This is a genomic window from Aureimonas sp. AU20, assembly GCF_001442755.1.
Taxonomy (GTDB): Bacteria; Pseudomonadota; Alphaproteobacteria; order Rhizobiales; family Rhizobiaceae; genus Aureimonas.
In genome coordinates, this window is sequence record NZ_CP006367.1 from 1,816,736 (window position 1) to 1,928,258 (window position 111,523).

Genomic DNA, 111,523 nt, shown 5'->3' on the forward strand with positions numbered 1-111,523 from the left:
TAGGCTTCCGGCACGTTGAAGAGGATCTTCAGCTGCGAGCGGTCGTCCACCACCGCGATCTGGGTGGAGCTGTCCACGAGGTCGCCGATGTCGAGATCGAGAAGACCGACTCGGCCGGCGATCGGCGAGGTCACGTCGCGCTTGCGCAGCGCGATCTCGGCGGTCTGAAGGTCGAGCGCGGCGGCGTCCCGCGCGCGGGCCACCTCGTCGAGCTGTACGGCCGTGATGGCGGCGCCGGCCGAAAGCGACTGGTAGCGCTTGAGCTGGTCTTCGGCGGCGGTCAGCGCCAGCTTGGCCCGGTCCACCGCCACGCGCTCGGCGTCGTTCTGCAGCACGGCCAGTGTCGCGCCGGCCTTCACCACCTCGCCCGAGGCAAAGCCGATGCCCGCGACGATGCCCGTCGCATCGGCCCGGATGGCGACGGACCGAACGGCTTCGCCCGTGCCAAGCGCCCGTAGCCTGTCTCGCGTCACCGCCGGCAGAGCGGGGTCCACCACCACGAGCGGCGCGGCCTGATTGCCGTCCCGTCCGGCCGGAGTTGCGCCCACCTTCTCGGCATCTTCGGGGGACAGACGCGCGATTAGCTCCTTCGCCTGCTGCGGAAGGGGGAGGCCGCTTTCCAGAACCAACCGGCCGGGAAGCGGCGACAGCATCATCCAGACCCCCAGTGCCACCAGGAGAACGAGGACCGTGACGACGATCTGCCGGAGAAAAGCCATGTCTGCCTTTGTCGGATCGGGAGCGGCGGATAGGGCCACTCTTCGCGGGGAACCTAGGGGAGGAAGCCCCAGGCCATGTCATAATTTTTGGTAAGGCTGGCTTAATGGGATGTGAATGGAATGGCAGAACGGCGAAAGGCCCGCGTGTTCGCGGGCCTTTCCCTTGTCAGGCCGGCTCCTCACGAAGCCGACACGCTTTCGTTACTGAGCCTGAGTGGTGGCCGGAATGTCGCCCGGGTTGGCGACACGCATGGAGTCGCGGTTCTGGGCGTAGCTGTCGCGCTTGTATTCCGGCGCGTTGCGCAGCTGATCCTGCGTGAACTGCGTGGTCAGCGTCACGCGGCCGCTGGAGTCGCGCAGGAACTGCAGATTGTCCATCGCGACCGCCACCGGCTTGGCGCCGATGCCGAGGAAGCCGCCGACATCCACGATCACCGCATCGACCTGACCCTGCGGGGTCAGAGCGAGATCGCCGATCGAGCCGATCGTCTGATTGTCCGGCCCGTAGACCGTGGTGCCCATCAGATTGTCGGCCGAAAGTTCGGCGCCGGTGATCGGCGAGCCGTTCGCCATGGGCTGCGTGCCGCCGGTCGAGGCCGTGGACGTGGCATCGGTCGTGTCGGTGGCCATGCCGGTCGTCGCCGTGCCCGCAGCCATTCCGGCCGTACCTGCCGCTGTGCCGGCTGCCATGCCCGTGGTGCCTGTCGTCACGCCGGTCGTCGCCGTGGTGTTGGCCGCCATCTCGCTCGGCTTTTCATCGGCGAAGGAAGGAGCGTTCTTCAACTGATCCTTGGTCGCCGCCAGCATGGCATGCGGCTCGTTGTTCTCGCCGCGCGTCATCGAGATATTGTCGAAGGGAACGCCGACATCCTTTTGGCCGATGCCGAGGAAGCCGCCGACGCCGACCACGAAACCATCGACCCGGCCCGCCGAGGAGACGATCAGGTTGTTGATATCACCGATGCGCTCGGAGCTGGTGTTCGCGCCGGCATAGACATTGTCGCCCACGAGGTTGGAAGCGAGATAGTCCTCAGCACCCAGCGTCGCGAGGTAGCCGCCTTCAGCCGAAGCGGTCGCCATTCCGGTGGTGGCCGGCTGGGTCGTGCTGGCGGCCATATCGGTCTGCGGGGCTATGGCGCCGGTCGTCGCCGTACCAGCGGCCGTGGTGCCGGAGGCCATCGTGCCGGTTGCGTCCGGCGTGGCGGTGGTCGCCATACCCGGCGCGGTGGCCGTAGCCGTCGTGCCCGTGCCCATCGCCGCGTTGGTCTCGGCCGGTGTGGTGAAAACCGGGGCCGAGGTCAGCTGCTCGCGCGAGGCGGTCAGCACGGCGCGGGGCTCGTTGTTCGCGCCCATCGTCCAATTGATCTGATTGAAGGGCACGGCGATCGTCTTGGACTGGTCGCCAAGATAGGCGCCGGTGTCGATCACCACAGCCTTCACCGTGCCGTCGGCGGCGACGATCAGGTTCTCGATCTCGCCGGCTTCGTCGGAATTGGCGTCCGCCGAGGCGTAGACATTCATGTCCATGAAATCGTCGGCAAGATACTGGTTCTCGCCCAGACGCTCGATGTAGGCGATGTCGGCGGTCGAGGCGGCGTCAGTCGGAGCAGCAGCAGTGGTGCCGGACATGGCGCCTGTGCCTGCACCCTGGGTCGTCATTGCGGGCTCGGTGGCGGTCGTCGGGGCGGCGCTCTGGGCGAAGGCGCCGGTGGCGAGGACCGTTGCGAGGGCGGTTGTCGCGAGGAGCTTGCGAACCATTCGAGTTCTCCCTTTAAGAAATGTCCCCATGCGGGGAAGATCCGGCGCCGCGAACCGCGTCGCCTTTCGAGGGGGTTAACCGCAAGGGAATGCCCGGGTTCCGACACGGGGCGAAAACGCCTTCGTGACGAGCACCCCTTGCATCGTTCACGCGAAGGCGATCACGCCGAAGAAGAGAAGCAAGAGAAAGCCGATCAGCACGATCAGGATCAGCACCTTGGCAATGCCGGCGGAGGCGCCCGCGACGCCCCGAAAGCCGAGGAGACTCGCGATCGCGGCAACGACCAGAAGAATGACGATCCATTCAAGCATGGAAAGGGCCTTTCCCTTTTGTGAGCGCCGCGCCTGCCGCGGTTCAGTCACTTCAAACGGCCTGCTCCCGGCGGGAGTTCCCCGGCTCGCGGCCACGTATCCGCCCGCTCTCCTGCTTTCGTGAGGGCGCCCCATATGAGGGCTCGAAACCGGCTCAAGCAGCGAGGCCTATCGGCGTCATGAAGGTTCATGCCCTCCTCAACCGTGGCGGCGGGACGCTGCGGACCCTGGATCTCGACATCCTCAGCGCCTTGATCTGCGACGAGTTCCGCATGCACGGCCACGAGATCGAGGTGGATCTTCTTTCTGGCGAGGAGCTGATCGGCAGCATCCGCGAGCATTCTGAGCGCAGCGATCTCGACGTGCTGATGGTGGGCGGGGGAGACGGAACGGTGTCCGCAGCGGCGGCGGCCGTCGCCCATTCGCCGGTCGCGCTCGGCGTGCTCCCGGCGGGCACGATGAACCTCTTCGCGCGCTCGCTGCAAATCCCGCTCGAACTCGAACAGGCCATTCGCGCCCTGTCGACGGGGCGGATCGTCGAGGTGGATATCGCCAGCGTCAACGACGAGTTCTTCATCCACCAGTTCGCCGTCGGCCTCCATGCCCGTATGGTGCGCACGCGCGACAAGATCGACTATGGCTCGAAGGTCGGAAAGATGTGGGCCAGCGTCAAGGCGGTGGTCTCGGCCGTTCGCAGCCTGCCGCTAGTGGATCTCGAAATAGAGATCGACGGCAAGCGTGAATCCATCCGCACCCCGGCGGTCGCCATCTCCAACAATCTTTATGGCGACGGCCATATGCCCTTCGCGGACGATCCGCAGGCTGGCCGGCTCGGCATCTACCTCATGCGCTCGCACGACCGGGCGGCCATGCTCAAGATGACCATGGACATGATGCGCGGAGCCTGGAAGGCGAACAAGGACCTGACGGTCACCGAGGCTGACTCGATCCGCATCGTCTATGGCGGTCGCAAGACCCATAGCCGCGCCGTGATGGATGGCGAGCTCAAGAATCTCGACCGCGTCTCCGACGTCACGATCCATCGCCGGGGGCTGAAAGTGCTTGTGCCGGAAAGCGCGACGATCGATTGAACCGAAAACCCCTCGCACCGTCCTTTGACGACGGTGCGAGGGGCGGAAGGTCTTATGGCGGCGGTGCGTTACCGGACTTCGTTGTCGAAATCGTCCGGCGCCCGGGCATCGCTGCGGCTGTCCGGGTCCATGCCGACCGATTCCAGCGTCCCATAGGCATGGCCGCCTTCGGCCAGCATGGTAATGGCGTCGCGGATTTGCATCTCGATCGGCTCGAACTCGCTGCCCCTGTCGATGTCGGAGCGATCTTCGAACTGCCCAGCAAGAGCTGCAAGACGAGACTGCTTCTCCTCGATCGTCATGGCGGGATTGTTCAAGATGTCGTCGATCTCGTCCTGCGTGACCGGCTGGGCGATGCCCGGGGTATCGTCGTCGGCCCCGACTTCAGTGGTCTGTCCGGTCAGGCTGCGGTCGAAGCGTTGCGTGTCGCTCATGATGCGTCTCCCATTCTCTTGGGTCAAACGCCGGACGGGGAGGGTGGTTGCGCCCCACATGGGCAACAGAGCGAGGACACGAAAAACCCGGCCGAAGCGCGAAGGCTGGCCGGGTCGGGTTCGTCGAGTCGAAAATTGAGTCTACTGCTGGCCGGACGTGCCGGACGCCTGACCCGTGTTGCTGTTGGACTGCGACGGTGTGACGGTCGTGCCGCTGCTCGGGGTCGGCGTGGCGGGAGCCGAACTGACGCCGGAATTGGCGGCGCCGCCGATATTTTGATCCGGCAGCGCGCTGCCATAGATGCCAAGTCCCGCGAAGACGATCAGGGCCAGCGCAAGTCCGCCCAGAAGAACGTAAAGAACCGGGCGACCGGACCGACCCTGGCGGGCCTTATTTGTGTTGAGCTCCGCCATCATCCACTCCTGTGATCGGGCCATATGAGCGGTCAATTCCTGGACGCGCAAAACGATCCATGAGCGAACCGGAATTCCGACATACAAAAGGGTGAGGCGCGTTTGGCGTCTCACCCTTTCAACGGATCGATCCTGGTCCGTCGCCGTCCCGGTCAGTCGTGGTCGCGGTACCCTCGAAGAGCCATGAACAGGCCCCAGACCGAGGCGAGCCCGACTGGCACGAGGAGAAGGCCCTTGCGCCGACGCAGCATCCTGAAGATCAACGGCAGGTTGGACACGGCCGCGACGCTGGCGATCGAGGCGACGTCCCGCTGCACCCGGTCACGCGCGCGCTGGCGAGGGGGCCGGCGGGCCACCATCAGCACGACATACATGATGGCGACGCCTATCAGGCACACGACGCCGAAACCGATGGACGTCTGAACGTGGCCGTAGCGGAACGCGAGCCATGTGAAGAGCGCGTTGAGTAGGAAGGCGATCGCGGCAAGACCCAAAAGGGCCATGACGATGTAGAGGACCAGCGCCGTGCGAAGGCGCGCGATATAGATCGACGCCTCGCCGGTGAAGACTTTGGTGATGAGCTGACCGAGCATTGATCAGTTTTTGAAGAGACGCGCGTAGAGATAGCCGACGGCGGCGGCGATCAGAACGCTCTTGATCGGCTCGGCGCGCACGCGCTCGCTGACCTGCTCCTCGAACTCGCCGGCGGTTTCCTGCGCATGGCGGAAATAGCGCTCGCCCCGGTCGCGAACTTCGTCGCGCAGCGCGAAGGCCTGCGAACGCGCGTCGTCGGCGCGACCACCGGCGATCGTCTTCAGCGTCTCCACCACCTGGGCCACGTCCTCGCGCAGCTTGGCGACCTGAGACTCCAGATCACCTTCCGCCTGACGCGTCTCGGAATCGTTGGACTGGGAGAAATCGGAAGGCGTGCTGTCGGACATGGAGAACTCCTTGAATAGGCTGGTCGAGATCGACGGAACGATAGAGGGCCATCGCTCTCCAATGGCCAGTCTTTAGAATGGTGGTCCGAACGGGTTGTTCCCTTGTGCAGTGCAAAAACCTGCGTCGCGGGAAACGGGACCCTAAAACACGGCATGCGTATCAAGCCGCCGGCGCGACGCCGATGATTTGGGAAGAAATCGAGTCCGGCCCGAACTCGCCGTCCCCCTCGATGCCGAGAAGATCGGACATGCGGGTACGGGCGCGCGACACGCGACTCTTGATCGTGCCGACCGCGCATTTGCAAATCTCGGCCGCTTCCTCGTAGGAAAAGCCAGAGGCGCCGATCAGGATCAGCGCTTCGCGCTGGTCGTCCGGCAGTTGGTCCAGCGCTTTGCGGAAGTCCTGCAGGTCGAGATGGCCTTGCTGCTCGGGATGACCCGCAAGCTGCATGGCATGAATGCCGTCCACGTCTTGGACCTCGCGGCCCTTCTTGCGCATCTGCGTATAGAACTCGTTGCGAAGGATCGTGAAAAGCCAAGCCTTGAGATTGGTGCCCGGCTGGAACGTGTGCTGCTTGTCCCACGCCTTGACCAGCGTTTCCTGCACGAGATCGTCGGCGCGGTCGAACGAGCCGGCCAGCGAGGCGGCGAAGGCGCGCAGGTTGGGAATGATGGCGATCAATTCACGGCGGAAGTCCGGCTCCTGTGCCATAGAGAATCAACCCTGCTTCGGGGTTTTGGTGGCGGATTCGGCAGCATCCAAGGCGTCGAGAAGCGACAGGAACCGATCCGGCACCGGCTCGCTCGCCACATCGTCGTAATAGGCCTTGAGGCGCTTGCCGATGGCCGAACTCGAGCCGAGATCGGTCGAGCCGCCAGGCGCGGGCATAGTGTCCGGCTGCGGCTGCGCACCCTCTCTGTTGTCGCGATCTTCCATTCGTTCCTGTACCCTTGTCATGCTCGTCTGGGCCGCCGCCTTCACGTCGTCATGTCAGGTACATGTGGGAGTGTCCCTCTTTCTCAAGTCCGGTGCGCGGATAGGCGTCAAATATTCTGGAGGCGCACTGGCGCTTCCCGATCCATGCCTTAACTAGACCGAAGCTGCGGGTTGCCGATCGGGTTCCACCGAACCGTCGATTGCGCCTATCTTCGATTACGCGGAGAGGGCAGTCAGATCCGCCGGCCCCAGGGCCGGTTCATAGAGTTACGAGGGGAATTCCATGTCGATGTCCTCGCGCATAGCGCCGCACATTCCTTACCTCCGGCGGTACGCTCGCGCGCTCAGCGGTTCGCAGACGTCCGGCGATGCCTATGTTGCCGCCGTTTTGGAGGCGTTGATCGCGGAACCGAGCCTGTTCGACACGCAGGAAAGCCCCCGCATCTCGCTCTACAAGCTGTTCTCGTCGCTTTGGCAGTCCGTTGAGGTGAACGTGCGCGAGGACGCGCCGGTTTCAGCCTGGGAAGAAAAAGCCTCGCGCAATCTGCGCGGCATCTCTCCCCTGCCGCGTCAGGCCTTCCTCTTGGTGGCAGTCGAAGGCTTCACCACCGAAGAGGCTGCAACGATCCTCGGCGTCGGCGACAGCGACTTCTCCGAGCTGATCGATCAGGCCAGTTCCGATATCGGCCGTCAGGTGTCCACCAATATTATGATCATCGAGGACGAGCCTCTGATCGCGATGGATATCGAACAGATGGTGGAAAGCCTTGGCCATGGCGTGACGGGCATCGCCCGCACCCACAAGGAAGCCATCACTCTGTTCGAGCAGCAGAAGCCGGGCATGGTCCTGGCCGACATCCAGCTCGCCGACGGTTCGTCCGGCATCGACGCCGTCAACGAGATCCTGTCCAAGGTCTCGGTGCCGGTGATCTTCATCACCGCCTTCCCCGAGCGCCTGCTCACGGGCGAGCGGCCGGAGCCGACATTCCTCGTCACGAAGCCGTTCAATCCCGACATGGTCAAGGCGCTCATCAGCCAGGCTCTGTTCTTCGAGACCGAGCGCGAGGCGGCCTGAGCCTTTAGGGCAAAAGCCAATCGAACCATCATCGAAGCGAACGTTTCGCGATGGTTCGAGTTCATGCTTCGCGGACCGGCGTCCGGTCCGCGAGTGGTGGCGATGGTAAGGGTGAGGTCTTGTGTCATGGTGGCGAGGCCGGAACGTTTGAGCGAGACGCGAGAGCGCTTGCTGTCTGCGGGGTGTGGCCCCGCGATAGGGCGAGGCCGTCGGGACGATCGAGGCAGGCGACGGGACGATCGAGGCAGGCGAGGCGGCGGGAAAGTCGAATCGTGTGCCTCGCAACATCTCTCGACAGTCCATGTTTGGGCCGGCAGTCCATCCTCGGCGGCTTCGCGGGGCGTCCCGCTTCCGCCCCATGAGGATTTCCGCAAGTTTGGTGATGTAGTCTCCGCAGTGGGTCCGGCGCTTGGGTCCACGGGAAAGAGCGACGCAAGATGGTAGCCTACAAGGCGCTGAAAGCACTGGCGAACACGGAAATGGCCCTGTTCGCCCAGGACCTGGACTTGCGCTACCTCTGGCTTTTCAACGCCGAAAGCTCCTGGCTCGCCACGGCGCACAACGGCGACACGGACTACGACTTCATGCCCGGCACAGCGGCGGAGAAGTCCGTTTCGATCAAGCAGGATATTCTGCGGACCCAAACGCCCGCGCGCTTCGAACTGCCGATTTTGAGCGGGGAGGCGATCCGTTGGTTCGACATTCGCGTCGATGTGGATCGCAACGATGCCGGTGAAGTCATCGGCATCATCGGCACTTCGCTCGAGATCACCGAGCAGAAGCGGCGCGAGGAGACGTTGAAGACCCTGCTTCGCGAGGTCTCGCACCGCTCCAAGAATCTTCTCGCGATCATCCAGAGCCTGGCAAGCCAGACGGCGCGCCATTCTTTGACCGTGCCCGAATTTCTCGTGCGCTTTCGCGGCCGCATCCAGTCTCTTTCTTCTTCGCAGGATATCGTGACCGATACGGACTGGCGCGGGGCCGATCTCTTCGGCCTTATCACCCTGCAGGTCGAGCGCTATGCGCCGGACGGGATGGAGCAGATCCAGTTCGAAGGCGTCGATGTCTATCTCTCGCCGACCGCCGCGCTGCATGTCGGATTGGCCCTGCACGAGCTCGCGGTGAATGCGGCCTCCTATGGGTCGCTCTCGGTGCCGGGCGGCCGCGTCGCCATCCGCTCCCGATTGGAGTCGCGCAGCGGCTTGCCGCAGCTGGTGCTGGAATGGGCGGAGTCGAAAGGCCCACGCGTGCGCGTCGATCACGACCCGCGTTTTGGAACGTCGACGTTGGAGCGGATTGTGCCCAATAGCGTCGGGGGCGAGGCTGAACTCGATTATCAGCCGGACGGTCTGCAATACCGCCTTCGCATCCCATCCAACCAGTTCGAGGTAATTTAGCAACTTGGGGATCGGCGATTGCCGAATACGCCCTCGCGGCGGAACCGGGGCGCTGCGAAACGGTTAACTTGGCGAAAGGAATTTCGCCATGGAACAGATCGCTGCCGTCCTCCTTCTCGTCGGCTGCAATGCCGAGCTTTCCACCTGCCGCGAAATTCCCCTTCCCCAACCTGTCCAAGTCAGCATTGCTTCATGCGAAGCGGCCCGGCCGCTCGCGGTGCGGCTTGCCGGGGCCGGTGAGAGCAAGCTGTTTTCGACCTGCGTGCCGATGGATTCCGCGAAAGCGCAGCAATCCGTGTCGCTGGCCTGGGCGCTGACACGGGGTGGGCAACTGACCGTCGAACTCGGCGATTCCCCCAATCTCGTCGCCACGCGCTGACGAACTGGACTCGCCGGGGGAGGTTCGGGTGCTATAACGGCATCTGGGACGTTTGAATGGAGAAGGCTTTCCTATGAAGTCCATGATTCTCGCCGCCGTTGCGGCTAGCACTTTGGCCCTGAGCGGCTGCCAGTCGGTGGATCGCAACGTCGCGATTCCGGCCGGCATCGGTGCGCTCGGCGGCGCGGCGGTGGGTGCAGGCATCACCGGCAACGCACGCGGCGCGCTGATCGGCGCGGCAGTGGGCGGCGCAGGCGGCGCCTTGATCGGCGCGGCCACCAACCGTCCCGGCCAGTGCGTGTATCGCGACGGTCGCGGTCAGCGCTACTACGCCGACTGCCCGAACGGCTACTGATATCCAGTACCAGTGACTTCGGGAGGCCGTCGCCCATCGCGGCGGCCTCGTCTCGTTCGAGGGGCCGACATGATCCGATCCGAAGCCCGTGCCGGCTGTGGCTCTCGACTCCGACGCCTCGGCTTGTCCGCAGCGGCGTTGACAGGGCTGCTCGCCCTCGGTGGCTGCCAGTCCGATGTTCTGCCGGCTGTGTTCGGGCTTGGGGAAGGAGGCATCGCCGGCTACTCGCCGGGCACCCTGCCGGAGATCGTCGCCCATGACGGTGACAAGCTGCTTGGCCAGTCCGCCAGCGAAACGGGTCGCTGCATCTACGAGAACGCCGTGGGCCGACGCTTCCGCGCTGATTGCCCGCAGGGCTACAAGCCCTGATCGCCTGAGCCGTTCTCTCTCAGGTTGAATCCTGCGTTGCGCGGGCCAGCGTGACGAAGGCATCACGATAGCCGGACGCCGTCTCGACCGGCAGCGCAAACTCCAGCCTTACGACATCGTCGCCTAGCTGCACCTCGAACCCGAGCGGATCGAGCGCGACGATCCGCCATGCCTCTCCCGCGACGCCGCGCTGGTGGTGGATCATCGCCTGAAGGCTGTCTGCGTGGTCCGCGTTCATGTGGTCGATCACAGCTCGTTCGCGCGACAGAAGATCGGCCGGCACCTCGCGGTAGAGATCAGTGCGCTCCATCCGATAGGCGCGGGCGAAACCGCCATTCAAAAGCGCGCTGCGAATGCGCAAGCGATAGAACCCGAAATCCGCGAAATCCGAATAGAGCGCAGCCTTCGGGTGGCGGGCGAGATAACGCGCGCGGGCGGCCGCGTGGTCCATCGCCTCGGGCCTGATCCGTAAGACCTCGCCTCGAAGGGTGAGGCGCGGCTGCGCCAGCGGATCGCCCTTGCCGACCGAACCCAGAAGGATGGAGGCGGCAGGATGGGCGCCAAGGGCCTTCGTATGGTCCGACAGATCGGACAGAAGCATCAGCATGTCGCCGCCGGCCTCGCGCGCCACGCCGATCCGCGTCGCAAGCGGCAACCCGTCCGCCGCATCCAGCGTGGCAAGCGCGCCGGTCCGAGCCTCCGCCGCGAGCCTTCGCGCCATGGCGCGCGCCTCATCGTCGGCGGTGAGATAGGGCTCGGTCGCCCGCGCCTCGCGTTCTGGAGTCCCGGTCATTTTCCCCTCGCTCGGCCCGTATGGCCTCCCCAATCGGGAGAGAATGAACTATCTCAACGGCAAAGGAAGCGGAACGGCGCAGAGCCGCTCACCCCCGACGGAGTTTCCATGTCCGACGCCCTGAAGACCGACATTCTCGACGTCCTGCGCTTGATCCCGGTGCCGGATGGGGGAGAGGACGTGGTGACGCGCGGCATGGTGTCAGAGATCTTCGTCGCCGACCGGAAGGCCTTCTTCTCCTTGAGCGTCGCGGCCAGCGAGGCGGAGCGCTTCGAGGGCTTCCGGCAGGAAGCCGAGCGTCGCGTCACCGAGATCGAAGGGATCGACACGGCGATGATCGCGCTGACGGCCGAACGCAAGGGCGCGGGCATCGCCGCACGCCCGGCGCCCGCGGCCCGACCGCAACCGACAGCGCCGCAGCCCCGTCATCATCCGCGCCCGCGCCCTGGTGGTGCCGCGATGCCCGCGCCTCCCGCTCCGCCGCGCCCGGTGCGGCCCGACATTCCCGGCATCCGCCGCATCATCGCGGTGGCGAGCGGAAAGGGCGGCGTCGGCAAGTCCACCACGGCGGTCAATCTGGCGCTGGCCTTCTCGGCACTGGGCATGAAGGTCGGTCTGCTCGACGCCGACATCTACGGCCCCTCCGTGCCGCGTCTCCTGCACCTGTCTGGCAAGCCGGAAACGCGCAACGGGCGGACCATGGTGCCGTTGGAGGCCTATGGGCTGAAAGCTATGTCGATGGGCTTCCTCGTGGAGGAGGAGACGCCGATGATCTGGCGCGGCCCGATGGTCATGTCGGCGCTGACGCAGATGCTGCGCGAGGTCGATTGGGGCGAGCTCGACATGCTGGTTGTCGACATGCCGCCCGGCACGGGCGACGCGCAGCTGACCATGGCGCAGTCCGTGCCGCTGGCCGGCGCGGTCATTGTCTCGACGCCGCAGGATCTCGCGCTCATCGACGCGCGAAAGGGCCTGGCCATGTTCCGCAAGGTCGAGGTGCCCGTGCTCGGCATCGTCGAGAACATGAGCTACTTCGTCGCCCCCGACACGGGCCGGCGCTACGACATTTTCGGCCATGGCGGCGCGAAGGCGGAAGCCGAACGCCTCGGCGTGCCGTTCCTGGGCGAGGTTCCGTTGGAGATGGCGATTCGCGAAAGCTCCGATGCCGGGTGCCCGGTGGTGGCCGGTGAGCCGGACGGGCCGCATGCGCAGGTCTATCGCGACATCGCCGCGCGCGTCCTGGCCTCGATCGAGGGCGTTTCGGCGTCGGTCCCGCAGGCGCCCACGATAGTTTTTGAGTGAATGGTCAAATTGTGACCTTGCACATAAATTGATTTGCGGTCTCCATGCCGTCTTCCGGTGGCAATGCTGCCACCTCGACGTTCATGGGAGAACGCACTGATGAAACTGGCGAAGAAGCTGTTGGCCGCGACAGCGATCGTTCTTGCGCTCGGTTCGGCCGCTTCGGCCAAGACCTTCGTCTTCTGTTCGGAAGGCTCGCCCGAGGGCTTCGACCCCGGCCTCTACACTGCCGGTCAGACCTTCGACGCCTCGGCCCATCCGGTCTACAACCGCTTGGCCGAATTCAAGAAGGGCACGACCGAGACCGAGCCGGGCCTCGCCGAGAGCTGGGAAGTCTCGCCCGACGGCCTGCAGTACACGTTCAAGCTGCGCCCGGGCGTCAAGTTCCATTCGAACGACACGTTCACGCCGACGCGCGACCTGAACGCCGACGACGTCGTGTTCTCGTTCGACCGCCAGGGCAACAAGAGCAATCCTTGGAATCAGTATGTTCCCGGCGCGTCCTGGGAATACTACACGTCCATGTCGATGCCCGACTTCGTGAAGTCGATCGAGAAGGTGGACGATCTGACCGTCCGCTTCACGCTGAACCAGCCCTACGCGCCGTTCATCGCCAACATCGCCATGCCCTTCGCGTCGATCGTCTCGAAGGAATATGCCGACAAGCTGGCAGAGACCGGCAACCAGGCGCAGTTCAACCAGGCGCCGATCGGCACCGGTCCGTTCCGCTTCGTCGCCTACCAGCCGGACGCGGTGATCCGCTACCAGGCCTTCGCCGACTATTGGGGCGGCAAGCAGCCGATCGACGATCTCATCTTCGCCATCACCAAGGACGCTTCGGTTCGCCAGCAGCGCCTTCTGGCGAACGAATGCCAGCTGATGGCCTATCCCAACCCGGCCGACGTGCCGGCGCTCCAGGCCAATTCCGAGCTGACGGTCTCCGAGCAGGAAGGCCTCAACATCGGCTATCTCGCCTACAACACCAAGCAGGCGCCCTTCGACAAGCCGGAAGTCCGCCGCGCGCTGAACATGGCGATCAACAAGGACGCCATCATCGAGGCCGTCTACCAGGGTGCCGGCCAGAAGGCGACGTCGCCGATCCCGCCGACCATGTGGAGCTACGACGACTCGCTGAAGGACGACGCCTACGATCCGGAAGGCGCCAAGAAGGCTCTGGAAGCGGCCGGCGTGAAGGATCTTTCGATGAAGATCTGGGCCATGCCCGTGTCGCGCCCCTACAACCCGAACGCCTCGCGCATGGCCGAACTCATGCAGTCCGACCTCGCCAAGATCGGTGTGAAGATCGAGATCGTCACCTACGAGTGGGGCGAGTATCTCAAGCGCGCCGCCGACGTGAACCATGACGGCGCCATCCTGCTCGGCTGGACCGGCGACAATGGCGATCCCGACAACTTCCTCGCCACACTGCTCAGCTGCGACTCCGTCGGCACGTCGAGCAACGCTGCGGCCTTCTGCAACGAGGAGTACGAGAAGCTGGTGCAGGCTGCCAAGCGCGCTCCCAAGCAGGAAGACCGCGCCAAGCTCTACGAGCAGGCGCAGGTCGTCTTCAAGCAGCAGGCGCCCTGGGCCACGATCGCCAACTCGGTGGTCTATGTCCCGATGCGCTCCAACGTCACGGGTTTCGTGCAGAGCCCGCTCGGCGACTACACGTTCGACGGCGTCGATCTGAAGGACTAAGCGCGATTCACCGCGCGGGAGGGAAGGGGCGGCAGAAGCCGCCCCTTTTCCTTTTGGTCAAAAGTCTGTTTTATGCCGCCGATTCAAACCGATGCTTTGACGCGCGGCTGCAGAACCGTATAGAGCGCCCCAAATGTTCCGATTTCTTATGGCTCGTTTCGGCATTCTCGTGCCGACCTTCGTGGGCGTCGCTCTCGTCGCCTTTTCCTTCATCCGGCTTCTGCCGGGCGATCCCGTCACGCTCATGGCGGGCGAGCGCGGCATCACGCCCGAGCGCCACGCGCAGCTGACGGCGGCTCTCGGCTACGACCAGCCGCTGCCGATCCAGTTCATGGACTATGTCGTTCGGCTCCTGCACGGAGACTTCGGCACCTCGCTCGTCACCCGGCGTCCCGTGCTCACCGAGTTCCTGACGCTGTTTCCGGCCACCGTCGAACTGTCGCTCGTCGCGATCCTGCTCGCCGTCCTGATCGGCGTTCCCGCCGGCGTCTTCGCCGCGGTGAAGCGCGGCTCGTGGATCGACCAGAGCATCATGGGCACGGCGCTGGTCGGCTATTCCATGCCGATCTTCTGGTGGGGCCTGCTCCTCATCATCTTCTTTTCGGGAACACTCGGCTGGACGCCCGTTTCGGGCCGCATCTCGCTGATGTACTTCTTCCCGCAAGTGACCGGCTTCATGCTGGTGGACAGTCTTCTGTCCGGCCAGAAAGGCGCCTTCGCCTCGGCCTTCAGCCATCTCATCCTGCCGAGCATCGTGCTGGCGACGATCCCGCTGGCCGTCATCGCGCGCCAGACCCGCTCGGCCATGCTGGAAGTCTTGAGCGAGGACTATGTCCGCACCGCGCGCGCCAAGGGCCTGAAGCCGAACCGCGTCATCGGCATCCACGCTCTGCGCAACGCGCTGATCCCGGTCATCACCACGATCGGCCTTCAGATCGGCGTCATGATGGCGGGCGCGATCCTGACGGAGACGATCTTCTCCTGGCCCGGCATCGGCAAATGGATGGTCGATAGCGTGTTCCGGCGCGACTATCCCGTGGTGCAGGGCGGCCTGCTCCTGATCGCGCTGGTCGTGATGGTCGTCAATCTCGCGGTCGATCTCCTCTACGGCCTCATCAACCCCCGCGTCCGCGCGCGATAAGGAGAGGCTCGGATGTCTCATATCGAAGCCCAACAGGCCGAAGCGGGTGTCGGGTCCAACATGCCGGACCATGCGCCGCCTTCGAGCGGTCGCCGGCAGATGCTGCGCGAGTTCTGGTATTATTTCTCGGTCAATCGCGGCGCGGTGGCGGGTCTCGTCGTCTTCGCCTTGATCGTTCTTCTCGCCATTCTGGCCCCGCTGATCGCGCCCTACGACCCGACGGCGCAGAACCGCGCGGCGCTGCTCGTGCCCCCGGTCTGGCAGCAGGGCGGACAGGCGGCCTTCCTGCTCGGCACCGACGCGGTCGGCCGCGACGTGCTCTCGCGCCTTCTCTTCGGCGCGCAATATTCGCTCTTCATCGGCGTGGTCGTGGTGATCCTCGCCGTGTCGACCGGCGTCGTGGTCGGCCTCGTCGCCGGTTATTTCCGGGGCTGGGTCGACACGGTCATCATGCGCGTCATGGACGTGATCCTGGCCTTCCCGTCGCTGCTTCTCGCTCTCGTGCTCGTCGCGATCCTCGGACCCGGCCTCACCAACGCGATGATCGCCATCGCCCTCGTGCTCCAGCCGCATTTCGTGCGCCTGACGCGCGCCTCGGTCATGGCTGAGAAGGAGCGGGAATATGTCGTGGCGGCGCGGGTGGTCGGCGCCGGCCCGCTGAGGCTCATGTTCAAGACGATCCTGCCCAACTGCCTGGGTCCGCTGATCGTGCAGGCGACGCTGTCCTTCTCCAGCGCCATTCTGGATGCGGCGGCGCTCGGCTTCCTCGGGCTCGGTGCCCAGCCTCCGACGCCGGAATGGGGCACGATGCTGGCCGAAGCGCGCGAGTTCGTCCTGCGCGCATGGTGGGTGGTGACCCTGCCGGGTCTTGCCATCCTCGTCACGGTTCTCGCCATCAATCTCGTCGGCGACGGTCTGCGCGATGCGCTCGACCCCAAGATGCGCCGGAGCTGAGCCCATGTCGCTTCTCGAAATCCGAAATCTCACCGTCAGCTTCGACACCGCCAGCGGGCCGTTCAAGGCCGTGGACGGGATCGACATCCATGTCGAGAAGGGCGAAGTGCTCGCCATCGTCGGCGAGTCCGGCTCCGGCAAGTCGGTCGGCATGTTGGCGACCATGGGCCTCCTGCCCAAGACGGCGACCGTTACGGCGGACCGCATGCAGTTCGACGGGCGCGACATGCGCACGCTTTCGAGCCGCGAGCGGCGCCAACTCATCGGCCGCGACATCTCGATGATCTTCCAGGAGCCGATGGCGAGCCTCAACCCGTGCTTCACGGTCGGCTTCCAGCTGACCGAGACGCTGCGCTTTCATCTCGGCCTCGGCCGGTCGGAGCGCCGGAAGCGGGCGATCGAGCTTCTGGAAGCGGTCGGCATTCCCGATCCTGTCTCGCGTCTGTCGGCCTATCCGCACCAGATGTCGGGCGGCCAGTGCCAGCGCGTGATGATCGCCATGGCCATCGCCTGCAACCCCAAGCTTCTGATCGCGGACGAGCCGACCACGGCGTTGGACGTGACGATCCAGAAGCAGATCCTCGATCTGCTCGTCGGTCTCCAGCGGGAGCACGGCATGGGTCTCATCATGATCACCCACGACATGGGCGTCGTCGCCGAAACGGCGCACCGCGTCGTCGTGCAGTACAAGGGCCGCAAGATGGAAGAGGCCGACGTGCTCTCCTTGTTCGAGGCGCCGAAACACCCCTATACGCGCGCGCTGCTCTCGGCCCTGCCGGAAAACGCGACGGGCGACCGCTTGCCGACCGTGGGCGATGTCATGGCACTGGAGGGAATGCGATGAGCGCGGTTCTCGAAGCGCGCGGCCTCAAGCGCGACTATCACGTGGCGCGCGGGCTCTTCGCCCCGGCCAAGACCGTTCACGCCGTGAAGGGCGTCAGCTTCTCGGTGGATCGCGGCCAGACGCTGGCGATCGTCGGCGAATCGGGCTGCGGCAAGTCCACCCTGGCGCGGATGCTGACCCTGATCGACGCGCCGACCGCCGGCTCGCTGCAGATCGACGGTCAGCCGATGGATGTCGCCAAGGGCGTGACGGCCGAGATGCGCCGCAAGGTGCAGATCGTCTTCCAGAATCCCTACGGTTCGCTCAATCCGCGCCAGAAGATCGGCGACGTCTTAACCGAGCCGCTGTTGCTCAACACCAAGATGTCGGCGGCCCAGCGCCGCGAGAAGGCCATGGCCATGCTGGTCAAGGTCGGCCTCGGCCCCGAGCACTTCAACCGCTACCCTCACATGTTCTCCGGCGGCCAGCGCCAGCGCATTGCCATCGCGCGCGCGCTGATGCTGAACCCCAGCCTTCTCGTTCTGGACGAGCCGGTCTCGGCTCTCGACCTTTCGGTGCAGGCGCAGATCCTGAACCTTCTGGCTGATCTGCAGGACGAGCTTGGCCTCACTTACGTCTTCATCAGCCACGACCTGTCGGTGGTGCGCTACATCGCCGACAAGGTGATGGTGATGTATTACGGCGAGGTGGTGGAATACGGAACGCGCGACGAGGTCTTCGCCGCGCCGAGCCACGAGTACACGCGCAAGCTCTTCGCCTCGACGCCGCGCGCCGACATCGAAAGCATCCGCGCCCGCATGGCGGCACGCGCCGCCTCCGCCGCCTGACATTCGAGGCCGCCGCCCCAACGGGCGGCGGCTCTTTCACACGGGCAGGGCGGTGGTGCTCTTGATCTCCTCCATCACCGCATAGGTGTGGGTTTCCCGAATGCCGGGAAGCTCCAGCAGCGCCTTGGCGAGGAAGGCGCGATAGGCCGCCATGTCCTTCACCCGCGCCTTCAGGAGATAGTCGAAGCCGCCCGCCACCATGTGGCATTCCATGATGTCGGCATTGGCCTTGGCGGCGCGGCCGAACTCGGTGAACACGTCCTCGCTCGTTCGGTCCAGCTTCACCTCGACGAACACCACTAGGCCGCGATCCAGCTTGTCGGGCGACAGCCGGGCGTGATGGCCGAGAATGAACCCGTCCTCGGTCAGCCGCTTGACGCGCGCCGCCACCGCCGTCGCCGAGAGGTGGACGTGCGCCGCCAGATCCACCGTGGAAAGGCGCGCATCGGTTTGGAGCGCGCGGAGGATATTTCGGTCCTTCTCGTCCAGCGCCATGTTTTCCATCGTCTAATGCCCCGATCGCTTCGAATCTCTCAGTATTGGAGGCTATAAACGACGGGAAAGAAAGCCGGTGATTTGATAGTGTCCGCCGCGATCATCCCCGCCGACGGAGCCCCGGTTTTCATGAGCCTCGCGCCCTTTTCCGCCCCCTATTCCCCGAGCGACCGCGATGCCGTCGCCGCCCTCCTGAAGGCCTGTGAGACCTTCCCGGTAGACGACGCCGCAGTGAAGGCGCGGGCGCGCCGCTATATCGAGAGCATTCGCTCGCGCACCGGCGGCATCGGCGCGGTGGAAGACTTCATGCGCGAGTTCGGCCTGTCCACCCGCGAGGGCTTGGCACTCATGGTGCTGGCCGAAGCGCTGCTGCGCGTGCCCGACACCGAGACGCAGGATCGGCTGATCGAGGACAAGATCGGCGCGGGCGACTGGGCCAATCGCGAGCCGATCGTCGACCAGAAGATGATGGCGGCCTCCGCCTGGGCGCTCGGCCTCTCGGCCCGCATCATCCGCCCGCACGAAACTCCGTCGGGCATCGTCCAGTCGCTGGTCAAGCGCGTCGGCGCCCCGGCGGTTCGTACCGCGACGCGCCAGGCCATGCGCTTCCTCGGCCGGCAGTTCGTTCTGGGCGAGACGATCGAGGACGCGCTGGAGCGCGCGCGCGGCTTCGAGAAGAAGGGCTATCGCTATTCCTACGACATGCTCGGCGAGGGCGCGCGGACCCAGCGCGACGCCGAGCGCTACTTCAAATCCTATGCCGATGCGATCGAGGCGATCGGCCGGCGCGCCGGCAATAAGGCGCTGCCCGATCGCCCCGGCATCTCGGTCAAGCTTTCGGCGTTGCATCCGCGCTATCACCCGACGCACCGCGAGACCGTGATGCGCGAGCTCGTACCGCTCGTGGTTGATCTCGCCAATCGCGCCCGGTCCTACGACCTGAACTTCACGATCGACGCGGAGGAGGCCGAGCGGCTGGAACTCTCGGTCGACGTGATCGAGGCCGTGGTCGAGAAGGTCCAGTTCGACGGCTGGATCGGCTTCGGTCTTGCGATCCAAGCCTATGGTAAGCGTGTGCTGCCGCTGATCCGGCATCTCGACGCCGTGGCGGAGAAGGCCGGAATCCGCATGATGGTGCGCCTCGTGAAGGGCGCTTATTGGGATTCGGAGATCAAGCAGTCGCAGGAAAAGGGGCTTGCGGGCTTTCCCGTCCATACGGTTAAGCCCGCGACCGACCTGTCCTATCTCGCCAGCGCCAACGAGCTTCTGCAGCGTCGGGCTCGCCTTTATCCGCAGTTCGCCACGCACAACGCGCTGACCGTCGCCAACATTCTGGAAATGGCAGGGCCGGACCGTTCGGGCTTCGAGTTCCAGCGTCTGCATGGCATGGGCGAGTCGCTCTACGAGGCGCTGCGCGAGGATACGAAGGGCGAGATTTCCTGCCGCATCTACGCGCCGGTCGGCGGCTATAGCGATCTTCTGGCCTATCTCGTGCGCCGCCTTCTGGAGAACGGCGCCAATTCCTCCTTCGTCGCCAAAGTCGGCGACGTGAAGGTGCCGGTGGACGAACTCCTGACCCACCCCGCCGACATGCTGCGGAACGGGCGTGTGAGCCATGGCGGCGTCGTCCTGCCGAACGATCTGTTCGGCGCGCGCCGAAATTCCAAGGGCACCGAGTTTGGCGACCGCTGGGCGCTGGCGGCCCTCGTCAAGGCGCGCGACTGCGCCAAGCTCGCCGGTCTCGCGGCCGATCCCGCCGGCGGACTGGAGACGCGCGAGCCCGCCGACATCCGTTCGCCGGTGGACGGCGCGGCCATCGGCACGAGCCGTTTCCTCACCGCCAAGGGCGCGACCGCCCTGGTGGAGCGCGCGAAGGCTGCCGTGCGCGCGGCCGAGGCCGTGCCCGCGACGACGCGCGCCGCACAGCTTCGCCGTGCCGCCGATCTTTTGGAAGCGCGGGAAGGGGAGTTCCTGGCCCTTCTCACCCGCGAGGCCGGCAAGACGCTGGACGACGGCATTGCCGAAATTCGCGAGGCCGTGGATTTCTGCCGCTTCTACGCCGCCGAGGCCGAGCGGCTTCTGGCCCAGCCCGTCGCCCTGCCGGGGCCGACCGGTGAGGAGAACCGGCTGATCTACCGCTCGCGCGGCGTCGCCGTCTGTATCTCGCCCTGGAACTTCCCGCTGGCGATCTTCCTCGGGCAGGTCGCGGCGGCGCTGGCCGGCGGCAATGTGGTGATCGCCAAGCCCGCCGAGCAGACGCCGCTCATCGCCAAGCGCGCGGTCGATCTCTTGCACGAGGCTGGTTTCGGCAAGGACATCGTGCATCTGGCGCCGGGCGACGGCGAGGCCGGCGCGGCGCTGGTGGCCCATCCCGCGACGGCGCTCGTCGCCTTCACCGGCTCCACCGAGACGGCCTTCGCCATCAACCGGGCGCTTGCCGCCCGCAACGCGCCGATCGCGCCGCTGATCGCCGAGACCGGCGGCATGAACGCCATGATCGTCGACGCGACCGCTCTGCCCGAGCAGGTGGCGGACGATGTCGTGCGCTCCGCCTTCCGATCCGCCGGCCAGCGCTGCTCCGCGCTGCGGCTTCTCTTCGTGCAAGCCGATGTCGCGGACCGGATGCTGGCGATGATCGAGGGCGCGGCGGCGGAGCTGCATGTCGGCGATCCCGCCGATCTCGAAACCGATGTCGGCCCGGTGATCGACGGCGCGCAGAGGGACATGCTGACCGCCCATGTCGCGGAGATGCGAGCGAGGCAGAATGTTCGCTTCGAGGGCAAGTTGCCCGCCGGGCTTGCCGCAAGCGGCCATTGGTTCGCGCCGACCATCGTGGAGCTCGACCGGGCGGAGTCGCTGACCCAAGAGGTGTTCGGCCCGATCCTGCATGTCGTGCGCTGGAAGGCGGGCGAGCTGGAGAAGGTCTGCGACGCCGTGGACACGACCGGCTTCGGCCTGACGCTTGGCGTTCATTCGCGCATCGACGAGACGATCCGCTTCGTCAAGGAGCGGCTGACGGTCGGAAATGTTTACGTCAATCGCAACATGATCGGCGCCATCGTCGGCTCGCAGCCCTTCGGCGGCTCGGGCCTGTCGGGCACCGGCCCGAAAGCGGGTGGGCCGAACTATCTCGCGCGCTTCGTGCGCGAGCAGGTCGTCTCCACCAACACGGCGGCGGCCGGCGGCAATGCCAGCCTGATCGCGTCCGGCGGCGATTGAACTCCCGGGGATAGTATCCTCCCCAGCTTGCGCCCGGCGCCGCCCTTCGTATGGTGGCGCCGGCCCTTCTGAGCGGGGCCGTGCCAGCATGGAGCCTATTCTCGTGGCCGAGCCTCTGTCCGACATCGCCATCGCCCGCGCCGCCCACAAGAAGCCGATCGCCGAGATCGCGGCGCGGCTCGCCATTCCCGCCGAGGCGATCATTCCCTACGGCCGCGACAAGGCCAAGCTCGACGGCGACTTTCTCAAGACCTTGGGCGATCGTCCGGACGGCAAGCTCATTCTCGTCACCGCGATCAACCCGACGCCGGCCGGCGAGGGCAAGACCACGACGACCGTCGGCCTCGGCGACGGGCTGAACCGCATCGGCAAGCGCGCCGCGATCTGCCTGCGCGAGCCCTCGCTCGGCCCCTGCTTCGGGCAGAAGGGCGGAGCGGCGGGCGGCGGGTATGCGCAAGTCATCCCGATGGAGGACATCAACCTCCATTTCACCGGCGATTTCCACGCCATCACCACGGCGCACAACCTGCTCGCCGCCATGGTCGACAATCATCTCCACTGGGGCAACGCGCTAGGGCTCGACCCGCGCCGCATCGTCTGGCGCCGCGTGCTGGACATGAACGACCGGGCGCTGCGCGACATGGTGCAGTCGCTGGGCGGCCCGGCCAACGGCCTGCCGCGCGAATCGGGCTTCGACATCACCGTCGCCTCCGAGATCATGGCCATCGTCTGCCTCGCGGCCGATGTCGACGATCTGCAGGAGCGGCTCGGGCGGATCGTCGTGGGCTACCGCCCCGACAAGTCGCGCGTCACGGCGCGGGATCTTCAGGCCGATGGCGCCATGGCGGCGCTGCTCAAGGACGCGATGCTGCCCAATCTCGTGCAGACGGTGGAGAACAATCCCGCCTTCGTCCATGGCGGGCCCTTCGCCAACATCGCCCATGGCTGCAACTCGGTCGTGGCGACGCGCGCCGCGCTGAAGCTCGCCGACTATGTCGTGACGGAGGCCGGCTTCGGGGCCGATCTCGGCGCCGAGAAGTTCTTCGACATCAAATGCCGGCAGGCGGGCCTGAAGCCGGCCGCAACCGTGATCGTCGCCACCGTGCGGGCGCTGAAAATGAATGGCGGCGTCGCCAAGGCAGACCTCTCGGCCGAGAATGTCGAGGCCGTGCGGCGCGGCGCGGTCAACCTAAAGCGCCATGTCGGCAACTGCATTTCCTTCGGCGTGCCGGCGATCGTCGCGATCAACCATTTCGGCACGGACACGGAGGCCGAGATCGAGGCAGTTCGCGTGGCCGCCGCTGAGGCAGGCGTCGAGGCCGTGCTCTGCCGCCATTGGGCGCAAGGTTCGGCCGGCGCGGAGGAGCTGGCGGAGAAGGTGGCGCTGCTGGCCGATTCCGGCCGCGCGCGTTTCAAGCCGATCTACACCGACGAGACCAGCCTTCTCGGCAAGATCGAAACCGTGGTGAAGGACATCTATCACGGCGCGGCGGTGACGGCCGAGCCGGCGGTGCTTCGCATGCTGGAAAGCTTCGAGGCGGATGGCTATGGCCGGTTGCCCGTCTGCATGGCGAAGACGCAGTATTCCTTCTCTACCGACCCCGCGCTGCTCGGCGCGCCGAGCGACCACATCGTCCATGTCCGCGAGGTGCGTCTGGCCGCCGGCGCAGGCTTCGTCGTCGCGATCTGCGGCGACATCCTCACCATGCCCGGCCTGCCCCGCCACCCCGCTGCCGAGCGCATCTTTCTCGACCGGGAAGGGCGCGTGGAGGGGCTGTTCTAGGGCGGCGCGAGCCGAAAGATGAATTCGGTTTCATGACACTCTTGTAACTGGTGGACGGTTTGTCGCAGGTGCAACCTGTCCACCGGCGCAACCCTCGATGCCTCCGACCGCCGGGTTCGATACGATCCGGCCCTCGTGCCGCCTGGGACTCTCGTGCGCGCCGAACGAGATCAAGGAGCTGAGATCATGTCCCCCAAACTATCCGCCGCCCTCGTGCTGGCCACCTCCGTCCTCGGCGCCTCGGGCGCCATGGCGGCAACCCAGACGACCCACCATCCGCTCCATCGCGCTGTCCATCCGGTGGTGGAGCGCACGCCGACGCAGGCGACCCGACCCGTGCAGGTCATGTCGGAAAAGCCGGTTGCCAATCCCAGCCTCAACGACGTCTTCTCCGCCTCCGACGGCGCGCTCTATTCGCCGATGGTCAACGATCCGCGCACGCACGGACTGCCCAATCTCTGACAGTGGGCCAAGGGGGCGCTCCCGTTGGCGGGGCGCTCCCGTATTGCGCCGGGCGATGTTCTGCCGCGCGGACGTTGCAAGTTCGGGCTATGGGGTTGGGGCCGGCCGGCAGGGCCGGCATGTCGTCAACGCGAAGGATGCCCCATGGCCGAGGACCTCATCTTCTACACCAACCCGATGTCGCGCGGCCGCATGGTCCGCTGGATGCTGGAGGAGGTCGGCGCTTCCTATGAGACGCGCCTCCTCGGCTACGGCGGCGACATGAAGTCGGCGGATTATCTCGCCATCAACCCGATGGGCAAGGTGCCCGCCATCGTGCATGGCGAGGCCGTGGTGACCGAAGTCGCGGCGATCTGCTGCTATCTCGCCGACACGTTTCCCGAAGTCGCCCTCGTGCCGCAGCGCGGTCGGGCGCGCGCTGCCTATTACCGCTGGATGTTCTTCGCCGCCGGCCCGCTGGAAGCCGCGGTCGTCAACCGCGCGCTCGGCGTCGCGGTGTCGGACGAGCAGACCCGCATGGTCGGCTATGGCCGCTACGAGACGGTGATGGACGCGCTGGAATACGCCGTGTCGAATGGCGGCGACTACATCGCCGGCGATCGCTTCTCCGCCGCCGACGTCTATGTCGGCAGCCACGTCCTTTGGGGGCTGCGCTTTGGCTCGATCGACAAGCGGCCGGCCTTCGAGGCCTATGCCGCGCGCCTTACCGAGCGCCCCGCCTACGCCCGCGCCGGCCAGATCGACGACGCGCTTCTGGCGGCGGCCAAGGCTTGAGGCTTCGGGCGAAGCCGCGCAATTGCGAAGCACTGGCAAATAAGGGTTTGAGCCGATTTTCCGTTGCGATCGGCCGGGCTCTGAGCTAGGTCTTTGCTCATGACGAACGCGCTCAACATCGGCAAGTGGTGGCAGACCCGCTCCTAGGCGGCTTGCGAACACGTGCGTCTGTTCGAAAACAAAGGCCGCCCCGGGACCCCCGGCGGCCTTTTTGCTTGAAAAAGGGCCGCGAGGGCCGGTGCTTCTAACAAGGAGTGGAGTCATGACCCTCGAAACCGCCGCCGACGGCGCGTTCCGATACGAGACCGAAGGCGGGGTGACGGTGACGCGACGTCGCCGCGACGTCGATTACGCCGGGGCCATCGAGCCCTATGTCGACCGGCTCGACAACAGCCGGGGCGCGGTCTTCTCCTCCAATTACGAGTATCCCGGCCGCTACACGCGCTGGGACACGGCGATCATCGATCCGCCGCTGGCGCTGACCTCGTCCGGCCGAAACGTGCGCATCGAGGCGCTCAACCCGCGCGGGCGCGTGATCCTCGGCTTCGTCGCCGAGGCCCTGAAGGGTCACGAGGACATTGCCGAGACGACCCCCGGCGAAGATCGGCTCGACCTCGTGGTGGCGCTGCCCTCGCGCGCCTTTACCGAGGAAGAGCGCTCGCGCATGCCCACGGTCTTCTCCGTGCTGCGTGCCATTACCGCGCTGTTCAAGTCGGATGCCGACAGCGATCTCGGCCTCTACGGCGCCTTCGGCTACGACCTGGCCTTCCAGTTCGACCCGGTGAAGGAAACGCTGGCGCGTGGCGATAGCAGGCGCGATCTCGTTCTCTATCTGCCGGACGAAATCCTGATGGTGGATCATTATTCCGCCCGGGCCTATGTCGAGGCCTACGAGTTCGAGAAGGACGGGCACTCCACCGAAGGGCTCGAAGGCGGCGGCGCGCCTGCGCCCTTCCTGCCGGCCAACCACACGCCCGAGCGGGGCGATCACAAGCCGGGCGAATACGCCTCGCTCGTGCGCCGTGCCAAGGACAAGTTCATGCGCGGCGACCTGTTCGAGGTCGTGCCGGGCCAGACCTTCTACGAGCGTGTGGACAGTCGCCCCTCCGCCATTTCGCGGCGGTTGAAGGCGATCAATCCCTCGCCCTATTCCTTCTTCATCAATCTCGGCGGCAACGAATTCCTGATCGGCGCGAGCCCGGAAATGTTCGTGCGTGTGTCGGGGCGCCGGGTCGAGACCTGCCCGATCTCCGGCACGATCCGGCGCGGCGAGGACGCGATCTCGGATTCCGAGCAGATCCTGAAGCTCTTGAATTCCAAGAAGGACGAGTCGGAGCTGACCATGTGCTCCGACGTCGATCGCAACGACAAGAGCCGCGTCTGCGAGCCTGGCTCGGTGCGTGTCATCGGCCGGCGTCAGATCGAGATGTACTCGCGCCTGATCCACACTGTGGACCATATCGAGGGTCGTCTGCGTGAGGGCATGGACGCGATGGATGCTTTCATGAGCCATGCCTGGGCGGTGACGGTGACGGGCGCGCCCAAGCTCTGGGCCATGCGCTTCATCGAGGAGAACGAGAAGAGCGCCCGTGCCTGGTACGGCGGAGCAGTCGGCATGCTGCATTTCAACGGCGACATGAACACTGGCCTGACGCTGCGCACCATTCGCCTCAACGGCGGCATCGCGGAGGTGCGGGCCGGCGCGACGCTTCTCTACGATTCCAACCCGGAGGAGGAGGAGGCCGAGACCGAGCTCAAGGCCTCGGCGCTGATCTCCGCCATTCGCGAGGCCGGCACGCCGCAGGCCGCCGGGATCACGGGAGAACGCCCGAAGGTCGGGGAGGGTGTTCGCATTCTCCTGGTGGATCACGAGGACAGTTTCGTCCACACGCTCGCCAATTACTTCCGCCAGACCGGCGCCGAGGTGACGACGGTGCGCACGCCCGTGCCGGAGGAAATCTTCGACCGCGTCGCGCCCGATCTCGTGGTTCTCTCGCCCGGACCCGGCAAGCCCGACGATTTCGACTGCCGAGGCACGATCGCGCTCGCCCGCAAGCGGAACGCGCCGATCTTCGGTGTCTGTCTCGGGCTGCAGGCGCTGACGGAAAGCTATGGCGGCACGCTGCGCACGCTGCATGTGCCCGTTCACGGCAAGCCCTCGCGCATTCGCGTGTCCTCGCCGGGCACGATCTTCGCCGGGCTGCCGTCGGAGGTGACGGTCGGGCGCTACCATTCGATCTTCGCCGATCCCGTGCGCCTGCCGCGCGAGTTCGAGGTGACGGCCGAAACCGAGGACGGCGTCGTCATGGCCTTCGAACACAAGCACGAGCCGGTCGCGGCTGTGCAGTTCCACCCCGAAAGCATCATGAGCCTCGGAGGAGATGCCGGCATGAAGATGATCGAGAACGTCGTGGCCAAGCTGCCCCGGCGCAACCGCGGCCCGGCGGCTTGACGCGATGAACGCGGCGGCTGTCACCATGAGCGACGACGACAGCGGTCGTCTGGTCAAGCGCACCGCGACGATCACCGTCGCGATCGCCTGCCTCGTGCTCGGGATCAAATATCTCGCCTATCTCGTGACGGGCTCCGTCGCGCTGTTCTCGGACGCGCTGGAATCGATCGTCAACGTCGTGGCCGGCCTCATTGCCCTTTGGGCGGTGACGGTCTCCTACAAGCCGGCCGATGCCGACCACCCGTTCGGCCACACCAAGGCGGAGTATTTCTCCGCCGTGGTAGAGGGCGTGCTGATCGTTCTCGCCGCGCTTCTGATTCTGCGCGAGGCCTGGGGCGCGTATGTCGAGCCCCGCGCCATCGAGGCGCCGCTGCTTGGCATCGGCATCAATGGCGTCGCGACGGTGATCAACGCCTTCTGGGCCTCGGTTCTGATCCGCAAGGGGCGGGAGCATCGCTCGCCAGCGCTCGATGCCGATGGTCGTCACATCATGGCCGATGTCGTGACTTCGGTCGGCGTGCTGGCCGGTCTTCTCGTCGCGCAGGCCACCGGCTGGCTCTTCCTCGATCCGCTGCTGGCCGCGTTGGTCGCGCTGAACATCCTGCGCGAAGGCTGGAAGGTCGTCGCCGCATCGCTTTCGGGTCTAATGGACCAGGCGTTGGACGGACCTGACGACACGCGCGTGCGCGATATCATCTCGACCAACGGAATCGGCGCGCTGGAGGTCCACGACGTGCGAACGCGCATCGCAGGCCGGGCGATCTTCATCGAATTCCACATGGTGGTGCCCAGCGCGATGAGCGTCGGCGACGCGCATGTCATCTGCGACCGGATCGAAGACGCACTCCAGGGCGAATTCGCGAACGCCCGCGTTCTCATTCATGTCGAACCTGAGGCGGAGGCCAAGCAGGTCGGAGTGCCCGTCATTTAGGCGTCACAAAGCGCAAAAAAGCCTAAAGCTTTGAAGGGGCAGCGACATTCGCTGCCCCTTCTTTTTGCGGTTGCGAAGCAATTTGCCGGGGATTGGTGCAGTGCGATTGGAAGGTCAATAGCAAGCGCAACTTACTTTTGGAACGGACTGTTCGCAATCCGCTACTCGTAGCCGCGACAGGAACCGCCTACATCAGGGTCATCGAACGACGCGGAAATAAAGCGACTGACTTGGAAATACAAAAGTCAGCCCCGCCAGTCGTTGAAACCTTTATGGGGAATAAAGTTATGAAAATCTTCACGTTTGCCTCCGCTGCCGTGCTTTCTCTTGTTGCGTTTTCGAGCGCTTCTTCGGCCGCCGGCCTGGTCCCGGGCTCCGATTTCTACGAGGAAGTTCAGGCCGACCACGCCACTAACTCGGTGATCGTCGGTCAGGCCGCCGCTCGCGGCGCGACTGTTTCCACGGTCGAGACCCGTTCCTTCGGTTATCCCGCCGGCGTCAGCGCCAACGAGGGCATCATCCCCGGCTCGCGCGCTTCGACGCACGCCGACGAGGCCCGCGATCTGAACGCAGTGTCGAAGGGCGTCTACAACAACGGCGCGACCCCGGCTTCCGCCGTCTCGCGGATCCTGGTCCCGGGTTCGGACAGCTTCTAATCCGACCATCGGGCCAACCAGCCCCGCCAAAGCCCGGCTTTCGAGCCGGGCTTTTTGCGTTTGGGAACGGGATGCGCCTTGGGATGTGTCTTGCTTTTCCCCGCTGGAGGCGTCACACATCTGCGCATGAGCGGAATCGAATCCCCCTTCGCCTTCAAGGGCGCCAGCGCGGCCATCGCCGCCAAGGGATTCTCGCGTCTTCTTCCGGGCCTTCTCGCGCTTACTGGCGATCGTCGGGCCCGTTAACGAAGGGGCGCCCGGCGGTCGAGCCGGCGCCCAGCGCCCACCGTCTCTTCGGCTTTACATCCTCCTGAAACTTTGAAAGACGGCTCTGCGTGCCTTCCGGCCGCCCGTCTTTGCCGAACGAGCAAGGTGATCCCGATGTCCGTTTCTTCTCCCGTCATGGCGAAGGCCGCAACCAAGTACCAACCCTATCCCGCCGTCGATCTGCCGGATCGGCAGTGGCCGACGCGTCGCATCGAGAAGGCGCCGATCTGGTGCTCGGTGGACCTGCGCGACGGCAACCAGGCCCTGGTCGATCCAATGGGCCACGACCGCAAGTCGCGCATGTTCGTGCTTCTGAAGGCGATGCGCTTCAAGGAGATCGAGATCGGCTTCCCCTCGGCCTCGCAGACCGATTTCGACTTCGTGCGCTGGTGCGTGGAAGAGGGGGGCGTGGCCGACGACGTGTCCTTGCAGGTTCTCGTCCAATGCCGGCCCGAGCTGATCTCGCGCACCTTTGAGAGCCTGGAGGGCGCACGCCGCCCGATCGTCCATTTCTATAATTCCACCAGCGAGTTGCAGCGCCGCGTCGTGTTCGGCAAGGACCGCGCCGGCATCCGCCAGATCGCGGTGGACGCGGCCAAGATGATCACCGACATGGCGGCCAAGGCCGGGGGCGACTTCCGCTTCGAATATTCGCCTGAAAGCTTCACCGGCACCGAGTTGGATTTCGCGTTGGAAATCTGCAACGCCGTCGCCGAGGTGGTGAAGCCGACCGCCGAGAACCAGTTGATCCTCAATCTGCCGGCGACCGTCGAAATGTCGACGCCCAACATCCATGCCGACCAGATCGAGTGGATGAGCCGCAATCTCGACAATCGCGACACGATCCTCCTGTCCTTGCATCCGCACAACGACCGGGGCACGGCCGTCGCCGCCACCGAAATGGGCCTGCTCGCCGGTGCCGACCGCGTCGAGGGCACTTTGTTCGGCAACGGCGAGCGCACCGGCAATGTCGATCTCGTTACCCTGGCGCTGAACATGTTCACGCAAGGGGTGGACCCGGAACTCGACGTCTCCGACATCAACCGGATCAAGGACGTCTACGAGTACTGCAACCAGCTGACGATTCCCGAGCGGCATCCTTATGTCGGCGAACTCGTCTACACCGCCTTCTCCGGCTCGCATCAGGACGCGATCAACAAGGGCATGAAGGCCCATAAGGTCGCCAATACGCCGATCTGGGAAGTGCCCTATCTGCCGATCGATCCGCAGGATGTCGGTCGCTCCTACGAGGCGATCATCCGCATCAACTCGCAGTCAGGCAAGGGCGGCATCGCCTATGTCCTGCAGGCCGACTACGGCTTGAACCTGCCGCGCAACCTGCAGATTGAGTTCCGTGAGGACATTCAGCGGATCACCGACGAGGAAGGGCGCGAGCTGCCGGTCAAGCGCATCTACGACCGCTTCATCGAGCGCTACGTCGACCAGCCCGGCATGCGCCTGCGCTATGTCGATCACTTCACGCGGGTGGAGGGTGACCGCACGAGCCGTGTGGTGGAGGCGACCATCCTCGACGGCGGCAAGGAGATCCGCATCGAAGGTCGGGGTACGGGCGCCATCGATGGGTTCATCGATGCGTTGAACCGCCATCTCGGCGTTGATCTCAGCGTCGCGGACTATTCCGAACATTCGCTGCAGCGCGGCTCGAACGCGAGCGCGATCGCCTATATGGAGATCGAGCACGAAAACGGCCGGGTCTTCGGCGCCGGGATCGACCAGAACGCCACGACCGCCTCGCTGAAGGCGATCGTATCGGCCGCCAATCGCGTCCTCGCGCTCTGATGCCTGCGGGCCGGGCCTGCCTTCCGGCGGGCCCGGCTCGGGACAGGTTTCGCGAAAGCCTGCTCGGCTAGGGGTGGTGGGTCGTGTGAGGCGGACCATGAAGGTCCGTCGCCCGATCAGTCGAGGTGGCAAGATGGCCGAGGCCAAATCCGCTGTGGCGGTGACGAACGGAACGAAGCGACTGGCCGACGCCGTGCGCGCCGCCAAGATCGCCGCCGCTCAGCGCACCGACATCGTGGTGGACATTCGCGAGGCCGATCGCGCTCGTCTGGAAATGTTCGTGGACGAACTCCAGCCCATCGTCGACGCCGTGCCGAGCGACGACGACCTGTTCGACTTCACCTTGAGCAGCGGCAACCAGCCGCGTTTCTGGATCGACGCGACGGCCCATGTGATGATGGGGCGGGACCGGCGCACTTATCGCTTCGTGCGCGAAACCCGCCTTGGCCGGCTGACCCTCGCCGAATCCCCCGAGCTGCGCTTCATCGTCGATCGAGTGACGGACTATATCGCCGAGCGGATCGTGGAGCGGGACAAGGCGCTCGCCGCCTTCGACGGGCTGGGCACGCGCCTCGCGCAGGCCGAGCGCCCGCAGCCGACGCTGACCGCGCCGGTCAGCATTTCCTCCGACGATCCGCTGCGACTGCCGGCCCGCCCGCCGTCCACGGATTTCGTGATCGCCCTGTCCTGGCTGATGATCGGTATCGTGGTGGGCGTCGGCCTTCTCATGGCCATCGCCGCATCGCGCGGCTCGCCGCTTTTCTAAAATTCGACCCTCACGGCCTGATCCGAGGCCGTGGGCATCGACCCGTCAGGCCCGCAACCGCGTCGCCACAAGCGCGATGCCTCCAACCGTCAAGCCCCAGAATGGGGCGCTGATGCCGAAGAAGGCGGTGCCCGACGCCGTCACCAGGAAGCAGAGGATGGCGGCTTCGCGATCTCGTGCTTCCGCGATCGTTCCCGTTAGCGCGCCGGTGAAGGCGCCGACCAGCGCCAGCCCCGCCATGGCCTGGATCAGGACGGGCGCCTGTGCGGCGAAGGCCGTGGCCCAGCCTGCCGCCAGTCCGAAGACGATATAGGCGAGCCCCGAGACGATGCCGGCCCACCAGCGCCGGGCGCGATCCGGCCCGGCTTCGTCGCCCGCGCAGATTGCCGCCGTGATCGCCGCCAGATTGACCGCATGGCCGCCGAAAGGCGCGCAGAACAGGCTGAAGATGCCTGTCGCGGTGAAGAGCGGGCCGGGCTCGGGCGCGTATCCGTTGACCTTCAGCACCGCGAGCCCCGGAATGTTTTGCGAGGCCATGGTGATGAGGAAGAGCGGCAGACCGAGCCCCACGATGGCCGAGAGCGACCAATGGGGTATGACGAGGATCGGATCGGGCACGATCGGCGCCCCGCCGCTCGGCCCAGCATGAAGGAGATAGATCAGAAGAAACGTGGCGACTGCCGCCGATGGCACGGCAAGGACACGGTTCCACCGCCCGACCAGGAACCACACGGCGACGATGGCGAGACCCTCCAGCGGCGCCGCGGCGACGGCCTTCACGGGCGCGAGGCAGAGGGGCAGGAGGATGCCGGCCAGCATGGCGTTGGCGAGCGAAAGGGGAATGGCCGCAATGGTCCGGCCGATCGGCTTCACCAGACCCGCCAGGATTACCAGCGTCGCCGCGAACAAAAAGGCGCCGACCGCCGAGGTGAAACCGCCCTCCGGCAGCCCGGCGCCGGCCAGAAGCGCCGCGCCCGGCGTCGACCAAGCAATGGAGATCGGCATGCGCGTTCGCAGCGACACCAGCAGCCCGCAGACGCCCATGCCGACCGACAGCGCCATGATGCCGGACGCCGCCTGCTCCGCCGTCGCGCCGACGCCGACCAGCCCTTGTAGCACGACGGAGAAGGAACTGGCGAAGCCCACGAAGGCGGCGAGAAGGCCGGCCGAAAGGGCGGCAAGAGGAGGCAGGCGCATATCAGGCTTTCGCGAGAGAGGCGGGCAGGGCGCCAGCGCGGCTTACGACCCTTCCGGCGCCCGCCGCAAGGTCATTGTCGCCGAGACGCTTTGACTCCCAGTTTCCCCGCCTCGTTCGGATGCGAAGCGACTTCGCCTCAATCCTCCGAGGTGCTTCAGCCCGACAGGTGGCCGGTTTCGTCCAGCGACGCCTCGCCGGCAGGTTTGGCGTCCTCGCGCGGATGCGCGTTCACCGCCGTGCCGTCGGAAAGGAGCTGGCGCTCGCGAATCCAGTCGATCCCCGATCCGTCGAGCTTCAGGCCGCGTTCGCGCTGCGTCAGCGACCAATGGCCGGGTCCGCCTTCGATCTCAAAGAGGTTGTAGCGCGAGGGCGGCTTGTCGCTTCCCGCGTTCTGGCTGGCCGACGGCACGCCGACCACCGGCACCTTCTCGCCGTCTGGGCCCGTCAGCCAGTAGATCGTGTCGAGATGCGTATGCCCATGCAGAACCAGTTCCGCGCCGGCATCGTGGATGACCTTGGAGAAGAACTGCTTGCCGATGAGGCGTTTCGACCAGGCGGCCGCGCCCGAAATCGGCGGATGGTGGATCATCACCACACGAAACAGACCGCGCGCCTTGGCCTCGGTGAGCAGTTTCGCGGTGCGCAGCGCCTGACCGCGCTTGAACGAGCCGGTGGCAAAGAATGGTGCCGTCGCCTCGGCGCTGGATGTGCCGATGATCGCGACGGGGCCGCGAACGCGCAGATAGGGGAAATGCTTGGCCTCTGCCCCGAGTCCATGGTCGCCCAGCATGTAGGGATGCCATTCGCGATAGGCGCGCTTGAGGGCGCCGGGCACATAGGCGTCGTGATTGCCGGGAACGACCGAAACGAAGTCCGGCTTTCCCAGATCCTCCAGCCAGAGGCGCGCGCCGATGATTTCCTGCTTGGAGGCGAGATTGACGAGGTCGCCCGTCACCGCGACATGGTCGGGCCGCTGCGCCTTCATGTCGGCGACGAGACGCAGAAGCGTGTCGCCGAACATCGCCCGTTTCCGGTTGCGCTGCCAATTGATATAGCCCGTGATCCGCTTCGACGCGAGTTCCCGGTAGGAAAGCTCGGGCAGGGGACCCAGGTGGATGTCGGAGAGATGGGCGAGTCGAAACATGGGTCTGGAAGTAGCCGCTCCGGCTGGAATGGAAAGGGGCTCCCCATGAAGGCGCTGGCGCAACGCCTGCTCGGCAGGGGGCTCCGCCGCTGGGCGCTTTTGTCCCGGCCGATGACGCTTGGCGTGCGGCTGCACGCGACCGACGAGGCGGGCCGGGTCTTTCTCGTGCGCCATGCCTACCGTGAGGGCTGGTATCTGCCCGGCGGCGCGGTGGACCCCGGCGAGTCCGCGCTGACGGCGGTGTGCCGCGAGGCGGAGGAGGAGGGCCATCTCGTCTGCGAGACCGCGCCCCGGCTCGTCGCCGCCTTCTATAACCGGCGCGAGGGCCGGGACCATGTTCTGCTCTATCGCTGCGACCGTGTCCGCCAGACCAGGCCGCGCTTGCCGGATCGCGAGATCGCCGAGACCGGCTTCTTCGCGCCGGACGCCCTGCCCGAAGGCACGACGCCCGCGACGCGCCGGCGCATTGAGGAGGACTTCCAGCTCGGCGTCCCTCGGCCGGAAGACTGGTAGGCTTCAGACCGCCGGCAATCGGCCTCGGTCGTGCGGCTGGTCGAGGTCCTGCTCCGGCCCGAGCGGCACGATGCCGGTCGGATTGATCGTCCCGTGGCTCTCGTAATAGTGATGCTTGATATGGTGGAAGTCGACCGTCTCGGCGACGCCCGGCCACTGGTAGAGTTCCAGCATGTATTGGAAGAGACTGGGGTAGTCCGCGATCCGGCGCTTGTTGCACTTGAAGTGGCCGACATAGACGGGGTCGAAGCGGATCAGCGTGGTGAAGAGGCGCCAGTCGGCTTCGGTGATGCGGGGGCCGGTCAGATAACGCTGGCGGCCGAGCCGCGCTTCCAACTCGTCCAGCGTGTCGAACAGCGCATGGAAGGCATCCTCATAGGCGTCCTGCGCGGTTGCGAAACCGCATTTATAGACGCCGTTGTTCACCTTGTCGTAGACGACGGAATTGATCGCCTCGATCTCGGGCATCAGATCCGCCGGGCAGACATCGACGCTGCGGTCGCCGAACGCGTCGAAGCTCGAATTGAACATGCGAAGGATTTCGGCCGACTCGTTGTTGACGATCGTGCCGTCCCGCTTGTCCCACAAAACCGGAACGGTGACGCGGCCGGTGTAATGCGGGTCGGCCTGGAGATAGACCTCATAGAGCCGCTTGGCGCCGTTCACGCTGTCGGGGATCGCGCCCTGGCGATCGGAGAAGACCCAGCCTTCTTCCGCCATGTGCCAGTCCACGACAGAGACGGAGATCACGTCCTCCAGCTTCTTGAGCTTGCGAAGGATCAGCGTGCGATGCGCCCAGGGGCAGGCGAGCGAGACATAGAGATGGTAGCGCCCGGCCTCGGCGGGAACGGCGTCCTGACCATCCGGCCCCGGCGCGCCATCGGGCGTGACCCAGCGTCGGAAGCTCGTCGTCGTGCGCTGGAAGCGCCCGCCCGTCGCCTTCGTGTCGTACCACTTGTCCTGCCACTGGCCGTCCACCAGAAGTCCCATCGTCTCGCTCCGTCTCGTTGCCGCCCGCTAGCATAAACGAAGGACGTGACGGGCGTTCCCCCCAAAAGGCGGCAACAGAGCGTCACGCCCGGCATGGGATGCGACGGAAAAAAGGGGAATGGATTTTCTCTTCGCGCGGTGCTAGGAAGCCCGGCCGAGCGACAGGGCTCGGCCACGAGGAATGGGTTCGATGCAATTGCGACGACGACGAGACGAAGCGGCCTGTGCCGCTGCCTTCGACGCCGCCGCCTGACCTTTCTCCAAGGTCCGGGCGCGGGCAAATTTGCCCCCCATTGTCGGACCTTGCCATGCTGTCCCTTCTTCAGGATCTCGACCTCGCCTTCGAGGCGGAGCAGTTCGCGCATGCGAACACGATCGAAGCCATCAACGCCGAAGCCTTCGGCCCCGGCCGGTTCACCCGGGCGGCGGAGCGCGTGCGCGAGCACAGTTCGCACGATCTCGCGCTGTCGCGCGTCGCCGTCCTGCGTGGCGAGGTGGTCGGCTCGGTGCGGTTGACGCCGGTGCGTATCGGCGAGAGCCCTGTCCTCATGCTGGGGCCGCTCGCGGTGCGGCCCGCCTTCAAGAAGCGGGGCATCGGCCGGATGCTGCTGGCGCTGAGCGCCGATGCGGCGCGCGCGGCCGGCGAGCGGGCGATTTTTCTCGTGGGCGACCGCGCCTATTACATGCCGCTCGGCTATCAGCCGCTGCCGGTCGGCTCGGTGACAATGCCCGGCCCGGTGGACGAGACACGGCTTCTGGGTCTGGAACTCGTGCCCGGCGCGCTGGATGGGGTGAGCGGCCAAGTTCTGCCCCGCCGCTGACGGGGTCGTTTCCCCGCGCCGTCGCCAGGCCATCATACCGTCAGAATGCCGAACTCACCCTTGAGGGTCGAGCGCCGACCGACATCGGCGCCGTTCTCGGAGAGCCAGTCGTCGGCGGCTTCGCGGCCGAGGTCGCGCAGGTCCGTGAGTTCGGACCAGCGCGTGTCCATCTTGCCAGCGCTGCCCCGGCGCGACATGGCCTCGCCCGCCTCGATCATGTGAAGGCGCAGACCCGCGATCCGCTGCATCACCGGGTTTTCGAGATCCGCGCCCTTCACCAGCCGCTGCACCTCGGTGAGCATGCGCAGGTCGCGGATCAGCGAGGTGTTGAAGGTGATCTCCTGCACCCGGCCCATGATGTCGCCCGGCGTTTCCGGCGAGCCGGCGCGGTGGAAGGGCGTCACCTGGATGATGAGAATGTCGCAGGCGCCGCGATCCTCCGCGAAGAAGGGCGTCAGCATCGGATTGCCGACATAGCCACCGTCCCAATAGGGACGCCCGTCGATCTCCACCGCGCGAAACACGTCCGGCAGGCAGGCCGAGGCCAGAAGCGCGTCGGCCGTCAGCTCCTCGCCCGAGAAGACCCGCACATTGCCGCTTTCCACATCTGTGGCAGAGACGAAGGTCGGCACGACGCGCTCGCTTTGCAGCAGCGGAAAATCGATCACCGCTTCCAAGACCGGGCGCAGCGCGTTGTCGGCCGGCAGGCCGAAACTATAGGGCGAAACAAGTTGCCCGAAGAGCTTCATGCGTTCGATCGCTTCATGCACCATGGAGCGGCTGAACGGGAAGAAGGGGAGGCGGTTTTCGGCCGCGCCCAGTGGCGAGCGGCGCGAGACCTCCTGCCATAGCGCCTCGAGCGTCTGGCGCGCCGCGTCGGGGCCCTCACTCAGTCCGGTCGCCAGGGCGGCGGCGTTCAACGCGCCGGCGCTCGTGCCGCTGATCGCCGCCGGCTGAAAACGGCCGTCCTCCAGAAGCCGGTCGAGCACGCCCCATGTGAAGGCGCCGTGCGCGCCGCCTCCTTGCAGGGCAAGACAAACTGCTGTCATACCGGCACGCTCTCCGCTTCACCGTCGCGTCTGTTCGTGGGAAGCGAGACGTTCGCAGATGCGAAATGGTTCCCCGTGAGGGTCGCGAGGGAGCCTCAGCGCCCTTCGCGATACCACGTGGCCGAAAGCGCCAGAAGCAGGACGGCGAGGCCGAGGAAACCGGCGAAGAGCGGCGTGCGATCGACCCCGCGCAGAACCGTTTCCTGCGTGGTGCGAAGGCCGATCCAGTCCCGCCCTTCGGCGTCCGCGCGCCCGGCCATGGGCACGATGCGGGGAACGGTGATGCCGCCTTGCGCCTCCGCCAGCCGCCGGACGCTGCCGCGCGTTTCGGACGCGATCGGCTGAAGCTTGGCGGTGGTCGAGATCGCCTCGCGATACTCGCGCGGGTTCACCGGACCGAGATTGGCCAGCGCTCGCAAGTCGCCGTTGGCGACCTGATAGAGACCGAGCTCGCCGGTCTGCAACCGCCCCTGCCATTCGCCGTTGCCACCATCGGTCAGCGTGACCTGAAGCGCCTGACCGGTGGGCGTCACCACTGTCGCCGGGCCGGGATCGCCGCCGATCGTGTGGCGGGTGATGAGAAGGTCGGAGTCGGAGCCTTCGGCGTCTAGCGCCTCTTCCTCCAGTTCGGGCTCCTTCATCAGCCAGTGCGCCAGCCGGCGGAACAAGGCGACATGCGGGCCGCCGCCCTCGTAGCCGCGCGACCAGAGCCAGCCCTGATCCGACAGAAGCAGAGCGACGCGGCCTTGGCCGGCGCGGTTCAGCACCAGGAGCGGCTTGTTGTCCGGGCCGGTCATGACCGTTTCGCCCTTGGTCTCACCCACGTCGATCGTGCGGAACCAGGGGCTCCAGTTCGGCGGCGAGACTTCCGAGCCCGGCAGGCCGCGCGTCACGGGATGCTTGCGACCGAGCTCCGAAAGAACAGGGCGATAGGCGCGCAGATCCACCTGGCCCGTCGGCAGAGCCGGCAGGATGGAGGCGAGCGGCGAATTGGCGACCGAGTCCGGGCCGGCATATTCCGGGCCGGAGGCGATCAGCATGGCGCCGCCGTTTTCGACATATTGGGCGATGTAGTCGTAGTAGAGCGTCGGCAGTACGCCCCGGCGCTGGTACCGGTCGAAGATGATGAGGTCGAAATCCTCGATCTTCTCGACGAAGAGTTCACGGGTCGGAAACGCGATCAGCGACAATTCGTTGATCGGCGTGCCGTCCTGCTTTTCCGGCGGGCGCAGGATGGTGAAGTGGACGAGGTCCACCGCCGCGTCCGACTTCAGGAGGTTGCGCCACGTACGCTCGCCGGCATGCGGCTCGCCCGAGACGAGGAGAACGCGCAGGTTCTCGCGAATGCCATCGATGACGGCGATCGCCCGGTTGTTGACGGCGGTGATCTCCTGCGGATCGCGCGCCGCCGAAAGCTCCACGATGTTCTTGCCCGCGCGCGGCAGGGTGATCTGTACCGAGGTCGGCTCGCCCGGCACCGCGCTCTGGCGCTGCACGAGGTCGCCATTCAGGAAGACCTGAACCTCGACCGGATTGCGCGAGGCGCGCGGCCCTTCTTCCACGACGCGATAGGTCAGGGTCTGCGGCTGCTCCACGAGGCCGAAGCGGGGGGCGGTGACGAGGTCGAGCCGGCGGTCGAACTCGTCGGGACGGCCCGTCACCAGCGCGTGGAGCGGCGCGTCGAAGCCGAGCGCGCCGGCATTGGCGGGAATGTCGTGGACCTGCCCGTCGGTCACCATGATGGCGCCGCCGACCCGGCCCGGCGAGACGTCGCTGAGCGCGGAGCGCAGTGCCCCGAAGAGAGCCGTGGTCGCGTCGCCGGTCCCTTCCGAGCGGGCATCGACCGTGCGGACCTCGAATTCCGGGAAAGCTTCCAGCCGCTGGCGCAGCGCGGCCACGGCCTCGTCTGTCTGCGCCGTGCGCTCGCCGATCGATTGGCTCTGCGAGCGGTCCACTATGAGGGCGACGACGCTCTTCAGGGGATCGCGCTGCTCGCGCAGGACGACGGGGTTGAGAAGCGCCAGGAGCAGCGCCGCGATGGCGAGAACGCGCAGCACCGCGCCGCGAAGGCCAGCGAAGACCAGCGCGGCGGCGAGAAACAGCGCGGGCACGCAAAGGAGGGCGAGAACCGTCCAGGAAAAGAAGGGCGCGAAGGTGATCGACCAGCTCATGCGCTACTGCCCCAACCGTTCGAGAAGCGCGGGCACATGAACCTGATCGGCCTTGTAGTTGCCGGTCAGCACATACATCACGATGTTGACCCCCGCCCGGTAGGCATAGTCGCGCTGGGCCGGGTCGGCGGAATCGGTCGGGCGCACGAAGAGGCCGCTGTCGTCCACCGCCCAGGCGCTGGCGAAATCGTTGGACGTGATCATGATGGAGGATACGCCGTCGCCGGCGCTGGCCGGACGGGCCTGCGCGTCAGGGTTTCGCGTCAGCGACTCCACCCAAAGGTCCGAGCCGGTGTGCCGGCCGGGAAAACTGTCCAGGATGTAGAAGGCCTTGGTCAGCACGTGGTCGGCGGGGACCGGCTCGAGCGGCGGCACGTCGAGATCGGCCAGGATGTCGCGCAGGCGGCGCTGGCCGGGCGAAACGGCGGCGCCGGACAGATCACCCGCCGCGTCGCCCTCCACGTCGAACAGGACCGTGCCGCCCTGCTTCATATAGGCGTCGACGCGGCTGATCGCGGCCTGCGTCGGCATGGGGGCGTTGGCGTGGACGGGCCAGTAGAGGATGGGAAAGAAGGAAAGCTCGTCCCGTTCGATATCCACCGCCTCGGGCTCGCCGGGCTCCAGCGCCGTCTTGGACGCGACGAACTGGGACAGGCCCGAAAGGCCCTGGCGAGAGATGCGGTCGGTCTCCGCGTCGCCGGTTTCGACATAGGCGAGATGGGTGGCTTCCGTCGCCTCGATCGCCTTCTGCGCGTCGATCCCGTCGAGGCCCTGCGTCGCCTCGTTGGGCGCGCGTGTCTGCGCGCGAGCCGGATCGGCCGGCCAGGCGAGGAGCGCGGCACCCAGCAGCAGCAAGGGCAGGGCGGAGGAGGGGCGGCGCGCGCCGGGCAAGCGGCGGCCGAGGCGGGACAGGCCCCCGTTCAGCCAGAGCAGCGCGAAGGCGTCGAGCGCGAACAGGGCCAGCGCGCCGGCAAAGAGCCAGGGGGTCAAGTCGGTGGCATCCTCCGTGCCATAGGCGCGCGTTGTGAGCGGCGCGCCGAGATCGAGTTCGGGCAGAGCGGAGAGCCGCGCATCGGCCGCCAGGAGGTTCAGCGCACGGTAGCCTTCCGAGGTGCCGTAGAGGCCAGGCGGATGGTCGGCCGAGGGAACGGGCGCCTCGCCGGCACGAACCGTCAGCGGCCGAACGTCCGGCCCTGGCTGCACGAGGCGGCCTTCGCCGTTCATGACACGATAGGGCGGCAGGACCTGCGCCCCGCCTTCGCCGCCCGCGGCGCTGGTGCCGCGCGACAGAGTGACGACGCGGCGCAGGACGTCCACGAAGGCGCCGGAGATCGGCAGGTTCGACCAAGTCGCTTCCGCCGTCGTGTGGACGAGGATGATGCTGCCGGCGCCGCGCGCGCTGGCGGTGATGATCGGGGTGCCGTCGGCAAGGCTTGCCCAGGTGCGCCCGGCCAGCTCCGCCGAAGGCTCGGCCAGGATCTGGCGCGACACGGTCACGTCGTCTGGGATCACGATGCCGGCAAGCGGGCTCTCGGGCGGGATGGGTGCCAAGCGCTGTGGCTCGGACCAGGACAGGGCGCCGCCGAGCTGGCGCTCGCCACCGCGCAGGCGCACCGGCACGAGATCGTCCTCGGCGGTGGAGGCGGCGAGACGCGGGCCCGCGAAGCGCAGAAGCACGCCGCCCTTCTCGACGAAGCCGGTCAGGGCCTCGCGCGCCGGCTCAGGCAGGACGCCAATGTCGGCGAGCACGATGATCGAGGGGTTCTGGCGCACCAGCGCGGGAACGGCCATCCCGAGATCGGCGCTTTCGGCGCGCACGAGATCGGCGAAGGGCTCCAGAGCCCGCGTGATGTAATAGAGCGGCGAAAGCAGCGGCTGGGCGAGATCGGCCGCTTCGCCGGACACGAGCCCGACCTTGCGGCGCTGGAAACTGTCGTCCACCAGCCGCACGGCTGCGGCGTCCCCCACGCCCTCACGCTCGATCCGGGCGATGTCGTTGCGCAGTTCCACGGGCACTTCGAAGCGCGCCTCGCCCGTGGCCGAACCGGCGGCGAAGGCGAGCGGCGCGCGGCCGATCTCGCGCTCCTGCGCGTCCAGCGCGCGTAAGGTCACTTCGGCGGGCGCGGCGCTTTCCCCATCGGGGCGAAGGCCCGCGACGCGCAGCGCCTCGGTGGCATTGTCGGCCGCCGTCAGGCCGACCAGGCCGGCGAGCGAGGGGCGATAGACCAGGGACTGAACGGGTGCTAGCGCGCGCAGAGCATCGGCCGCTTCGACCGTGCCTGGGGCGTCGAGCCCGTCGGTCAGAAGCGCAAGGCTGATCCCGCCCTGGCCGTTCAGCACGCTGGCAAGCCGCGCGGCGGCCGCCCGGCGGTCGACCGGGATGGGGCGGGGCTCGGCGGCTCCGAGGTGCTCCAGCGCCGTCGCGGCTTCCACGGGCGCCACGTCGTTGGACGGGCCCTCGGCGGTCAGCGCCAGCGACACCGGCCGCCCCGCTTCGCCCGCCTCGCGGATCAGCGCCTCGGCGGCCGAGCGGCGCGTGTCCCAGTCGCGCGCGCTGGCCCAGCCATTGTCGAGAAGCACCACGACCGGCCCTTCGCCGGTCAGCGCGCTTTGGCGCGGATTGAGGATGGGCGCGGCGAGTGCCAGGATCACGAAAGCGGCGAGCGCAAGGCGCAGCAGCGTCAGCCACCACGGGCTCTTCGAAGGCGTCTCCTCGCGCTTGGCGACGCGCTCCAGAATGCGCAGCGGCGGAAAGGCTTCGGTCTGCGGACGAGGCGGGGTGAGGCGCAGCAGCCACCAGATTACGGGAAGGGCGAGAAGTCCGGCCAGCACCAGCGGCGCGCCGAAGGACAGCGACAGACCCCCCATCAGGCGCGCTGCCCGCTCGGCGGTTGGAACTGTCCGCTCAAGCGACCATGCAGGGCCAGAAGCGGTTCGGAGGCAAGACGGTCGGTCAGGTGGAAGACATGGCTCCAGCCGATATGCCGGCAGTGCTCGGCCAGATGCGTTCTGCGCGCGTCGAACAGGGTGCGATACTCCTCGCGCAGGGTTTCGGCCCGGCCGGCCGTCAGCTTGGCGCCGGTCTCGGGGTCGCGGAACTCGGTGCGCCCGCTATAGGGAAAGGCGACTTCGGCGGGATCGGCGATCTGCACGAGATGCCCGCGCACGCCGCGCCGCGACAAGAGGTCGATCCGCGCCACCAACTCATCCATCGGGTCGAGAAAATCGCTGACGAGCACGACCTCGCTGAAGCGCTTGAAGCGCTCGCCGGCGGGAAAGCCCGTATCGGGCCGATGACTCACGAGCGCGCCGGCGATGCGCTCGGCGGCGTTGCGCGCGGAGATCGGGTCCATCACGTCGGGAAAGCCGATCCGCTCGCCCGAGCGCGACAGAAGTTCGGCCAAGGCGAGAACCAGCACCAGCGCCCGACTTTCCTTGGACACGAGGCCGGCCTGCGACTGGTAGAGCATGGAGGGCGAGGGGTCGGCCCAGAGCCAGACCGTCTGCGCCGCCTCCCATTCGCGGTCGCGCAGGTAGACATTGTCGTCGCGCGCCGAGCGTCGCCAGTCGATCCGCGACACGGGCTCGCCGTCGACGAAGGGTCGGAACTGCCAGAAGTTCTCGCCCGTGCCGCGCCGCCGCCGCCCATGCCAGCCGCTCGTCACCGTGGCGACGACGCGGCGCGCCTCCACCAGGAGGTCCGGCAGCAGCGCGGCGCGCTGGCGGGCGCGAAGCAACGCCTCGTCGCCCTGTGTCGCCTCGGCGATCCGCCCGATCGACGCCATAAGGTCAGCCGAGCCCGCGCACGAGGACCCTCACCACGTCGCGCACGCCCATGCCCTCGGCACGCGCCGCGAAGTTCAGCGCCATGCGGTGCTGCAAGATCGGCTCGGCCAGCGCCCGCACGTCGTCGATCGACGGGGCGAGACGACCCTCGTAAAGCGCGCGGGCACGCACGCAGGTCATAAGCGACTGCGAGGCGCGCGGGCCGGGGCCCCAGGCGATATGCGCGTCGGCTTCCGTCGAGCCGTGGCCTGGGCGGGCCGAGCGCACGAGGTTGAGAATCGCGTCCACCACCGTGTCGGGCACCGGCATGCGGCGCACCAAGGCCTGGATCTCGCGCAGGCGCTCGGCCGTCATCACGGCGCCGGCGCGCTCCTCCTCCACCCCGGTCGTCGCCATCAAGATGCGCCGCTCGGCGTCGAGCGAGGGATAATGGACGTCGATCTGGCAGAGGAAGCGGTCGAGCTGCGCTTCGGGCAGGGGATAGGTGCCCTCCTGCTCCAGCGGGTTCTGCGTGGCGAGGACGTGGAACGGAGCGGGCAGGTCGTGCCGCTCGCCGGCCACCGTCACGTGATATTCCTGCATGGCTTGCAGAAGGGCGGACTGGGTGCGCGGGCTGGCGCGGTTGATCTCGTCGGCCATCAGGAGCTGGGCGAAGACAGGGCCGCGCACGAAGCGGAAGGAGCGCCGGCCGGTCTCGTCTTGGTCCATCACCTCCGTGCCGACGATGTCGGAGGGCATGAGGTCGGGCGTGAACTGGACGCGCCGCGCGTCGAGGCCGAGCACGGTGCCGAGCGTTTCCACGAGCTTGGTCTTCGCAAGACCCGGCACGCCGACCAGCAGCGCGTGGCCGCCGGCCAGAATCGCCGTCAGCGTCTGTTCCACCACGCTTTCCTGGCCGAAGATGACGCGCCCCACCGCCTCGCGCGCCCGCGCGATATCGGCCAGCGCGGCTTCAGCCTGCTCGACCATGGCCTTGGGATCGAGAGCGGCGCTCTCCGGTGCAAGGATCGTCATGATGGTGGGGGTCCCTTCTCGCTCGTCGACCGGGGCCGAGGCGCCTTTCCCTCAGACTTAAGGAATGGCGCGATCGTGCGCTGGCAAGCACCTGGCGCGCAACTATTTCGTGACGGGGAAGCCCGACCAAAATAAGACCGGTCCCGCGGATGTGATCCGGGCGCGAACCCGAGACGTCCAGCGGCATAGGACAGGGGACAGCATGTCGCAAGCGAGTGAGATCAGTCTGGAGGCCCTGGCCGCGCGTGCAGAGCGCGCCGGGCTCTCCGCGCCGCCGGTGGAGCAATGGAATCCGTCCGATTGCGGGGCGATGGACCTGCGCATCCGGCAGGACGGAACCTGGGTTCACGAGGGGCAACCCATCCATCGCGAAGCGCTGGTGCGCCTTTTCGCCACCATCCTGCGGCGAGAGGCGGACGGTCGCTTCGTGCTCGTCACGCCTGTGGAGAAACTGACGATCGAGGTCGAGGACGCACCCTTCCTAGCCGTCGAGATGAGCGCAGAGAGCCGCGACGGCGCGCGCCATCTCGCCTTTCGCACCAATGTCGGGGATCTCGTGGAAGCGGGAGCGGAGCACTCGCTTCGCTTCGCTTCGGATGCGGACGGGTTTCGGCCCTATCTTCTCGTGCGCGGCGGCCTCGAAGCGCGGCTGACGCGCTCGCTCGCCTTCGACCTCGCGGGGCTGGCCGAGGAGCGGGACGGCCAATGGGGCATCGCCTCGGGCGGGGCGTTCTTCCCGCTACCGGACATGCCGGACCATGTCTGAGACGGCGGACAATTGGAGCGCGGCCGATGTGCGGCGCCGCGTCCTGGCGCGGGGCACGGCCGATCTCGAACATGACAGCGGCGACCATGTCCTGAACCCTGATCTCGAACAATTGGTGGAGCGCGCTGCGGCGCGCGAGGCGGCCGTTCTGGTTCCCATCGTGGACCGGCCGGAGGGCGCCACCGTCATCCTGACCACGCGCGCCACCGGGCTTCGCAAGCATTCCGGCCAGATCGCCTTTCCCGGCGGTTCGGTGGACCCGGAGGACGCGAGCGTCGAAGCCGCCGCCTTGCGAGAGGCGCGCGAGGAGATCGCGCTGGAGGAGAGCTTCGTCGAGACGCTCGGCCGCCTGCCGCGCTATCGCACCACGACGGGCTTTCGCATCACGCCGGTTCTGGCCATCGTGCGGCCGGGCTTCGCGCTGCGGCCTGACCCGGCCGAGGTCGCCGACATCTTCGAAGTGCCGCTGCGCTTTCTCATGGACGAGGCCAACCATCGGCGTGACAGCCGGGAGTGGGCGGGCCATATGAGGTTTTTCTACTCCATGCCCTTCGGGGACCGGATGATCTGGGGCGTGACGGCGGGCATCCTGCGCACGCTCTACGAAAGGCTCTACAGATCATGACACGCATCGACGCCGAATGGCTCCGCGACGAGACGCTCCAGCGGCTTCTGGCCTGCCTGTCGGTCGAGGGGGACGAGGCGCGGGTGGTCGGCGGCGCGGTGCGCAACGAGCTGATGGGCCGCGACATCACCGATATCGATATCGCGACGACCAGCGAGCCCGCGGAGACGGTGCGCCGCATCGAGGCCGCCGGGTTCAAGGCAGTGCCGACCGGCATCGAGCACGGCACGGTGACGGCCGTGGCGCAGGGGCGCCCCTTCGAGGTGACGACGCTTCGCCAGGACGTCGAGACCGACGGGCGGCGTGCCAAGGTCCGCTTTGGCAAGGACTGGCGCAGCGACGCCGAGCGGCGCGACTTCACCATCAACGCTCTTTACGCACGGGCGGACGGCGAGGTGGTGGACCTCGTCGGCGGGGTCGCCGATCTTGGGTCCGGCACGCTGCGCTTCATCGGCGACGCCGGGCAGCGGATCGAGGAGGACTACCTCCGCATCCTGCGCTTCTACCGGTTCTTCGCCTGGTACGGGCAGGGTCGGCCGGACGCCGACGGCATCCGCGCCTCCACGCGGCTGAAGGACGGGCTCGACCAACTATCTGCCGAGCGGGTCTGGGCCGAGCTGCGCAAGCTTCTGGGCGCCCCTGACCCCGGCCGCGCGCTGCTTTGGATGCGCCAGTCGGGCGTGCTCAGCCGCGTCCTGCCGGAAAGCGAGAAATGGGGCATCGATGCGCTGCCGGCGCTGGCCGAGACCGAACGTGCGCTCGGCTGGGCGCCAGACGCGCTGCGCCGGCTGCAGGCCATCGTGCCGCCCGACCCTGAGCGCATGGCCGCGCTCGCCAAGCGCCTGCGCCTGTCGAATATCGATCGCGATCGGATGACCGCCTGGGCCATGGCGGAAGAGCCGCGCGCCGACGAGTCCGACGGCGCGTTTCGCGCTCGTCTCCTGTTTGGCAACCGCGCGGCGATCGTGGACCGGCTGCGCCTGCGCCTTGCCAGCGCGCGGGCCAAGGCGGGATCGGACAGTTCGGGGCTGGAGGTCCTGGCGCGCCTGTCGACGCGGCTGGCCGAGGCCGAACGGTTCGATCCGCCGGAATTTCCCGTGTCGGGCCATGATCTGGCGGAGCGCGGCATCCGGCCCGGCCCCGATCTCGGCCGCCATCTCGACGCGCTGAAGCGGCGCTGGGCGGAAAGCGGCTTCACGCTGAAGCGCGAGGCGCTTCTGGCGTCTGTCTCGCCGGATTAGATATGACACGCGGCAACAAAAAAGCGGGCCGCTTGCGGCCCGCCGACATGTGGCTAACGAGAGTGTCGCCTCAATGGGCGGTTTCGTGAAGGCCTTGGCGGAACGCGTCCATCATTCGGGGCGTGATGGTGGGAACGCCGAGTTGTTTGGCCTGCTCCACCGCGCGGCGGATGACTTCCGCCTGGGACTCCGCACGAATGACACGATCGCAGCCTGGAATGACACCGGAACAATTGAGTTCGAACATGCGAAGCCTCCCTGGTCGGAATGGTCAGGCAGGACCGATGAAAGGTCGCGCTGACGGTTTGACGAGTCGGCTCGGGATCGGCTCGACGCACGGTATATCCCAAAAGCCGCACGCACTGCCCACAGGTTGTCCTGGGTAAACTGATGTTAACAGGCTTCGACGAATTGTGAACCACCCCATTGAGCAGAAGCGGGCATTGTCCATCAATTTTTTCTTAACTGGCTCTCGGTCCAAACCGGAAAGACTGAATTACTCGTACAATATCTTTGTCGAGAGAGTGTCCGTTATAATCGTTCCAAGACTAGTCGCTTACGGCCATTTCACCAGGGGCGGCAAAGAGGAGAGGATCGAGTTGACGTTTCCGCCCGTGCGCAGGCCGAACAGCGTGCCCCGGTCGTACAGGAGGTTGTACTCGACATAGCGCCCACGGCGCACCAGCTGCTCGTCGCGATCGGCTTCGGTGAAAGGTTTGGTCACGTTCTGCCGCACGAGATGGGGGTAGACCACGAGGAAGGCCTTGCCGACATCCTTGGTGAAGGCGAAGTCCGCTTCCCAGCCGCCCTTTTCCTCCGGCGCATGCAGCCAGTCGTAGAAGATGCCGCCGACGCCGCGCGCCTCGTTGCGATGCGGAAGAAAGAAGTACTCGTCGCACCAGTCCTTGAACCGACCATAGTCCGCCACGTCGGAATGCCGCTCGCAGACGAAGCGAAGCGCCTTGTGGAAGGCCTGGGTGTCGGGGTCTTCCTGCGTGCGGCGCCGGTCCAGGGTCGGCGTCAGATCGGCCCCGCCGCCGAACCACTGGCTGGTCGTGACCACCATGCGCGTGTTCATGTGCACCGCAGGCACGTTGGGATTGCGCATATGCGCGATCAGCGAGATGCCCGAGGCCCAGAAGCTGCGATCGCTGGTGGCACCGGGAATCTGCTTGGAAAAATCCTCCGACAATTCGCCGAACACCGTGGACGTGTGCACGCCCACCTTCTCGAAGACGCGGCCATGCATCATCGACATGACGCCGCCGCCGCCTTCCTTGTCGCGGTTCCAGGGCGTGCGTTCGAAACGGCCGGCGGGCAGGCCCGTCTCCTCGCCGAACTCGTCCTCGAGCTGCTCGAAACTCTGGCAGATCCGGTCCCGAAGGGCCTCGAACCAGACGCGGGCCAGTTCCTTTTTCTGGTCGATCTCGGCGGGAAGGCCTTGGGGCAGTTCGGGGCGATCCATCCTGCGCGTCTTTCCTTTGCCTTCGCGGCCCTTTGCCTTCGCGGTTGACCCGCGACGCTCTGGCTCTTTCTCAGATTTTGCCGCGTTATCCCTGGCAAGGCGTGGCCGCTTTGCCTGGAAATGCTCTAACAGCAAGTCCTGACATGGAAAAGCCGGGTTCTTCCGCACTGCCAGACGATCCACGGTTTCAAGCCCGGCCGACTCCTCAAGGCGCGCGCGCTCTCCATATAAGGAGTGCGGTTAGACTGGGGCCAAGCCTGAACGTGACCTCTGGACGCCATCACAAGCCTCCCCTGGACGGTCTCCGGCGGCAGCTGCGCCGGGGCAGGGCGCCGCGCGCGGGCCAGCCGAGCGATCCGTTCCTGCGCGAGACGTTTACCCTGCCGCGCGAGGAAGCGCGAACCAAGGCGCGCGAATGGTTCGAGCGTTTTCCGAAGGCCGCCTATTGGACGCAGGTCGAAAGCTGGCGGCTCCTGCCCGGCGGCGAGGTGGAGTTCACCATGCGCCGACTGCCGACCGCCGACTAAATTCTCTCACACCCGAAGCTGCCGCAGCGCCTCGCCCGCCACCATGGCGGCGCTGACCGCCAGATTCAGCGAACGGGCGCCGGGCTGCATGGGGATTGTCACGCGAATGTCGGCCAAGGCATGCACGGTCTCGGGCACGCCCGCGCTTTCCCGCCCGAAGAGCAGGATATCGTCGCTGGTGAAGGCCACGTCGCGATAGTCCGTCGCGCCGCGCGTCGTGGAGAGCACGAGCCGGCGGCCGGATTGCCGCCGCGCCTCCTGGAAAGCCTCGAAATCCACATGCCGCACCAGCCGCGCCATTTCCAGATAGTCCATGCCCGCGCGTTTCAGATTGCGGTCCGACAGGTCGAACCCTGCCGGCTCGATGATCTCGATGTCGAGCCCGAGGCAGGCGCCGAGACGCAGCAGCGTGCCCGTGTTGCCGGCGATGTCGGGCTGATAAAGGGCGATCGAAAGGGGCATGGCGGCATCGTCTCATGGAGAAATCGGCGGGAAGTCGGCGCCCGGGCACGTGTCATTGTCATGAAAGCGCGGCGGGACTGCCTATATGAGCGTCATGATCCTGTTTCGGAACCGCTCAGGCTCCGGCGCGGGCGCGTGCCTTGCTGTATCGGACCGGCCTCATGTTTTCCTATTTCGAACGCCTCGTCGACGCCTTTCCGCAGGAGCGGGCGAGCCCGCCCTCGACCCTCTTCGGCTTCATCTGGCACTACGCGCGTCCGATCTGGCCGCTGCTTCTGCTCTATGCCATCGGCACCGCGCTCGTCTCGGCGATCGAAGTCTCGCTTTTCGGCTTTCTCGGGCAGATCGTCGACTGGCTGTCCTCGACCCCGCGCGAGACCTTCCTGCAGACCGAGGGCTGGCGTCTGGCGCTGATCGGCGGCGTGGTGCTCCTGGCTTTGCCGCTCCTTACCTTCGCTTCCTCGCTCATCTCGTTCCAGGCGATCTTCGCCAATTTTCCGATGCGCTTTCGCTGGAGCGTCCACAACTGGCTCCTCAACCAGTCGCTCGGCTTCTTTCAGGACGAGTTCGCCGGGCGCATCTCCACCAAGCTGATGCAGACCGCGCTTGCCGTGCGCGAAACGGTGATGAAGTCGATCGGCGTGATGCTCTACGTCTTCGTTTACTTCACCGGCATCCTGGTAATGATCGCCTCCGCCGACTGGCGTCTCGTGCTGCCCTTCGTGGTCTGGCTCGGCTTCTACATCATGCTCCTGCGCTTCTTCATTCCGCGTCTGATGCGCGTTGCTTCCGAGCAGGCCGGCGCGCGCGCGGCGATGACGGGCCGGGTGGTCGACGCCTATTCCAACATCGGCACCGTGAAGCTCTTCGCCCATACCGAGCGCGAGGCGGTGCATGCTCGCCGCTCCATGGAAGGGTTCCTGGTCACGGTGCGCGGGCAGGCGCGGCTCATCAATCTCTTCTTCTCGACGCTCTATTTCCTGAACTCGGTTCTGCTCTTCTCGGTCGGCACGGTCGGCATCGCGCTTTGGGTGAACGAGCTTCTCAGCGTCGGCGCCATCGCGGTCGGCCTCGGCCTCGTTCTGCGCCTCAACGGCATGAGCCAATGGATCATGTGGGAGGTGTCCGAACTCTTCGAGAATATCGGTACGATCCGTGACGGCATCTCGACCTTCACCCAGCCCGTCGCGCTGCTCGACGCGCCGGGCGCGAAGGCGCTGGCCGTGCGCGAGGGCGAGGTGCGGTTCGAGAAGGTCGGCTTCTCCTACCGCTCCGCCGTGTCGCATCGCGCGGCCGGCCCGGTTCTGCAGGATTTTACCCTGACGATCCGCCCCGGCGAGAAGATCGGCCTCGTCGGCCGCTCGGGCGCGGGCAAGTCGACGCTGCTCAATCTTCTCCTGCGCTTCTACGACGTGGAAAGCGGGCGCATCCTGATCGACGGGCAGGACATTTCGAAGGTCACGCAGAACTCGCTGCGTTCGCAGATCGGCGTGGTCACGCAGGACACCTCGCTCCTCCACCGCACGATCGGCGACAATATTCTCTATGGACGGCCGGACGCGACGCCGGACGATCTCGCCCGCGCCATCGAGCGGGCGGAGGCCGGTGAGTTCATCGCGGCTCTTTCCGACAATGACGGGCGCAAGGGGCTCGACGCGGAAGTGGGCGAGCGCGGCGTCAAGCTCTCGGGCGGTCAGCGCCAGCGGATCGCGATCGCCCGCGTCATGCTGAAGGACGCGCCGATTCTGCTTCTGGACGAGGCCACCTCGGCGCTGGATTCGGAGGTCGAAGCGGCGATCGCGGAAAATCTCTACCGTCTGATGGAAGGCAAGACCGTCATCGCCGTCGCCCATCGCCTTTCCACCATCGCCGCGCTCGACCGGCTCGTCGTGCTCGACAAGGGTCGCATCGTGGAACAGGGGACGCATGCCGAGCTTCTGGAGCGCGGCGGTCTCTACGCCTCGCTCTGGCGCCGCCAAGTCGGCGGCTTCCTGGATGCGGACGACGAGGGAGAAGACCTCGATCGGACGCGAGCCGCCGAATGATGGAACGGGTTCTCAAGCGTTTCGAGCGCGTCATCGATCCTTATGGCGAAGGTGGCGCGGAAGGGGCGGGCGCGCGCCGCGTCGGCGCCCTGCCGCCGCTGCCGAGCGAGACCAACCGCTTCATCTGGCACTTCGCGCGCGAGGCGAAAGGGCCGTTCCTGGCGCTTCTGGTCACAGGTGGGCTCACCGGCGGCGTCGATGCGCTGCTTTATGCCGCGGTCGGCTGGGTGGTGGACGCACTGGGCTCCTCGTCTCCGGCCACGCTGATCGCCGACCATTTCGGCCTGCTCGTCGGTCTGGCGCTGCTGACGCTGGTGTTTCGCACGGCGATCCTGTTCGCGGCCTCCGTGCTCGAGCAGCAGATCGTCGTGCCCTCGCTCTACAATCGCATTCGCTGGCAGGCCTATCGCCGGCTGATGGACCAGTCCTACACGTTCTATCAGAACGACTTCGCCGGCCGCATCGCGCAGAAGGTGCAGCAGGTCGGCGAGGCGACGGGCGATTTCATCGTCACCACGCTCCAGACCTTCTGGAGCTTCATCACCTTCGCGGTGCTCGCCGTCGCCATCCTGGGCGCCATGGACTGGCGCATGGGCGTCGTGCTCCTCGTCTGGGCGGTGGGCTATGGTTGGATCGTGCGCCATCTTCTGCCGCGCATCCGCCGCTCCGGCCGCGAAACGGCCGACGCGCGCTCCGTCATGTCCGGCCGGATCGTCGACAGTTTCACCAATATCCTCGCCGTGAAGCTCTTTGACACGTCGCGGCGGCAAGACGCTTTCGTGCTCGACGGGTTCCGCCGCTTCGTTGATTCGGTGCGCTCCATGACGCGCGCCATAACTGCCGTGCGAACGGCGGTGGCGCTGCTCAACGGCGCGATGATGACGGCGATCGGTGCGCTGGCGATCCAGTCCTGGACGGCGGGCGGCGCCAGCACGGGCGATGTCGCGGCCGCGCTCGGCCTCGTGCTGCGGCTCAACCAGATGAGCGGCTGGATGATGTTCAACATCAATGGCCTCGTACGCAACTACGGCACGATTCAGGACGCGGTCGGCACGGTGACCCTCGCGCCGACCCTTCTCGACCGGCCGGAGGCTCCCGATCTCCAGCCCTCCGGCGGCGCGGTGGAGTTCCGCAATGTCACCTTCCATTATGGCAAGGGCGGCGGGATTATCGAAAACTTCAATCTGCGCGTGAGAGCCGGCGAGAAGATCGGTCTCGTCGGACGTTCGGGCGCCGGTAAGACGACGCTCGTCAACCTGCTCCTGCGTCTCTACGACGTCGAGAAGGGACAGATCCTCGTGGACGGGCAGGACATCGCGGACGTCGCTCAGGCTTCGCTGCGCGGCGCCGTCGGCGTCGTCACGCAGGATACCTCGCTGTTCCACCGATCGATTCGCGACAACATCGCCTATGGCCGGCCGGAGGCCTTGGAAGCCGAGGTGGAGACCGCCGCGCGCCGGGCCGACGCGCTGGACTTCATCCAGCGCGTGCGCGACCCGAACGGGCGCTCGGGCATGGACGCCTATGTCGGCGAGCGCGGCGTCAAGCTCTCGGGCGGCCAGCGCCAGCGTATCGCCATCGCGCGCGTGTTTCTGAAGGACGCGCCGATCCTCGTTCTGGACGAGGCGACCTCGGCGCTCGATTCGGAGGTCGAGGCCGCCATCCAGGACAATTTGAGCGCGATGATGGAGGGAAAGACCGTGATCGCCATCGCGCACCGCCTTTCCACCATCGCCAGCCTCGACCGGCTCGTGGTGATCGACGGTGGGCGGATCGTGGAGGAGGGGAGCCATGCCGAGCTGGTTCGGCGCGGCGGTCTCTACGCCTCGCTTTGGCGGCGGCAGTCAGGCGGTTTCTTGGCCGAGGACGCGGCGGAATAGACCAGCCGGACCCGCTGGTGGGTCTTTCCTGCCAAAACCCGTTGCCAGGCGCGCAAAGCTTTCGCGAGGGCAGCGACAGAGTGGCTTCTGTTGCCGTCTCAGTCTGGACAAGTTCCAATGCGCCGCATAGAAAAATGGCCGAAAACAGGGCTTCGCGCCCCGTTGGCCGGTTTGTCTTTTGGGGGGCTTGCCGGCAGTGACGATCGGATCGGGGCGCTCACGCCCTTGGTTCTCGAACTAGGGGGAGGGACCCGTGAGCGTCGACCACAGCAGTGAACCCACTCGACGGGATTTTCTCTTCATCGCCACGGGCGCGGCCGGTGTCGTGGGCGTTGCATCCGCCGTCTGGCCGTTCATCGACCAGATGAATCCGGACGCCGCCGCCCTCGCGCTCGCGCAGGTCGATGTCGATGTGTCCCAGGTGGCCGAAGGGCAGTCCATCACCGCCAAATGGCGCGGCAAGCCGATCTTCATTCGCCAGCGCACGGCGAAGGAAGTCGAGGAGGCGCGCGCCGTCTCGCTTGGCGAGTTGAAGGACCCGATCGCCCGCAACGCCAACATCCCGGCCGATTCGCCGGCGACGGACGTGAACCGCACCGTGGTGGGCCGTGAAAACTGGCTCGTCATGGTGGGCGTGTGCACGCATCTCGGTTGCGTGCCCAATGGCAAGTCGGGTGACTACGACGGCTGGTTCTGCCCTTGCCACGGATCGCACTATGACACCGCCGGCCGCGTCCGTAAGGGACCTGCGCCGGAGAACATGGCGATTCCGCTCTACCAGTTCACGACACCCACCACCATTCGCATCGGCTAAGGGAGAGGCAACCGATCATGAGCGGTCATTCGTCCTACGTGCCGTCGAGCGGCGTGATGCGCTGGCTTGATGCGCGCCTCCCGCTGCCGCGGCTTCTCTACGATTCCTTCGTGGCCTTTCCGGTGCCGCGAAACCTGAACTACGCCTATACGTTCGGTGGCATCCTGGCGCTGTTCCTGGGCATCCAGATCCTGACCGGCGTCGTCCTGGCGATGCATTACGCCGCCAATTCCGGCATCGCCTTCCAGTCCGTCGAAAGCATCATGCGCGACGTGAACTGGGGCTGGCTCCTGCGCTATCTCCACGCCAACGGCGCGTCCTTCTTCTTCATCGCCGTGTATATCCACATCTTCCGTGGCCTCTACTACGGCTCTTACAAGGCGCCGCGCGAGGTACTCTGGATTCTCGGCGTCATCATCTTCCTTCTCATGATGGCAACCGCCTTCATGGGCTACGTCCTGCCCTGGGGCCAGATGTCCTTCTGGGGCGCCACCGTCATCACCGGCTTCTTCACCGCCTTCCCGGGCGTCGGCCATGCGATCCAGACGCTTCTGCTTGGCGGCTTCGCCGTCGACAACGCGACGCTGAACCGCTTCTTCGCCCTGCATTATCTCCTGCCCTTCATGATCGCGGGTCTCGTGATCCTGCACATCTGGGCGCTGCACGTGACTGGCCAGACCAACCCGACCGGCGTCGACATCAAGTCGTCCAAGGACACGGTGCCCTTCACGCCGCATGCGACGATCAAGGACGGCCTCGCCATGATCGTGTTCCTGGCCGTCTTCTCCTATTTCGTCTTCTACATCCCGAACTATCTCGGCCATCCCGACAACTACATCCCCGCCAACCCGCTGCAGACGCCGGCGCATATCGTGCCCGAATGGTACTTCCTGCCGTTCTACGCCATGCTGCGCGCCATCACCTTCAACGTCGGGCCGATCGATTCCAAGCTCGGCGGCGTCTTGGTGATGTTCGCCTCGATCATCATCCTGCTCTTCCTGCCTTGGCTGGACACGAGCCGGGTGCGCTCGACCAACTACCGGCCGATCTACAAGATCTTCTTCTGGATCTTCGCGGTGAACGCCGTGATCCTGGGCTGGCTCGGCTCGCGTCCCGCCGAGGGCATCTATCCCATCCTCGCGCTGATCGGCACGATCTACTATTTCGGCCACTTCCTGATCGTGCTGCCGGTGCTCGGCCTGATCGAGAAGCCGTACAAACTGCCGAACTCGATCACCGAAGCCGTGCTCGCCAAGAATGGCGGCAGCCGCTCCGTGCCCGCGGGCGCGACGGCGACGCCGGAAACCAAAGGCTGATGGCGCGGGGGGAAAGCACTGCCATGAAGAGACGTCTTGCAGCCGCTCTCGCGGCCTGTCTCCTGGGCGTGGCCATGCCGGCCATGGCGCAGGACGCCGCAACTCCGCCGGCCAGTGTGCCGGAGGTCGGCCAGCCGCCGGGTGCGGCGCCCGAAGCCGGGAGCGGCACGGAAGCAGCCCACGCCGAGGGCGGTGCGGCCGAGCACGGCACGCCGCACTACCCTCTCAAGAAGCCTCAGCTGCTCAGCTGGAGCTTCGCCGGTCCGTTCGGCCATTGGGATATCGGGCAGCTCCAACGTGGCCTTAAGGTCTACAAGGAGGTGTGCTCGGCCTGCCACTCGATGAATCTGGTGTCGTTCCGCAACTTCACCGCCCTCGGCTATTCCGAGGCGCAGGTGCGTGCGCTGGCTGCGCAGTATCAGATCACCGACCCGGCGCCGAACGCCCAGGGCGAGATGTTCCAGCGGCCCGGCATCCCGGCCGACCGTCTGCCCGCGCCCTTCCCGAACCCAGAAGCCGCAGCGGCGGCGCTGGGCGGGGCCCATCCGCCGGATCTCTCGCTTATCGCCAAGGCTCGCGCGGTGGAGCGTGGCTTCCCGACGTTCGTGTTCGACATCTTCACGCAATATGCGGAAGGCGGCCCGAACTACGTCCATTCGCTGCTGACGGGTTATGGCGAGACGCCGCCCGAAGGCACGGTGGTCCAGCCAGGCACCTACTACAACCCGCATTTCATCTCCGGTCCGGCGCTCGCCATGGCCCCGCCCTTGAGCGACGGTCAGGTCGTCTATGACGATGGCGCTCCGCAGACCCTGGATCAGTATGCGCGGGACGTTTCGGCCTTCCTCATGTGGACGGCTGAGCCCCATCTCGTGGAGCGCAAGGCGACCGGTCTCGTGGTGATGATCTTCCTGATCGGCTTCGCGATCATGCTGCGGCTGGTCAAGAAGCGGATCTGGGCCGGCACGGCGCACTGACGCATCGTCGCCTCGACCACGGAAACTGCGATAAGGGGGCTTCGGTCCCCTTATTTATTGCTATACGCGACTAAATCGTTTCGTATTTGCACGCTTCCTTCAGACTTGGTGGCCATCCTCGCTTCGTTCGTTCGGAGGACTGAATGCGCCGTCCTAATGCCCTGGAGGTGTTTCAAGCCGGCATGATCGTGCTGTTGATGGCGTCCGCCGTCCTCGGCATCATGACGCTGTCCTCCGCGATGGCGATGAAGTCCCGTGCCAGCGCCAGCCTGGAAGAGTTGCAGACCTTCGAACTCGCCTTCCATGCGGCCAATGCGATCGTCGAGGAACGTGCTCCGCTGGAAGCGGATCTGGCCTATACCGAAAGCGAGGATCGCGGACGCCGCGAGCTCCTGGTGCAGTTGCGGCGACACACCGACGAGGCACTGGACCGCTTCGAGCAGCGGGCCGAACAGACCGGTCTTGGCTCCACCTTGAACTTCGCCTTCCTCAAGGCCCAGCTGAAGAGCACGCGGGCGCGGGGCGACGGTCTCCTGGATATTACGTCGACCTCCTACGCCGTCGGCGTTCGGACCTCGGTCATCCGCGACATGATCTCCTCGTCGGAGACGATCGCGCCGATGCTCGCCATCGTCTGCCGTCGCATCGAGACGGCCGATCCCGGGCTCGGCGGAAAGGTCGGGATGGTTCGCCTTCTCGCCTCGCTGCATGAGTCCGCCCTGCGGTTGCCCTCCGTCATGCTGCCCTACGTCGCCGCCGGAACGGCGCTGCCGCGTGACGCACAGATGGAAGCGCTGCGGATCACCCAGCGCATTCATGCCCTCTGGGATGTCGGCGCGTCCCAACTCGTGTTCGGCGAGGACGCGGGCGAACTTCCTGCGGCGCTGGAGCGCTTGCGCTCCGACTATCTCGGCAAGGGCTTGCCGTTTCTCAGCCGGCAGATCGAGCGCGCCGCGATCGGCAATTTTCGCACGATGCCATCGGCCGACCGTATCCTCGAGGTCTATCGACCCACGACGGAGCCGATCGCCCAGTTGCGCGATCTCTATCTCGGCCGCATGACCATGGAGGCCAAGGACTTCTCCGCGCTGGCGACCATCCGCATGGTGGCCAGCCTCGTGCTGACGAGCGTCATCCTGTCGATCCTGCCGCTTCTGGCCTGGAACACATACCGTCAGGTGCTTCGTCCTCTTCTGGACTTCCGAGACCAAATCCTCTCGATCAGCGAACGGCGGACGATCACGACCTTGCCCTATACGGGCTCCGTGCCTCAGGTGCGCAGCCTGTTCGGCGCGCTCCAGACGTTGCAGGATCGCGAGCGCGAGCGGATCGCGCTCGATGGCGAGCGCGCGGCTCTGGCGGAGCGGCTGCGGCTTCTGTCGGTGACCGACGAACTGACAGGTCTTCTCAATCGTCGGGGCTTCGACGCGACGCGCCACAGCGGGCCGCCGCCGAGCCTTTCGCTCTCCGGCGACATCGCGCTCTTGACGCTGGATATCGATCACTTCAAGGCGGTGAACGACACCTATGGCCATAAGGCAGGGGACATCGTGCTGCAGGCCATCTCCCGTGTGCTCGACACGGAAGTAGGGCTGACGGGCGTCGTCGGGCGTTATGGCGGGGAGGAGTTCGCGATCCTTCTTTGGGACGGGGATCTCGTCCAGACGCAGATGCTGGCGGAACGGCTGCGGGCGCGGATCGAAGCGACGGCCGTTCCCATCGGCGAAGGGCTGAAGCCGCTGCGCGTGACCGCCAGCTTTGGCATCGCTTTCGGTGCGCATCAGGGCGCGGACTGGACCGCCCTGCACGAATACGCCGACGAGGCGCTCTATGCCGCTAAGATGGCGGGGCGGAACCGCGTGCGCATCACCAACCGGATCGTCGCCAACTGGGCCGACGTCAAGTTCGGGCCCCCTGCCGCCCCATCCAAAGGGATGAAGGCCGTCAGTCGGTCCTGACCAGAACACGGCCCGTCATCGAGAAGACGAGATCGCCAGTTTCGTCATGCGCCTCGATATGGGTCGTCAGCAGCCCCCAACCGGCAAGCCGGGCCGTGCGACGCTTGCCCGTCACGGTCTGCGTGTAGCGAAGCGTCTCACCCGCCAGAACTGCCCGATGCCAGACGAGATCGGACACGCCGGGAGAGGGGCCGAAGGCGAACTCCGCGCCCTTGCGATGGAATTCGACATTGAGCCGCATGAAGGCCGCCGCGACATGCCATGGTGAGACATGGCCGCCCGGTGGCTCGCGCGCGGCGAGCGGATCGAAATGCCGGAGGAAAGCGTCCACCCCGCTCGGCTCGAAGCAATAGGTGCCGAGATCGTCACGGCGCCCGATCTCGATCCGCTCGTAGGCGCTCATGGCGAGTCGGCAGGACGACTTTGGAGGAAGACGGCATAGTCGCACAGGAGCAGCGTCTCGCCCGAGCCCTGCTCGCGCAGCGTGTTGCGCATCTGGCAGATGCCGAAGCCGGGGCGGGACTGCGAGAGGCGGCCTTCCAGCACCTCCGCCTCGCCGATCAGGACATAGCCCGGACGAACGGGGCGCAGCCACTTGATCTCCGACACGCCGGGCGATCCATGCGAGGCGCAGTCGAGCAGGAAGCTGTCGCACATCATGCGCATCATCATCGCCGTCGTGTGCCAGCCCGAGGCCGAGAGGCCGCCCAACAGCGACCGGTTCGCCGCGTCCTCGTCGAGATGGAAGGGCTGAGGATCGAAGGATCGGGCGAAGTCCAGAACCGCCTCGCGCTCGACCGTATAGGGGCCGAGCGAGAACTGCGTACCCGGCGTGAAGTCTTCGAAATAACGCAACAAGGCCTCCCAAAACGCTGCTCGGGGGCAGGATAAGGGAAGCCGGGAACGGGCGCCAGACGGGCCGGACTTGCATCCGGCCCGGCACCTTCACTCGGATCAGACGTTGAACTTGAACATCATGATGTCGCCGTCCTGAACGACATATTCCTTGCCTTCGTCGCGCGCCTTGCCGGCTTCCTTGGCCGCGACTTCGCCGCCCAGCGCGACGAAATCGTCGTAGCCGATGGTCTGGGCGCGGATGAAGCCCTTCTCGAAATCGGTGTGGATCACGCCGGCGGCCTGCGGGGCCTTCGCGCCGCGCTTCACCGTCCAGGCACGCGTCTCCTTCGGGCCTACCGTGAAATAGGTGATGAGGTCGAGAAGCCCGTAGCCCTCAGCGATCAGCCGGTCGAGGCCGGGCTCGGCAAGACCCATCGCGTCGAGATATTCGCCGACCTCATCTTCGCCGAGCTGGGCGATCTCGGCCTCGATCGCGGCGGAGATGACGACCGAGCGCGCGCCCTGGCGCTGAGCCATCTCGTCCACGGCGCGGCTGTGCTCATTGCCGGTGGCCGCATCGCCTTCGGCGACGTTGCAGACATAGAGAACCGGCTTGGAGGTCAAGAGATTGAGATTGCGCAGCTCGCGCCGGTCGTCGGCGTCGAAGCCGGCCAGGAGCACGCGCGCGGGCTCGCCGTTCTGAAGGCGGGCAAGCGTCGCTTCCATCACGGGAAGCTGCGCCATGGCCTCCTTGTCCTTGCCCTGCGCCTTCTTGCGGGTGCCGGTGATGCGGCGCTCCAGGCTTTCGAGGTCGGAGAGCATGAGCTCGGTCTCGACCGTCTCGGCGTCCGCAACCGGGTTGATGCGGCCCTCGACATGCGTGATGTCGTCGTCCTCGAAACAGCGCAGCACATGGACGATGGCGTCCACTTCGCGGATATTGGCGAGGAACTGGTTGCCTAGACCTTCGCCCTTCGAGGCGCCGCGCACCAGGCCGGCAATGTCCACGAAGGTGATGCGGGTGGGGATGATCTGTGCCGACTTGCCGATCTTGGCGATGGCGCCCATGCGTTTGTCCGGCACGCCGACATCGCCGGTGTTCGGCTCGATCGTGCAGAACGGATAGTTCGCGGCCTGCGCCGCCGCCGTCTTGGTCAGCGCGTTGAAGAGGGTCGACTTGCCGACGTTCGGAAGCCCCACGATACCGCAGCGAAAGCCCATGCTCGTTCCTCGATCTCAAGGGCGCGTCAGGCGCCCGGCGCCGCGCCGCGAGGGCGGGCGATGGTGAAGTGAAACTCAGTCGCCGCCGAACAGCTTCTTGAGCATTCCGGCCATCGGGCCAGTGGCGGGGAGGGCGGGCTTGCCGCCCGCGCGAGCCTGCCGGATATGGCTCTGGCCCTTTGGCGCGGCGGCGGCGGATCTGGGCGCAGCGCCCTTGGCGCCCGCCGGTTCCTGCGAGCCGCCGGTGGCGAGCGAAAGTCGGTTCATGAAGACCGCGTCCTCGCCCTTGACCAGCGCGCCGGCATGGCGGGCGATCTCGCCGAGCAGCATCTCCAGCCATTCGCGATCTACCTTGGCGAAGTCGCCCAGCACATGCGGGTTGACCCGCTCCTTCGAGCCGGGATGGCCGATGCCGAGCCGCACGCGGCGATAGTCCTTGCCCAAATGGGCGTCGATCGAGCGCAGTCCGTTGTGGCCGCCATGGCCGCCGCCGGTCTTCACCCGCACCTTGCCGGGCGGCAGGTCCAGCTCGTCATGGAAGACGACGAGGTCGGCAAGCGCGATCTTGTAGAAGCTGACGGCGGCCTGCACCGAGCGCCCGCTGTCGTTCATGAAGGTGAGCGGCTTCAGAAGAAGAACCTTCTCGCCCTCGATCGAACCTTCCGCGATCTCGCCATGGAACTTGCGGGTCCAGGGGCCGAACCGGAAGGCGCGGGCGATCTCGTCCACCGCCATGAAACCGATATTGTGCCGGTTGCCCTCGTATTGCGGGCCAGGATTGCCCAATCCGACCATCAGCAGCATGTCGCGGGATCCTTCGTGCCGTCTCTCGCGCATTGAAGAGGGCGCGGGCGAGGAAGCCTCGCCCGCGCCAGCAGGAGCAGCCGCGTGCGGCTTACTTGTCTTCGGCCTCGCCGGCGACGGCGGTCTCGGCGCCTTCGACTTCGTCCGCCTCTTCGCCCATCGGCGGAACGACGGTGGCGATCACGAAGTCTTCGTCCGTCGACAGCGAAACGCCCTTCGGCAGCTTCAGGTCGGACGCGTGGAGCGCGTCACCGATGTCGAGCTGGCCCGCGTCGAGCGTGAAGCCCTCGGGGATCGACTCGGCCGAGCAATGCACTTCGATGTCGTGGTGGACGACGTTGAGCGTGCCGTTCTTGCCCTTGATGCCGGGCGCCGCGTCTTCGTTCTCGAAGTGCACGGGGATGCGGACGGTCACGACCGTGCGCGCCGACACGCGGAGATAGTCGACATGGGTCAAGGTGTCCTTGACGACGTCGAGCTGGTAGTCCTTCGGCAGGACGCGGATCGACTGGCCGCCGACCTCGATCGTCGCGACGGTGGTCAGGAAGCCACCGGCGTGAAGCTTGAGGAAGGTTTCCTTGTAGGGGACGGCGATCGGCAGGGCGTCCTGCTTATCGCCGTAGATGACGGCCGGAACCATGTTGTTGCGGCGCAGATACCTGGCGGCCCCCTTGCCGACCTTCTCGCGCAGCTCGGCCTTGACCGTGTAGCTCTCGCTCATGATGAATTCCTTTTGGGTTCGTTCAGAGGTTGTCGAGGCGGTATCCGCCAGCGGCGGACCGAAACGACGAAAAGCGGCCATGGCAGGCCGCTTTTCGTCCGCGCTGCCTCCAAGGGTGTCCGCGCGGACGGGGTGCCTATAGCGCGGAGACGCCTTTTCCGCAAGAAGTGCGCGCCGATTGCAGCTCCGGGGCGTCGGGGCTAGGATTCCCGTGGCTCAGGAAAGAAGGCGCATGTCCACGCTCACCACGATCGGCTTCGATGCCGACGACACGCTTTGGCAGAACGAAACCTTCTTTCGGCTGACGGAGCAGCGCTTCGTCGACCTTCTCGCCGAGCATGGTGACGCCGCGGCGATCGGCCGACGCCTTCTCGACACGGAAAAGCGCAATCTCGAATTTTACGGCTTCGGCATCAAAGGCTTCACCCTGTCGATGATCGAGACCGCGATCCAGCTGACGGAGGGGAGGGCTCCCGCGAGCCTCGTCGAGGAGATCCTCGGTTTCGGCCGGGAGATGCTGCGTCACCCGGTCGAGACGCTGCCCGATGCGCGTGAGACGCTGGAGAGCCTGTCGGGCGAGTACCGCCTCGTGCTCATCACCAAGGGCGATCTGTTCGACCAGGAGCGCAAGCTCGCGGCCTCGAGGCTCGGCGATCTCTTCCAAGCCGTGGAGATCGTCTCGGACAAGACTGAGGCGACCTACGCCCGGATCTTCGCCCGGCATGGCGACGGGCCGGAGCGGGCCATGATGGTGGGCAACTCGCTGCGCTCGGACGTTCTACCCGCGCTCGCCGCCGGAAGCTGGGGCGTCCACATGCCCCATGAACTGACCTGGGAATACGAACACGCCGAGGCACCGCTGGAAGCGCCGCGATTTCGGCGCATCGAGGGGCTGGCAGACCTTCCCGCCCTGATCCGGTCGATCGGCGGGTAGAGCCGGGATCAGTCGAAGAGCGAGGAGACGGACTGCTCGGTCGTGGTGCGCGAGATGGCTTCGCCCAGCAGCGTCGCGGTGGTGACGACGCGGATGTTGCGGGCTTCGCGGATCGCCTTGGTCGGCTCGATCGAATCGGTGATGACCAGCTCTTCGATGCTGGAGGCGGCGATGCGCGCCACCGCCCCGCCGGACAGCACGCCATGCGTGATATAGGCGCGGACGCCCTTGGCGCCGGCTGCCATCAGCGCGTCCGCCGCGTTGCAGAGCGTGCCGCCGGAATCGATGATGTCGTCGATCAGGATGCAGTGCCGCCCCTTCACGTCGCCGATGATGTTCATCACCTCCGACTCACCCGGCTTTTCGCGGCGCTTGTCGACGATGGCCAGCGGCGCGTCGAGGCGCTTGGCGAGCGAGCGGGCGCGCACCACGCCGCCGACATCTGGCGAGACGACCATGACATGGTCGGTCTCCAGATGTTCCTTGATGTCGCGCGCCAGGAGGGGAACCGCGAAGAGATTGTCGGTCGGAATGTCGAAGAAGCCCTGGATCTGCCCGGCATGGAGATCCATCGTCATCACGCGGTCGGCGCCGGCCTCGGTGATGATGTTGGCCACCAGCTTGGCCGAGATCGGGGTGCGGCCGCCAGCCTTCCGATCCTGCCGCGCATAGCCGAAATAGGGCAGGACGGCGGTGATGCGTCGCGCCGAGGCGCGCCGCAGCGCGTCGATCATGATGAGCAGTTCCATCAGATGATCGTTGGCGGGATACGAGGTGGACTGAATGACGAAACAGTCCTCGCCGCGCACGTTCTCCTGGATTTCGACGAAGATTTCCTGGTCCGCGAAACGCTTCACCGATGCGAGGCCGAGAGGCAGCTCCAGATACTTGCCGATGGCTTCGGCGAGGCTGCGATTGGAGTTGCCGACAAAGAGTTTCATCGTGTCCCGCACCAGTGCATGAGGATTCGCGTCGCGCCGCTGAGCGAATTTGGAGACGCCGTCAAGCCGTCCGCCGTTGCGGCGCTCATAACAAGATCATGGAAAGATTCAAGCTTGCCGCCCATAAATCCGGTGGGAATGGCAAACGCCGCGTGGCATGGCGCCGACGCCCTCATCCGACGAAGGGAAGGTCGAGCGCCAGGCGCGAGAGCGATTCCGGCGCCCCGTCGGTGGTGAGGTAGGTCTGGCCGAGCGACATGGCCGTCTCGCTGTCGGAATCCATCAGGATCATATGCGCGAACAGCGTCATGCCCGGCCGGATCGGCTCGGCATTGCCCGACACGAACATCTGCGGCTCGATCCAGGAGGGCGCGAAGCGGGCGCCGACCGAGTAGCCGCAGGCCGACAGGCGATGGCGCACCATGTCATGCTCCTCAACCACGCGGGCATGGGCGTCGAACACGTCGCCGAACGTATGGCCCGGGCGCATCACGGCCTCGATCGCCGCCATTCCCTGCCGGGCCGCTTCGAACAGTTCCTCGTGCCGCATCAAGGGGCGCCCGACGATGACGGTGCGCATCGCGGGGGCATGGTAGTTGGCCCGCACGCCGGCCCATTCCACGGTTAGCTGGTCCTGCGCCGCCAGCGCGCGGCGACCCGAGCGGTAGCGGCAGAGCAGCGCGTCCGCGCCCGAGCCGAGGATGAAGGGATTGGCGGGATAGTCGCCGCCGGCGCGAAGGATCGAGCCTTGCAGCGCGTGGAGCAGTTCGGACTCGTCCGCGCCCTCGCGCACCAGGGGCATCATGGCCTCGAACGCGTCGTCGCCCATCCGGGCGGCCTCCCGGACATAAGCGATTTCCGCTTCGCTCTTCACCAGCCGCAGCGTCGGCACGAGATCGGAGGCGTCGAGCAGCGTCGCGAAGGACCCGAGCTTCTCCTCCACCAAGCGGCCGTTGGCGGCGGTCAGCCCCTGTGTCGCCCATTCCACGCCGACCCGCGCGCCGAGCAGGCCCATGTCGTCCATTACGTCGCGCAGCTCGATGGCGGGGTTCGCACCACCGCGATCGCGCCAGAGCACGATCGTCTCGATATTGGACGTGTGGCGCGCCTGCCGGAGATCGGCCGAGCGCGTCACGAGACGCATCTCGCCGTCGGCCTTCACCACCAGACACTGGAAGAAGTGGAAGCCGAATGTGTCGTAGCCGGTCAGCCAGTACATGGAGTCCTGGGCGAAGACGAGCAGCGCGTCCAGCTTGCGCTCGCTCATCTCGGCCTGGAGGCGGGCGCGACGGGTCGCGAATTCGTCCGGTGAAAAATGCAGCATGGGTCTCGCTCCGGCTGGCGGCGGCGGTCAGAGCAGAACGATGGCCGAAAGCTGACGGCCGTAGTCCGGCTCGCCGCGATGGGTCGTGCGGCGAAACGAGTAGAAGCGCGCTTCGTCGGCATAGGTACAGGCGCCGACGAAGGAGGCGTCCGCGCCGAGCCGCGCGAGCTTGGCCACGATATAGGCCGGCAGGTCGAGCTGTCGCTTCCCCTCGCTTCGGCCGGGAGCGAAGAAGCGGGCGTTGTCGCCGTCCTCGACCAGGAAGGGCTCCATCATCCCGGCGTCCACCTCGTAGTTCGGCTGGGTGATGGTGGGGCCGAGAACGGCCGTGATGCGCTCGCGCCGCGCACCGAGGCCTTCCATCGCCTCCACCGTCCGGTCGAGAACCCCGCCGAGCGCCCCGCGCCAGCCGGCATGGGCGGCGCCGATCACGCCGGCCTCCGCGTCGTTGAACAGGACTGGTCCGCAATCGGCTGTCACCACCCCGATAGGCAAGCCGCGCACTCGCGTCGCCACGCCATCGGCCTTGGGTCGTTCCGCGCCGAAGGGCGCGTCCACGACGGCGACGTCGGGCGAATGAATCTGCCAGGGCGTTGCAAGTGCGCCGTCCGCCCGGCCGAGAAAGCGCGCCGCGAGTGCCCGGTTCTCCGCCACGTCCGCCGGCACGTCGCTGGAGCCGGCGCCGACATTGAGACCGCGATAAAGCCCTTCGGAAACGCCGCCGGAGCGCGTGAAGAAGGCGTGGTCTACTCGGCCGGTGCGCCGCAGCGCCTCGACCTGCAGGACGTCGTCGGGCCGCAGGTGTGGGGAGGAAGCCGGGTTTCGATCGGGCATGGGCGGGATGGTGGGGGACGCGGCGTCGGGAGTCAACGAAACTCTCCTTCGGACAAGAAAGGCGGCAGCTCGAGCGCAAGGGTAGAGAGCGCGGCGACCTTGAACAGTTCGCCCATGTCGCTCGGTCCGTTTCCGGCGAGACGATGCACGGCCTGCGTCACGGCCGCGCGCCCGGCCTCGTCCAGCGGCGCGCCCAGCGCGCCGGCCCGCTCCAGCAGACCGAGCGCCAGGAGAAAGGCGCCCTGCGTCGTCGCGGCGGCGTGCCGCACGCCGGTGCCGCGCGCGACCTCCAGCACCCGCTCGAAATCCACATGGCTGGTGATATCGGCTTCTCCGGCCCGCTCCAGAACGGAAGCGAAGCGATGGCGACGCAGGGCCTGAAGCGTGTCGCCGAAGCCTGTGGAAGCATGACCGTAGTCGATCAGAACAGCGGCGCCGCCATGCGCCACGAGATGCCGCGACAGGTCCGCCACCACGCGATCGCGCTCTGGCGAAAATTCGAAGACCGCGCCCTCAGTCGGAGTCCCGAGCCGCGCCAGCGCCGCCGGGACGGCAGGCAGCGGCGCGCCGTCGCCAAGCTGGAGCGCTCCTTCATCGTTCAGCGTAACCTCGCACTCGCGCCAGGCACCGGCGGAAAAGCGGATCTGGCGGATGGCGATCGCGTCGAGAAGCTCGTTGCCGACGAGAAGAAGCGGCAGCGGCTCCAGTTCGCCAAGGCGCCGATGGCGCCCTATGGGCAGGTCGAAGCGCGACAGGCGCTCGATCTGCCGGGTTGCCAGCCGGTCGCTGGTTTCAACAAGGCGCACGCGCGCGGCGCGCAGCATGTCGCGGTCGAGTTGTCCCACGCTGCGCAGGATGTCGGCCATCAGCGAGCCGCGACCAGGGCCGATCTCGCACAGGAGAAAAGGCGAGGGTCGGCCCATTCCGCGCCACGCCGCCACCAACCAAGCGCCGAGGAGTTCGCCGAACATCTGGCTGATCTCGGGCGCGGTGGTGAAGTCGCCCGTCTCGCCGAACGGATCGCGGCTGGTGTAGTAGCCGTGGTCGCGGTCGAACAGGGCGATGTTCCAGAAGCGGTCGAGACGCATCGGACCCTCTGCCCTGATCGTCTCGCGCAAGCGCCGGTCGAGCGGCGTCGGCTCTCCGGCGCTCAAGCTTGGCTGGGCTCCGCCGGGGCGGGAGCGCGATAGGCACGTGGCTTGGCGGTCAGGACGGCCCAGACGCCGACGAGCAGCATGGGCACCGAGAGGATCATGCCCATCGTCACCCAGCCGGTGCCGAGGAGATAGCCGAGCTGCGCGTCCGGCATGCGGAAGAACTCCACGAAGATGCGGGCGCAGCCGTAGAGGAAGATGAAGACGCCAGCTGTCAGGCGCGGGCGGCCCAGGGCCTTCAGCCCATGCGTCATGAAGCGAAGTGCCAGAAACAGGACGATGCCTTCCAGCGCTGCCTCATAGAGCTGGCTGGGATGTCGCGGTTCCGGCCCGCCATGCGGAAAGACCATGGCCCAGGCGACGTTGCTCGGCGCGCCCCAAAGCTCGCCATTGATGAAATTGGCGATACGCCCGAAGAACAGGCCGAAGGGCACGGAGGCAGCCACGACGTCCACCAGCGAGAAGAAGGGCACTTTCTGCGTCCGGCAGAACAGGAGCATGGCGATCGTCACGCCGATCAGCCCGCCATGGAAGGACATGCCGCCTTCCCAGATGCGAAACGCCGAAAGCGGGTCGGCGGCGATCCGGTCGAAATCGTAGAAGAAGATCGAACCGAGCCGCCCGCCCGCCACGATGCCGATCGTGATCCAGACGATGAAATCGTCGATCTGCGTCTTCGTGATGGGCGAAACGCCGTTCGGCCAAAGGCGGGGGGTGGAGACGAGATGGCGCCCGTACATCCAGCCGCAGAGAATGCCCGCGACATAGGCGAGGCCATACCAGCGCAGCGCGATCGGGCCGATCTGGAGAAACACGGGATCGATCTGGGGATAGGTGAGGATGCCCAGGGCGGCTTGCGTCAGCATAGGCTCGAGATCTCTCTGGCTTCGGGGCGTGGCGCCGGCCGGGACCGTTTGCGACGGGTCGGCCTCGCGGTCAAGCCGCGCGGCGCTCCATTGCCAAGCGCCGCGCGACCGCCTACCTCCAAGGAACGTTGAAGCCATCGGAGCCCAGCCATGACCAACCGAGGACCGAACCGCATGTTGGACGAGTTCGCCCGCATGATGACCGACGCGGCCGGCGCGGCTCAGGGCGTGCGCCGCGAGATGGAAACCGTCTTCCGCACCCAGGGTGAGCGCTTCATCAACCAGATGGACCTCGTCCAGCGCGAGGAGTTCGAGGTCGTCCGCGAAATGGCGACCAAGGCTCGTCTGGAAAACGAGGCGCTGAAGAAGCGCATCGCCGAGCTGGAAGCGCGACTGGGCGGCGAGATCAAGCCGGCCGATGTGCCCGAGGCGATGTAGTCGATTTCTCTCTCTAAGAGAGGGAGCGAGGCGGTTCGGAGCCATCCGGGCCGCCTTTTTCGTGGCCCGAAACGGGACGGTGAGACGGTCGGAATCCGGCTTGCAAAGCGGCTCGAATCTTATCCACAGCCTATGCACAGATTTGTGCGGGACTCGCCGGAATACTTGCGAATCGGAAAAGCCTTTTCGGGGAGTCGCTTATCCCCGAAGGCTGGTTTCGACCACACCCGAAAACCCTTTGAAAACGATTAAAATCCCCGCTGCGCTCTGGCATCCGGAGTCCCGCTCTATACACTGATTCATAAGGTTGATTCGCCACGGCGGCGGTCGGCCCGGAGTGCGGAAGCGGGGCGTGCGAGGCACGCGCTCTGCGGACGGTGGGCAGCGTGCGGCGCCCGCTGGTCCCGTCTCAGGTGCGGCATGGGGATTGAGATGCAACTGGCAGAATGGGAACCGAGGCGTCACACCAACCCGGTGGACGTGATCGAGCGCGTCGCGTCGCGTCGCGAATGGGCCTTCGAGCGGTGCTGCGAGAACGAGATCGAAGTCGCCGTGGCGGGCGTCTGGTCCGACTATTCCGTCTCCTTCTGCTGGATGGAGGATGCGGAAGTCCTACACCTCGGATGTGCCTTTTCGATGAAGGTGCCGGCCCGGCGCGAGGGGGAGGTGCTGCGCCTTCTCGCCAAGATCAATGAGCAGCAGCTTCTCGGCCATTTCGACCTGTGGCCCTCGGAAGGAGCGGTGATGTTCCGGCACACGATGCTCCTGCCGGGCGGTCAGCAGCCTTCGGGCCAGCAGGCCGAGCGTCTTCTCGCGGCGGCGCTGGAAGCCTGCGAGCGCTACTATCAGGCCTTCCAGTTCGTGCTCTGGGCCGACCGGGACGCCGAAGGCGCCCTGGCCTGCGCCGTGTTCGACACGGTGGGGAACGCCTGACATGTCGGATGCATCGGGTTTTTCGGCGGGTAAGCTGACGCTTCTCGGCGGCGGCAACATGGGCGGGGCGATGCTGCGTGGCTGGATCGCCGCCGGGCTCGACCCATCGAGCGTCACCGTGGTCGATCCGCGCCCGTCCGATGCCATCGCGCCTCTGTTCGAACAGGGCGTGCGCCACAGCACCACGGCGCCGGCCGAGCCGCAGGACGTGGTGGTCCTGGCCGTAAAGCCGCAGCTTCTGGACGAGGCGGCGGCGCCTCTGGCCTCTTCGCTCGTGGCCGGCACGCTGGTGATCTCGGTCGCGGCCGGGCGCACGATCGCATCGATCGAGCAGCTGCTCGGCGAGCATCCCGTCGTGCGGGCCATGCCGAACACGCCGGCCCTGATCGGGCGTGGCATCACGGGGGCCTTCGCCAATGCGCGGGTGGACGCGCATGCGCGCGCCGTCGCCGACCGGCTCCTGTCGGCTAGCGGCCCGGTGGAATGGGTGAGGTCTGAAGCCGAGATCGACATGGTGACGGCCGTCTCGGGCAGCGGGCCGGCCTATGTCTTCCTTCTGGCCGAGGCGCTGGCCGAGGCGGGCGCGGCGGCCGGGCTCGACCCGGCGCTCGCCATGCGCCTTGCCCGGCATACGGTGGCCGGCGCCGGCGAATTGATGATCCGCGCCGAGGAGGAGCCCTCCCAGCTTCGACGCAACGTCACCTCGCCCAAGGGCACGACGGAGGCCGCGCTCACGGTCCTGATGGCGGAGGATGACGGATTCGGCCCGCTTCTGCGCCGCGCTGTCTCGGCGGCCAAGACCCGAGCCGAGGAGCTGTCGAAGGGATGAGCGAAGCCACCAGCCCGACTGCGCAGATCGGTATCGAGGATTTTCTGAAGGTGGATGTGCGCATCGGCACGATCGTCTCGGCCGAACCGTTTCCGGAGGCGCGCAAGCCCGCCTTCAAGCTCGTGATCGATTTCGGACCCGAGATCGGCCAGAAGAAGTCGTCCGCGCAGATCATCGTGCGCCACGGTCTCGACGATCTCGTCGGGCGTCAGGTCATGGCCGTGGTGAACTTCCCACCCCGCCAGATCGGCCCGATGCGCTCGGAAGTTCTAACGCTCGGCTTTCCCGACGAGGACGGCAACGTGGTTCTCGCCGCGCCGAGCCAGCGCGTTCCCGACGGCGGACGCCTCTTTTGACGACCTTCCGGCTCTCCGTTCAAACGGGGAGCCGCACCATGGCTTTCAGGCCCCCGAGTTTAGAATCCGACAGGAGAATGTCGCCGCCATGGCTGCGCGCGATGTCGCGGGCGATGGCAAGGCCGAGCCCGGTGCCTCCCGCGTCGATATTGCGCGCCTCGTCCAGCCGCACGAAGGGCTTGAAGACCTCCTCGCGCATATCGGCCGCTATGCCCGGACCGTCATCCTCCACCGAGATCGTCAGCCAGCGGTCGTCGTGCCGTGCTGAAATCCGGATCTGCGTGCCGTGGCGCAGCGCGTTGGCGACGAGATTGCCGACAAGGCGGGTGAATGAGTCCGGCCGCACGGTGATCAGCGGGTCGCCCAGAATGTCGGTCGTGATCGCCCGGTCCTTGAGCGCAGCCTCGCTCTCAAAACGCGCGAACAGGCGGTCGAGATCGAGCTCGCCTACATCCTCGCCGGCCTCGCCCTTGGCGAAGGCGAGATAGCCCTCCAGCATCCGGCCCATCTCGTCGACGTCCTGCTCCAGCTCCTGCCGGTCCTCGTTGTCGTCAAGCAGCGCGAGCTGAAGGCGAAAGCGGGTGAGCACGGTGCGCAGATCATGACTGACGCCGTTCAGCATCTGCGTGCGCTGCTCGATCTGCCGCTCGATGCGATCGCGCATCTGGATGAAGGCGACGGAAGCCCGGCGCACTTCCGACGCACCGCGCACGCGAAAATCCGGCGGCATGGGAAGCCCGCGCCCGAAGCCCTCCGCGGCTTGCGCCAGCTTCTGGATCGGGCGGATCTGGTTGCGAAGGAACGCGATGGCGATCAGCAGAAGAACGGCCGAGGTGCCGAACATCCAGACCAGGAAGATGTGCGTGTTCGAGGCGTAGGCCGAGTTGCGCGGGGCGAAGACGCGCAGCAGGTGATGAGGCAGCTGGACGCGGATTTCCACGATGCGCGACTCGCCCACCGTGTCGATCCAGAAGGGCCGCCCGATCTGGCGCGTCAGCTCCTCCGACAGGATCCCGTCGAGAATGTTGAAGAAGGGCTTGGGCGCGGGCGGGGGCAGAGGCTCTGGGGGCAGCACCAGGACATTGAGCCCCAGCCTCTCCCGGGCGATCCGGTTGATCGTCAGGAATTCGGGGTCCTGCGGGTATTGGTCGATGATGTCGATCACCGCCGCGATGTCCTGCACCACGGCGGTCGAGAGACGCTGCGTCACGGTCTGCCAGTGCCGCTCCATGAACACGAAGGCGAGCACGGATTGCAGCAGCACCATCGGCGCGATGATGATGATGAGCGAGCGGGCATAAAGGCCCTTGGGCGTGCGGCGCGAGACGAAGCGTGGCACATGCCGGAACGGCCCGCGCCAGAAGCGCGGCTTCTTGACCGGGGGAAGACCGGGCAGGGAGGGGAAGCGGTCCGTCCGCCAGCGCTCGAACAGCGTCATCGCGCCGGGCTCCTTCTGGTCCTGTCAATCGACGTTCAGGCGATAGCCGATGCCGCGCACCGTCTGCAGCCAGAGCGGGTTGGCCGGGTCGCTTTCGATCTTGCGGCGCAGGCGGTTGATCTGCACGTCCACGGTCCGCTCGCCCACATCCGCCTCGCCGCCGAGCAGGTCCTGCCGGTGGATCGTGTCGCCGGCCTTCTGGGCGAACTGGACCATGATGTCCTGCTCGCGCTCCGTCAGGCGGATGATCTCGGTGCCGCGCTTCAGCTCGCGCCGCGACAAAGAGAAGGTGAAGGGCCCGAAGCGGACATGCTCGACCTTCTGGATCGGCGAGGTGTTGCCGCGCTTCAGGATGTTGTTGACGCGCAGAAGCAGCTCGCGCGGGTCGAAGGGCTTAGAAAGATAGTCCTCCGCCCCGGCCTCGAGGCCCAGGATGCGATCGTCGGTTTCCGAGCGCGCCGTCAGCATGAGGATCGGGATGTCGCGGATGGCCGAGAGCGAGCGCGTGAGGTCGAGCCCACTTTCACCGGGCATCATGACGTCCACGATCATCAGGTCGAAATCGAGCCCCACGAGAATGCGCCGCGCCTCGGCGGCGTCGGCCGCGACGGACACGCGAAAGCCGCGTTCGCTGAGGAAGCGCGAGAGAAGGCTGCGGATGCGGCGATCGTCGTCGACGACGAGCAGATGCGGCGCGTCGTCGTCCAGCGCCTCCTGGCGCCCCAGGCCCTCGGACAATGTCACAGGCTCACGTCTCCCTTCCGATCCCTTGTCGGGCGAACCAGTCCCGCGCCGCCTTGCGGTCGATCCCCATTTCCAGAAGAAAATCGTTCACGGGGGCCGGATCGTCCAGCGCCGCCGCGCGAAACGCGGCATCGATACGCCGAACCTGCGCGCGCGACAGTTCGAGCGTCAGAGTGCGGCCTTTTTCCGTCGGGAAGAGCCGGCGCTGGCGGCGATCGTCGCTGCCGGGCACCTGCACCACGAATTCCTCGTCGATCAGCTGGCGCAGGACGCGCGACAGAGATTGTTTGGTGATCTGAAGGAGTTCCAGGAGATCGGCCACCGTCATGCCCGGTGCGCGGTTGACGAAATGCAGGATGCGGTGATGCGCGCGGCCGAACCCATATTGCGTCAAAAGCGAGTCGGCGTCCGCCGTGAACTCGCGATAGGCGAAGAAGAAGAGCTCGATCAGGCGAAAGTCGAGCTCGCCTCGCGTGGGCAGCGGGTCTTCCACGATGCGGGGGCCTGCGGGCCGGGCAGTCTCGGGCAATGCGGCATCCATCAAAATAGGTCAGCAATGTTGACGTATATTCCATCCATTGTTACACCCTTGCGCATGGGTTGGAACAGTCCGTCGCCCGCTGCCGATTTGCCTCGGCACCTTCGGTTATAGGGCGTCGTCTGTTCCGACCGTCGCCGATCCGCCGCATCCGGCTGCTTTCTCTTGAAGGTGCCAGCCGCCCGTGGCTGATTGCGAAGGGGAGGGGCGCGCGGCCAGAGGGCGGCGCGGCCGAACGATCAGGAAAGGGCGCCCGCGACCGGGCGTGACAATCATCATGAGCACCGTGGCATTCGATGCGCTCGACGGCGAAATCTGGTTCAACGGCGAATTCGTGCCTTGGCGGGATGCCAAGGTTCACGTCCTCACCCACGGCCTGCATTATGCCAGTTCCGTCTTCGAGGGCGAGCGCGCCTATGGCGGCGAGATCTTCAAGCTGCGCGAGCACACCGAGCGGCTGATCGAATCCGGCCGCATCCTGGGCTTCACCGTGCCCTATTCCGCCGAGGAGATCGACGCGGCCTGCAGCGAGCTTCTGCGGCGGCAGGGCTTCCAGGACGCCTATGTCCGGCCGATTGCTTGGCGCGGTTCAGAGAGCATGGGCGTGTCGGCCCAGAAGAACCGCATCAATGTCGCGGTCGCGATCTGGCAATGGCCGAGCTATTTCGACCCCGAGCAGCGCATGAAGGGCATTCGTCTCGACATCGCGGAATATTGCCGGCCCGACCCGCGCACCGCGCCCTCGCGCGCCAAGGCCGCCGGCCTCTACATGATCTGTACCCTTTCGAAACATGCCGCCGAGGCCAAGGGCTATGCCGACGCCCTGATGCTGGACTGGCGCGGTCTGGTGGCCGAGGCCACCGGCGCCAACGTCTTCTTCGTGCAGGACGGCAAGATCCACACGCCGAACCCGGATTGTTTCCTCGACGGCATCACCCGCCGCACGGTGATCGATCTGGCGCGCCGTCGCGGCATCGAGGTCGTGGTGCGGGCCATCCAGCCGGAGGAAATGGAAGGCTTCACCGAATGCTTCCTCTGCGGCACGGCGGCGGAGGTGACGCCGGTGTCCGAGGTCGGCCCCTATCGCTTCCAGCCCGGCGAGATCACCCGCCAGCTGGTCGAGGACTATATGGCCGAGGTCCAGCCCAAGCGCCTCGCGGCCGAATAGTCGTTAGGCCTCCTTCGATGCGAAGCCGGCTCCCGTCGTGGGGCCGGCTTTTTCGTCGGCGCCATGCGGTTCGAGCCCGCCCGGCGCCCTATCATAGGCCGTGCCCCGTCGCGGATGTCGCAAGGATGACCATGAGCCGCCTTTCCATCGAGATCGTTCCCGTCACCCCGTTCCGGCAGAACTGCTGCATTCTCTTTGATACGGAAGAGAAGCGCGCCGTCGTGGTGGATCCCGGCGGCGACGTGCCGGCGATCCTGGAGGCGATCGATCGGCTCGGCGTCACCGTCGAGGCCATCTGGCTGACCCATGGCCATATCGACCATGCCGGCGGCGCGATGGACCTGAAGGACGCGACCGGCGCGGAGATCATCGGGCCGCACAAAGCGGACCAGTCGCTCCTGTCGCGCCTGGAAGATCAGGCCCGCATGTTCGGCCTTTCGGGCGGCGTGCGCAACGCCGCGCCCGATCGCTGGCTGGAGGAGGGCGAGACGCTGGAACTCGGGCCCCATCGCTTCGAGGTTCTGCACACGCCCGGCCATTCGCCTGGCCATGTCGTGTTCTTCGAGCGGGAATCGCGCTTTCTCCATGCGGGCGACGTGCTCTTCGCCGGCTCGATCGGCCGAACCGATCTTCCGGGCGGCGACCACGCGACGCTCCTGCGCTCGATCCACGAGAAGGTCCTGCCGCTGGGAGACGATGTCGGCTTCCTTTGCGGTCACGGGCCGGGAAGCCGCCTCGGCGTGGAACGACGCAGCAATCCGTTTCTGATCTGATACAGCGCGCCTGTTCCATAATGGGACGGCGAGCCGGTCAGCGAGCGGCGTCGCCCGTGCAGAAGCGCCGACGGCCGCCCTCGTCCGTATAGGTCCCGAGCGAGGCGTCGAAATTGGGGTAGCGGGACACGCAGTCGCGCAGCCAGTCTTCCGTCCACGGTTCGAAGCCGGCGGGAGCGGCGGCCGCCGGCGGGCTTGTCGGCGCCGGGGCGGCGGGCGCGACAGCGGGAGCCTGCGCGGCAAGGCGCGCATCTTCCGGGGCCGGCATGGGCACGGGAATGCGGGCGACATCGGGCAGCGCGGCGGCCGGGGCGCGCGGCGCGGGCCCGTCCACCGGCTCGTCCGAGTCGGGATACACGGTCACCGCGCGTTCAGCCGGGCTGAGCTTGGCGAACTCGACCGCGCCTTCCGCCCGCCCGATCTGGACATCGTCCTTGGTGTCGGCCCGGCCCCGCTGAAAATCAGGGCTGATGCGAATGATCTTGGTGGTGCCGGCATAGACGATGTCCAGCCCGTTCGGGCCATAGGGCCGCCGATCAAGGCGCGCGCTCTCGACATCGATGATCTTGGGTCCCGTGGCGCCCGGCAGAACCTTGAAGCTCGCCGCCCGCGACCCCGCGTCCACCGCGCGGTTGATCTGGATCACCGCGACGCTGTTGGAGCCGGTGCCGGAGGTTCCGTAGGGCGCGCCTTCCGAGCCCGGCCAGAGCGGCGCCACATGGGAAACCGAGTGGCCCCGCGATCCCTCGTATCGGCCATAGCCCGAAGCGAGCCTCGTTCCGGACAGCTCCTCGAAGTGGTGCGTGGAAGAGGCCACGTCCTCGATGAGGCCGAGATCGCCGGCAATCGCCGAACCGCTCGCAACGGCCAGCAGGGTCAGGGACAGGAGAAGGCTTTCAGCACGCATCTCGATGCTCTCGTTAACAACTCGTTAACAAGACTACAGCAAGAGGCGTGCCAAGCCATTCGTTCCGAAATGAAACCGATCGTCGTCAAGCAGGTGGGGGAGGGTTGATGACGCTCGGCGTGGTCAATCGGGGTGAGTACGATGCGCCGAGTTATCTGCACGGCGCGCTGATATGATGCGGAGGCCCTGGATGCCGCTAGCGCCAGTAAAAATGTAGGCGGCAAAGTTGTCAGTCATTCAGCTGACGACGCGTCAACTCAATACAAGTGCGGCTCGTCCGACACCGCCGGACGAGCCGCTGAAAAACGAGGGCACCCCAATGGGTGATTGGCCTGAAGGCTTACGCCATCTCGAGATTGACGGCCTTCGGGCCCTTGCCGCGCTTGTCCGGCTCGGTGTCGTAGGAAACCTTCTGGTTCTCCACGAGGCCCGGAAGCCCGGAAGCCTGGACGGCCGAGATATGGACGAAGATGTCAGCGCCGCCATTGTCGGGCTTGATGAAACCGAAACCCTTTTCGGTATTGAAGAATTTGACAGTACCAGTCTGCGCCATGATCGAACCTTTTTCCTTAGTCTGTTCAGGTTTCCCTGAGGGCATTGCAGGCAAGTCTTGATGCGAGGAAAAGGAAACGATACATCGCGACCCGCTTTCGCGGACCACCCGGAGGATGCGCCTCCGATACGCAATTCGTCCATCACCCGAGTTCGCGAATTTGCCCGAACGTCAAACTTGTGAAGGCACTTTCTTGACTTTGCAAGCAAAAGTTTTTTGTCACCTCTTTCCTTTTGCTCAAAGCGAACAACGCGAGAATTTAGACCAGGCGGTTAAATTCGGTGTCATTTGTCCGATTTATGACACCAAGCCGAATTGTTGCCTGTGTTCTGCTGAAATTCAAGTAACTTGAATAGAAATCCGCCAACATGAGTTCCGAGATTGGATCGCCGCAATTTCCGTCGCGCGGATGTGATTGGAGACTGCATCGCAAGGGGAACTTATCGATTGGAGAAGTCTTCTACTTCTTGAAGTCTCGCACGGCGAGGCCAATTCGTTTGGAAGGTTTCTTTCCCATGAAGACCATTCTCGCAGCCGCCGCTATGATCGGCTTCGCCGCATTCCCCGCTCTCGCTCAGTCCACCGATGGCGCGTCCACGGCAGGAGCCCCGGTCGTCCCGCCCGCGACGCAGGCCTCGCCTGACAAGATGGGCAAAGCCGCAACCACGGGCGACACGAACGCAGCGCCGTCAACCGGGATGGGCACGGGCACCATGGCCCCGATGGGTGAAGATCGCACCAGCACTGGTTCCATCCAGCGTTCCGGCGAGCCGGATGGCACCAGCGTCCAGACCGAAGGCATGGACCCGAGTGCCGCGTCGGCCGCTCAGGACAACACACCGTCGAACGGCATCGTCCCGGGCCAAAGCTCGAACTGAACCACACCGACGTCTCTAAGCGGGCCGCCCCATCGGGGCGGCCTTTTTCGTTCCGTCGCCCTCTAGCCTGCGGAACGCGGGCGAGCCCAGCCTCGTTGGGCTTCAAAGGTTTTGAAAGGCCATCCTCATGATCCGCAAGCTCTTTGCCGCCACTCTCGGCCTCTCCGCCATGACCGCCTCGGTTCCCGTTATGGCGCAGGACTCCGCTCCGATCCCACGCGGCGGGCGCGTGGTTCAGGTCGAGTCCGGGCGACCGCTCCAAACGCAGGCGACCGGTCTTCCCGGTGTCGGTCTCGACACGAGTTCATCCAGCCGGAACGACTCTCCGCGCGGGCCCGGCGGCCTATCGAACGGGGTCGGCGCCTATGGGGTGATGGCGCCGGACGCGTCCGGCACGGCCGGCAACACGCTGACGCGCGTGCCCGGCGCCATTCCCGACACCAATGGCGGGATCGGCATCCCGCTCGGCTCTCCCGGCGCTCCGGTTCGCTGATCGTCGGCGATGAGGAAAAATCGAAGACGCTTCGCCGGACCTGTCATTCGTGGCGCTTTGCTGGCAGCTCTCGTGGTTTCGGCGGGGTGCACCACGGGGCGACTGACCGACGCTGGAACCGACCGGACCCCGTCGGGCGGTCTCGTTCCCGGGCAGACCCCGCGATGATCGCGCCAAAGAGGGCGTCCGGCGAAAGCTTCACAAGCGTCGGAAACGGCGCATAGGAGATGAAACGATGAGTGGAAAGCGCTTTTGGATCGTTGGACTGGCCGTGCTCGGCGCGGTCATGGTGGTGGACAGCGCGATCGCTTCGGAAAACGAGGTGCTGCAATTGTCGCCGCGCGAGCGGGAGCAGGTGGTTGGGCACTATGTCAGGCCCGACGGACGAACCGTCCCGCTGGTTGAGAATCAGGGCATCCCGTTTCTCTACGGGCTGGGCGATGCTCGCGGAAAGGCTTCCAGCGTTCCCCTGGTCAACGGCCGGACTTCGACCATCGAAGCCTCGACACCTTCCAACGGCATCGTCCCCGGTCAGGAACCGGAATAGGCGCAGCAACCCCAAGCCGGTCGGTGACGCCGACACATCCCTCGAATTGAACGACCGGCGGGTTCGCGACGAGCCCGCTGGTTGGATTTTGCGTCTGTCACGCAAAATTTGGCCATCCATTGTTGGAAAAGCGCAGGCGCATGGTTTCTTTTGAGGCAGCGCCGGTGTCAAAGCCGAAACCGCTGGTTCTCAACTCGATGCAATGGAATTCCTCATGCGTTCGCCTTCCACACTCTCTCTTTTCGGCGTGACCCGTCGCAACGCCCTCGGTTTGGTCGCGGCCTCCATGGCGTTGATGGCGATGGGTGGCGGCCAAGCCTTCGCGGCCGAGAGCGTCAAGGTCGGCATCATGGCGGGCGAAGACGAAGAAGTCTGGAAGGTTGTCGCCGCCGAGGCGGCCAAGAACGGGCTCGAGGTCGAGCGCGTGGTCTTCTCCGACTACGTTCAGCCGAACGAAGCGTTGGCCAATGGCGAGATCCAGGCCAACGCCTTCCAGCACCAGCCCTATCTCGATGCGCAGGTTCAGCAGCACGGGTACAAGATCGTGCCTGTCGGATACACGCTGATCCAGCCGATCGGCCTCTACTCGCGCAAGCACAAGAGCGTTGCGGAAATCCCGGACGGTGGTTCGATCGGCATTCCGAACGATCCGTCGAACGCCGGCCGGGCGCTGAACCTTCTCCAGGCGCAGGGCTTGCTCAAGCTGCGGGACGGCGCTGGCATTCTCGCGACCGCCATCGATGTCGAGAGCAATCCGAAGAACATCCAGATCCGCGAACTCGATGCCGGCATCGTCGGCCGCTCGATCGACGATCTCGACGCGGGCGTCGTCAACACCGACTGGGCGCTTAAGAGCGGCATCGACCCGCAGAAGGAGCGGATCGCGCAGGAGCCGCTGGAGAACAATCCCTATCGCAACTTCATCGCCGTCAACGAGGGCGACAAGGATGCGGCTTGGGTCAAGACGCTCGTCGCCGCCTATCAAACCGAGGCGGTGAAAGACGCTTTGGCGAAATGGTACAAGGGCACGACGCTCGCGGCCTGGTAAGAACCGAACCGATCTCTCGTCCGTTTTGAGAACGGGCGGCGGATGCTCCATAAGGAGCCCGCCGCCCGCTTCTCGTTTTGAAAGCTGAAAATTCCCGCTATCATGAACCAGTCTCCCCATCCGACCGGAGCGCCGCCAAGCCCGGACGCTCCCATCCTGCGCCTGTCCGGCGTTTCCAAGCGCTTCGGTGCCCATCAGGCTCTTCGGTCCATCGACCTGTCCGTCCAGCGCGGCGAGATCGTCGGCGTCATCGGGCGCTCGGGTGCCGGCAAGTCGACGCTCATCCGCTGCATCAACGGGCTGGAACAGCCGGACGAGGGGCGGGTCGAGGTCGAAGGGCGTTCCATCGAGCGCCTGGGCGAGCGGGAGTTGCAGCCGCTGCGCCGCCGCGTCGGCATGGTGTTCCAGCATTTCAATCTCCTGGCCAATCGGACGGCAGCCGAAAACGTCGCGCTTCCGCTGAAGATCGCCGGGATGGCCCGGGCGGAACGCGCCAAACGCGTCGCCGAACTCCTCGATCTCGTCGGCCTCGGCGGCCGGGGAGAGCGCTTCGCCGCGCAGATGTCGGGCGGGCAGAAGCAGCGCGTCGGCATCGCCCGCGCGCTCGCCGCCGACCCCGCGCTTCTCCTGTCGGATGAAGCGACCTCCGCCCTCGATCCCGAGACCACCGAGCAGATCCTGGCGCTGCTGGCCGACATCAACCAGCGGCTAGGGCTGACGATCGTTCTCATTACGCATGAGATGGAGGTCGTTCGCCGCATCGCGAACCGCGTCGTCGTGCTGGAAGGCGGCGTCGTCGCGGAGGAGGGGCCGACTTGGCGTGTCTTCGCCGAGCCGACGTCGCCGGTCACGCGCACGCTTCTCCAGACCATCACCGCCGAACTGCCGCAGCGCATTCTCGACGCCCTGTCGCCCGAGCCCTTGGGCGAAGCCGTGCTCCGTCTCGACTTCGGTGGCGAGCGAGCCGACGATCCCGTGATCTCGGATTTCACGCGCGCCTTCGGCCGCCCGGCGCGCATCGTCGGCGGCCATGTCGACGAGATCCAGGGCCGCCCTGTCGGGCGCCTCTTCATCGGCGTCGAACAAAGCGGCCCGGACGACCTGAAGGCCGTCATCGACTTCCTCGCCGCGCGAACCCTCAAGACGGAGTGCCTGGGCTATGTCCGCCGCGCTGTATGATCTTCTCTGGCGGTCCACCTGGGAAACGCTCCTGATGACGGGCGCCTCGGGCCTCGCCTCGCTCGTCTTCGGACTGCCGATCGGCCTTCTCCTGGTGCTGACCGACCGGGGTGCGATCCTCCAGAACCTGTGGATCAACCGGGTGCTGGGCGGCGTCGTCAACGCCTTCCGCTCGGTGCCCTTTATCATCCTTCTCGTGGCGCTGATCCCCTTCACGCGCCTTGTCGTCGGCACCTCGATCGGCACGTTCGCGGCCATCGTGCCGCTCTCGGTCGCGGCCATTCCCTATTACGCGCGGATCGCCGAGGTCTCGCTGCGCGAGGTCGATCCCAATCTGGTGGAGGCGGCGCGTTCCATGGGCGCGGGGCGCTGGACGATCATCCGCGAGGTCCTGATCCCCGAGGCGCTGCCCGGCCTTGTCGCAGGCTTCGTGGTCACTCTGGTGACGCTGGTCGGGGCGACGGCGGTGGCGGGAGCCATCGGCGCCGGGGGCTTGGGGGATCTGGCGATCCGCTACGGCTACCAGCGCTTCGAGACCAGCGTCATGGTGGCGGTGGTGGCGATCCTGATCGTCATGGTCTGCCTGCTGCAATGGGGCGGAGACCGGCTGGTGGCGCGGCTCGACCATCGCAAGTAAAACACGAAAAGGCCGCCGCGAGAGGATCGCGGCGGCCTTTTCTTTGGCGTGACGAGGGGAGAAGGGTTACTCGCGCTCGCCCGTGAAGTTCAGCAGCAGCTGGAAGATATTGACGAAGTTGAGGTAGAGCGACAGCGCGCCGAACACGGCCATTTTCTGCTGCGACTCCGCCGAAAAGTTCTCGGCATACTGCTCCTTGATCGACTGCGTGTCCCAGGCGGTGAGGCCGACGAAGACGACGATGCCGATCACCGAAACGGCGAACTGCAGCGCCGTCGAGCCGATGAAGATGTTGGCGATCGAGGCGATCACCACGCCGATCAGGCCCATCATCAAGAGCGAGCCCATCTTGGTCAGGTCGCGCTTGGTGGTGTAGCCGTAGATGCTCGTCGCGCCGAACATGGCGGCGGCGATGAAGAACGTGTTGGCGATGCTGGCGCCGGTGAAGACCAGGAAGACCGACGAAAGCGAAAGGCCCATCAGCGCGCAGAACGCCCAGAAGGACAGTTGCGCGGCGCCGGCCGACATGGCCTGCATGCGGAACGAGAAGAACAGGACGAAGGCGAGCGGCGCGAACATCACCACCCATTTCAGCGGGCTGGAGAAGATCGGCACGTAGAGTGCCGGCGTGTTGCCGACCGCGAAGGCGACGAGGCCGGTGACCACGAGGCCGAGGCCCATATAGTTGAAGACGCGCAGCATGTGCTGGCGCAGGCCCTCGTCGAACAGGGCGTGGGAGGCGGCGGGCGCGGCGCGGGCGCCCCAGCCGGTGTGCGGTGTGTTCATCGGTCGAACTCCATGAAACGCGGGGAAAGGACTGAGCCGGCAGGGCGGCTCAGTAGAGGCTGCGGGCGAGCCGCTCGGCGGCATCGCCCAAGGCGTCGCGCTCGGCGGCGGGGCCGACCAGCGCGTAGGCGACCGGGCCCTGCTGCCAGAAGGCGGCGGCGAGCGGCCCGGAAACGGTGGTCTGCGGCTTCGTCACCTCGAAACCGCCGGGGCGGATGCCGAAAAGCGAGTGCGAGGCGCCGGCCCGGTCCGCCAGCGCGATCTCGACGCTGGGGCCGAAGGGCGAGGGGAAGACCTGCACGTCGCGCACGCGCCAGCCGCGCGGCGCCTCGGGCATGGTGATGGCGGTGGCCGCGCGGATTTCGGCCGGGTCGTAGCGCGGGGTCTCCACCTGCGACTCCATGGTGGAGCGCACGAGGCTGGTCTGGTGCGCGGCCAGCGCGTCTCCCACGAAGGGCGGCGGGGCCGAGGAGGCGATGCTCTGGCGCACGGCGAGCGGGCCGGTGCCCTCATGCGCCAGCCAGCCCAGCGCCACGAAGACCCCAACCGCTGCGCAGCGGCGCAGGACGGCGAGCCGGCGACGACGGCCGAGGCCGCTCTGGAGGCGGCGGGCGAGCGTGGCGAGTTCGCGGCTACCCGGCGCCTCGGGGGCGACCAGGGCGAGGCGAAGCTCGTCGCGAAGGCGCAGGTCCGCCATAATGCGGGCGGCCTCGTCGGGCCGCGTGGCGAGATGCGCCTCGACCTCGATGCGGCGAAGCGGCGCGAGGCGATCGTCGACATAGGAGACGAGATCGGCTTCTAGGACGGGATCAACGGCCATCCGAACCTCCTGCTGACTTGAAGGGGACGACATTGCCCGGCGTCTGCGACCGGGCCGGACCATTCTCGATCTCGCGCAGGCGGGCCCGGGCGCGGGACACGCGCGACACCAGCGTGCCGACGGGAATGCCGAGCGAGCAGGCGGCTTCCTCGTAGGAAAGACCCTCGATCGAGACGAGGTGAAGGGCGGCGCGCTGCTCCTCCGGTAGGGTGAGAAAGGCGCGGCGCACGTCGGCGAGACGCAGAGCGTGGTCCTGCGAGGGGCCGAGCTCGCTCGTGTCGGCAAAGCCGATCTCGGCATTGCGGCGGGCCTCGGCGCGGCGGGCGCGCAGGCGGTCCACGAACCCGTTGTGCAGGATCGAGAGCAGCCAGGGGCGCAGCTTGAGACCGGGACGAAACTGGTGCTGCCGCTCGATGGCGCGCACCAGCGTGTCGTGAACGAGATCCTCGGCGTCGTCGCGATCACGCGTCAGCGTAAGCGCGTAGCGCCTGAGGGCGCCGAGCTGGCCGAGAACATCCGGGGGCGAAGCTTTGTCTGTCATTCAACCCCGTGTACGGAGCCCGGCGGATTTCCATCCCGCCGGCACCCCTAATTTTGCGTCACGCTTTCGTGAGGCCGGCGAGGTCGATGTCGCCCTTCTGGCTGGTGAAGCGAAGATTGCCGGGCGAGCCGCCGCTTTGGCTCTGCGAGACGCCCGAGATCTGACGGTCGCCCGTGTCGTAGAGCGTGACCTTGCCGTCTTGTTCGATCGCGAGGCGGCGCGAACTGGGGAAGGCGGCGTAGCGCACGCCGTTCTGCGCGCCGGAGGAAGAGGGCTGGCCGAGATCGCCGGGCCACCAGTTGCCCGAGCCGTTGGAATTGGCCGAGGCCGACGCGCCGCCAGGCCCTCCGCTCGACCCGCCGCTGGCCGGCTTGTTGTCGTTGAGATCGCCGCCGCCCGGCTGCGCCCAGGGGCTGTTGGAGGCCGGGCGCTCCGCCTCGCCGGGTCGGCCACCGCCGCCGCCGCTCTGGGCCGCCGCCGCGCCGCCGGACGCGAGGTCTTCCGCCAGCCGGCCGACCCGCGCCTTGAGGTCGTGGTCGTTCATCGACCCGATCATCAGCATGCCGCCGCGCGACCACTGGCCCATGCCGCCGAGTTCGGGATGCGAGAACTGCGCCATGGAGCCGCCGCCCGAGCGGATAGCGTCCGCCATGGCGCGCGCCGCGCCTTCCGAAAACCCGTTGCGCTCGGCAATCTCCCGCAGCGTCTTGTCCTGGTCGCTCATGGCGCACTCGCTCCGTCTCGTCCTCGATGCCCTCCAATGATCGGGAGCGCGCCGAGTTTCCCTCGTTCCCTGGAGAGGTGGAGCAGCGTGGCCCGAGTGCAACGGCGTGGCTGGGGTTCAAGGCCCGGTTCCATCCGCGCAAGCGCAGGCGGCCCGCGCCCCGAGGGGCCGGACGTCGAGCGAGTGGCCCTTCTGGAGAAGGGCGGGCGGGACGCCGGAGGCGAACCTCCGATAGTGTGTAGTATGTGGTCCGCATCCGGCGTCCCGCGCGGTGTTGTCGGTCCACGGGATGGTGCGAGCACCCCGATCGCGTCCCGGGCCGCGCTTGCGCTGGCTCTCGGCCTCCCCAGCGGTTTCCCGCCGGGTCGACTGTCACCGAGCCAGGGCGCCGACGGATTGCGAGCCCCTTCGTTTTGAGAGGCCGCCCGGCTTGCCAGAACCGTCCGAGCCGCACCGCCTCCGGAAGGCGACGCGCCGCGGACACCGCCCCGCCGCTCCCGAACGATCCCGGTGATCATTCGCGCTCCTTCGCGAGCGGCAGGTGAGGGGAGAATGCGGGGGATTGTGCGAGCGGGGATAGATTGCGGAGTGATTCGCCTTATGGGGGCCGCAAGAGGCCGGCATGGCCGGGCGGTTCTCACCGATGGAGCCCCGATTTGTCCCTCATCAAACCTGCCTGCGCCGTGCTCGCCCTCGTGCTTCTGGGAGGCTGCGCGGAGATCAACAAGCCGATCAAGCCCGGCGACACCTGGCGCGAGAAGGCGACGCGCGACTCCAACGGCCTGCCGCGCTGAACCCTTCCCGGCCCCTGCCCGACGCGGCGGGGGCCGCACCGACCCAGGCGCCGGGGCGCCGCGCCGCTTGGCTGGAAAGGGAAAAGTAAGCCTGACGAACGGGTTCAGGAACCATTCAGGCGAGGGGGTCTTTCATGAGGCCAGTTCAAAGGAGGAACGAACTCGTGAAAAAGTCCCTGCTCATCGCCCTTGCGGGCCTGCTCGTCGCCACCGCCGTGCCGGCCAGCGCCCAGACCTATCGCTCCGACGAGCGCCAGTATCGCCAGCACGAGCGCATCGACCGCGCCTATCGTCACGGCCGCCTGAGCCCGCGCGAGGCCGCGCGCCTGGAACGCCAGCAGCGCCGCATCCACCGCATGGAGCGCCGCGCCCGCTACTACAACAACGGCCATATCGACCCGCGCTCGGCGCGCCAGATCGAGCGCATGCAGGACCGCGCCCATCACAGCATTCGGCGGGCGAATCGCGGATATTAACAAAAGTAAAATTCATCTCCGGGCCGCTAACAATAGTGGCCCGGAGGGTGAGGTTTAATTCAATGTAAGGCGTTTGACTTCAGATAAGCATTCTGAAGTTTCTCGCCTGTCAAATTTTGGCTTTACTTCGATTAAGCGATCGATGACGCTATTGTCGCCTTCGACTTTTTCACGCGTTATAATGTAATGAAGAGTGGAGAAAAGCTCAAGGTATCGAGCTGATTTTGTGCCCAGATTCTTAGCAACCCACTCTAAACTCTCTGTGTTTTCAGCAATGAAATCACCAGCCTTAGCTATAAACTGGTCTGTCTTAGCCGACTTCTCTACAACGTAGCGGTTTTCATCTTCTATATATGTCAGTGAGATAGCTTTTAAATAATCGGCAGTATCTAAATCTCCCTGCAAGTTCTTGGAGTAGGGGCCATAAGTGTAAAGAGAGAAATCATATCCAGTCCTAACGTTCTTCGCATATGTTAGGATATAAATCAGTTTTTGTATGGCTGTCTTGCCTAGCGATCCTGAGTCACCGCATCGTTGTGCGAGCCAGCTTATGATTGCTTGTTGTTTTGCCTCTGTTGTAACGTGCGAATTGTTCATAGTTTTTCCAATCTTTTCGACGCTTCAGCACGGCTGGTCAACGGCACATAAAGGCGCTTTTCTTCCACAGTTCGCAAGCCATTCACAACTGGTGATCTTGTTGCGAGAGGAATGGAGCGGCGGACCCCTGGTTGCGAATCGTGCAGCCGAATTTCCTCTTTCTGAAACTTATACCAAGACTTTTTGGCGTCACGAACGACAGGGTCAAGCCCGTTTAAGGCAACTTCAGCCTTATCAAACCTTATTCTGTCCGCTTCCTCAGGGCATTCAGGAGTCGCGAAAACGCGTCTCACGTGATTCCGAGATTTAAGGGCCTCAACATGTAAGGATCCCTGAATATCATTTAGCCGGCTTACAATTGCCCAGTCATCCCAACCCAAGTATGCGTCAAGTCCGCGCAATGTATCTGGACTCGGAAAAACGCCATTTGTCTCAGCTAAAACATTTTTAAACGATTGATCATAGTGATAGTCGTATGCAACTCGGGTTTTGTGGAAGTAAACTTGAGTAAACATCATGTATCGAGCAAGGATCAATCCCTCAACTGCATGCATGCCTCCGTCTTCGACGCCCAAGACATGTGTTGTGTCATTGGAATCTACGCAAAGCTTTACAGTGCTAACAAGTCGATCCAGATCAAATTTTCCATACTGAACGCCTGAATGATAGCTATCTCTAAGTAGATAGTCCATTCTATCCGCGTCCATCTGACCGGATATTAAATCTTTCCAAACAACAGAACTTCCGCTATTGCTTGATCCAGAGTATAAAGATGTAATCTGGCTGATGTTAATGTTATAATTATTATTATTGATCGGGTGATTATCGATTATGTCGGCGAGTTTTTGCTTTACTATCTCAGCCGAATATTCTTCATGCGTCCATCTTTTGTCAGAATGCTGATGAAGTGGGAAGGCATCTTCAGCCGCGTGCGAAAAAGGCCCATGACCCAAATCATGAGTAAGCGCAGCCAGCCTTAAAATTTGCCGTTGCCTCTTGAGGCCTTCCGTTTCGAAGTTGTACTCACCTCGTAGGATATCTTCGTCTTTTCGAGTGATTGAGTCAAAAAGCCTAGATATAACATGGCAAACTCCCAGAGAATGTTCGAATCGTGTATGCATCGCGCCTGGATAGACATAGTCTGTCCAAGCAAGTTGCCGGATTCTTCTGAGCCTTTGGAATGGTTGGGAATTAATAATATCCCATTCCAATTCATTGAAGGAAATCATTCCATGGATGGGATCACGGACTTCAAAGTGCTTCATAGTTCATCCATTTTGTTTGGGAAAAAACTATCTGCACTCTGCTAGATTTACAACTCAGAAGTGAATAATATACGGGGATAACCTCCCAGGAGGTTAGCGCCCCGGCCGACCCGTCTTCCCCGGCCGCCGCTTGCGCCGCTTCTCCTCGCCCGCATCCTCATAGCTCCCCAACCCGACCTTCTCCCGTCGCACCGGCTTGGCATCCTCGCCTGATGCCGGGCGCGCGGGGAGGGGGCCGTCGTGCTTGGGCTTTTCGGTGCGGCCGACCGTCATCTCGTCCAGCGAATTCTTGCGGAAGAGCGAGCGGTTGGGGGTGGGCGTGTCGGTGCCGGGGCCCATGTCATCGAGGCTGGGGCGCTGGAAATAGGAATGGGTCTCGTCGGCGGTCGGGACTGCCTCGCCCTTGGGGCGCAGCGCCTTGACGCTTTCGTGGTCGCTCTGGATGCGGGCGGCCAGCGGCTCGCCGTTGGGGCCGAAGCGCGGGTTCTGGTGGTTGCCGCCTTTGCCGCGCGGCCGCTTGGCGCGCGGATTGCCCTCGGCTCCGGCGCCGAACATGGAGATGTCCACCTCGCGAGCCATGGGATCGTCGGCCACGGCCAGCTCGGTCGCCTGAAGGCGCTTGATCTCGTCGCGCAGGCGCGCGGCGGTCTCGAAGTCGAGATCGGCGGCGGCGTGGCGCATCTCCTTTTCCAGATGCTCCAGATGCGACTTGAGATTGTTGCCGACGAGCGCGCCTTCCTTGGCGGTCGCCCCGGTCGGCACGCGGACATGGTCCTTCTCGTAGTAGCTGTCGAGAATGTCGGCGATCTTCGCCTTGACCGATTCCGGCGTGATGCCGTTCTCGCGGTTGAACGTCTCCTGCTTCTCGCGGCGGCGGTTGGTTTCCGCGATGGCGCGCTCCATCGAGCCGGTGGTGCGGTCGGCATAGAGGATGACGCGGCCGTCGACATTGCGCGCGGCGCGGCCGATCGTCTGGATCAGAGAGGTCTCGGAGCGCAGGAAGCCTTCCTTGTCCGCATCCAGAATGGCGACGAGGCCGCATTCGGGAATGTCGAGGCCCTCGCGCAGGAGGTTGATGCCGACGAGAACGTCGAACGTGCCGAGGCGCAGGTCACGGATGATCTCGATGCGCTCCAGCGTGTCGATGTCGGAGTGCATGTAGCGCACGCGCACGCCCTGCTCGTGCAGATATTCGGTGAGGTCCTCGGCCATGCGCTTGGTGAGCACGGTGCAGAGCACGCGGTAGCCCTTGGCCACCGTCTCGCGGATCTCGCCGAGGAGATCGTCCACCTGGGAGCGGGCGGGGCGGATGTCGATCGGGGGATCGGTGAGGCCGGTCGGGCGGATGACCTGCTCGGCGAAGACGCCGCCGGCCTCCTCCATCTCCCAGGAGCCGGGTGTCGCCGAAACGGCGACGGTGGGCGGGCGCATGGCGTTCCACTCTTCGAATCGGAGCGGGCGGTTGTCCATGCAGGAGGGCAGGCGGAAGCCGTATTCGGCCAGCGTCGCCTTGCGACGAAAGTCGCCCCGGTACATCGCGCCGATCTGCGGAATGGTGACATGGCTTTCGTCGATGAAGACGAGCGCGTTGTCGGGCAGGTATTCAAACAGGGTCGGCGGCGGGTGGCCGGGCTGGCGGCCGGTGAGATAGCGCGAATAGTTCTCGATGCCGTTGCAGGCGCCGGTCGCCTCGATCATCTCGATGTCGAAGGTGACGCGCTGCTCCAGCCGCTGCGCCTCCAGAAGGCGGCCGGCCTTGTTCAGCTCGACAAGGCGAAGGCGCAGCTCCTCCTTGATCGACTTCACCGCCTGCTGCAGCGTCGGGCGCGGCGTCACATAGTGCGAATTGGCGTAGATCTTCACCGACTTGAGATCGTCGGTCTTCGAGCCCGTCAGCGGGTCGAACTCGTGGATCGCCTCGATCTCGTCCCCGAAGAGCGAGATGCGCCAGGCGCGATCCTCCAAGTGGGCGGGGAAGATCTCGATCGTGTCGCCCCTGACCCTGAAGCTTCCGCGCGTAAAGTCCATGTCGCGGCGCTTGTACTGCTGGGCGACGAGGTCGGCGAGAAGCTGGCGCTGGTCCAGCCTGTCCCCCACGCTCATCTGGAAGGTCATGGCGGTGTAGGTCTCGACCGAGCCGATACCGTAGATGCAGGAGACCGAGGCGACGATGATGACGTCGTCGCGCTCCAGAAGCGCGCGAGTGGCTGCGTGGCGCATCCGGTCGATCTGCTCGTTGATCGAGCTCTCCTTCTCGATGAACGTGTCGGAGCGCGGGACGTAGGCCTCCGGCTGGTAATAATCGTAGTAGGAAACGAAATACTCGACCGCGTTGTCCGGGAAGAAGTTCTTGAACTCGCCGTAGAGCTGGGCGGCGAGCGTCTTGTTGGGCGCCAGAATCAGCGCCGGGCGCTGCGTGCGCTCGATGATGTTGGCGACCGTGAAGGTCTTGCCCGAGCCGGTGACGCCGAGCAGGACCTGCGTCATGTCGCCGTCCCCGATGCCGGAGACGAGATCCGCGATCGCGGTCGGCTGGTCGCCGGCCGGCGTGTAGTCCGAGGCGATGCGGAAGGCGTGGCCGCCCTCCGATTTGTTGGGCCGGGCCGGCCGGTGCGGCACCCAGATCTCGCCGTTCTTCAGAAGCGGGTTGCCCTCCGAGATCAGCTTGGTCAGCGCCTCCACCGTCGCCGTCACACCGCCCTCGGGCAGCGCGGCGGCGTCCTCCAGCGACACGTCCATGCCGGCCACGGGGTTGAGTCCCGCGCGGGCGCGGGCGGTCGGGTCCGTCGCGATGCCCATGGACGTGCCGCGCGCGGTTTTGGAGGCCTTGGCCGGCTTGGCCTTCGGCGCGTCGGCGGGGGCGGAGGGCTTCTTCGCCTTGGCCGGCTTCTGCGCCGCCTTGCGCTCGGCCTCCTCCTCCAGCCCTTGCGCGATCTCGTCGGCCCAGCCCGAGAGCGGGCCGGTCAGCGGCGTGCCGGTCAGGTCCGGCTGCGGGCTTTCGCCGAAGCCGGGATGCAGGCGCTCGGAGGCGTCGGCATAATCGAGAATGGGCGAGCGGCGGGGCTTCTTGGGATCGGGCATGGCGCGAATATGGACTTGGGCGTCGGCGGAATAAAGGGGGAACGAAGCCTCACGACGAAAGGTCTCGCGCAAGCTCGTGGGCGGGTGCGACCAAATGGGTGATTCGATTTCTTCGCATTGGAGGCGCGGCGTTCATCTTTCGCTTACCAAATTCACCCATCCTTCCCTTTGTCCGCTCGAGTTTCGCGGAGGATGCAAAGGCCGCCCCGATGGTTTTGCGTAAGACGGGTTGGCGCATCGTCACGCTCGCCGTCGCCGTGTATGCGGCGGCGAGCGCCGACGAGGTGGCCGAGGCTTTGGATTCCGGCTTTCCCATGCCGCCCATGTCGATCCCCGAAACCGCCGACCTGCCCGTGGCGCGCGACCCGCGCACCGGTGGCCGCCTCGTCTGGGGCGGCGCTGCGCCGGCAGGCCGGCCCGACGCCTATGTGCCGAGCCCGGCAATGGGCGACCCGGCCCCCGAACCACGACGCCCCAAACCGACCGCGCGCCGCAGCAAGCCGCCGCCCGCTGTCGCCGCGCCCGAGCCGCCCCTGCCGGAGGCCGAGCGGGGGCCGGGCGACTACGGCCGCACCTATCGCGTGCAGGACGCCAGCCCCTCCGCCTCCACCGCTCCGAGCAGCGACCCGATCGCCCGGATGATCGAGGAGGCCTCGCTCGCCGATCCGCTGCCGCCGGTCGCGGGCGCCTATGGCGCGCGGCCCGAAGCGGAGTTCGACGCCTGGGAAGGGCTGACCGACGCGGAGGCGCCCGAACCCGAGATCGCCCCGCCCGCGCCCAAACGCCGCGCCCGGCCCGAACGCACGCCGCTGCCGTCCTATGCCTCGCTTTCCTCCCGCGTGCCGCCGAGTTCGCTCAACCCCGCCCCGCAGGGCGCGCTGGAGCGCGAAACGCCCTCGGGCTACCGGCCGCTGGCCGCGTCGGAGGCTATGTGCCGGCGCGAGCTGCGCAAACTTGGCGTGCGCTTCACCGACATTTCGCCGATCGACACGAGCCGGTCCTGTGGCATTCCCAACCCGGTTCGCGTGAGCGAGGCGGTGCAGGGCATCGCCATGACGCCAGCCGCCACGATGAACTGCCAGGCCGCGCTGCGCGTGGCGCGCTGGCTGCAGGCCGACGTGAAGCCCGCCGCGCGCTGGAAGCTCTGGAAGCGCCCGACCGCTGTGATCAACATGTCCTCCTATCGCTGCTCGCGCATCGCCGGCTCGCGCACGATCTCGGAACATGCCAGCGGCAACGCGCTGGATGTCGGCGGCTTCCGCTTCAGCGACGGTTCCACCATGCGCATCAGCCCCAAGGGCGCCTTCTCCTTCCGCGAGCGAGCGTTCCAGACAGCGATCCGCAAAGGGAGCTGCCGCTATTTCGGCACGGTGCTGGGGCCGGGCTACAACCGCGCCCATGCCGACCATCTCCATCTCGACGTGAAGTCCCGGCTCCGCCCGATCTGCAAGTGACACCCGACCCCTTGCCGGGAAAACCGGCAGGGGGACGCGAAAAGCGGCAACGCTTGGGAGGGATCGCGCGTTGAGGCCGCGCGGAACCCGGTCCGCATGGAGAGAAGGAACCAGCCATGCTGAAGCCCCTGACACTCGCCGCCGTGCTTCTGGCGGCGGTTGCGCCGATGGCGCACGCCCAGGAAGACGGCCCCGATCGCGGCGATCGATACGAGCGGGACGCGCGCCCCGACGACGACATGCCGCCCTATCGCGAACGCGCCGACCGCGCCGGCGAGGACAGCTCCCGCGACATGCGCCATGGCGACCGCTGGGCTCGCATGAGCGACGAGGATGGCGACCGCGACGCGGACCGCGATCGTGATCGGCATGAACGCGACAAGCGCGAAAAGCGGGAAAAGCGCGATCGAGATCGCGACGAGGGACCGCGCGCCGAGCGTCGCGGGCCGGACGGCCATCGCGGCCCGCCGCCGCCGCCGCGTGCCGGCTTCGAGATCAACATGGGTCCGGGACAGACGCTGCGCGTGACCTGCGGCGACGAATCCCTGTCGGACTGCATGGAAGCCGCCAAGCCCATTCTGGACGCGTTCGCGGACAAGGCCGGAGCTGCCGCCAGCCGCGTTCCCCCGCCGCCCTCCAGCCTCGTGAATGGCGATACGCCGACCCCGCCCGCGCCGCCGGCCGGCGGCCCTGCGGCGGGCGGCACCACCCCGCCGACGCCGCCGACCAACTGATCGGCTGACCTTCAGAGTTCAAACAGGCGCGGTCCCCGGATCGCGCCTTTCTCGTTGCCTGTCTCAGACCGGCTCGGAGGAGGGCGGGACGGGTGTCGGGTTGCCCTCGTCGTCCAGCGCCACCATGACGAAGACGCCCTCGGTGACCTTGACGCGCGCCGTCGTGAGATAGCGCCGCGCCCAGGCCTCGACCTTCAGCCGGATGGAGGTGCGGCCGACCTTCTCGACGACCGAGTAAACGCAGAGCGTGTCGCCCACTTTGACCGGCCGCCGGAACACCAACGTCTCCACCGCGACGGTGGCGACCCGGCCGCCGGCCCGCTCGGCGCCGCGAATGCCCGCGGCCAGATCCATCTGCGACATGACCCAGCCGCCGAAAATGTCGCCCGCCGCGTTTCGATCGCTCGGCATGGCCTGCACGCGAACGGTCAGTTCGCCCCTCGGCTGCTCTTCGTCCTCGATCATTCGCTCGCCCCGAAAGCCTGGAAACCGACCTTCCCTTTGGGCGAGGCCGGGAGTTCGCGCAAGGGCATGGCAGGTCTGCGTAAGAGCGCTGCCGCCGCCGGTCGATGGCCATGGACGATCATCCGACCGGGGAGGGGATGATGGCCTTCACGCTCGCGCGAGATGGGACAGCGGGCGGAACGCCCGGTCGGGCGCGACGTTCGGCAGGGATCGCGGGCTCGCCTGGGAGGCCGTCATTCTGACTGGAGAGAAGCCGATGAAATCCGTTCTTCTGACCGTTGCCGCCCTGATGATGGCGGCCCCGCTGCCCGCACTGGCGCAGAGCGCAGCGCCGGCCACGGCTGAGCCGGTCGGGGTGACCCTGCGCTCGCCCGATGGCACGTCGCACGGCACGATCCGCATTACCGAAACGCCGAACGGCGTCTTGCTCGACGGCGACCTGACCGGGCTCGCGGACGGCGAATACGGGTTCCACTTCCACGAGAAAGGGCTGTGCGAAGGCAATTTCGATTCGGCCGGCGGCCACCATAACCCGACCGGCAAGAAGCATGGCTTCGAGACCGAGGGCGGTCCGCATCCCGGCGACATGGCCAATATCTATGTGAAGGACGGCGTGGCGCGATTCCAGCAGTTCAATCCGATGGTTCACCTCGCCAGCGGCGACGCGCCCCTGAACGACGCGGACGGAACCTCGATCATGGTTCATGGCTCGCCGGACGATCATCACTCGCAGCCGAGCGGCAATGCCGGCGCGCGCATGGCCTGCGGCGTGGTCTTCGCCGCACCTTGAATGACGGCGGTTCCTCGCGGGCGATGGGGACGCGAGGAACCGCCCATCGCGACCGGCGGGGCCCCGATCGGCTCCCCCATCCCGGCGATTTCGCCAATCCCTCGAGGCGTCATTCGGCCCATATTTGGTCGGAACCAATGGTTGGCCGCGACATTCTGACTGCATGATCTCGGCCGGCAGCGCCGGTCCGAGGTCACATTCGAACAAGGAAATTTGCGTATGAAGTCTCTCGTCCTCGCCGCTGGTCTCGCCACGCTTCTGGGTTCCGCCGCCTTCGCCCAGACGGCGACGACGGCCGCTCCGGTCGTCACGGGAACCGCCTCGAACGACGTCATCGTGGTTCTGCCGCAGTCCGCAGCCGGCTCGGCGCCCGCGCGCTTCCTGGCGGACGATCTGGAAGGCGAAGACATCTACGGCGCGAACAATGAGAAGATCGGCGATATCGAAGACTTCGTCCTGCGCCCGGACGGCTCGATCGAGGCCGTCGTGGTCGAAGTCGGCGGCTTCCTTGGCATTGGCGAGAAGGACGTGCTGGTCAGCTGGTCGGCGCTGCAGATCGGCGTGCAGGACAACGACCTGCGCATCACCGCGCCCGGCCTGACCCGCGACATCCTGCAGAACGCCCAGGGCGTCGATGTCGACACGCTGGTTCTCGGCCGCGACTGATCCACGACCTTTATCTGAATGGAAAGGCCCGCGCCGTCCTGGCGCGGGCCTTTTCGCGTCCGTTTTTCAGGCGGCCTCAGTCGGCGCCCATCCGACGGGTTGGAAGCCGGGCAGGGCTTCCAGATCCGCCAGCCAGCGACGCACCGAAGGGAAGCCTTCCAGCGAGAAGCCGCCGTCTCCAGCGGTGGCGGTGTAGGGATAGAGAGCGATGTCGGCGACGCTCGGCCGGCCGGGGCCGAACCAGGCATGATCCGCCAAGTGCCGCTCCATCACGCCGAGCGCGTTCAAACCGTTCTGCAAGGTCAGCGCCATGCGCTCGGGCGTCGCGACCCCGGCGCGCTCGGGATAGACGCTGAGCGAGCGGCGCACGGCGATGCTCACCTCGTGCGCGTTCTGCTCGAAGAACATCCAGCGCAGCGTCTGGGCGCGCTCGAACGGATCGTCGGGCAGGAAGGGCGTTTCGGTCGCGAGATAAACGAGGATGGCGTTGGATTCGGCCAGAAGCCGCCCGTCGTCCAGTTCGAGCAGCGGGCATTGGCCGGCCGGATTGCGCTTGAGAAACTCGGCGGTGCGCGTCGAGCCGTCCCGCGTCGAAACCTCGACATGGCGGAAGGGGCGATCGAGCAGCGAGAGCAGGAGACGCGGCTTGTAGCAATTGCCACTGTCGCTCATGCCATAGACGGTCAGCATCGGAGGCCTCCTTGGGATCGATGCCGGTTTGTGCGGGACTCCGCCTCCGCTTTGCCAATTCCTTTTTCGCGTCGAACCCATCAGCGATCTTGATGGGTCCTCGCCTTGCGCTCGCACGGAGGCGGGACTAGGGTCCGCCGATTTTTGCTGACGGCGCGCTCGCGGCGAAGATCGCCAGACAATTCTCTGCTGTTTCCCGGAGCCTCCCTATGGCCTTTCTCGCCGCTTCCCTGGACCGCGTGAAGCCGTCCGCCACCATCGCCGTCTCGCAGAAGGCGCGCGAGCTGAAAGCGCAGGGGCGGGACGTGATCGGCCTCGGCGCCGGCGAGCCGGACTTCGACACGCCCGACAACATCAAGCAGGCGGCCGTCGAGGCCATCGCGCGCGGCGAGACCAAGTACACGCCGATTTCCGGAATCCCGCAGCTGCGCGAGGCGATCTCCAAGAAGTTCAAGCGCGAGAACGGGCTGGACTACAAGCCGGAGCAGACGATCGTCTCGACCGGCGGCAAGCATGTCCTGTTCAACGCCTTCATGGCGACGCTGAACCCGGGCGACGAGGTCGTGATCCCCGCGCCCTACTGGGTCAGCTATCCCGAGATGGTGGCGCTGTGCGGTGGCACGCCGGTCGTGGTCGAGACCCGGCAAGAGGACAATTTCAAGCTGACGGCCGAGGCGCTGGAGCGCGCCATCACGCCGAAGACGAAGTGGTTCCTGTTCAACTCGCCGTCCAACCCGACGGGCGCGGCCTATACCCATGCCGAGCTCAAGGCTTTGACCGACGTGCTGATGCGCCATGAGCATGTCTGGGTGATGACCGACGACATGTACGAGCACCTCGTCTATGGCGACTTCACCTTCGCCACGCCGGCCCAGGTCGAGCCGGCGCTGTACGAGCGCACGATCACGATCAACGGCGTCTCCAAGGCCTATGCCATGACCGGCTGGCGCATCGGCTATGCCGGCGGGCCGCTGAAGCTCATCAAGGCGATGGACATGATCCAGGGCCAGCAGACCTCGGGCGCCTGCTCGATCGCGCAATGGGCGGCGGTGGAAGCGCTGAACGGGACGCAGGACTTCATCCCGAAGAACCGCGCCATGTTCGAGAAGCGCCGGGACCTCGTGGTCTCCATGTTGAACCAGGCGAGTGGCATCGAATGCCCGTCGCCGGAAGGCGCCTTCTACGTCTACCCCTCGGTGAAGGGCCTGATTGGGGCTTCGACCGAAGGCGGCAAGCGCATTGAGACGGACGAGGATTTCGTCACCGCGCTTCTGGAGCAGGAAGGCGTGGCGGTGGTGCACGGCACGGCCTTCGGCCTCGGCCCGAACTTCCGCCTGAGCTACGCCACGTCCGACGCGCTTCTGGAAGAAGCCTGCACGCGCATCCAGCGCTTCTGCGGTTCGCTGAAGCGCTGATCGGTTTCGACGGAACGAGACGAGGGCTGCCGAGCGATCGGCGGCCCTTTTTGTTTCGAGGGAAACCTGCCATCGAGCCGGTTCGACCGAAGCCGACGCCTGAAAAGAAAAAAGCCGAGCTCCAAGAGCCCGGCCCAAAAATTTGAGATGCCCGAAGCACCTCTGGGAGGAAACGGCCGGTGCAAGGAGTTTGGGAGGAGGTAAACTCGCTGCGGCCCGACTAGGATTAAAGCTAAATCCGATTTGCCGAATTGGCCAGCAGCAAAAGCACATGCCTGCCATGCAGGCAGCGCATGAACTGTGTCAGATTGACGAAAGCCATTCGTGTGTCATGAAGATGCTGACGGCGGTTGAAGGTCGCCCTTCGCAGATCCGTTGGGATACCCAGGTCTCAGTAAGACCAAGTGCGCGCCTTACCAATCAGGAAGTCGCGGAACACCTTGAGTTTCGCTGCATCGCGCAGCTGTTCGGGATAGCAGAAATACGTGTCGAAGGAGGCGAGGTCCAGATCGGGCAGGACTTGCACGAGCTTGGTGTCCTTGTCGATCATGTAGTCCGGCAGCAGGGCGAGGCCGATGCCGCGCTCGATGGCGGACTTCATCGCCATGAGATTGTTGATCTGGAGGATCGCCGGCCGCATCTGGCCTTCCGGCAAGCCGGCGGTTTCCAGCGCGTTCAGGTTTCTGAGATAGTTGGGCGCCGGCTCGCCGAAGGTGATGATGCGATGACGGTCGAGATCCTCGGTCGTCTCCGGCGTGCCGTAGCGCGAGAGATAGGCCGGCGCGGCATAGACGTGCATATGCACGGTGAAGAGACGGCGCTGGATGAGATCGGGCTGCTGCGGCTGGCGCAGGCGGATCGCCGCGTCCGCCTTGCGCATGGTGAGATCGATCTCCTCGTTGTCGAAGACGAGTTGCAATTCGACATCGGGATAAAGCTCGAGGAATTCTTGGGCGCGCTGCGTCAGCCAGCCGGAGCCGAGGCCCACCGTCGTGGTCACGCGCAGCTTGCCGGTGGGCTTCTCGCGCGTTTCGGTCAGCTGCATGCGCACGTTCTCGAGCCGTTTGAGAACGTCGCTGGCGGTCTGGTAGAGAAGCTCGCCCGGCTCCGACAGGACAAGCCCGCGCGCATGCCGGTGGAAAAGCGGCGAGCCGATCTCCTGCTCCAGCGCTGCCACCTGCCGCGAGATGGCGGATTGGCTGAGGTTCAGCGCATTGGCCGCATGGGTGAAGGACCCGGCTTCGGCGGCTGCGTGGAATATGCGCAGCTTGTCCCAGTCCAGCGCCATGATCGGTCTCTTCCCCCCGGTTTTTTCGTCTTATTCTGCGGCTTGTCGCTGGGCCTGCGCGTCCAGCGCCTGGCCCGCCAGCCAGCGCTCGGCCTCCAGCGCGGCCATGCAGCCGAGGCCCGCCGCCGTCACGGCCTGCCGATAGATGTCGTCGGCCACATCCCCCGCCGCGAACACGCCCTCGACCGAGGTCTTGGTGGTGCCCGGCTCGACCCAGAGATAGTTGCCGTCCTTCTTGCGCAGCTGATCGCCGAACACCTCGGTCGCCGGCGCGTGGCCGATGGCGACGAACACGCCGTCGGTCGCGATCGCCTGCGTCTCGCCGGTCTCGCGGTTGCGCAGCGTGATGCCCGTCACCGACTTCATCGGCTTGGTCTGGCCGGTAATCTCCGCCACTTCGCTGTTCCAGATCACGCGGACATTGTCCTTGGCGAAGAGGCGGTTCTGCATGATGCGCTCGGCGCGGAACTCGGCGCGGCGGTGGACCACCGTCACGGATTTCGCGATATGCGAGAGATAGAGCGCTTCCTCGACCGCCGTGTTGCCGCCGCCCACCACGACCACGTCCTTGCCGCGATAGAAGAACCCGTCGCAGGTGGCGCAGGCCGAAACGCCGAAGCCCTGGAACGCGGCTTCCGACTCGAGCCCGAGCCAGCGGGCCTGCGCGCCGGTCGCGATGATGACGGCATTGGCGGTGTAGGTCGTGCCGCTGTCGCCACGGAAGCGGAAGGGGCGCACGGACAGATCGGCCTCGACGATGAGGTCGGAGGCCATCTCGGCGCCGACATTGAGCGCCTGCGCCTTCATCTCCTCCATCAGGAACGGGCCGGCGATCGGATCGCGGTAGCCTGGATAGTTCTCGACATCGGAGGTGATCGTCAGCTGGCCGCCTTCCTGCAGGCCGGCGACGAGCAGCGGCTTCATCATGGCGCGGGCGGCGTAGATCGCGGCCGTGTAGCCGGCGGGGCCGGAGCCGATCACGAGGACTTCGGCAAAACGCTCAGACATGACATCACCCGCGACATGGGACCCGCGACCTTCCCGCGAAACCCGTAAGACCTGACACTGCCAGACATGGCCCCTCGGACATGGCACCGGCCGTTCCTTGTTTCAATACGGGAGCAAGACGGGTCCGACAACCGTCGGAGTTGCCGATGTGCCACAGTTTCCCCGGTTTCAATGCGTGGGGTGGACGGCGGCAAAAGGTCACGATACGTTTAGGGGGCTTTCAACACTGGAAAGGGGAGGCTTCATGATCGATTGCATGTTCGTTTCCCCAGCCTGGGCCCGTCGTCATCCTTCGACGCTTCGCCCGGCTTCTGCCACGCCTCGGGTCTGATTCCCGCCGCAGGCAGCTTCTCCGTGTTGTGTCCGTTGCGGACCCGACGCTCCCCCTGATCCGATCCGCGCCTCGTCGCGGCTTTCCAGGAGACGGCGCCGCTTTGTCGCGCCGGACCATCATGACCGTTTTACCTCAACGTGATCGCGGCGACGCGATCCGCACCGTTCTTCGTTTCACCTTTCACAAGTGGGCCTCCGAGCGCCGGCTGGCCTGGACCATCGCCCTGTCGATCACGCTGGCCACGCTGGCGGACGTGTTCGTGCCCTTCTTCGCCGGGCGGCTGGTGGATGCAGTGGCGCGCGGCGAGATGGCGCGCGAGGCGGCCCTGACGGAGGGCCTGTGGGCGCTCGCCTCGATGGCGGCGCTCGGCCTCGTGTTCCTCGCCTGCCGGCATTTCGCCTGGACCGCCGTCGTGCCGATGACGCTGCGGATCATGCGGCGCGTTGCCGAGGGCGCCTTCGGCCGGGTCCAGCGCTTCTCCACGGACTGGCACGCCAACAGCTTCTCGGGCTCGGTGGTGCGCCAGATCACGCGCGGCATGTGGGCGCTCGACCTCCTGCACGACACGCTTCTGTTGGCACTGTTGCCCTCCATGGTCGTGCTGCTCGGCACGGTGACGCTCCTGGCCGTGCAATGGCCGATCATGGGCCTCGTCATGGCCATCGGCGCGATCGCCTATGTCGGCATGACGGTCATGCTGTCCATGCGCTACATCGCGCCGGCCTCGCGCGTGTCGAACCGGATGGACACCCGCGTCGGCGGCGTGTTGGCCGACGCGCTTGCCTGCAACGCCGTGGTCAAGGCCTTCGGCGCCGAACGGCGCGAGGACGTGCGTCTCTCCGGGGCGCTGGGCGACTGGACCCGCGAGACCCACCGCACGTGGATGCGGCACACATGGTCGGGCAGCGCCCAGATCCTGGTGCTCTGGATCGTGCGCGTGTCGATCGCGGGCGTCGCCCTTGCCCTCTGGTGGCAGGGGCAGGCGAGCGCGGGCGATCTCACCTATGTGCTCACGACCTATTTCGTAATGCACGGGTATCTGCGCGAAGTCGGCATGCATGTGAACAACCTGCAGAAGGCCGTCAACGAGATGGAGGAACTGGTGGATCTCCACGACGTCGGCGCGCAGATCGCCGACGCGCCGGGCGCGCCGCCGCTTCGCGTGACGGGTGGCGAAATCCGGTTCGACCGAGTCAGCTTCCACTACGCCGGGCACGGCACGCCGCTCTACGACGGGCTGGACGTGACGATCCGCGCCGGCGAGCGGGTAGGCCTGGTCGGCCATTCCGGCTCGGGCAAGTCGACCTTCGTCAAGCTCGTGCAGCGCCTGCATGACGTGTCGGGCGGCGAAATCCGCATCGACGGGCAGACCGTGGCTGATGTCACGCAGGAGTCGCTGCGCCGGCAGATCGCCATCGTTCCGCAGGAGTCGATCCTCTTCCACCGGTCCTTGCGCGACAACATCGCCTATGGCCGGCCGGAGGCGACGACGGGCGAGATCGAGCGCGCGGCGGCGCTGGCCCATGCGGCGGAGTTCGTCGAACGCCTGCCGCAGGGCTACGACACGATGGTGGGCGAGCGGGGCGTGAAGCTCTCGGGCGGCGAGCGCCAGCGCGTCGCGCTCGCCCGGGCCTTCCTGGCCGACGCGCCGATCCTGATCCTCGACGAGGCGACCTCGGCGCTGGATTCCGAATCGGAGCGGCTGATCCAGGAGGCGATGGAGCGGCTGATGGTCGGGCGCACCGCGCTCGTCATCGCGCACCGTCTCTCCACCGTGCGCGCGCTCGACCGCATCCTCGTCTTCGAGCGGGGGCGGGTCGTGGAGGAGGGACCGCATGACGCCCTGATGCGGCGTCCCGGCGGCGTCTATCGCCGGCTGGCGGAGCGCCAGGGCGAACCCTCGCTCCTGCGGGACGCGGGCTAAAGGGGGCGGCTGGAAGCGCTCCGGGCTTTGTTGCCCGGGGCCGCCCCAGCCGCTAGAGGCTGTTATGAACATGGGCATGTCTTGTGTCGGATCAGCGAAGATCAGCCCGGGAGGAGGGAAGATCGGTCAAGACTGGCCGTCTTGGCCGATCTTGCCGACGCTGCGGATGACTTCGCCGATCCGACCCTTCGGGCCGCCCGCCCCGAACCGCCGGAGAGCGTCGCCGGTTTTGCCGGTAGCACCGCTACCGGCTTCACCCGGCTTCTACCAGGCGGATCGGGGCGGGCGGCACAAGACGTGCCCATGCTCATAACAGCCTCTAGAGCCTCTGCGATGAATTCGAATCCACCGCAGAGGCTCAAGGCCTCCAATCTTGCCGCATTGTCCGCCGGCAAAGCCTATCCGCTTTGCCTGGAAATGCTCTAGAAGCCCAACCAACGGACGGCCGGCGAGGGGATGCGCCGGCCGTCTTTCAGCCTTCGGGGGTCGCGCCATCGTCAGGACCATTGCCCATGTCGCCGCGATCTTCGGCCTGGTCCTGGCCGGCGCCATGCTGCTGCCGGCCTTCGTGGACGCGCTCGACGGAAACCGGGACTGGATCGTCTTCATCGTCTCGGGCGTGGTGATCGCGGCGATCTGCACGCTGATCGCCGTCGCGACGCGCGGCGAGCCCTTCCGGCCGAGCCCACGCCTCGGCTTTCTCCTCGTCACCACGATCTGGGCGGCGGGCAGCGCGATCGGCGCGGTGCCGATCTATTTCGCCCTGCCGAAACTCGGCCTCGCGGCGGCCGTCTTCGAATCCGTCTCCGGCCTCACCACCACCGGCGCCACGACGATTTCGGGGCTCGACGCGCTGCCGCGCGGCCTCTTGCTCTGGCGCTCTCTGCTCAACTTCATGGGCGGTATCGGCATCATCGGCATGGCGCTCCTGATCTTTCCCTCGCTGCGGGTCGGCGGCATGGCGCTGTTCCATCTGGAAAGCTCGGATCGCTCGGGCCGGCTTCTGCCGCGCGTCAGCCAGCTTTCGGCGGGCATCGTCGCGGTCTATCTCTCGCTGACCCTCCTTTGCACGATCCTCTACTACGCCTTCGGCATGTCGCTGTTCGACGCGGTGAACCACGCCATGTCGACGCTCGCGACGGGCGGCTTCTCCACCCATGACGAATCGCTCGGCTTCTTCCAGTCCGACGCGATCCTTCTCGTCTCCACCGTCTTCATGCTCTTCGGGGCGCTGCCCTTCGTTCTCTATATCCGGTTGTTCCTGCCGCGCCGCTTCCAGCGCTGGCGCGATCCGCAGATCGGGCTGTTTCTCGCCATCTGCCTCGTGCTGACGCTGATTCTGGCGGCCACGCGGCTTTGGATCAACGGCGTGTCGGTGAAGGAGGCCCTGATCTCGTCCGCCTTCAACCTCGTCTCGGTCATCACCACGACCGGCTTCGTGTCGGAGGATTTCACGCTCTGGTCGAACGCGGCGCTCGGCATCTTCTTTCTCGCCATGTTCATCGGCGGCTGCTCCGGCTCGACGGCGGGCGGCATCAAGGTGAACCGCATCATCATTCTCTACGCGCTGGTGCGGGCCAACTTCCGGCGCGTGATCCGGCCCCATTCGGTGCAGCGGCTGAAATACGGCCATGACGACATCTCGCTGGAAACGCTGCAGAGCGTGACCATCTTCATCTTCCTGTTCTTTCTTTCGCTGCTGGTCGGAACCACGGTTCTGGCGATCTACGGCCTCGACCTTCTCACCGCCTTCTCGGCCTCGCTGACGGCGGTCGGCAATGTCGGCCCGGGCTTCGGGCAGCTGATTGGCCCCGCCGGGAACTTCTCCTTCCTGTCGGCCCCGGCGCTTTGGATCCTGTCCTTCCTGATGCTGATCGGCCGTCTCGAACTCGTGACCGTGCTGGTGCTTCTATCCCCGAGCTTCTGGAGAGATTAGGAATGTCTTTCGGCGCTCTCCGAGGTCGGCTGGCCGGTCCTTCTTGCCGGCCCCTTCGTCGCGAATGCTTGGCCGTGCCGCCGGCATCGACTGCGCTTCGCTTCTCGTGATCCAACAAGAAGTCCTCGCCCATCCTCCGCCCGGAGAACGCCGAAAGACATTCCGATGCGCATTGTCTTCATCAATCTCGACCGCGCCACCGAGCGCCGCGCCTTCATGGAGCGGCAGGGCGAGCGGCTGGGGCTCGCGTTCGAGCGGGTTCGCGCGGTGGAGGCGGGGGAGATCGGGGACGCCATCGCGGGCGGGCTGAACGGGCGATGGGAGCGGCCGCTGACGCGGGCCGAACTCGGCTGCTTCCTGTCGCATCACGGGCTCTGGCGGGAGATCGCCTCGGGCGACGAGCCGGTGCTGGTGCTGGAGGACGATGCGATCCTCTCGCGCCGCTTGGTTCAGGCGCTGCCGCGTCTCACCGCCTTCGAGCGGGCCGAGTTCCTCAATCTGGAGAGCTTCGAGCGCCGCCGCTTCGTGGCGCGGCGCGCGCTCGATCTTGGAGAAGGCGTCGCGGTGCGCCGGGTGTTTCGCGACAAGTCGGGCTCGGCCGCCTATCTCCTTTGGCCGGCCGGCGCGCGAAAACTTTTGGCGTGGGCCGAGCGGGGCGCGGCGCCGGTGGACGCCTTCCTGCACGGCCTCGGCTCGCTCGTCTCCTGGCAGGCCGAGCCGGCGCTGGCGATCCAGGCGCATCTCTGGGAGCGGCGCAGCGGCGGCGCCGAGATCAGCGGCGCGACCTCGATCCAGGCGCCGCGCGGGCGGCTGTCTCTGGCGCCGGCCAACTGGCCGTTTCACGGGCGGCGGGTGATGACGCAAATCCGGCTGGCCGGGCAGCACCTGAGACGCCTCGGCCCGGCCACCTACCAGCGCACGACACTGCGCGACGAAGACTTCAGCTGAGGCGCCACAATCTGTCGTAGACGGCGTTGATCGCCTCCGCCTCGCGGGCCAGGGGAAACTCGGCGTGGGCCTTGGCGAGTGCCGCAGAGGAGCCAGCGGCCCGAAGCGCGTCGTCCGCCATCCAGCGCTCCACGGCCGCGATCATCGCCGAGAGATCGCCCGGAGGAACGATCGTGCCGGTCTCCTCTGTCACGACATCGGAGAACACGCCGACATCGGCGGCGATGACCGGCACGCCGGTGGACATGGCCTCCAGCGGCGTCAGGCCGAAGCCCTCCCAGCGCTGCGGCGCGACGAAGAGATCGAGCGCCTGATACCAATGCTCGATGTCGCGATGCTCGCCGACGAAGAGGATGCGATCGGCAAGCCCCGCCGTCTCGACGCGTTGCCTGAGATCGGCTTCGAAGGATTGGTGCTCCGCCGTCGCGCGGCCGGCGATCACGGCCTGCCAGCCGGGATGATGCGGCAGAAGCGCGATCATCGCCTCCACGAAGAGATCCGTGCCCTTCTGCCGGCGCACGCGGCCGAAGCAGCCGAGCGTGCGCGAGGAGGGGGCAAGGCCGAGGGCTTCGCGCGCCGCCTCGCGGCTGGCGGCGGGGCGAAACCGGGTCTGGTCGATGCCGTGGGTGATGGTGGTGTGGGGAACCGAGAGATAGGCGCCGGTGCGCGTGCTGGTCGCAATCACCGCGTCCATGCGCGAGATGAGCCAGCGTGTGTAGCCGGTGTGGCGGCGCTGCGAGGCGGAGGTGAAGACGAGGCGCAGCGGCATGCGCAAGACGTCCCGCAACAGGATGCCGGGCAGCATCTCGACATTGCGCCTGGCGTGCCAGATGCGGAAGGGCCGGCCTTCGGGCCTGCGCCAAAGGCCGGGCAGGTCGCGCCACCGGAGCTTCGGCAAATGCGCGGGCAGGCCGGGGCCTAGGGCCCGGATGTCGAGCGCTTTGGCCTGTTCGGGAACGAGCTGGATGATCGTGGAGGTGACGCCCGACAGGCGGCGCTTGAAATTGGGCGCGATCACCAGGGCCCGGCGGACCGGGCCGCCGGGCTGACCCGCTTTGCTCACGCCGCCGCCTGGATGGCGGCGTCGAGTTCGCGCAGCTCCGCCTCGTAGCGGGCGATGCGCTCTTCGGCTTCCGGGCCGGACATGAACTGCCGGGCGCTTTCCAGATTGTCCTTCAGGTCGGCGCGCTTGACCGAGCGGGCGAGCGGCAGGGCGACGGCGCGGGCGACGAAGGCCTGATCGCTTTCGCCTTCGCGCCGCGTCAGCGCATCGACGGCCGCGACGATCTCGGGCGAGAAGCCCTTGGCGGCGAGCGCACTCAGCGTCCAGCCAGGGCCTTTCTCGACCACGTCGTGGAGGAGGGCGACGATGCGCTCGTCCTCGCCGCAGACGCAGCCGGCGACGCGGCGTAAGTGAGCCAGGAAAGGACGCCCGCGCTTGTCGAGCTGGCCTTCATGGGCGACCGAGGCGATGGCCTCGGCCTTTTCAAGGGGAGAAGTCGGCATGACGGAACGCGCTCAGACCCAGCGCAATTCGATGATCTCGTAGGAGCGGGCGCCGCCCGGCGCGGCCACCTCGACCGTGTCGCCCTCGCTCTTGCCGATCAGCGCGCGCGCGATGGGCGAGGAGATGGAGATGCGGCCCTGCTTCACGTCGGCCTCGGCATCGCCGACGATCTGGTAGACCTTCTCCTCCTCGGTGTCCTCGTCCACGAGCTTCACCGTGGCGCCGAACTTGACGCGGTCGCCGGACAGCTTGGAAACGTCGATGACCTCGGCGCGCGCGGTCAGATCCTCCAGCTCGCCGATCCGGCCCTCGTTGAGGCTCTGCGCCTCCTTGGCCGAATGATATTCGGCGTTTTCGGACAGGTCGCCATGGGCGCGCGCTTCCGAAATCGCGGTGATGATCCGGGGGCGTTCTTCCTGCTGGCGGCGGCGAAGCTCTTCCTTGAGCGTCTCGAACCCGCTGACAGTCATCGGCACTTTTTCCATGCCCTCTACCCTTACATTCCCGACGCCCGGCGGGGGCCGGACCGTCTTGCTTTGTCCGGCCCTTGCCGGAAGTAAAAAGCCGGCCGGCTTCCCATGAGGAAACCAGCCGACCGGACATTCATGATAGGACGAGTCTATACAGGCTCGCCCTGAACTCAAGCGGCCTGAAAATAGGACTGAAGCGAGCGCACTTCAAGATTGCCCGCCTTCAGCGCCGCGATGGCCTGGGCCGCGGCCTCCATGCCGGCGAGCGTCGTGAAGTAGGGCACCTTGTGCATCAGGGCCGCGCGGCGAAGCGAACGCGAGTCCGACAGTGCCTTGGCACCCTCGGTCGTGTTGAGGACGATCTGGACCTGACGGTTGCGGATCGCGTCCTCGATATGCGGACGCCCTTCCAGCACCTTGTTCACCTTCTCGGCCACGACGCCGTTCTCGGCGAGGAAGCGATGGGTGCCCTCGGTCGCCGAGATGCGGAAGCCGAGCGCGGCCATGCGCTGGACGGTGCCCAGCATCTTGGGCTTGTCGCCGTCGCGCACCGAGACGAACATCGCCCCCTCGCGCGGCAGGTCCACCGAGGCGCCGAGCTGCGCCTTGGCGAAGGCCAGCGCGAAGTCGGTGTCGAGGCCCATGACCTCGCCGGTGGAGCGCATCTCGGGGCCGAGCAGCGTGTCGACGCCGGGGAAGCGGGCGAAGGGGAACACCGCCTCCTTCACCGCGATGTGCTTCAGGTTCTTCACGTCCGGCTTGCCGCCATAGGCCGCGAAGGCGGCGTCCAGCGTCTCGCCCGCCATGATGCGCGCGGCGATCTTGGCGACCGGCGAGCCGATCGTCTTGGCGACGAAGGGCACGGTGCGCGAAGCGCGCGGGTTCACTTCCAGAACGTAGATGTCCTCGCCCTTGATGGCGAACTGCACGTTCATCAATCCGCCGACCTTCAAGGCCAACGCCATGTCGCGGGTCTGGCGCTCCAACTCGTCGGTGATGGCGCGCGAGAGCGAGTGGACGGGGAGGGAGCAGGCGGAGTCGCCGGAATGGATGCCGGCTTCCTCGATATGCTCCATGATGCCGACCACGAACGTGTCCGTGCCGTCGCTGAGGCAGTCGACGTCGACCTCCGTCGCGTCCGAAAGGTAGCTGTCGATCAGCACCGGCGACTTGCCGGACACGACCACGGCTTCCTTCATGTAACGGGCGAACTGCGTGTCGCCGCGCACGATCTCCATCGCGCGGCCGCCCAGCACGTAGGAGGGGCGGATCACCACGGGATAGCCGATGCGATCCACGATCTCGCGCGCTTCCTCGACGGAGCGGGCGATGCCGTTGTTGGGCTGGCGCAGGTTGAGGTCGTGCAGCAGCTTCTGGAAGCGGTCGCGGTCCTCGGCCAGGTCGATTGCGTCCGGCGAGGTGCCGAGGATCGGAATGCCGGCCTCTTCCAGCGCCTCGGCGAGCTTCAGCGGCGTCTGGCCGCCGAACTGGACGATGACGCCGTGGAGCGTGCCGCGCGACTTCTCGACGCGCAGGATTTCGAGCACGTCCTCGGCCGTCAGCGGCTCGAAGTAGAGCCGGTCCGACGTGTCGTAGTCGGTCGAGACCGTCTCGGGATTGCAGTTGATCATGATGGCTTCGAGGCCGGCATCCCTCAAGGCGAACGCCGCGTGGCAGCAGCAATAGTCGAACTCGATGCCTTGGCCGATCCGGTTGGGACCGCCGCCCAGGATCACGACCTTCTTGCGGTCGGACACGCCGGCCTCGGAGCGCACCTCACCGGCGAAGGGCCGCTCGTAGGTCGAGTACATGTAGGGGGTGGGCGAGGCGAACTCGGCGGCGCAGGTGTCGATGCGCTTGAAGACGGGGTGAACGTCGAGCCGCTCGCGCAGGGCTTGGACGTCGCTCTCAGCTTTGCCGGCGAGCTTTGCGAGGCGGGCGTCAGAGAAGCCGACCGACTTCAGGAAGCGCAGGTTCTCGGCGTCGTCCGGCAGACCGGCCGTCTTGATCTTGGCTTCCAGGTCGATGATCGCCTTGAAGCGGTCGATGAACCAGGGATCGATCTTGGAGGAGCGGTGCACCTGCTCCTTGCTCGCGCCCTCGCGCAGGGCCTGCGCCACCATGCGCAGGCGATCGGGCGTCGGCGTGCCGAGCGCGGCGCGGATGGCGTTCTTGTCGTCGCCTTCGCCAAGGCCCGGGATCACGATCTCATCCAGACCGTCGAGGCCGGTCTCGAGGCCGCGAAGAGCCTTCTGGAGAGATTCCTCGAAGGTGCGGCCGATCGCCATGACCTCGCCGACCGACTTCATGGCCGTGGTGAGGACCGGCGAGGCGCCGGGGAATTTCTCGAAGGCGAAGCGCGGAATCTTGGTGACGACATAGTCGATCGTCGGCTCGAACGAAGCGGGCGTCGCGCCGCCGGTAATGTCGTTCTTCAGTTCGTCCAGCGTGTAGCCGACCGCGAGCTTGGCGGCGATCTTGGCGATCGGGAAGCCGGTGGCCTTCGAAGCCAGAGCGGACGAGCGCGAGACGCGCGGGTTCATCTCGATGACGACGAGGCGACCGTTCTCGGGGTTCACCGCGAACTGCACGTTGGAGCCGCCGGTCTCGACGCCGATCTCACGCAGCACCGCGATCGAGGCGTTGCGCATGACCTGATATTCTTTGTCGGTCAGCGTCAGCGCGGGCGCCACGGTGATGCTATCGCCGGTGTGGACGCCCATCGGATCGACGTTCTCGATGGAGCAGACGATGATGCAGTTGTCCGCCTTGTCGCGGACGACCTCCATCTCGTATTCCTTCCAGCCCAGCACCGACTCTTCGATCAGGACTTCGGTGGTCGGGGAGGCGTCGAGGCCGCCTTCGATGATCTCGAAGAACTCGGAGCGATTGTAGGCGATACCGCCGCCCGTGCCGCCCATGGTGAAGGAGGGGCGGATGATGGCGGGGAGGCCCACATGCTCCAGCGCCTCGGCCGCTGCGCCCATGGCGCGCGCCATGTAGCGCTGCTTGCGTTCGGTCTCACCGAGGTTCCACTCGTTCTCCAGCACCTGCAGCGCGCCGTCGCGTTCCGGCCCATCGGAGGTCGCGCGGATCGCCGCCGCGCGGCGCTCTTCATGCGCCAGCCGGTCGGCCTGCTTGGCCTCGGTGGCGTTGGCGAGATAGCTTTTCGGCGTTTCCAGGCCGATCTTGGCCATGGCCTCGCGGAACAGGGCACGGTCCTCGGCCTTGTCGATCGCCGTAGCGTCGGCGCCGATCATCTCGACATTGTACTTGTCGAGGACGCCCATGCGCTTGAGGCTGAGGGCAGTGTTGAGCGCGGTCTGGCCGCCCATGGTCGGCAGGATCGCGTCCGGCCGCTCCTTGGCGATGATCTTGGCGACCACTTCGGGCGTGATCGGCTCGATATAGGTGGCGTCGGCGAGATCGGGGTCGGTCATGATCGTCGCCGGATTGCTGTTGACGAGGACGATCCGGTAGCCCTCCTCGCGCAGCGCTTTACACGCTTGCGTGCCGGAATAGTCGAACTCGCAGGCCTGGCCGATGATGATGGGGCCGGCGCCGACGATCAGGATGGTTTTGATATCTTGGCGCTTGGGCATGGCTGATCCGTCTGTTCGATCGTGCGCAGACACCCCGCGCCGCAAGCGGCCGGGGTGTCTCTGCGAGGAAATTCAAGGCTAAGGCCGGCTTATAGGGAATCGCGCCGGCCGGCGAAAGGGCGAAACGGCGCTTTTGCCCGGATTCATTCGGCGGCTCGTTCGGCAGCCGGGGCGGGCGGCTTGACGATCTCGCCGGCCGAACGGGGCAGGCGGCGCCCGTCGTAGCGATCGCAGCCCAGCGCCAGGGCGAGGCAGGCGAGCTCCACCGTTCGGGGAATCTCGACGCGCTTTCCGTCGCGATCCCCCTTCTCGTAATATTGGATGACGCGCTTCTTGAGCCCGAGAAGGTCGGCCGCATCCTTCTGCTTGAGACCCATCTCGCGCCGCCACTGGCGGAAGCCGTCCGAATCCATCGCACCCGTCATATCCGCACGCTCCACTCTATGGAGCTTGGCGCCGAGTTCAGCTTCGCTCAACCCACCCGGCGCAAGCTCATTCAAGCTCCGCTGCGGCGTCGTAGCAAATCCCGTTTCCAGCGCAACAAAAAATGCACTCCGTGCGCCAGTTCGCTCTTGTCGAGGTGCACTTTGTGCGCATCTATAGCTAAGCGAAGGCAAAAAAGCCGATTTCGCTGAAACCACCAGTCTTTAACCGGGAAGGGAAATGCCATGCTTGCCGACCTGATCGTCAGCCGCTCCACCTGTGGGGCCGATCGCAATCGCGACGACCTGCACCGCCACGCCACGTTCAGCTGTGGGTTCCACAATGTCGTGCGTCGCTTGTTCCGGATGTTCCGCTCCGCATGAGCTGGAACCGATCTGCGAACCGCAGGGGAGACGACCACTAGAAGGCGCCGGGTCGACCGGCGCCTTTTTCGTGTCAGGAGCCGTAGAAGCCGAGGCTGGGCTCGAGCCGCTCGAAGGTTTCGTTCATCGCATAGGCGCGCGACAGGAACGGGACGGCGAAATGGCCGTAGCGGATGGAGAGTTGTTCCTCGGCCGCCAATTCCCCGGCGCCGGCGAATTTCGCCATGTAGAGCGCGACGGCGAGACCGGTTCGATCCGAGCCCGACATGCAGTGGATGAGGATCGGGCCTTCGGCATTCTCGACGGCCTTGTAGAAGGCGGCAACCATGTCGTCGTTAAGCGCCCGGCCGGCGGACCAGGAGAGATCGACGAGATGTGCGCCGCGCCGCTCGGCCACCGCGCGCTCTTCGTCGTACCAGGGCGTGCCGACATGCGGCCCGCGCAGGTTGATGACCGTGCGAATCCCCTCCTTCTGGAGAAGGGATTCGAACTCGGTCGGCCCGAGCGTGCCGGATCGGTAGAGCCGGTGCTCGATCACGGTGTGGATGTTCCCGGTCCATTGCTGGACGCCGAGAAAGCCGAGCCCCGCGAGGAGGGGCGCGGCATAGGCGAGCCTTTTCAGATGCATCGCCAAGCGCATGGGTCTTACGCCGCCTTGCTGGTGCGGTGATCGTCGATCATCGCGAAGAAGCGCTGGAACAGGTAGTGCGAGTCCTGCGGTCCCGGCGAGGCCTCGGGGTGGTGCTGGACGGAGAAGACCGGCTGGCCCTTGAGGCGAAGGCCGCAATTGGTACCGTCGAAGAGCGAGATGTGGGTCTGCTCGACCGTCTCGGGCAGCGAGGCGGGGTCCACCGCGAAGCCATGGTTCATCGATACGATCTCGACCTTGCCGGTGGTGAAGTCCTTCACCGGATGGTTCGCGCCGTGATGGCCCTGGTGCATCTTCTCCGTGCGACCGCCGAGCGCCAGCGCCAGAAGCTGGTGCCCCAGGCAGATTCCGAACATGGGAATGCCGGTCTTCGACAGTTCCTGGATCACCGGCACGGCATATTCGCCGGTCGCGGCCGGGTCGCCCGGGCCGTTGGACAGGAAGATGCCGTCCGGCTTGTGCTTCAGGATTTCGGCGGCGCTGGTGGTGGCCGGCACGATGACGACCCGCGCGCCATGTCCCGACATCAGGCGCAGGATGTTGCGCTTGGC

Annotated in this window: 113 protein-coding genes (2 of these 113 cut by a window edge); 58 read left to right on the forward strand and 55 right to left on the reverse strand. The window is 66.1% G+C overall.

The features are described from left to right. From M673_RS07955 to M673_RS23595, 3 genes are all read right to left on the reverse strand, one after another. On the reverse strand, positions 1-719 hold the 5' portion of the coding sequence (locus M673_RS07955) for an efflux RND transporter periplasmic adaptor subunit (RefSeq protein ID WP_061975129.1). The gene continues 529 nt to the left of window position 1, outside the view; 719 of the gene's 1,248 nt are visible here — the first part of the coding sequence; its start codon is at positions 717-719; its stop codon lies off the left edge, out of view. A 201-nt stretch (positions 720-920) separates the two neighbouring features. Continuing rightward, positions 921-2,477 carry a PRC-barrel domain-containing protein gene (locus M673_RS07960; RefSeq protein WP_061975131.1) on the reverse strand — a complete coding sequence of 519 codons (1,557 nt, stop codon included), beginning with the start codon at positions 2,475-2,477 and terminating at the stop codon, positions 921-923. Between the two features lie 147 nt (positions 2,478-2,624). Continuing rightward, entirely contained in the window at positions 2,625-2,789 is a 165-nt protein-coding gene (locus M673_RS23595) for a DUF1328 domain-containing protein (RefSeq protein ID WP_082639232.1), read from the reverse strand. A gap of 179 nt (positions 2,790-2,968) precedes the next feature. Here M673_RS23595 and M673_RS07965 point away from each other — a divergent pair, with 179 nt between their 5' ends. Beyond that, on the forward strand, positions 2,969-3,880 hold the full coding sequence (locus tag M673_RS07965) for a diacylglycerol/lipid kinase family protein (protein ID WP_061975133.1): 912 nt from the start codon (positions 2,969-2,971) through the stop codon (positions 3,878-3,880). Positions 3,881-3,948: 68 nt separating this feature from the next. On the opposite strand, the gene M673_RS07970 is transcribed toward M673_RS07965, so the two are convergent. The 6 genes from M673_RS07970 to M673_RS07995 all read right to left on the reverse strand — a co-directional run bounded on the left by M673_RS07970 (position 3,949) and on the right by M673_RS07995 (position 6,606). After that, positions 3,949-4,314 (reverse strand): hypothetical protein, encoded by a 366-nt coding sequence (locus M673_RS07970; RefSeq protein ID WP_061975135.1) that lies wholly within the window; start codon positions 4,312-4,314, stop codon positions 3,949-3,951. A 141-nt stretch (positions 4,315-4,455) separates the two neighbouring features. Further along, positions 4,456-4,752, reverse strand: coding sequence for a hypothetical protein (locus tag M673_RS07975; RefSeq protein WP_148639997.1), 297 nt, complete (start codon positions 4,750-4,752; stop codon positions 4,456-4,458). 128 nt (positions 4,753-4,880) lie between these two features. Continuing rightward, positions 4,881-5,321 carry a hypothetical protein gene (locus M673_RS07980; protein ID WP_061975140.1) on the reverse strand — a complete coding sequence of 147 codons (441 nt, stop codon included), beginning with the start codon at positions 5,319-5,321 and terminating at the stop codon, positions 4,881-4,883. Positions 5,322-5,324: 3 nt separating this feature from the next. Further along, positions 5,325-5,669: a DUF883 family protein gene (locus tag M673_RS07985; RefSeq protein ID WP_061975141.1), complete on the reverse strand. Its 345-nt coding sequence runs from the start codon at positions 5,667-5,669 to the stop codon at positions 5,325-5,327. A 160-nt stretch (positions 5,670-5,829) separates the two neighbouring features. Further along, positions 5,830-6,381, reverse strand: a complete 552-nt coding sequence (locus tag M673_RS07990; RefSeq protein WP_061975143.1) for a sigma-70 family RNA polymerase sigma factor — start codon at positions 6,379-6,381, stop codon at positions 5,830-5,832. Positions 6,382-6,387: 6 nt separating this feature from the next. Beyond that, entirely contained in the window at positions 6,388-6,606 is a 219-nt protein-coding gene (locus M673_RS07995; RefSeq protein ID WP_061975145.1) for a NepR family anti-sigma factor, read from the reverse strand. Positions 6,607-6,889: 283 nt separating this feature from the next. Between M673_RS07995 and M673_RS08000 the strand changes: the two genes are divergently transcribed. The 5 genes from M673_RS08000 to M673_RS24110 all read left to right on the forward strand — a co-directional run bounded on the left by M673_RS08000 (position 6,890) and on the right by M673_RS24110 (position 10,181). Continuing rightward, on the forward strand, positions 6,890-7,681 hold the full coding sequence (locus M673_RS08000; protein ID WP_061975147.1) for a response regulator: 792 nt from the start codon (positions 6,890-6,892) through the stop codon (positions 7,679-7,681). Positions 7,682-8,118: 437 nt separating this feature from the next. Further along, positions 8,119-9,078: a sensor histidine kinase gene (locus M673_RS08005; RefSeq protein ID WP_061975149.1), complete on the forward strand. Its 960-nt coding sequence runs from the start codon at positions 8,119-8,121 to the stop codon at positions 9,076-9,078. A gap of 88 nt (positions 9,079-9,166) precedes the next feature. Continuing rightward, positions 9,167-9,457 (forward strand): hypothetical protein, encoded by a 291-nt coding sequence (locus M673_RS08010; protein WP_061975151.1) that lies wholly within the window; start codon positions 9,167-9,169, stop codon positions 9,455-9,457. 73 nt (positions 9,458-9,530) lie between these two features. Then, positions 9,531-9,812, forward strand: coding sequence for a glycine zipper domain-containing protein (locus M673_RS08015; RefSeq protein WP_061975154.1), 282 nt, complete (start codon positions 9,531-9,533; stop codon positions 9,810-9,812). Positions 9,813-9,881: 69 nt separating this feature from the next. After that, positions 9,882-10,181 carry a hypothetical protein gene (locus tag M673_RS24110; RefSeq protein WP_148639998.1) on the forward strand — a complete coding sequence of 100 codons (300 nt, stop codon included), beginning with the start codon at positions 9,882-9,884 and terminating at the stop codon, positions 10,179-10,181. Between the two features lie 19 nt (positions 10,182-10,200). Here M673_RS24110 and M673_RS08025 read toward each other — a convergent pair whose 3' ends face one another. After that, entirely contained in the window at positions 10,201-10,974 is a 774-nt protein-coding gene (locus M673_RS08025) for a HugZ family pyridoxamine 5'-phosphate oxidase (protein ID WP_061975157.1), read from the reverse strand. A 108-nt stretch (positions 10,975-11,082) separates the two neighbouring features. On the opposite strand from M673_RS08025, the gene M673_RS08030 reads away from it, so the two are divergent. The 6 genes from M673_RS08030 (at position 11,083) to M673_RS08055 (ending at position 17,740) form a co-directional block, all read left to right on the forward strand. Then, positions 11,083-12,276: an Mrp/NBP35 family ATP-binding protein gene (locus M673_RS08030; protein WP_061975159.1), complete on the forward strand. Its 1,194-nt coding sequence runs from the start codon at positions 11,083-11,085 to the stop codon at positions 12,274-12,276. A gap of 99 nt (positions 12,277-12,375) precedes the next feature. After that, positions 12,376-13,974 (forward strand): ABC transporter substrate-binding protein, encoded by a 1,599-nt coding sequence (locus M673_RS08035; RefSeq protein WP_061975161.1) that lies wholly within the window; start codon positions 12,376-12,378, stop codon positions 13,972-13,974. Between the two features lie 133 nt (positions 13,975-14,107). Continuing rightward, on the forward strand, positions 14,108-15,115 hold the full coding sequence (locus tag M673_RS08040) for an ABC transporter permease subunit (protein WP_061975165.1): 1,008 nt from the start codon (positions 14,108-14,110) through the stop codon (positions 15,113-15,115). Between the two features lie 60 nt (positions 15,116-15,175). Further along, complete coding sequence (locus tag M673_RS08045; protein WP_061977729.1) at positions 15,176-16,069, forward strand: ABC transporter permease subunit; 894 nt, start codon at positions 15,176-15,178, stop codon at positions 16,067-16,069. Between the two features lie 4 nt (positions 16,070-16,073). Further along, complete coding sequence (locus M673_RS08050; protein ID WP_082639234.1) at positions 16,074-16,913, forward strand: ABC transporter ATP-binding protein; 840 nt, start codon at positions 16,074-16,076, stop codon at positions 16,911-16,913. After that, positions 16,910-17,740, forward strand: coding sequence for a dipeptide ABC transporter ATP-binding protein (locus M673_RS08055; RefSeq protein WP_061975168.1), 831 nt, complete (start codon positions 16,910-16,912; stop codon positions 17,738-17,740). The genes M673_RS08050 and M673_RS08055 overlap by 4 nt, the downstream gene beginning before the upstream one ends. Before the next feature lie 36 nt (positions 17,741-17,776). Here M673_RS08055 and M673_RS08060 read toward each other — a convergent pair whose 3' ends face one another. Beyond that, positions 17,777-18,244 carry an Lrp/AsnC ligand binding domain-containing protein gene (locus tag M673_RS08060; RefSeq protein WP_061975170.1) on the reverse strand — a complete coding sequence of 156 codons (468 nt, stop codon included), beginning with the start codon at positions 18,242-18,244 and terminating at the stop codon, positions 17,777-17,779. A 120-nt stretch (positions 18,245-18,364) separates the two neighbouring features. Between M673_RS08060 and putA the strand changes: the two genes are divergently transcribed. From putA to M673_RS08105, 9 genes are all read left to right on the forward strand, one after another. Continuing rightward, positions 18,365-21,454, forward strand: a complete 3,090-nt coding sequence (putA, locus tag M673_RS08065; RefSeq protein ID WP_061977730.1) for a bifunctional proline dehydrogenase/L-glutamate gamma-semialdehyde dehydrogenase PutA — start codon at positions 18,365-18,367, stop codon at positions 21,452-21,454. An 88-nt stretch (positions 21,455-21,542) separates the two neighbouring features. Then, positions 21,543-23,237, forward strand: coding sequence for a formate--tetrahydrofolate ligase (locus tag M673_RS08070; protein ID WP_244493055.1), 1,695 nt, complete (start codon positions 21,543-21,545; stop codon positions 23,235-23,237). Between the two features lie 186 nt (positions 23,238-23,423). Then, complete coding sequence (locus M673_RS08075) at positions 23,424-23,699, forward strand: hypothetical protein (protein WP_061975172.1); 276 nt, start codon at positions 23,424-23,426, stop codon at positions 23,697-23,699. A gap of 144 nt (positions 23,700-23,843) precedes the next feature. Further along, positions 23,844-24,473, forward strand: a complete 630-nt coding sequence (locus M673_RS08080) for a glutathione S-transferase family protein (RefSeq protein ID WP_061975174.1) — start codon at positions 23,844-23,846, stop codon at positions 24,471-24,473. A gap of 262 nt (positions 24,474-24,735) precedes the next feature. Continuing rightward, positions 24,736-26,925, forward strand: a complete 2,190-nt coding sequence (locus tag M673_RS08085; protein ID WP_061975176.1) for an anthranilate synthase — start codon at positions 24,736-24,738, stop codon at positions 26,923-26,925. Positions 26,926-26,950: 25 nt separating this feature from the next. Beyond that, complete coding sequence (locus tag M673_RS08090) at positions 26,951-27,856, forward strand: cation diffusion facilitator family transporter (RefSeq protein WP_187301313.1); 906 nt, start codon at positions 26,951-26,953, stop codon at positions 27,854-27,856. A 287-nt stretch (positions 27,857-28,143) separates the two neighbouring features. Further along, entirely contained in the window at positions 28,144-28,512 is a 369-nt protein-coding gene (locus tag M673_RS08095) for a hypothetical protein (RefSeq protein WP_061975180.1), read from the forward strand. A 381-nt stretch (positions 28,513-28,893) separates the two neighbouring features. After that, complete coding sequence (gene leuA, locus M673_RS08100; RefSeq protein ID WP_061975182.1) at positions 28,894-30,579, forward strand: 2-isopropylmalate synthase; 1,686 nt, start codon at positions 28,894-28,896, stop codon at positions 30,577-30,579. Positions 30,580-30,712: 133 nt separating this feature from the next. Continuing rightward, a complete protein-coding gene (locus M673_RS08105; protein ID WP_061975185.1) occupies positions 30,713-31,345 on the forward strand; it encodes a hypothetical protein in 633 nt (210 codons plus the stop codon). Between the two features lie 45 nt (positions 31,346-31,390). Here M673_RS08105 and M673_RS08110 read toward each other — a convergent pair whose 3' ends face one another. Both M673_RS08110 and M673_RS08115 read right to left on the reverse strand, forming a co-directional pair. Continuing rightward, entirely contained in the window at positions 31,391-32,542 is a 1,152-nt protein-coding gene (locus M673_RS08110; protein ID WP_061975187.1) for a benzoate/H(+) symporter BenE family transporter, read from the reverse strand. A 155-nt stretch (positions 32,543-32,697) separates the two neighbouring features. After that, positions 32,698-33,687, reverse strand: coding sequence for a metallophosphoesterase family protein (locus tag M673_RS08115; RefSeq protein WP_061975189.1), 990 nt, complete (start codon positions 33,685-33,687; stop codon positions 32,698-32,700). Positions 33,688-33,732: 45 nt separating this feature from the next. Between M673_RS08115 and M673_RS08120 the strand changes: the two genes are divergently transcribed. After that, positions 33,733-34,200, forward strand: a complete 468-nt coding sequence (locus tag M673_RS08120; RefSeq protein WP_061975191.1) for an NUDIX domain-containing protein — start codon at positions 33,733-33,735, stop codon at positions 34,198-34,200. A 3-nt stretch (positions 34,201-34,203) separates the two neighbouring features. Here M673_RS08120 and M673_RS08125 read toward each other — a convergent pair whose 3' ends face one another. Next, on the reverse strand, positions 34,204-35,190 hold the full coding sequence (locus M673_RS08125) for a glutathione S-transferase family protein (protein ID WP_061975193.1): 987 nt from the start codon (positions 35,188-35,190) through the stop codon (positions 34,204-34,206). Between the two features lie 308 nt (positions 35,191-35,498). On the opposite strand from M673_RS08125, the gene M673_RS08130 reads away from it, so the two are divergent. After that, a complete protein-coding gene (locus M673_RS08130; protein WP_061977732.1) occupies positions 35,499-36,011 on the forward strand; it encodes a GNAT family N-acetyltransferase in 513 nt (170 codons plus the stop codon). Between the two features lie 32 nt (positions 36,012-36,043). On the opposite strand, the gene M673_RS08135 is transcribed toward M673_RS08130, so the two are convergent. The 5 genes from M673_RS08135 to M673_RS08155 all read right to left on the reverse strand — a co-directional run bounded on the left by M673_RS08135 (position 36,044) and on the right by M673_RS08155 (position 44,031). Continuing rightward, positions 36,044-37,060, reverse strand: coding sequence for a patatin-like phospholipase family protein (locus M673_RS08135; protein WP_082639236.1), 1,017 nt, complete (start codon positions 37,058-37,060; stop codon positions 36,044-36,046). Between the two features lie 95 nt (positions 37,061-37,155). Continuing rightward, positions 37,156-39,231 (reverse strand): hypothetical protein, encoded by a 2,076-nt coding sequence (locus M673_RS08140; protein ID WP_061975197.1) that lies wholly within the window; start codon positions 39,229-39,231, stop codon positions 37,156-37,158. A gap of 3 nt (positions 39,232-39,234) precedes the next feature. Continuing rightward, positions 39,235-42,099, reverse strand: a complete 2,865-nt coding sequence (locus tag M673_RS08145) for a DUF4159 domain-containing protein (protein WP_061975198.1) — start codon at positions 42,097-42,099, stop codon at positions 39,235-39,237. Next, positions 42,099-43,016, reverse strand: coding sequence for a DUF58 domain-containing protein (locus M673_RS08150; RefSeq protein ID WP_061975200.1), 918 nt, complete (start codon positions 43,014-43,016; stop codon positions 42,099-42,101). The genes M673_RS08145 and M673_RS08150 overlap by 1 nt, the downstream gene beginning before the upstream one ends. A 4-nt stretch (positions 43,017-43,020) precedes the next feature. Further along, entirely contained in the window at positions 43,021-44,031 is a 1,011-nt protein-coding gene (locus M673_RS08155; protein WP_061975202.1) for an AAA family ATPase, read from the reverse strand. 202 nt (positions 44,032-44,233) lie between these two features. Here M673_RS08155 and M673_RS08160 point away from each other — a divergent pair, with 202 nt between their 5' ends. Genes M673_RS08160 through M673_RS08170 form a run of 3 tightly spaced genes read left to right on the forward strand, consistent with a single transcriptional unit; the run spans position 44,234 to position 46,663 of the window. Beyond that, complete coding sequence (locus M673_RS08160) at positions 44,234-44,797, forward strand: DUF1285 domain-containing protein (RefSeq protein ID WP_061975204.1); 564 nt, start codon at positions 44,234-44,236, stop codon at positions 44,795-44,797. Further along, on the forward strand, positions 44,790-45,422 hold the full coding sequence (locus M673_RS08165) for a CoA pyrophosphatase (RefSeq protein ID WP_061975206.1): 633 nt from the start codon (positions 44,790-44,792) through the stop codon (positions 45,420-45,422). Before M673_RS08160 ends, M673_RS08165 begins: the two co-directional genes overlap by 8 nt. Then, complete coding sequence (locus M673_RS08170) at positions 45,419-46,663, forward strand: CCA tRNA nucleotidyltransferase (RefSeq protein WP_061975208.1); 1,245 nt, start codon at positions 45,419-45,421, stop codon at positions 46,661-46,663. The genes M673_RS08165 and M673_RS08170 overlap by 4 nt, the downstream gene beginning before the upstream one ends. A gap of 70 nt (positions 46,664-46,733) precedes the next feature. On the opposite strand, the gene M673_RS23600 is transcribed toward M673_RS08170, so the two are convergent. Both M673_RS23600 and hemF read right to left on the reverse strand, forming a co-directional pair. Continuing rightward, a complete protein-coding gene (locus M673_RS23600) occupies positions 46,734-46,910 on the reverse strand; it encodes a DUF1059 domain-containing protein (RefSeq protein WP_082639238.1) in 177 nt (58 codons plus the stop codon). Between the two features lie 309 nt (positions 46,911-47,219). Further along, positions 47,220-48,128 (reverse strand): oxygen-dependent coproporphyrinogen oxidase, encoded by a 909-nt coding sequence (gene hemF / locus M673_RS08175; protein ID WP_061975210.1) that lies wholly within the window; start codon positions 48,126-48,128, stop codon positions 47,220-47,222. Positions 48,129-48,391: 263 nt separating this feature from the next. Between hemF and M673_RS08180 the strand changes: the two genes are divergently transcribed. Continuing rightward, positions 48,392-48,655: a hypothetical protein gene (locus M673_RS08180; protein ID WP_061975212.1), complete on the forward strand. Its 264-nt coding sequence runs from the start codon at positions 48,392-48,394 to the stop codon at positions 48,653-48,655. Between the two features lie 6 nt (positions 48,656-48,661). Here M673_RS08180 and M673_RS08185 read toward each other — a convergent pair whose 3' ends face one another. Then, a complete protein-coding gene (locus M673_RS08185; RefSeq protein ID WP_061975214.1) occupies positions 48,662-49,117 on the reverse strand; it encodes a tRNA (cytidine(34)-2'-O)-methyltransferase in 456 nt (151 codons plus the stop codon). A 161-nt stretch (positions 49,118-49,278) separates the two neighbouring features. Between M673_RS08185 and M673_RS08190 the strand changes: the two genes are divergently transcribed. The 6 genes from M673_RS08190 to M673_RS08215 all read left to right on the forward strand — a co-directional run bounded on the left by M673_RS08190 (position 49,279) and on the right by M673_RS08215 (position 58,107). Beyond that, complete coding sequence (locus M673_RS08190; protein WP_061977733.1) at positions 49,279-51,162, forward strand: ABC transporter ATP-binding protein; 1,884 nt, start codon at positions 49,279-49,281, stop codon at positions 51,160-51,162. After that, on the forward strand, positions 51,159-53,042 hold the full coding sequence (locus M673_RS08195; protein ID WP_061975216.1) for an ABC transporter ATP-binding protein: 1,884 nt from the start codon (positions 51,159-51,161) through the stop codon (positions 53,040-53,042). Before M673_RS08190 ends, M673_RS08195 begins: the two co-directional genes overlap by 4 nt. 253 nt (positions 53,043-53,295) lie before the next feature. Beyond that, positions 53,296-53,856, forward strand: a complete 561-nt coding sequence (gene petA, locus M673_RS08200; RefSeq protein ID WP_061975218.1) for a ubiquinol-cytochrome c reductase iron-sulfur subunit — start codon at positions 53,296-53,298, stop codon at positions 53,854-53,856. A 17-nt stretch (positions 53,857-53,873) separates the two neighbouring features. Beyond that, the gene (locus M673_RS08205; protein ID WP_061975220.1) at positions 53,874-55,172 is read left to right on the forward strand and encodes a cytochrome b; all 1,299 of its coding nucleotides are present in this window, start codon (positions 53,874-53,876) and stop codon (positions 55,170-55,172) included. Positions 55,173-55,195: 23 nt separating this feature from the next. Then, entirely contained in the window at positions 55,196-56,149 is a 954-nt protein-coding gene (locus M673_RS08210; protein WP_061975222.1) for a cytochrome c1, read from the forward strand. Positions 56,150-56,292: 143 nt separating this feature from the next. Continuing rightward, a complete protein-coding gene (locus M673_RS08215) occupies positions 56,293-58,107 on the forward strand; it encodes a GGDEF domain-containing protein (protein WP_061975224.1) in 1,815 nt (604 codons plus the stop codon). Here the strand turns inward: M673_RS08215 and M673_RS08220 are convergent. From M673_RS08220 to M673_RS08240, 5 genes are all read right to left on the reverse strand, one after another. After that, positions 58,094-58,510, reverse strand: a complete 417-nt coding sequence (locus M673_RS08220) for a hypothetical protein (RefSeq protein ID WP_061975226.1) — start codon at positions 58,508-58,510, stop codon at positions 58,094-58,096. The genes M673_RS08215 and M673_RS08220 overlap by 14 nt on opposite strands. After that, positions 58,507-58,962 (reverse strand): MaoC family dehydratase, encoded by a 456-nt coding sequence (locus tag M673_RS08225; RefSeq protein ID WP_061975228.1) that lies wholly within the window; start codon positions 58,960-58,962, stop codon positions 58,507-58,509. The genes M673_RS08220 and M673_RS08225 overlap by 4 nt, the downstream gene beginning before the upstream one ends. Before the next feature lie 99 nt (positions 58,963-59,061). Further along, on the reverse strand, positions 59,062-60,165 hold the full coding sequence (gene ychF / locus M673_RS08230) for a redox-regulated ATPase YchF (RefSeq protein ID WP_061975230.1): 1,104 nt from the start codon (positions 60,163-60,165) through the stop codon (positions 59,062-59,064). Positions 60,166-60,240: 75 nt separating this feature from the next. Beyond that, positions 60,241-60,969: an aminoacyl-tRNA hydrolase gene (gene pth, locus M673_RS08235; RefSeq protein WP_061975232.1), complete on the reverse strand. Its 729-nt coding sequence runs from the start codon at positions 60,967-60,969 to the stop codon at positions 60,241-60,243. Positions 60,970-61,060: 91 nt separating this feature from the next. Next, the gene (locus M673_RS08240; RefSeq protein WP_061977734.1) at positions 61,061-61,690 is read right to left on the reverse strand and encodes a 50S ribosomal protein L25/general stress protein Ctc; all 630 of its coding nucleotides are present in this window, start codon (positions 61,688-61,690) and stop codon (positions 61,061-61,063) included. 232 nt (positions 61,691-61,922) lie between these two features. Between M673_RS08240 and M673_RS08245 the strand changes: the two genes are divergently transcribed. Beyond that, the gene (locus tag M673_RS08245; protein ID WP_061975234.1) at positions 61,923-62,624 is read left to right on the forward strand and encodes an HAD family hydrolase; all 702 of its coding nucleotides are present in this window, start codon (positions 61,923-61,925) and stop codon (positions 62,622-62,624) included. 8 nt (positions 62,625-62,632) lie between these two features. Here the strand turns inward: M673_RS08245 and M673_RS08250 are convergent, their stop codons facing one another. From M673_RS08250 to lgt, 5 genes are all read right to left on the reverse strand, one after another. Continuing rightward, entirely contained in the window at positions 62,633-63,565 is a 933-nt protein-coding gene (locus tag M673_RS08250; protein ID WP_061975236.1) for a ribose-phosphate pyrophosphokinase, read from the reverse strand. Positions 63,566-63,737: 172 nt separating this feature from the next. Next, on the reverse strand, positions 63,738-64,889 hold the full coding sequence (locus tag M673_RS08255) for a M24 family metallopeptidase (RefSeq protein WP_061975238.1): 1,152 nt from the start codon (positions 64,887-64,889) through the stop codon (positions 63,738-63,740). A 27-nt stretch (positions 64,890-64,916) separates the two neighbouring features. Then, positions 64,917-65,723 carry a peptidoglycan editing factor PgeF gene (pgeF, locus tag M673_RS08260; RefSeq protein WP_061977735.1) on the reverse strand — a complete coding sequence of 269 codons (807 nt, stop codon included), beginning with the start codon at positions 65,721-65,723 and terminating at the stop codon, positions 64,917-64,919. 32 nt (positions 65,724-65,755) lie between these two features. Further along, entirely contained in the window at positions 65,756-66,877 is a 1,122-nt protein-coding gene (locus M673_RS08265; RefSeq protein ID WP_061975240.1) for a class I SAM-dependent methyltransferase, read from the reverse strand. Beyond that, a complete protein-coding gene (gene lgt, locus M673_RS08270) occupies positions 66,874-67,743 on the reverse strand; it encodes a prolipoprotein diacylglyceryl transferase (protein WP_061975242.1) in 870 nt (289 codons plus the stop codon). Before lgt ends, M673_RS08265 begins: the two co-directional genes overlap by 4 nt. Before the next feature lie 174 nt (positions 67,744-67,917). Between lgt and M673_RS08275 the strand changes: the two genes are divergently transcribed. The 4 genes from M673_RS08275 to M673_RS08290 all read left to right on the forward strand — a co-directional run bounded on the left by M673_RS08275 (position 67,918) and on the right by M673_RS08290 (position 70,299). Continuing rightward, positions 67,918-68,181, forward strand: coding sequence for an accessory factor UbiK family protein (locus M673_RS08275; protein ID WP_374755543.1), 264 nt, complete (start codon positions 67,918-67,920; stop codon positions 68,179-68,181). A 432-nt stretch (positions 68,182-68,613) separates the two neighbouring features. Further along, on the forward strand, positions 68,614-69,114 hold the full coding sequence (locus M673_RS08280) for a YbjN domain-containing protein (RefSeq protein ID WP_061975246.1): 501 nt from the start codon (positions 68,614-68,616) through the stop codon (positions 69,112-69,114). Position 69,115: 1 nt separating this feature from the next. Then, complete coding sequence (gene proC / locus M673_RS08285; protein WP_061975247.1) at positions 69,116-69,943, forward strand: pyrroline-5-carboxylate reductase; 828 nt, start codon at positions 69,116-69,118, stop codon at positions 69,941-69,943. Continuing rightward, positions 69,940-70,299, forward strand: a complete 360-nt coding sequence (locus M673_RS08290; protein WP_061975251.1) for a tRNA-binding protein — start codon at positions 69,940-69,942, stop codon at positions 70,297-70,299. Before proC ends, M673_RS08290 begins: the two co-directional genes overlap by 4 nt. A gap of 19 nt (positions 70,300-70,318) precedes the next feature. Here the strand turns inward: M673_RS08290 and M673_RS08295 are convergent, their stop codons facing one another. From M673_RS08295 to M673_RS08305, 3 genes are read right to left on the reverse strand one after another with little or no spacing between them, the layout of a single operon-like run. Beyond that, positions 70,319-71,737, reverse strand: coding sequence for an ATP-binding protein (locus M673_RS08295; RefSeq protein WP_244493053.1), 1,419 nt, complete (start codon positions 71,735-71,737; stop codon positions 70,319-70,321). 24 nt (positions 71,738-71,761) lie between these two features. After that, entirely contained in the window at positions 71,762-72,475 is a 714-nt protein-coding gene (locus M673_RS08300) for a response regulator (protein ID WP_082639241.1), read from the reverse strand. Positions 72,476-72,485: 10 nt separating this feature from the next. Next, positions 72,486-73,022, reverse strand: a complete 537-nt coding sequence (locus tag M673_RS08305; RefSeq protein ID WP_061975253.1) for a MarR family winged helix-turn-helix transcriptional regulator — start codon at positions 73,020-73,022, stop codon at positions 72,486-72,488. Between the two features lie 274 nt (positions 73,023-73,296). Here M673_RS08305 and M673_RS08310 point away from each other — a divergent pair, with 274 nt between their 5' ends. Next, a complete protein-coding gene (locus M673_RS08310) occupies positions 73,297-74,187 on the forward strand; it encodes a branched-chain amino acid aminotransferase (RefSeq protein WP_061975255.1) in 891 nt (296 codons plus the stop codon). Between the two features lie 131 nt (positions 74,188-74,318). Further along, complete coding sequence (locus tag M673_RS08315; protein WP_061977738.1) at positions 74,319-74,960, forward strand: MBL fold metallo-hydrolase; 642 nt, start codon at positions 74,319-74,321, stop codon at positions 74,958-74,960. A 37-nt stretch (positions 74,961-74,997) separates the two neighbouring features. On the opposite strand, the gene M673_RS08320 is transcribed toward M673_RS08315, so the two are convergent. Both M673_RS08320 and M673_RS08325 read right to left on the reverse strand, forming a co-directional pair. Beyond that, complete coding sequence (locus tag M673_RS08320; protein ID WP_061975256.1) at positions 74,998-75,867, reverse strand: BA14K family protein; 870 nt, start codon at positions 75,865-75,867, stop codon at positions 74,998-75,000. Between the two features lie 340 nt (positions 75,868-76,207). Continuing rightward, positions 76,208-76,420 (reverse strand): cold-shock protein, encoded by a 213-nt coding sequence (locus tag M673_RS08325; RefSeq protein ID WP_061975258.1) that lies wholly within the window; start codon positions 76,418-76,420, stop codon positions 76,208-76,210. Between the two features lie 515 nt (positions 76,421-76,935). On the opposite strand from M673_RS08325, the gene M673_RS08330 reads away from it, so the two are divergent. The 6 genes from M673_RS08330 (at position 76,936) to M673_RS08355 (ending at position 81,202) form a co-directional block, all read left to right on the forward strand. Continuing rightward, positions 76,936-77,298 (forward strand): hypothetical protein, encoded by a 363-nt coding sequence (locus tag M673_RS08330; RefSeq protein ID WP_061975260.1) that lies wholly within the window; start codon positions 76,936-76,938, stop codon positions 77,296-77,298. A 127-nt stretch (positions 77,299-77,425) separates the two neighbouring features. Next, positions 77,426-77,791: a hypothetical protein gene (locus tag M673_RS08335; protein ID WP_061975262.1), complete on the forward strand. Its 366-nt coding sequence runs from the start codon at positions 77,426-77,428 to the stop codon at positions 77,789-77,791. Between the two features lie 235 nt (positions 77,792-78,026). Beyond that, positions 78,027-78,338, forward strand: coding sequence for a hypothetical protein (locus M673_RS08340; protein ID WP_061975264.1), 312 nt, complete (start codon positions 78,027-78,029; stop codon positions 78,336-78,338). Positions 78,339-78,552: 214 nt separating this feature from the next. Further along, the gene (locus M673_RS08345) at positions 78,553-79,386 is read left to right on the forward strand and encodes a MetQ/NlpA family ABC transporter substrate-binding protein (RefSeq protein ID WP_061977739.1); all 834 of its coding nucleotides are present in this window, start codon (positions 78,553-78,555) and stop codon (positions 79,384-79,386) included. A gap of 102 nt (positions 79,387-79,488) precedes the next feature. Next, a complete protein-coding gene (locus M673_RS08350) occupies positions 79,489-80,565 on the forward strand; it encodes a methionine ABC transporter ATP-binding protein (protein ID WP_061975266.1) in 1,077 nt (358 codons plus the stop codon). After that, on the forward strand, positions 80,546-81,202 hold the full coding sequence (locus M673_RS08355) for a methionine ABC transporter permease (protein WP_061975268.1): 657 nt from the start codon (positions 80,546-80,548) through the stop codon (positions 81,200-81,202). The genes M673_RS08350 and M673_RS08355 overlap by 20 nt, the downstream gene beginning before the upstream one ends. A gap of 66 nt (positions 81,203-81,268) precedes the next feature. Here the strand turns inward: M673_RS08355 and M673_RS08360 are convergent, their stop codons facing one another. Genes M673_RS08360 through M673_RS08375 form a run of 4 tightly spaced genes read right to left on the reverse strand, consistent with a single transcriptional unit; the run spans position 81,269 to position 84,073 of the window. Next, positions 81,269-81,988, reverse strand: coding sequence for a Bax inhibitor-1/YccA family protein (locus M673_RS08360; protein WP_061975270.1), 720 nt, complete (start codon positions 81,986-81,988; stop codon positions 81,269-81,271). A gap of 49 nt (positions 81,989-82,037) precedes the next feature. Then, positions 82,038-82,808, reverse strand: coding sequence for an anti-sigma factor family protein (locus tag M673_RS08365; protein WP_082639244.1), 771 nt, complete (start codon positions 82,806-82,808; stop codon positions 82,038-82,040). Further along, on the reverse strand, positions 82,798-83,349 hold the full coding sequence (locus M673_RS08370) for a sigma-70 family RNA polymerase sigma factor (RefSeq protein ID WP_061975274.1): 552 nt from the start codon (positions 83,347-83,349) through the stop codon (positions 82,798-82,800). Before M673_RS08370 ends, M673_RS08365 begins: the two co-directional genes overlap by 11 nt. Positions 83,350-83,407: 58 nt before the next feature. Beyond that, positions 83,408-84,073: a hypothetical protein gene (locus M673_RS08375; protein WP_061975276.1), complete on the reverse strand. Its 666-nt coding sequence runs from the start codon at positions 84,071-84,073 to the stop codon at positions 83,408-83,410. Between the two features lie 656 nt (positions 84,074-84,729). Between M673_RS08375 and M673_RS24560 the strand changes: the two genes are divergently transcribed. Together M673_RS24560 and M673_RS08380 are read left to right on the forward strand one after the other, a co-directional pair. Further along, the gene (locus tag M673_RS24560) at positions 84,730-84,867 is read left to right on the forward strand and encodes a hypothetical protein (protein WP_156421088.1); all 138 of its coding nucleotides are present in this window, start codon (positions 84,730-84,732) and stop codon (positions 84,865-84,867) included. A gap of 164 nt (positions 84,868-85,031) precedes the next feature. Then, positions 85,032-85,343 (forward strand): hypothetical protein, encoded by a 312-nt coding sequence (locus M673_RS08380; RefSeq protein WP_061975278.1) that lies wholly within the window; start codon positions 85,032-85,034, stop codon positions 85,341-85,343. Between the two features lie 54 nt (positions 85,344-85,397). Here M673_RS08380 and M673_RS24115 read toward each other — a convergent pair whose 3' ends face one another. From M673_RS24115 to uvrB, 3 genes are all read right to left on the reverse strand, one after another. Beyond that, positions 85,398-85,940, reverse strand: a complete 543-nt coding sequence (locus tag M673_RS24115) for a hypothetical protein (RefSeq protein ID WP_148640000.1) — start codon at positions 85,938-85,940, stop codon at positions 85,398-85,400. After that, on the reverse strand, positions 85,937-87,205 hold the full coding sequence (locus M673_RS23605; RefSeq protein ID WP_082639247.1) for an HD domain-containing protein: 1,269 nt from the start codon (positions 87,203-87,205) through the stop codon (positions 85,937-85,939). Before M673_RS23605 ends, M673_RS24115 begins: the two co-directional genes overlap by 4 nt. A 93-nt stretch (positions 87,206-87,298) precedes the next feature. Next, positions 87,299-90,286: an excinuclease ABC subunit UvrB gene (gene uvrB, locus M673_RS08385; RefSeq protein ID WP_244493052.1), complete on the reverse strand. Its 2,988-nt coding sequence runs from the start codon at positions 90,284-90,286 to the stop codon at positions 87,299-87,301. A gap of 209 nt (positions 90,287-90,495) precedes the next feature. On the opposite strand from uvrB, the gene M673_RS08390 reads away from it, so the two are divergent. Beyond that, positions 90,496-91,740 carry an extensin-like domain-containing protein gene (locus tag M673_RS08390; protein ID WP_061975279.1) on the forward strand — a complete coding sequence of 415 codons (1,245 nt, stop codon included), beginning with the start codon at positions 90,496-90,498 and terminating at the stop codon, positions 91,738-91,740. A 116-nt stretch (positions 91,741-91,856) separates the two neighbouring features. Further along, a complete protein-coding gene (locus tag M673_RS08395; RefSeq protein WP_061975281.1) occupies positions 91,857-92,474 on the forward strand; it encodes a hypothetical protein in 618 nt (205 codons plus the stop codon). A gap of 63 nt (positions 92,475-92,537) precedes the next feature. On the opposite strand, the gene M673_RS08400 is transcribed toward M673_RS08395, so the two are convergent. Beyond that, positions 92,538-92,939 (reverse strand): acyl-CoA thioesterase, encoded by a 402-nt coding sequence (locus tag M673_RS08400; RefSeq protein WP_061975283.1) that lies wholly within the window; start codon positions 92,937-92,939, stop codon positions 92,538-92,540. A 256-nt stretch (positions 92,940-93,195) separates the two neighbouring features. Between M673_RS08400 and M673_RS08405 the strand changes: the two genes are divergently transcribed. Both M673_RS08405 and M673_RS08410 read left to right on the forward strand, forming a co-directional pair. Then, a complete protein-coding gene (locus M673_RS08405; RefSeq protein ID WP_061975285.1) occupies positions 93,196-93,729 on the forward strand; it encodes a superoxide dismutase family protein in 534 nt (177 codons plus the stop codon). A 219-nt stretch (positions 93,730-93,948) separates the two neighbouring features. Then, entirely contained in the window at positions 93,949-94,395 is a 447-nt protein-coding gene (locus M673_RS08410) for a PRC-barrel domain-containing protein (protein WP_061975287.1), read from the forward strand. Between the two features lie 66 nt (positions 94,396-94,461). Here the strand turns inward: M673_RS08410 and M673_RS08415 are convergent, their stop codons facing one another. Beyond that, the gene (locus tag M673_RS08415; protein WP_061975289.1) at positions 94,462-95,085 is read right to left on the reverse strand and encodes a glutathione S-transferase family protein; all 624 of its coding nucleotides are present in this window, start codon (positions 95,083-95,085) and stop codon (positions 94,462-94,464) included. A 209-nt stretch (positions 95,086-95,294) separates the two neighbouring features. Between M673_RS08415 and M673_RS08420 the strand changes: the two genes are divergently transcribed. Continuing rightward, on the forward strand, positions 95,295-96,500 hold the full coding sequence (locus M673_RS08420; protein ID WP_061975291.1) for a pyridoxal phosphate-dependent aminotransferase: 1,206 nt from the start codon (positions 95,295-95,297) through the stop codon (positions 96,498-96,500). A 391-nt stretch (positions 96,501-96,891) separates the two neighbouring features. Here the strand turns inward: M673_RS08420 and M673_RS08425 are convergent, their stop codons facing one another. Continuing rightward, positions 96,892-97,788: a LysR family transcriptional regulator gene (locus M673_RS08425; RefSeq protein ID WP_082639249.1), complete on the reverse strand. Its 897-nt coding sequence runs from the start codon at positions 97,786-97,788 to the stop codon at positions 96,892-96,894. Between the two features lie 30 nt (positions 97,789-97,818). Beyond that, positions 97,819-98,796, reverse strand: coding sequence for a thioredoxin-disulfide reductase (gene trxB, locus M673_RS08430; protein WP_061975293.1), 978 nt, complete (start codon positions 98,794-98,796; stop codon positions 97,819-97,821). A gap of 452 nt (positions 98,797-99,248) precedes the next feature. On the opposite strand from trxB, the gene M673_RS08435 reads away from it, so the two are divergent. From M673_RS08435 to M673_RS08445, 4 genes are all read left to right on the forward strand, one after another. Next, a complete protein-coding gene (locus M673_RS08435; RefSeq protein WP_061977742.1) occupies positions 99,249-101,054 on the forward strand; it encodes an ABC transporter ATP-binding protein in 1,806 nt (601 codons plus the stop codon). A gap of 141 nt (positions 101,055-101,195) precedes the next feature. Further along, a complete protein-coding gene (locus tag M673_RS24565) occupies positions 101,196-101,480 on the forward strand; it encodes a hypothetical protein (RefSeq protein ID WP_187301338.1) in 285 nt (94 codons plus the stop codon). A 112-nt stretch (positions 101,481-101,592) separates the two neighbouring features. Next, entirely contained in the window at positions 101,593-102,990 is a 1,398-nt protein-coding gene (locus M673_RS08440) for a TrkH family potassium uptake protein (RefSeq protein WP_082639668.1), read from the forward strand. Positions 102,991-103,155: 165 nt separating this feature from the next. Further along, positions 103,156-103,938, forward strand: coding sequence for a glycosyltransferase family 25 protein (locus tag M673_RS08445; RefSeq protein WP_061975297.1), 783 nt, complete (start codon positions 103,156-103,158; stop codon positions 103,936-103,938). Here M673_RS08445 and M673_RS08450 read toward each other — a convergent pair. The 5 genes from M673_RS08450 to M673_RS08470 form a co-directional block, all read right to left on the reverse strand. Then, complete coding sequence (locus M673_RS08450) at positions 103,931-105,001, reverse strand: glycosyltransferase family 4 protein (protein WP_061975299.1); 1,071 nt, start codon at positions 104,999-105,001, stop codon at positions 103,931-103,933. The two genes, M673_RS08445 and M673_RS08450, sit on opposite strands and share 8 nt — an antisense overlap. Then, a complete protein-coding gene (locus tag M673_RS08455; protein ID WP_061975301.1) occupies positions 104,998-105,444 on the reverse strand; it encodes an HD domain-containing protein in 447 nt (148 codons plus the stop codon). Before M673_RS08455 ends, M673_RS08450 begins: the two co-directional genes overlap by 4 nt. Before the next feature lie 12 nt (positions 105,445-105,456). After that, positions 105,457-105,930 carry a transcription elongation factor GreA gene (gene greA, locus M673_RS08460; RefSeq protein WP_061975303.1) on the reverse strand — a complete coding sequence of 158 codons (474 nt, stop codon included), beginning with the start codon at positions 105,928-105,930 and terminating at the stop codon, positions 105,457-105,459. A 155-nt stretch (positions 105,931-106,085) separates the two neighbouring features. Continuing rightward, positions 106,086-109,517, reverse strand: coding sequence for a carbamoyl-phosphate synthase large subunit (gene carB / locus M673_RS08465; RefSeq protein WP_061975305.1), 3,432 nt, complete (start codon positions 109,515-109,517; stop codon positions 106,086-106,088). Between the two features lie 143 nt (positions 109,518-109,660). Further along, on the reverse strand, positions 109,661-109,942 hold the full coding sequence (locus tag M673_RS08470) for a helix-turn-helix domain-containing protein (RefSeq protein WP_244493051.1): 282 nt from the start codon (positions 109,940-109,942) through the stop codon (positions 109,661-109,663). A gap of 243 nt (positions 109,943-110,185) precedes the next feature. Between M673_RS08470 and M673_RS24570 the strand changes: the two genes are divergently transcribed. Further along, a complete protein-coding gene (locus tag M673_RS24570; protein WP_156421087.1) occupies positions 110,186-110,323 on the forward strand; it encodes a hypothetical protein in 138 nt (45 codons plus the stop codon). 73 nt (positions 110,324-110,396) lie between these two features. Here the strand turns inward: M673_RS24570 and M673_RS08475 are convergent, their stop codons facing one another. Further along, entirely contained in the window at positions 110,397-110,963 is a 567-nt protein-coding gene (locus M673_RS08475; protein WP_061975306.1) for a tyrosine-protein phosphatase, read from the reverse strand. Between the two features lie 5 nt (positions 110,964-110,968). Further along, a protein-coding gene (gene carA, locus M673_RS08480) for a glutamine-hydrolyzing carbamoyl-phosphate synthase small subunit (RefSeq protein WP_061975308.1) crosses the window boundary here: on the reverse strand, positions 110,969-111,523 show its 3' end. It continues 630 nt past the right edge of the window; only the last 555 of its 1,185 coding nucleotides appear in the window; the start codon falls outside the window, past its right edge; it ends in the stop codon at positions 110,969-110,971.

Coding starts and splice junctions, on each gene's coding strand:
- M673_RS07960 (WP_061975131.1), bottom strand. CDS start 2,477: ATGGTTCGCAAGCTCCTCGCGACAACCGCCCTCGCAACGGTCCTCGCC.
- M673_RS23595 (WP_082639232.1), bottom strand. CDS start 2,789: ATGCTTGAATGGATCGTCATTCTTCTGGTCGTTGCCGCGATCGCGAGT.
- M673_RS07965 (WP_061975133.1), top strand. CDS start 2,969: ATGAAGGTTCATGCCCTCCTCAACCGTGGCGGCGGGACGCTGCGGACC.
- M673_RS07970 (WP_061975135.1), bottom strand. CDS start 4,314: ATGAGCGACACGCAACGCTTCGACCGCAGCCTGACCGGACAGACCACT.
- M673_RS07975 (WP_148639997.1), bottom strand. CDS start 4,752: ATGGCCCGATCACAGGAGTGGATGATGGCGGAGCTCAACACAAATAAG.
- M673_RS07980 (WP_061975140.1), bottom strand. CDS start 5,321: ATGCTCGGTCAGCTCATCACCAAAGTCTTCACCGGCGAGGCGTCGATC.
- M673_RS07985 (WP_061975141.1), bottom strand. CDS start 5,669: ATGTCCGACAGCACGCCTTCCGATTTCTCCCAGTCCAACGATTCCGAG.
- M673_RS07990 (WP_061975143.1), bottom strand. CDS start 6,381: ATGGCACAGGAGCCGGACTTCCGCCGTGAATTGATCGCCATCATTCCC.
- M673_RS07995 (WP_061975145.1), bottom strand. CDS start 6,606: ATGGAAGATCGCGACAACAGAGAGGGTGCGCAGCCGCAGCCGGACACT.
- M673_RS08000 (WP_061975147.1), top strand. CDS start 6,890: ATGTCGATGTCCTCGCGCATAGCGCCGCACATTCCTTACCTCCGGCGG.
- M673_RS08005 (WP_061975149.1), top strand. CDS start 8,119: ATGGTAGCCTACAAGGCGCTGAAAGCACTGGCGAACACGGAAATGGCC.
- M673_RS08010 (WP_061975151.1), top strand. CDS start 9,167: ATGGAACAGATCGCTGCCGTCCTCCTTCTCGTCGGCTGCAATGCCGAG.
- M673_RS08015 (WP_061975154.1), top strand. CDS start 9,531: ATGAAGTCCATGATTCTCGCCGCCGTTGCGGCTAGCACTTTGGCCCTG.
- M673_RS24110 (WP_148639998.1), top strand. CDS start 9,882: ATGATCCGATCCGAAGCCCGTGCCGGCTGTGGCTCTCGACTCCGACGC.
- M673_RS08025 (WP_061975157.1), bottom strand. CDS start 10,974: ATGACCGGGACTCCAGAACGCGAGGCGCGGGCGACCGAGCCCTATCTC.
- M673_RS08030 (WP_061975159.1), top strand. CDS start 11,083: ATGTCCGACGCCCTGAAGACCGACATTCTCGACGTCCTGCGCTTGATC.
- M673_RS08035 (WP_061975161.1), top strand. CDS start 12,376: ATGAAACTGGCGAAGAAGCTGTTGGCCGCGACAGCGATCGTTCTTGCG.
- M673_RS08040 (WP_061975165.1), top strand. CDS start 14,108: ATGTTCCGATTTCTTATGGCTCGTTTCGGCATTCTCGTGCCGACCTTC.
- M673_RS08045 (WP_061977729.1), top strand. CDS start 15,176: ATGCCGGACCATGCGCCGCCTTCGAGCGGTCGCCGGCAGATGCTGCGC.
- M673_RS08050 (WP_082639234.1), top strand. CDS start 16,074: ATGTCGCTTCTCGAAATCCGAAATCTCACCGTCAGCTTCGACACCGCC.
- M673_RS08055 (WP_061975168.1), top strand. CDS start 16,910: ATGAGCGCGGTTCTCGAAGCGCGCGGCCTCAAGCGCGACTATCACGTG.
- M673_RS08060 (WP_061975170.1), bottom strand. CDS start 18,244: ATGGAAAACATGGCGCTGGACGAGAAGGACCGAAATATCCTCCGCGCG.
- putA (WP_061977730.1), top strand. CDS start 18,365: ATGAGCCTCGCGCCCTTTTCCGCCCCCTATTCCCCGAGCGACCGCGAT.
- M673_RS08070 (WP_244493055.1), top strand. CDS start 21,543: ATGGAGCCTATTCTCGTGGCCGAGCCTCTGTCCGACATCGCCATCGCC.
- M673_RS08075 (WP_061975172.1), top strand. CDS start 23,424: ATGTCCCCCAAACTATCCGCCGCCCTCGTGCTGGCCACCTCCGTCCTC.
- M673_RS08080 (WP_061975174.1), top strand. CDS start 23,844: ATGGCCGAGGACCTCATCTTCTACACCAACCCGATGTCGCGCGGCCGC.
- M673_RS08085 (WP_061975176.1), top strand. CDS start 24,736: ATGACCCTCGAAACCGCCGCCGACGGCGCGTTCCGATACGAGACCGAA.
- M673_RS08090 (WP_187301313.1), top strand. CDS start 26,951: ATGAGCGACGACGACAGCGGTCGTCTGGTCAAGCGCACCGCGACGATC.
- M673_RS08095 (WP_061975180.1), top strand. CDS start 28,144: ATGAAAATCTTCACGTTTGCCTCCGCTGCCGTGCTTTCTCTTGTTGCG.
- leuA (WP_061975182.1), top strand. CDS start 28,894: ATGTCCGTTTCTTCTCCCGTCATGGCGAAGGCCGCAACCAAGTACCAA.
- M673_RS08105 (WP_061975185.1), top strand. CDS start 30,713: ATGGCCGAGGCCAAATCCGCTGTGGCGGTGACGAACGGAACGAAGCGA.
- M673_RS08110 (WP_061975187.1), bottom strand. CDS start 32,542: ATGCGCCTGCCTCCTCTTGCCGCCCTTTCGGCCGGCCTTCTCGCCGCC.
- M673_RS08115 (WP_061975189.1), bottom strand. CDS start 33,687: ATGTTTCGACTCGCCCATCTCTCCGACATCCACCTGGGTCCCCTGCCC.
- M673_RS08120 (WP_061975191.1), top strand. CDS start 33,733: ATGAAGGCGCTGGCGCAACGCCTGCTCGGCAGGGGGCTCCGCCGCTGG.
- M673_RS08125 (WP_061975193.1), bottom strand. CDS start 35,190: ATGGGACTTCTGGTGGACGGCCAGTGGCAGGACAAGTGGTACGACACG.
- M673_RS08130 (WP_061977732.1), top strand. CDS start 35,499: ATGCTGTCCCTTCTTCAGGATCTCGACCTCGCCTTCGAGGCGGAGCAG.
- M673_RS08135 (WP_082639236.1), bottom strand. CDS start 37,060: ATGACAGCAGTTTGTCTTGCCCTGCAAGGAGGCGGCGCGCACGGCGCC.
- M673_RS08140 (WP_061975197.1), bottom strand. CDS start 39,231: ATGAGCTGGTCGATCACCTTCGCGCCCTTCTTTTCCTGGACGGTTCTC.
- M673_RS08145 (WP_061975198.1), bottom strand. CDS start 42,099: ATGGGGGGTCTGTCGCTGTCCTTCGGCGCGCCGCTGGTGCTGGCCGGA.
- M673_RS08150 (WP_061975200.1), bottom strand. CDS start 43,016: ATGGCGTCGATCGGGCGGATCGCCGAGGCGACACAGGGCGACGAGGCG.
- M673_RS08155 (WP_061975202.1), bottom strand. CDS start 44,031: ATGACGATCCTTGCACCGGAGAGCGCCGCTCTCGATCCCAAGGCCATG.
- M673_RS08160 (WP_061975204.1), top strand. CDS start 44,234: ATGTCGCAAGCGAGTGAGATCAGTCTGGAGGCCCTGGCCGCGCGTGCA.
- M673_RS08165 (WP_061975206.1), top strand. CDS start 44,790: ATGTCTGAGACGGCGGACAATTGGAGCGCGGCCGATGTGCGGCGCCGC.
- M673_RS08170 (WP_061975208.1), top strand. CDS start 45,419: ATGACACGCATCGACGCCGAATGGCTCCGCGACGAGACGCTCCAGCGG.
- M673_RS23600 (WP_082639238.1), bottom strand. CDS start 46,910: ATGTTCGAACTCAATTGTTCCGGTGTCATTCCAGGCTGCGATCGTGTC.
- hemF (WP_061975210.1), bottom strand. CDS start 48,128: ATGGATCGCCCCGAACTGCCCCAAGGCCTTCCCGCCGAGATCGACCAG.
- M673_RS08185 (WP_061975214.1), bottom strand. CDS start 49,117: ATGCCCCTTTCGATCGCCCTTTATCAGCCCGACATCGCCGGCAACACG.
- M673_RS08190 (WP_061977733.1), top strand. CDS start 49,279: ATGTTTTCCTATTTCGAACGCCTCGTCGACGCCTTTCCGCAGGAGCGG.
- M673_RS08195 (WP_061975216.1), top strand. CDS start 51,159: ATGATGGAACGGGTTCTCAAGCGTTTCGAGCGCGTCATCGATCCTTAT.
- M673_RS08205 (WP_061975220.1), top strand. CDS start 53,874: ATGAGCGGTCATTCGTCCTACGTGCCGTCGAGCGGCGTGATGCGCTGG.
- M673_RS08210 (WP_061975222.1), top strand. CDS start 55,196: ATGAAGAGACGTCTTGCAGCCGCTCTCGCGGCCTGTCTCCTGGGCGTG.
- M673_RS08215 (WP_061975224.1), top strand. CDS start 56,293: ATGCGCCGTCCTAATGCCCTGGAGGTGTTTCAAGCCGGCATGATCGTG.
- M673_RS08220 (WP_061975226.1), bottom strand. CDS start 58,510: ATGAGCGCCTACGAGCGGATCGAGATCGGGCGCCGTGACGATCTCGGC.
- ychF (WP_061975230.1), bottom strand. CDS start 60,165: ATGGGCTTTCGCTGCGGTATCGTGGGGCTTCCGAACGTCGGCAAGTCG.
- pth (WP_061975232.1), bottom strand. CDS start 60,969: ATGCTGCTGATGGTCGGATTGGGCAATCCTGGCCCGCAATACGAGGGC.
- M673_RS08240 (WP_061977734.1), bottom strand. CDS start 61,690: ATGAGCGAGAGCTACACGGTCAAGGCCGAGCTGCGCGAGAAGGTCGGC.
- M673_RS08245 (WP_061975234.1), top strand. CDS start 61,923: ATGTCCACGCTCACCACGATCGGCTTCGATGCCGACGACACGCTTTGG.
- M673_RS08250 (WP_061975236.1), bottom strand. CDS start 63,565: ATGAAACTCTTTGTCGGCAACTCCAATCGCAGCCTCGCCGAAGCCATC.
- M673_RS08255 (WP_061975238.1), bottom strand. CDS start 64,889: ATGCTGCATTTTTCACCGGACGAATTCGCGACCCGTCGCGCCCGCCTC.
- pgeF (WP_061977735.1), bottom strand. CDS start 65,723: ATGCCCGATCGAAACCCGGCTTCCTCCCCACACCTGCGGCCCGACGAC.
- lgt (WP_061975242.1), bottom strand. CDS start 67,743: ATGCTGACGCAAGCCGCCCTGGGCATCCTCACCTATCCCCAGATCGAT.
- M673_RS08275 (WP_374755543.1), top strand. CDS start 67,918: ATGTTGGACGAGTTCGCCCGCATGATGACCGACGCGGCCGGCGCGGCT.
- M673_RS08280 (WP_061975246.1), top strand. CDS start 68,614: ATGCAACTGGCAGAATGGGAACCGAGGCGTCACACCAACCCGGTGGAC.
- proC (WP_061975247.1), top strand. CDS start 69,116: ATGTCGGATGCATCGGGTTTTTCGGCGGGTAAGCTGACGCTTCTCGGC.
- M673_RS08290 (WP_061975251.1), top strand. CDS start 69,940: ATGAGCGAAGCCACCAGCCCGACTGCGCAGATCGGTATCGAGGATTTT.
- M673_RS08295 (WP_244493053.1), bottom strand. CDS start 71,737: ATGACGCTGTTCGAGCGCTGGCGGACGGACCGCTTCCCCTCCCTGCCC.
- M673_RS08305 (WP_061975253.1), bottom strand. CDS start 73,022: ATGGATGCCGCATTGCCCGAGACTGCCCGGCCCGCAGGCCCCCGCATC.
- M673_RS08310 (WP_061975255.1), top strand. CDS start 73,297: ATGAGCACCGTGGCATTCGATGCGCTCGACGGCGAAATCTGGTTCAAC.
- M673_RS08315 (WP_061977738.1), top strand. CDS start 74,319: ATGAGCCGCCTTTCCATCGAGATCGTTCCCGTCACCCCGTTCCGGCAG.
- M673_RS08320 (WP_061975256.1), bottom strand. CDS start 75,867: ATGCGTGCTGAAAGCCTTCTCCTGTCCCTGACCCTGCTGGCCGTTGCG.
- M673_RS08325 (WP_061975258.1), bottom strand. CDS start 76,420: ATGGCGCAGACTGGTACTGTCAAATTCTTCAATACCGAAAAGGGTTTC.
- M673_RS08330 (WP_061975260.1), top strand. CDS start 76,936: ATGAAGACCATTCTCGCAGCCGCCGCTATGATCGGCTTCGCCGCATTC.
- M673_RS08335 (WP_061975262.1), top strand. CDS start 77,426: ATGATCCGCAAGCTCTTTGCCGCCACTCTCGGCCTCTCCGCCATGACC.
- M673_RS08340 (WP_061975264.1), top strand. CDS start 78,027: ATGAGTGGAAAGCGCTTTTGGATCGTTGGACTGGCCGTGCTCGGCGCG.
- M673_RS08345 (WP_061977739.1), top strand. CDS start 78,553: ATGCGTTCGCCTTCCACACTCTCTCTTTTCGGCGTGACCCGTCGCAAC.
- M673_RS08350 (WP_061975266.1), top strand. CDS start 79,489: ATGAACCAGTCTCCCCATCCGACCGGAGCGCCGCCAAGCCCGGACGCT.
- M673_RS08355 (WP_061975268.1), top strand. CDS start 80,546: ATGTCCGCCGCGCTGTATGATCTTCTCTGGCGGTCCACCTGGGAAACG.
- M673_RS08360 (WP_061975270.1), bottom strand. CDS start 81,988: ATGAACACACCGCACACCGGCTGGGGCGCCCGCGCCGCGCCCGCCGCC.
- M673_RS08365 (WP_082639244.1), bottom strand. CDS start 82,808: ATGGCCGTTGATCCCGTCCTAGAAGCCGATCTCGTCTCCTATGTCGAC.
- M673_RS08370 (WP_061975274.1), bottom strand. CDS start 83,349: ATGACAGACAAAGCTTCGCCCCCGGATGTTCTCGGCCAGCTCGGCGCC.
- M673_RS08375 (WP_061975276.1), bottom strand. CDS start 84,073: ATGAGCGACCAGGACAAGACGCTGCGGGAGATTGCCGAGCGCAACGGG.
- M673_RS24115 (WP_148640000.1), bottom strand. CDS start 85,940: ATGAACAATTCGCACGTTACAACAGAGGCAAAACAACAAGCAATCATA.
- M673_RS23605 (WP_082639247.1), bottom strand. CDS start 87,205: ATGAAGCACTTTGAAGTCCGTGATCCCATCCATGGAATGATTTCCTTC.
- uvrB (WP_244493052.1), bottom strand. CDS start 90,286: ATGCCCGATCCCAAGAAGCCCCGCCGCTCGCCCATTCTCGATTATGCC.
- M673_RS08390 (WP_061975279.1), top strand. CDS start 90,496: ATGGTTTTGCGTAAGACGGGTTGGCGCATCGTCACGCTCGCCGTCGCC.
- M673_RS08395 (WP_061975281.1), top strand. CDS start 91,857: ATGCTGAAGCCCCTGACACTCGCCGCCGTGCTTCTGGCGGCGGTTGCG.
- M673_RS08400 (WP_061975283.1), bottom strand. CDS start 92,939: ATGATCGAGGACGAAGAGCAGCCGAGGGGCGAACTGACCGTTCGCGTG.
- M673_RS08405 (WP_061975285.1), top strand. CDS start 93,196: ATGAAATCCGTTCTTCTGACCGTTGCCGCCCTGATGATGGCGGCCCCG.
- M673_RS08410 (WP_061975287.1), top strand. CDS start 93,949: ATGAAGTCTCTCGTCCTCGCCGCTGGTCTCGCCACGCTTCTGGGTTCC.
- M673_RS08415 (WP_061975289.1), bottom strand. CDS start 95,085: ATGCTGACCGTCTATGGCATGAGCGACAGTGGCAATTGCTACAAGCCG.
- M673_RS08420 (WP_061975291.1), top strand. CDS start 95,295: ATGGCCTTTCTCGCCGCTTCCCTGGACCGCGTGAAGCCGTCCGCCACC.
- M673_RS08425 (WP_082639249.1), bottom strand. CDS start 97,788: ATGGCGCTGGACTGGGACAAGCTGCGCATATTCCACGCAGCCGCCGAA.
- trxB (WP_061975293.1), bottom strand. CDS start 98,796: ATGTCTGAGCGTTTTGCCGAAGTCCTCGTGATCGGCTCCGGCCCCGCC.
- M673_RS08435 (WP_061977742.1), top strand. CDS start 99,249: ATGACCGTTTTACCTCAACGTGATCGCGGCGACGCGATCCGCACCGTT.
- M673_RS08445 (WP_061975297.1), top strand. CDS start 103,156: ATGCGCATTGTCTTCATCAATCTCGACCGCGCCACCGAGCGCCGCGCC.
- M673_RS08455 (WP_061975301.1), bottom strand. CDS start 105,444: ATGCCGACTTCTCCCCTTGAAAAGGCCGAGGCCATCGCCTCGGTCGCC.
- greA (WP_061975303.1), bottom strand. CDS start 105,930: ATGGAAAAAGTGCCGATGACTGTCAGCGGGTTCGAGACGCTCAAGGAA.
- carB (WP_061975305.1), bottom strand. CDS start 109,517: ATGCCCAAGCGCCAAGATATCAAAACCATCCTGATCGTCGGCGCCGGC.
- M673_RS08470 (WP_244493051.1), bottom strand. CDS start 109,942: ATGACGGGTGCGATGGATTCGGACGGCTTCCGCCAGTGGCGGCGCGAG.
- M673_RS24570 (WP_156421087.1), top strand. CDS start 110,186: ATGCTTGCCGACCTGATCGTCAGCCGCTCCACCTGTGGGGCCGATCGC.
- M673_RS08475 (WP_061975306.1), bottom strand. CDS start 110,963: ATGCGCTTGGCGATGCATCTGAAAAGGCTCGCCTATGCCGCGCCCCTC.